General features: G+C 58.3%; 109 protein-coding genes, 1 tRNA gene and 3 pseudogenes (2 of these 113 running past the window's edge). 48 read left to right on the top strand and 65 right to left on the bottom strand.

Features of this window, described 5'->3' with window-relative positions; genetic code table 11:
- Positions 1–483, bottom strand: partial view of a YjbH domain-containing protein gene (locus tag D1820_RS18125; protein WP_118070526.1) — the 5' portion only. The gene continues 1,647 nt to the left of window position 1, outside the view; the window shows 483 of its 2,130 coding nt (coding positions 1–483); the start codon lies at positions 481–483; its stop codon lies beyond the left edge, outside the window.
- Positions 484–610: 127 nt separating this feature from the next.
- Here D1820_RS18125 and D1820_RS18120 point away from each other — a divergent pair, with 127 nt between their 5' ends.
- Entirely contained in the window at positions 611–1,339 is a 729-nt protein-coding gene (locus D1820_RS18120) for a metallophosphoesterase (protein ID WP_096790396.1), read from the top strand.
- Between the two features lie 139 nt (positions 1,340–1,478).
- Entirely contained in the window at positions 1,479–2,132 is a 654-nt protein-coding gene (locus D1820_RS18115) for a Rho termination factor N-terminal domain-containing protein (RefSeq protein WP_118070524.1), read from the top strand.
- Positions 2,133–2,248: 116 nt separating this feature from the next.
- Here D1820_RS18115 and D1820_RS18110 read toward each other — a convergent pair whose 3' ends face one another.
- Positions 2,249–3,298 (bottom strand): DUF418 domain-containing protein, encoded by a 1,050-nt coding sequence (locus tag D1820_RS18110; RefSeq protein ID WP_118070522.1) that lies wholly within the window; start codon positions 3,296–3,298, stop codon positions 2,249–2,251.
- Positions 3,299–3,622: 324 nt separating this feature from the next.
- Here D1820_RS18110 and D1820_RS18105 point away from each other — a divergent pair, with 324 nt between their 5' ends.
- Positions 3,623–4,702: a calcium-binding protein gene (locus D1820_RS18105; RefSeq protein WP_014881695.1), complete on the top strand. Its 1,080-nt coding sequence runs from the start codon at positions 3,623–3,625 to the stop codon at positions 4,700–4,702.
- Positions 4,703–4,798: 96 nt separating this feature from the next.
- Here the strand turns inward: D1820_RS18105 and D1820_RS18100 are convergent, their stop codons facing one another.
- The 4 genes from D1820_RS18100 to D1820_RS18085 form a co-directional block, all read right to left on the bottom strand.
- The gene (locus D1820_RS18100) at positions 4,799–5,947 is read right to left on the bottom strand and encodes a lytic murein transglycosylase (RefSeq protein ID WP_118070583.1); all 1,149 of its coding nucleotides are present in this window, start codon (positions 5,945–5,947) and stop codon (positions 4,799–4,801) included.
- A 111-nt stretch (positions 5,948–6,058) separates the two neighbouring features.
- On the bottom strand, positions 6,059–6,592 hold the full coding sequence (locus D1820_RS19235) for an ATP-dependent Clp protease proteolytic subunit (RefSeq protein ID WP_244905851.1): 534 nt from the start codon (positions 6,590–6,592) through the stop codon (positions 6,059–6,061).
- A 277-nt stretch (positions 6,593–6,869) separates the two neighbouring features.
- Positions 6,870–8,210, bottom strand: a complete 1,341-nt coding sequence (locus D1820_RS18090; RefSeq protein ID WP_118070518.1) for a hypothetical protein — start codon at positions 8,208–8,210, stop codon at positions 6,870–6,872.
- Positions 8,211–8,336: 126 nt separating this feature from the next.
- Complete coding sequence (locus D1820_RS18085) at positions 8,337–8,834, bottom strand: MgtC/SapB family protein (protein ID WP_254683202.1); 498 nt, start codon at positions 8,832–8,834, stop codon at positions 8,337–8,339.
- A 219-nt stretch (positions 8,835–9,053) separates the two neighbouring features.
- Here D1820_RS18085 and D1820_RS18080 point away from each other — a divergent pair, with 219 nt between their 5' ends.
- From D1820_RS18080 to D1820_RS18060, 5 genes are read left to right on the top strand one after another with little or no spacing between them, the layout of a single operon-like run.
- The gene (locus tag D1820_RS18080; RefSeq protein WP_118070514.1) at positions 9,054–9,929 is read left to right on the top strand and encodes an STAS domain-containing protein; all 876 of its coding nucleotides are present in this window, start codon (positions 9,054–9,056) and stop codon (positions 9,927–9,929) included.
- 1 nt (position 9,930) lies between these two features.
- The gene (locus D1820_RS18075) at positions 9,931–10,293 is read left to right on the top strand and encodes an STAS domain-containing protein (protein WP_096873305.1); all 363 of its coding nucleotides are present in this window, start codon (positions 9,931–9,933) and stop codon (positions 10,291–10,293) included.
- Positions 10,290–10,697, top strand: coding sequence for an ATP-binding protein (locus D1820_RS18070; protein WP_118070512.1), 408 nt, complete (start codon positions 10,290–10,292; stop codon positions 10,695–10,697). Before D1820_RS18075 ends, D1820_RS18070 begins: the two co-directional genes overlap by 4 nt.
- Positions 10,694–11,707, top strand: a complete 1,014-nt coding sequence (locus D1820_RS18065; RefSeq protein WP_118070510.1) for an ATP-binding protein — start codon at positions 10,694–10,696, stop codon at positions 11,705–11,707. Before D1820_RS18070 ends, D1820_RS18065 begins: the two co-directional genes overlap by 4 nt.
- Before the next feature lie 4 nt (positions 11,708–11,711).
- A complete protein-coding gene (locus D1820_RS18060) occupies positions 11,712–12,872 on the top strand; it encodes a sensor histidine kinase (protein ID WP_254683405.1) in 1,161 nt (386 codons plus the stop codon).
- Here D1820_RS18060 and D1820_RS18055 read toward each other — a convergent pair.
- Positions 12,864–13,991, bottom strand: a complete 1,128-nt coding sequence (locus D1820_RS18055; protein ID WP_118070505.1) for an amidohydrolase — start codon at positions 13,989–13,991, stop codon at positions 12,864–12,866. The two genes, D1820_RS18060 and D1820_RS18055, sit on opposite strands and share 9 nt — an antisense overlap.
- Positions 13,984–15,009, bottom strand: a complete 1,026-nt coding sequence (locus tag D1820_RS18050; protein WP_118070503.1) for a pyridoxal-phosphate dependent enzyme — start codon at positions 15,007–15,009, stop codon at positions 13,984–13,986. The genes D1820_RS18055 and D1820_RS18050 overlap by 8 nt, the downstream gene beginning before the upstream one ends.
- Before the next feature lie 84 nt (positions 15,010–15,093).
- On the opposite strand from D1820_RS18050, the gene D1820_RS18045 reads away from it, so the two are divergent.
- Together D1820_RS18045 and D1820_RS18040 are read left to right on the top strand one after the other, a co-directional pair.
- Positions 15,094–15,567 (top strand): Lrp/AsnC family transcriptional regulator, encoded by a 474-nt coding sequence (locus tag D1820_RS18045; protein WP_096790404.1) that lies wholly within the window; start codon positions 15,094–15,096, stop codon positions 15,565–15,567.
- 87 nt (positions 15,568–15,654) lie between these two features.
- On the top strand, positions 15,655–16,899 hold the full coding sequence (locus D1820_RS18040) for a lytic murein transglycosylase (RefSeq protein WP_118070501.1): 1,245 nt from the start codon (positions 15,655–15,657) through the stop codon (positions 16,897–16,899).
- Positions 16,900–16,904: 5 nt separating this feature from the next.
- Here the strand turns inward: D1820_RS18040 and D1820_RS18035 are convergent, their stop codons facing one another.
- Positions 16,905–18,014, bottom strand: a complete 1,110-nt coding sequence (locus tag D1820_RS18035; protein WP_118070499.1) for an NAD-dependent epimerase/dehydratase family protein — start codon at positions 18,012–18,014, stop codon at positions 16,905–16,907.
- Between the two features lie 414 nt (positions 18,015–18,428).
- Between D1820_RS18035 and paaZ the strand changes: the two genes are divergently transcribed.
- Complete coding sequence (gene paaZ / locus D1820_RS18030) at positions 18,429–20,480, top strand: phenylacetic acid degradation bifunctional protein PaaZ (protein WP_254683404.1); 2,052 nt, start codon at positions 18,429–18,431, stop codon at positions 20,478–20,480.
- 34 nt (positions 20,481–20,514) lie between these two features.
- Positions 20,515–21,096: a flavoprotein gene (locus tag D1820_RS18025; RefSeq protein ID WP_118070497.1), complete on the top strand. Its 582-nt coding sequence runs from the start codon at positions 20,515–20,517 to the stop codon at positions 21,094–21,096.
- 63 nt (positions 21,097–21,159) lie between these two features.
- Here D1820_RS18025 and D1820_RS18020 read toward each other — a convergent pair whose 3' ends face one another.
- The 4 genes from D1820_RS18020 to D1820_RS18005 form a co-directional block, all read right to left on the bottom strand.
- Positions 21,160–21,600: a hypothetical protein gene (locus D1820_RS18020; RefSeq protein WP_118070495.1), complete on the bottom strand. Its 441-nt coding sequence runs from the start codon at positions 21,598–21,600 to the stop codon at positions 21,160–21,162.
- A gap of 4 nt (positions 21,601–21,604) precedes the next feature.
- Positions 21,605–22,666, bottom strand: a complete 1,062-nt coding sequence (locus D1820_RS18015) for a hypothetical protein (protein ID WP_118070493.1) — start codon at positions 22,664–22,666, stop codon at positions 21,605–21,607.
- An 89-nt stretch (positions 22,667–22,755) separates the two neighbouring features.
- On the bottom strand, positions 22,756–24,081 hold the full coding sequence (locus D1820_RS18010) for a vanadium-dependent haloperoxidase (protein ID WP_118070490.1): 1,326 nt from the start codon (positions 24,079–24,081) through the stop codon (positions 22,756–22,758).
- A gap of 129 nt (positions 24,082–24,210) precedes the next feature.
- Positions 24,211–25,668, bottom strand: a complete 1,458-nt coding sequence (locus D1820_RS18005) for an SLC13 family permease (protein WP_118070488.1) — start codon at positions 25,666–25,668, stop codon at positions 24,211–24,213.
- A gap of 298 nt (positions 25,669–25,966) precedes the next feature.
- Here D1820_RS18005 and tsaA point away from each other — a divergent pair, with 298 nt between their 5' ends.
- The 5 genes from tsaA to D1820_RS17980 are packed head-to-tail and all read left to right on the top strand — an operon-like array spanning position 25,967 to position 31,420.
- Positions 25,967–26,425: a tRNA (N6-threonylcarbamoyladenosine(37)-N6)-methyltransferase TrmO gene (gene tsaA, locus D1820_RS18000; RefSeq protein WP_096873319.1), complete on the top strand. Its 459-nt coding sequence runs from the start codon at positions 25,967–25,969 to the stop codon at positions 26,423–26,425.
- 42 nt (positions 26,426–26,467) lie between these two features.
- Entirely contained in the window at positions 26,468–28,069 is a 1,602-nt protein-coding gene (locus D1820_RS17995; protein WP_118070486.1) for an ABC transporter substrate-binding protein, read from the top strand.
- A 4-nt stretch (positions 28,070–28,073) separates the two neighbouring features.
- The gene (locus tag D1820_RS17990; RefSeq protein ID WP_118070483.1) at positions 28,074–29,117 is read left to right on the top strand and encodes an ABC transporter permease; all 1,044 of its coding nucleotides are present in this window, start codon (positions 28,074–28,076) and stop codon (positions 29,115–29,117) included.
- Complete coding sequence (locus tag D1820_RS17985; protein ID WP_118070481.1) at positions 29,118–29,927, top strand: ABC transporter permease; 810 nt, start codon at positions 29,118–29,120, stop codon at positions 29,925–29,927. It begins immediately after the preceding gene.
- Positions 29,924–31,420, top strand: coding sequence for an ABC transporter ATP-binding protein (locus D1820_RS17980; RefSeq protein ID WP_118070479.1), 1,497 nt, complete (start codon positions 29,924–29,926; stop codon positions 31,418–31,420). Before D1820_RS17985 ends, D1820_RS17980 begins: the two co-directional genes overlap by 4 nt.
- Here the strand turns inward: D1820_RS17980 and D1820_RS17975 are convergent.
- The 14 genes from D1820_RS17975 to D1820_RS17910 all read right to left on the bottom strand — a co-directional run bounded on the left by D1820_RS17975 (position 31,417) and on the right by D1820_RS17910 (position 44,853).
- Positions 31,417–31,974, bottom strand: a complete 558-nt coding sequence (locus D1820_RS17975; RefSeq protein WP_118070477.1) for a gamma-glutamylcyclotransferase — start codon at positions 31,972–31,974, stop codon at positions 31,417–31,419. The two genes, D1820_RS17980 and D1820_RS17975, sit on opposite strands and share 4 nt — an antisense overlap.
- Before the next feature lie 85 nt (positions 31,975–32,059).
- A complete protein-coding gene (locus tag D1820_RS17970; protein ID WP_205521418.1) occupies positions 32,060–32,746 on the bottom strand; it encodes a M23 family metallopeptidase in 687 nt (228 codons plus the stop codon).
- Positions 32,743–33,318, bottom strand: a complete 576-nt coding sequence (locus D1820_RS17965; RefSeq protein WP_118070475.1) for a hypothetical protein — start codon at positions 33,316–33,318, stop codon at positions 32,743–32,745. The genes D1820_RS17970 and D1820_RS17965 overlap by 4 nt, the downstream gene beginning before the upstream one ends.
- A 39-nt stretch (positions 33,319–33,357) precedes the next feature.
- Complete coding sequence (locus D1820_RS17960) at positions 33,358–34,551, bottom strand: acyl-CoA dehydrogenase family protein (protein ID WP_118070473.1); 1,194 nt, start codon at positions 34,549–34,551, stop codon at positions 33,358–33,360.
- A 23-nt stretch (positions 34,552–34,574) separates the two neighbouring features.
- The gene (locus D1820_RS17955; protein WP_096790418.1) at positions 34,575–34,991 is read right to left on the bottom strand and encodes a thioesterase family protein; all 417 of its coding nucleotides are present in this window, start codon (positions 34,989–34,991) and stop codon (positions 34,575–34,577) included.
- A gap of 37 nt (positions 34,992–35,028) precedes the next feature.
- Entirely contained in the window at positions 35,029–35,631 is a 603-nt protein-coding gene (locus D1820_RS17950; RefSeq protein WP_118070471.1) for a prephenate dehydratase, read from the bottom strand.
- Between the two features lie 518 nt (positions 35,632–36,149).
- Positions 36,150–36,842: a glutathione S-transferase family protein gene (locus D1820_RS17945; RefSeq protein ID WP_118070469.1), complete on the bottom strand. Its 693-nt coding sequence runs from the start codon at positions 36,840–36,842 to the stop codon at positions 36,150–36,152.
- A gap of 215 nt (positions 36,843–37,057) precedes the next feature.
- Positions 37,058–37,948 (bottom strand): LysR family transcriptional regulator, encoded by an 891-nt coding sequence (locus tag D1820_RS17940; protein WP_096873328.1) that lies wholly within the window; start codon positions 37,946–37,948, stop codon positions 37,058–37,060.
- Positions 37,949–38,217: 269 nt separating this feature from the next.
- Positions 38,218–39,141 carry a LysR family transcriptional regulator gene (locus D1820_RS17935; RefSeq protein ID WP_118070467.1) on the bottom strand — a complete coding sequence of 308 codons (924 nt, stop codon included), beginning with the start codon at positions 39,139–39,141 and terminating at the stop codon, positions 38,218–38,220.
- Between the two features lie 50 nt (positions 39,142–39,191).
- Complete coding sequence (locus tag D1820_RS17930; RefSeq protein WP_102898377.1) at positions 39,192–40,226, bottom strand: ABC transporter ATP-binding protein; 1,035 nt, start codon at positions 40,224–40,226, stop codon at positions 39,192–39,194.
- Positions 40,223–41,215 carry an ABC transporter ATP-binding protein gene (locus tag D1820_RS17925; protein ID WP_102898378.1) on the bottom strand — a complete coding sequence of 331 codons (993 nt, stop codon included), beginning with the start codon at positions 41,213–41,215 and terminating at the stop codon, positions 40,223–40,225. Before D1820_RS17925 ends, D1820_RS17930 begins: the two co-directional genes overlap by 4 nt.
- A gap of 5 nt (positions 41,216–41,220) precedes the next feature.
- Complete coding sequence (locus tag D1820_RS17920) at positions 41,221–42,168, bottom strand: ABC transporter permease (RefSeq protein ID WP_040169841.1); 948 nt, start codon at positions 42,166–42,168, stop codon at positions 41,221–41,223.
- The gene (locus D1820_RS17915) at positions 42,165–43,145 is read right to left on the bottom strand and encodes an ABC transporter permease (protein WP_014881734.1); all 981 of its coding nucleotides are present in this window, start codon (positions 43,143–43,145) and stop codon (positions 42,165–42,167) included. Before D1820_RS17915 ends, D1820_RS17920 begins: the two co-directional genes overlap by 4 nt.
- A 151-nt stretch (positions 43,146–43,296) precedes the next feature.
- A complete protein-coding gene (locus tag D1820_RS17910; RefSeq protein WP_118070465.1) occupies positions 43,297–44,853 on the bottom strand; it encodes an ABC transporter substrate-binding protein in 1,557 nt (518 codons plus the stop codon).
- Positions 44,854–45,437: 584 nt separating this feature from the next.
- Here D1820_RS17910 and D1820_RS17905 point away from each other — a divergent pair.
- The 4 genes and pseudogenes from D1820_RS17905 to D1820_RS19230 form a co-directional block, all read left to right on the top strand.
- Positions 45,438–46,307 (top strand): calcium-binding protein, encoded by an 870-nt coding sequence (locus tag D1820_RS17905; protein WP_254683403.1) that lies wholly within the window; start codon positions 45,438–45,440, stop codon positions 46,305–46,307.
- A gap of 121 nt (positions 46,308–46,428) precedes the next feature.
- Positions 46,429–46,914: a DUF995 domain-containing protein gene (locus D1820_RS17900; protein WP_096873333.1), complete on the top strand. Its 486-nt coding sequence runs from the start codon at positions 46,429–46,431 to the stop codon at positions 46,912–46,914.
- A gap of 104 nt (positions 46,915–47,018) precedes the next feature.
- Positions 47,019–47,095: transfer RNA gene (locus D1820_RS17895), tRNA-Arg, on the top strand.
- Positions 47,096–47,204: 109 nt separating this feature from the next.
- A pseudogene (locus D1820_RS19230) lies at positions 47,205–47,704 on the top strand (transposase); the annotation flags it as partial.
- 3 nt (positions 47,705–47,707) lie between these two features.
- On the opposite strand, the pseudogene D1820_RS19300 reads toward D1820_RS19230, so the two are convergent.
- The 10 genes and pseudogenes from D1820_RS19300 to D1820_RS17850 all read right to left on the bottom strand — a co-directional run.
- Positions 47,708–47,881 (bottom strand): annotated as a pseudogene (locus tag D1820_RS19300) (IS481 family transposase); the annotation flags it as partial.
- A 325-nt stretch (positions 47,882–48,206) separates the two neighbouring features.
- Positions 48,207–49,595, bottom strand: coding sequence for a PepSY domain-containing protein (locus D1820_RS17890; RefSeq protein ID WP_118070461.1), 1,389 nt, complete (start codon positions 49,593–49,595; stop codon positions 48,207–48,209).
- Positions 49,596–49,654: 59 nt separating this feature from the next.
- Complete coding sequence (locus tag D1820_RS17885; RefSeq protein WP_118070459.1) at positions 49,655–50,035, bottom strand: hypothetical protein; 381 nt, start codon at positions 50,033–50,035, stop codon at positions 49,655–49,657.
- A gap of 118 nt (positions 50,036–50,153) precedes the next feature.
- Entirely contained in the window at positions 50,154–51,377 is a 1,224-nt protein-coding gene (locus tag D1820_RS17880) for an NnrS family protein (protein ID WP_118070457.1), read from the bottom strand.
- A 31-nt stretch (positions 51,378–51,408) separates the two neighbouring features.
- On the bottom strand, positions 51,409–51,633 hold the full coding sequence (locus D1820_RS17875) for an NnrT protein (protein ID WP_118070455.1): 225 nt from the start codon (positions 51,631–51,633) through the stop codon (positions 51,409–51,411).
- Positions 51,630–51,812, bottom strand: a complete 183-nt coding sequence (locus D1820_RS17870) for a protein NnrT (RefSeq protein WP_118070453.1) — start codon at positions 51,810–51,812, stop codon at positions 51,630–51,632. The genes D1820_RS17875 and D1820_RS17870 overlap by 4 nt, the downstream gene beginning before the upstream one ends.
- Before the next feature lies 1 nt (position 51,813).
- A complete protein-coding gene (locus D1820_RS17865; RefSeq protein WP_118070451.1) occupies positions 51,814–53,745 on the bottom strand; it encodes a nitric oxide reductase activation protein NorD in 1,932 nt (643 codons plus the stop codon).
- A gap of 4 nt (positions 53,746–53,749) precedes the next feature.
- A complete protein-coding gene (locus tag D1820_RS17860) occupies positions 53,750–54,544 on the bottom strand; it encodes a CbbQ/NirQ/NorQ/GpvN family protein (RefSeq protein ID WP_118070449.1) in 795 nt (264 codons plus the stop codon).
- A gap of 3 nt (positions 54,545–54,547) precedes the next feature.
- Positions 54,548–55,906, bottom strand: a complete 1,359-nt coding sequence (locus D1820_RS17855; RefSeq protein WP_118070447.1) for a cbb3-type cytochrome c oxidase subunit I — start codon at positions 55,904–55,906, stop codon at positions 54,548–54,550.
- A gap of 12 nt (positions 55,907–55,918) precedes the next feature.
- Positions 55,919–56,371: a cytochrome c gene (locus D1820_RS17850; RefSeq protein WP_040175733.1), complete on the bottom strand. Its 453-nt coding sequence runs from the start codon at positions 56,369–56,371 to the stop codon at positions 55,919–55,921.
- A 130-nt stretch (positions 56,372–56,501) separates the two neighbouring features.
- Here D1820_RS17850 and D1820_RS17845 point away from each other — a divergent pair, with 130 nt between their 5' ends.
- Positions 56,502–56,729 (top strand): DUF1858 domain-containing protein, encoded by a 228-nt coding sequence (locus tag D1820_RS17845; protein ID WP_118070445.1) that lies wholly within the window; start codon positions 56,502–56,504, stop codon positions 56,727–56,729.
- Between the two features lie 75 nt (positions 56,730–56,804).
- On the opposite strand, the gene D1820_RS17840 is transcribed toward D1820_RS17845, so the two are convergent.
- Positions 56,805–57,494 (bottom strand): Crp/Fnr family transcriptional regulator, encoded by a 690-nt coding sequence (locus tag D1820_RS17840; RefSeq protein WP_162894130.1) that lies wholly within the window; start codon positions 57,492–57,494, stop codon positions 56,805–56,807.
- Between the two features lie 212 nt (positions 57,495–57,706).
- Between D1820_RS17840 and nirK the strand changes: the two genes are divergently transcribed.
- Both nirK and D1820_RS17830 read left to right on the top strand, forming a co-directional pair.
- A complete protein-coding gene (gene nirK / locus D1820_RS17835) occupies positions 57,707–58,930 on the top strand; it encodes a copper-containing nitrite reductase (protein ID WP_118070441.1) in 1,224 nt (407 codons plus the stop codon).
- Between the two features lie 37 nt (positions 58,931–58,967).
- Positions 58,968–59,726: an SUMF1/EgtB/PvdO family nonheme iron enzyme gene (locus D1820_RS17830; RefSeq protein ID WP_254683402.1), complete on the top strand. Its 759-nt coding sequence runs from the start codon at positions 58,968–58,970 to the stop codon at positions 59,724–59,726.
- Positions 59,727–59,728: 2 nt separating this feature from the next.
- Here the strand turns inward: D1820_RS17830 and D1820_RS17825 are convergent, their stop codons facing one another.
- Positions 59,729–60,337 carry a TetR/AcrR family transcriptional regulator gene (locus D1820_RS17825; RefSeq protein ID WP_118070439.1) on the bottom strand — a complete coding sequence of 203 codons (609 nt, stop codon included), beginning with the start codon at positions 60,335–60,337 and terminating at the stop codon, positions 59,729–59,731.
- Between the two features lie 97 nt (positions 60,338–60,434).
- Complete coding sequence (locus D1820_RS17820) at positions 60,435–61,442, bottom strand: AraC family transcriptional regulator (RefSeq protein WP_118070437.1); 1,008 nt, start codon at positions 61,440–61,442, stop codon at positions 60,435–60,437.
- Positions 61,443–61,598: 156 nt separating this feature from the next.
- Here D1820_RS17820 and D1820_RS17815 point away from each other — a divergent pair, with 156 nt between their 5' ends.
- Together D1820_RS17815 and D1820_RS17810 are read left to right on the top strand one after the other, a co-directional pair.
- Positions 61,599–62,039: a cupin domain-containing protein gene (locus D1820_RS17815; RefSeq protein ID WP_118070435.1), complete on the top strand. Its 441-nt coding sequence runs from the start codon at positions 61,599–61,601 to the stop codon at positions 62,037–62,039.
- 126 nt (positions 62,040–62,165) lie between these two features.
- Positions 62,166–63,653: an NAD(P)/FAD-dependent oxidoreductase gene (locus tag D1820_RS17810; protein WP_118070433.1), complete on the top strand. Its 1,488-nt coding sequence runs from the start codon at positions 62,166–62,168 to the stop codon at positions 63,651–63,653.
- Positions 63,654–63,700: 47 nt separating this feature from the next.
- On the opposite strand, the gene D1820_RS17805 is transcribed toward D1820_RS17810, so the two are convergent.
- Positions 63,701–64,402 carry an MOSC domain-containing protein gene (locus D1820_RS17805; RefSeq protein ID WP_118070432.1) on the bottom strand — a complete coding sequence of 234 codons (702 nt, stop codon included), beginning with the start codon at positions 64,400–64,402 and terminating at the stop codon, positions 63,701–63,703.
- Positions 64,389–64,946, bottom strand: coding sequence for a MarR family transcriptional regulator (locus D1820_RS17800; protein WP_118070430.1), 558 nt, complete (start codon positions 64,944–64,946; stop codon positions 64,389–64,391). The genes D1820_RS17805 and D1820_RS17800 overlap by 14 nt, the downstream gene beginning before the upstream one ends.
- A gap of 81 nt (positions 64,947–65,027) precedes the next feature.
- On the opposite strand from D1820_RS17800, the gene D1820_RS17795 reads away from it, so the two are divergent.
- A complete protein-coding gene (locus D1820_RS17795; protein ID WP_118070428.1) occupies positions 65,028–65,777 on the top strand; it encodes a hypothetical protein in 750 nt (249 codons plus the stop codon).
- Between the two features lie 80 nt (positions 65,778–65,857).
- On the opposite strand, the gene D1820_RS17790 is transcribed toward D1820_RS17795, so the two are convergent.
- Positions 65,858–66,814, bottom strand: a complete 957-nt coding sequence (locus D1820_RS17790) for a PDR/VanB family oxidoreductase (RefSeq protein ID WP_118070426.1) — start codon at positions 66,812–66,814, stop codon at positions 65,858–65,860.
- 132 nt (positions 66,815–66,946) lie between these two features.
- Here D1820_RS17790 and D1820_RS17785 point away from each other — a divergent pair, with 132 nt between their 5' ends.
- The 5 genes from D1820_RS17785 to D1820_RS17765 all read left to right on the top strand — a co-directional run bounded on the left by D1820_RS17785 (position 66,947) and on the right by D1820_RS17765 (position 73,353).
- A complete protein-coding gene (locus D1820_RS17785) occupies positions 66,947–67,852 on the top strand; it encodes a LysR substrate-binding domain-containing protein (protein ID WP_118070424.1) in 906 nt (301 codons plus the stop codon).
- Positions 67,853–67,942: 90 nt separating this feature from the next.
- Entirely contained in the window at positions 67,943–69,097 is a 1,155-nt protein-coding gene (locus D1820_RS17780) for an aromatic ring-hydroxylating dioxygenase subunit alpha (protein ID WP_040179802.1), read from the top strand.
- A complete protein-coding gene (locus tag D1820_RS17775; protein WP_118070422.1) occupies positions 69,094–70,545 on the top strand; it encodes an aldehyde dehydrogenase family protein in 1,452 nt (483 codons plus the stop codon). The genes D1820_RS17780 and D1820_RS17775 overlap by 4 nt, the downstream gene beginning before the upstream one ends.
- Before the next feature lie 3 nt (positions 70,546–70,548).
- Complete coding sequence (locus D1820_RS17770) at positions 70,549–70,788, top strand: hypothetical protein (protein ID WP_118070420.1); 240 nt, start codon at positions 70,549–70,551, stop codon at positions 70,786–70,788.
- A 144-nt stretch (positions 70,789–70,932) separates the two neighbouring features.
- Positions 70,933–73,353 (top strand): FAD-dependent oxidoreductase, encoded by a 2,421-nt coding sequence (locus tag D1820_RS17765; RefSeq protein WP_118070418.1) that lies wholly within the window; start codon positions 70,933–70,935, stop codon positions 73,351–73,353.
- Between the two features lie 81 nt (positions 73,354–73,434).
- On the opposite strand, the gene D1820_RS17760 is transcribed toward D1820_RS17765, so the two are convergent.
- The 6 genes from D1820_RS17760 to D1820_RS17735 form a co-directional block, all read right to left on the bottom strand.
- Positions 73,435–74,442 carry an Ldh family oxidoreductase gene (locus tag D1820_RS17760; protein ID WP_118070576.1) on the bottom strand — a complete coding sequence of 336 codons (1,008 nt, stop codon included), beginning with the start codon at positions 74,440–74,442 and terminating at the stop codon, positions 73,435–73,437.
- A 62-nt stretch (positions 74,443–74,504) separates the two neighbouring features.
- Complete coding sequence (locus tag D1820_RS17755; protein WP_118070416.1) at positions 74,505–75,155, bottom strand: DUF3726 domain-containing protein; 651 nt, start codon at positions 75,153–75,155, stop codon at positions 74,505–74,507.
- Positions 75,152–76,843, bottom strand: a complete 1,692-nt coding sequence (locus tag D1820_RS17750; RefSeq protein WP_118070414.1) for a hypothetical protein — start codon at positions 76,841–76,843, stop codon at positions 75,152–75,154. The genes D1820_RS17755 and D1820_RS17750 overlap by 4 nt, the downstream gene beginning before the upstream one ends.
- Before the next feature lie 103 nt (positions 76,844–76,946).
- Positions 76,947–78,491, bottom strand: a complete 1,545-nt coding sequence (locus tag D1820_RS17745) for a BCCT family transporter (RefSeq protein WP_118070412.1) — start codon at positions 78,489–78,491, stop codon at positions 76,947–76,949.
- Positions 78,492–78,557: 66 nt separating this feature from the next.
- Positions 78,558–79,550, bottom strand: coding sequence for a membrane dipeptidase (locus D1820_RS17740; protein WP_118070410.1), 993 nt, complete (start codon positions 79,548–79,550; stop codon positions 78,558–78,560).
- Positions 79,550–80,998 (bottom strand): aldehyde dehydrogenase family protein, encoded by a 1,449-nt coding sequence (locus tag D1820_RS17735; RefSeq protein ID WP_118070408.1) that lies wholly within the window; start codon positions 80,996–80,998, stop codon positions 79,550–79,552. Before D1820_RS17735 ends, D1820_RS17740 begins: the two co-directional genes overlap by 1 nt.
- Before the next feature lie 110 nt (positions 80,999–81,108).
- On the opposite strand from D1820_RS17735, the gene D1820_RS17730 reads away from it, so the two are divergent.
- Complete coding sequence (locus D1820_RS17730) at positions 81,109–82,005, top strand: LysR family transcriptional regulator (protein WP_118070406.1); 897 nt, start codon at positions 81,109–81,111, stop codon at positions 82,003–82,005.
- Positions 82,002–83,009, top strand: a complete 1,008-nt coding sequence (locus tag D1820_RS17725) for a GlxA family transcriptional regulator (RefSeq protein WP_102898407.1) — start codon at positions 82,002–82,004, stop codon at positions 83,007–83,009. Before D1820_RS17730 ends, D1820_RS17725 begins: the two co-directional genes overlap by 4 nt.
- Positions 83,010–83,042: 33 nt before the next feature.
- Here D1820_RS17725 and D1820_RS17720 read toward each other — a convergent pair whose 3' ends face one another.
- From D1820_RS17720 to D1820_RS17690, 8 genes and pseudogenes are all read right to left on the bottom strand, one after another.
- A complete protein-coding gene (locus tag D1820_RS17720; RefSeq protein ID WP_118070404.1) occupies positions 83,043–83,606 on the bottom strand; it encodes a sarcosine oxidase subunit gamma in 564 nt (187 codons plus the stop codon).
- The gene (locus D1820_RS17715) at positions 83,599–86,565 is read right to left on the bottom strand and encodes a sarcosine oxidase subunit alpha family protein (protein ID WP_118070402.1); all 2,967 of its coding nucleotides are present in this window, start codon (positions 86,563–86,565) and stop codon (positions 83,599–83,601) included. Before D1820_RS17715 ends, D1820_RS17720 begins: the two co-directional genes overlap by 8 nt.
- Complete coding sequence (locus D1820_RS17710; protein WP_118070400.1) at positions 86,562–86,870, bottom strand: sarcosine oxidase subunit delta; 309 nt, start codon at positions 86,868–86,870, stop codon at positions 86,562–86,564. The genes D1820_RS17715 and D1820_RS17710 overlap by 4 nt, the downstream gene beginning before the upstream one ends.
- A 12-nt stretch (positions 86,871–86,882) precedes the next feature.
- A complete protein-coding gene (locus D1820_RS17705) occupies positions 86,883–88,133 on the bottom strand; it encodes a sarcosine oxidase subunit beta family protein (RefSeq protein WP_040179790.1) in 1,251 nt (416 codons plus the stop codon).
- A 679-nt stretch (positions 88,134–88,812) separates the two neighbouring features.
- Positions 88,813–89,970: a PLP-dependent aminotransferase family protein gene (locus D1820_RS17700; protein WP_254683414.1), complete on the bottom strand. Its 1,158-nt coding sequence runs from the start codon at positions 89,968–89,970 to the stop codon at positions 88,813–88,815.
- A gap of 114 nt (positions 89,971–90,084) precedes the next feature.
- Positions 90,085–90,168 (bottom strand): annotated as a pseudogene (locus D1820_RS19225) (GntR family transcriptional regulator); the annotation flags it as partial.
- Positions 90,169–90,398: 230 nt separating this feature from the next.
- Positions 90,399–91,205: a methylthioacryloyl-CoA hydratase gene (gene dmdD / locus D1820_RS17695; protein ID WP_040179788.1), complete on the bottom strand. Its 807-nt coding sequence runs from the start codon at positions 91,203–91,205 to the stop codon at positions 90,399–90,401.
- Positions 91,206–91,260: 55 nt separating this feature from the next.
- Positions 91,261–93,033: an acyl-CoA dehydrogenase gene (locus D1820_RS17690; protein ID WP_118070397.1), complete on the bottom strand. Its 1,773-nt coding sequence runs from the start codon at positions 93,031–93,033 to the stop codon at positions 91,261–91,263.
- Between the two features lie 121 nt (positions 93,034–93,154).
- Here D1820_RS17690 and D1820_RS17685 point away from each other — a divergent pair, with 121 nt between their 5' ends.
- The 7 genes from D1820_RS17685 to D1820_RS17655 all read left to right on the top strand — a co-directional run bounded on the left by D1820_RS17685 (position 93,155) and on the right by D1820_RS17655 (position 100,297).
- Positions 93,155–94,180, top strand: a complete 1,026-nt coding sequence (locus D1820_RS17685; RefSeq protein WP_118070395.1) for an AraC family transcriptional regulator — start codon at positions 93,155–93,157, stop codon at positions 94,178–94,180.
- A 140-nt stretch (positions 94,181–94,320) separates the two neighbouring features.
- Entirely contained in the window at positions 94,321–96,594 is a 2,274-nt protein-coding gene (locus tag D1820_RS17680) for a glycosyltransferase family 2 protein (RefSeq protein ID WP_254683412.1), read from the top strand.
- Between the two features lie 158 nt (positions 96,595–96,752).
- Positions 96,753–97,139: a Fur family transcriptional regulator gene (locus D1820_RS17675; protein WP_082035102.1), complete on the top strand. Its 387-nt coding sequence runs from the start codon at positions 96,753–96,755 to the stop codon at positions 97,137–97,139.
- A 28-nt stretch (positions 97,140–97,167) separates the two neighbouring features.
- Positions 97,168–97,824 carry a DUF2796 domain-containing protein gene (locus tag D1820_RS17670; protein WP_118070393.1) on the top strand — a complete coding sequence of 219 codons (657 nt, stop codon included), beginning with the start codon at positions 97,168–97,170 and terminating at the stop codon, positions 97,822–97,824.
- 6 nt (positions 97,825–97,830) lie between these two features.
- Entirely contained in the window at positions 97,831–98,526 is a 696-nt protein-coding gene (locus D1820_RS17665; RefSeq protein ID WP_118070391.1) for an ATP-binding cassette domain-containing protein, read from the top strand.
- Positions 98,523–99,773, top strand: coding sequence for an ABC transporter permease (locus tag D1820_RS17660; protein WP_118070389.1), 1,251 nt, complete (start codon positions 98,523–98,525; stop codon positions 99,771–99,773). Before D1820_RS17665 ends, D1820_RS17660 begins: the two co-directional genes overlap by 4 nt.
- 23 nt (positions 99,774–99,796) lie before the next feature.
- A complete protein-coding gene (locus tag D1820_RS17655) occupies positions 99,797–100,297 on the top strand; it encodes a DUF3299 domain-containing protein (protein WP_118070387.1) in 501 nt (166 codons plus the stop codon).
- 191 nt (positions 100,298–100,488) lie between these two features.
- On the opposite strand, the gene D1820_RS17650 is transcribed toward D1820_RS17655, so the two are convergent.
- The 7 genes from D1820_RS17650 to D1820_RS17620 are packed head-to-tail and all read right to left on the bottom strand — an operon-like array spanning position 100,489 to position 105,381.
- Positions 100,489–100,833, bottom strand: a complete 345-nt coding sequence (locus tag D1820_RS17650) for a hypothetical protein (protein WP_102898417.1) — start codon at positions 100,831–100,833, stop codon at positions 100,489–100,491.
- Complete coding sequence (locus D1820_RS17645) at positions 100,830–101,216, bottom strand: response regulator (protein ID WP_014881835.1); 387 nt, start codon at positions 101,214–101,216, stop codon at positions 100,830–100,832. Before D1820_RS17645 ends, D1820_RS17650 begins: the two co-directional genes overlap by 4 nt.
- A 37-nt stretch (positions 101,217–101,253) precedes the next feature.
- On the bottom strand, positions 101,254–102,117 hold the full coding sequence (locus D1820_RS17640; RefSeq protein WP_102898418.1) for a protein-glutamate O-methyltransferase CheR: 864 nt from the start codon (positions 102,115–102,117) through the stop codon (positions 101,254–101,256).
- Complete coding sequence (locus tag D1820_RS17635; protein WP_014881837.1) at positions 102,114–102,602, bottom strand: chemotaxis protein CheW; 489 nt, start codon at positions 102,600–102,602, stop codon at positions 102,114–102,116. Before D1820_RS17635 ends, D1820_RS17640 begins: the two co-directional genes overlap by 4 nt.
- Positions 102,586–104,721 (bottom strand): chemotaxis protein CheA, encoded by a 2,136-nt coding sequence (locus tag D1820_RS17630; RefSeq protein WP_118070385.1) that lies wholly within the window; start codon positions 104,719–104,721, stop codon positions 102,586–102,588. Before D1820_RS17630 ends, D1820_RS17635 begins: the two co-directional genes overlap by 17 nt.
- Before the next feature lies 1 nt (position 104,722).
- The gene (locus D1820_RS17625) at positions 104,723–105,097 is read right to left on the bottom strand and encodes a response regulator (RefSeq protein ID WP_014881839.1); all 375 of its coding nucleotides are present in this window, start codon (positions 105,095–105,097) and stop codon (positions 104,723–104,725) included.
- A complete protein-coding gene (locus D1820_RS17620; RefSeq protein WP_024099218.1) occupies positions 105,094–105,381 on the bottom strand; it encodes an STAS domain-containing protein in 288 nt (95 codons plus the stop codon). Before D1820_RS17620 ends, D1820_RS17625 begins: the two co-directional genes overlap by 4 nt.
- A 389-nt stretch (positions 105,382–105,770) precedes the next feature.
- Between D1820_RS17620 and D1820_RS17615 the strand changes: the two genes are divergently transcribed.
- From D1820_RS17615 to D1820_RS17585, 7 genes are all read left to right on the top strand, one after another.
- On the top strand, positions 105,771–108,170 hold the full coding sequence (locus tag D1820_RS17615) for a methyl-accepting chemotaxis protein (protein ID WP_118070572.1): 2,400 nt from the start codon (positions 105,771–105,773) through the stop codon (positions 108,168–108,170).
- A 157-nt stretch (positions 108,171–108,327) separates the two neighbouring features.
- On the top strand, positions 108,328–109,269 hold the full coding sequence (locus D1820_RS17610) for a CheB methylesterase domain-containing protein (RefSeq protein WP_162894132.1): 942 nt from the start codon (positions 108,328–108,330) through the stop codon (positions 109,267–109,269).
- Positions 109,270–109,293: 24 nt separating this feature from the next.
- Positions 109,294–109,848, top strand: a complete 555-nt coding sequence (locus tag D1820_RS17605) for a chemotaxis protein CheD (RefSeq protein WP_102898420.1) — start codon at positions 109,294–109,296, stop codon at positions 109,846–109,848.
- Between the two features lie 189 nt (positions 109,849–110,037).
- On the top strand, positions 110,038–110,853 hold the full coding sequence (gene modA / locus D1820_RS17600; RefSeq protein ID WP_118070383.1) for a molybdate ABC transporter substrate-binding protein: 816 nt from the start codon (positions 110,038–110,040) through the stop codon (positions 110,851–110,853).
- Between the two features lie 9 nt (positions 110,854–110,862).
- Positions 110,863–111,561, top strand: coding sequence for a molybdate ABC transporter permease subunit (gene modB / locus D1820_RS17595; protein ID WP_118070381.1), 699 nt, complete (start codon positions 110,863–110,865; stop codon positions 111,559–111,561).
- Positions 111,555–112,646, top strand: coding sequence for a molybdenum ABC transporter ATP-binding protein (gene modC / locus D1820_RS17590; RefSeq protein WP_118070379.1), 1,092 nt, complete (start codon positions 111,555–111,557; stop codon positions 112,644–112,646). The genes modB and modC overlap by 7 nt, the downstream gene beginning before the upstream one ends.
- Positions 112,647–112,852: 206 nt before the next feature.
- Positions 112,853–114,154 (top strand): FAD-binding oxidoreductase, encoded by a 1,302-nt coding sequence (locus D1820_RS17585; protein ID WP_118070377.1) that lies wholly within the window; start codon positions 112,853–112,855, stop codon positions 114,152–114,154.
- Here D1820_RS17585 and D1820_RS17580 read toward each other — a convergent pair.
- On the bottom strand, positions 114,148–114,657 hold the end of the coding sequence (locus tag D1820_RS17580; protein ID WP_118070375.1) for a zinc ABC transporter substrate-binding protein. The gene runs 549 nt beyond the window's last position; 510 of the gene's 1,059 nt are visible here — the last part of the coding sequence; its start codon lies off the right edge, out of view — the gene reads right to left on this strand; it ends in the stop codon at positions 114,148–114,150. The two genes, D1820_RS17585 and D1820_RS17580, sit on opposite strands and share 7 nt — an antisense overlap.

The raw sequence follows: 114,657 nt of genomic DNA, 5'->3' as shown, positions 1-114,657 counted from the left end.
GCGCTGCCGACCGCGTCCGGCCAGCCGCCCCCATCCAATTCCGCCAGTAACGGTGACATCAGGTGTCACGTGTTTTGTTGCGACAAGGTATTCGCTGGCATAAACGCCGGTGCCTCCGAAATCGCGCAGACCAAGGGCAATGGCAGGCCCGGCAGCGGTTTCCCGGCGCAGCTGAAAGTGAACATCAAAGCTGCGGTCATAGCGGCTGAGACCCACCCCGGAATCAAAGTCCCGCAGAAAACTGTAGCGGAAGCTGCCGTAGACATTCGGCAACATTTGAAACGTCAGGGTATTGCGGCTGGTGTTCTCAAAGTTCGAGGTGGTCAGCGCCAGTGTTCCATCCGGCAGAACCTCAGCAGTTGGCATATCAACCAAGCCCGGGGTTCCATAGGTCGACAGAGTTTGGGCTGGTGCACGGATTGCACCCAGCGGGCCGCTGAGCGTGCTCAGACAGCCAATCAGAAGAATTGCGTGTACCCGCATTCCCACCCAGCCTCGTCGTGCCCACCTTTTTTGGTGGTGCTTCTTCACACTGCGCCCAACCCCGCCTAACACTAAACCTGCAGATTTGCCGGTTGAAACAGCGTCAGGCCCCCAGGGAGCAGCGATTATGTTCAAAAAGTTAATTACCGGAGTTCAGGGAAAATCGCAAGATTTCGTAGCTCTCAACCCAGAGCTGCGCTTTTACGTGATCGGAGATATCCATGGCTGTGATGACCTGCTGGCCAAACTTCTGGGGCAACTTGATCCTGATCTGCCGGTGGTTTGTCTTGGCGACTATATCGACAGGGGAGAGCAGAGCGCGAAGGTTTTGCGGCGGCTGATGGCACGGCCTGATATTGTTGCGCTGACCGGCAATCATGAGGCGATGCTGCTTGATTTTCTGGCGGATCCAATTCCAAACGCGGAGATCTGGCTGCGCAATGGCGGATTGCAGACGCTGGCGAGCTTTGGTGTGGGTGGGGTTTCGGAACAATCCTCTGCAGCTGACCTTGAGAGCGCGGCGCAGACGCTGCGCGCGGTGATGGGTGCCGAGATGATTGCGTGGCTGGAGACCCTGCCGGCCTGCTGCCAATCTGGCAATGTCTTCATGGCCCATGCCGGTGCCGATCCCGAGGCGCCATTGACGGCTCAGTTTCGGCAGGCGCTGGTGTGGGGCCGCCCTGATACGCGCCGCCTACGTCGTGAGGATGGTATTTGGGTCGTGCATGGCCACTGGATCGTGAACGAGCCGACCGTCGCCGAGGGGCGGATCGCATTGGATACTGGCGCATTCGCCACCGGCCGTCTGACAGCGGCAGAGATTGATCGCGGCGAGGTTACGTTTATCTCGACGTGAAATGGATCTTCTCATGTCCGGGAACGGAAAGCCGCTTGGCGCGTTTCTCATCAAACCTGCATGCCGGCGGGCGAGGGTGGCAGACGCTTTTCCTGGTCGGGCGGATTGCTGATTACGACAGCATCAGGAGGAGCGATTGATGACAACAGCCAAGAAGAATGACCCTGAGCTTTGGCAGGAGGTCAAGAAAGAGATCACGCAAAGCGATAAGGGCGGTGAGCCGGGCGAATGGTCCGCCCGAAAGGCCCAGCTGGCTGTGCAGATGTACAAGCGACGCGGCGGGACCTATGCAGATGACGGTCCCGATCAGGACGAGACTGACCTCAACCAATGGAGTGAAGAGGATTGGGGCACAAAATCCGGCGCCAAAAGCAGCGATACCGGCGAGCGCTACCTGCCCAAGGACGTCCGGATGGTTCTGACCGAAGATGAATACCAACGCTCAACTGCGAAGAAACAGAGCGATACGCAGGATGGCAGTGAGCAGTTTTCCGATCAGCCTGACGACGTCCAAGACAAGGTTGCGCAGATTAAGGAGAGCGGCCCGACCTATGATATGCTGTACGAGCGGGCGCAGGATTTGGAGATCGACGGGCGATCTGAGATGTCCAAGGAAGATCTGCTGAAGGCGATCCGTTACTCAACCGATGACAATGGTCGTGCCAAAGGCAGTAAGGCCGCTCTGAATGCAAAAACCAAATCCGAATTGTACCAACACGCACAGGATTGCAATATTCCCGGCCGCTCTGACATGACCAAATCTGAGCTGGTTGATGCCTTGGCCAAGACTTGACTGGGTCTAATCAAGGTCGTTTCTAGTGATGAGGGTTGTACTAAGGTCCTCATCCTTCTTGCAGCCAGAGGTGCGCGGGGTGTGTGTCTATCTGGTACCGCGCAGAATACCAACCGTCACCCCGCCAGCTTGCGCATGACCATTTCGATCGGGCCGGTTTTGGCAAATCGTGACCAGAGCCACGCATACCCGGTCGCACAGATGCAGAACAGCAGGGCTGCCGCGACGGCGGTCTCAGGCGTCTGACCTTCCAACATGTTCATTTCTTCCAGAATACCCATGCCAATGAGAATATGCGCAATATAAAGCGTCAAGGTCTGGCGGCCCGCGGGGGCCAATGCCTGCACGACGCCGAGCCGTTGCAGCGTCGGCGTCAACAACAGGCATCCACCGATCACGATGCCGGCGGAGGAGAGCCCGGCGATCATGTAGAACGGCATTGGCGGGATTGGCAGTGTTGTCGCCAGGTCTGCCAGTTCAGGATCAATCTGCTGTAGACTTTGAACCGCGATTGCGCTGGTTGCTTCGGTCACCGTGTAAATCACCGCGCCGACGAGGATAAGGCCGATCTGAAATCTCCGGCTCTGCAATGGCATTCGAGACAAGACGATACCGGCAAGCAGAAATGCAAGCCAGGGTACAACAGGGTGCCAGCCATTGAACAGAAGATGGCGCAAAAACCCCGTTATCGTCCAGAGGTCTGCATAGGTATAAAGCTCCCAATCCCAGCCGCTGTCGTAGTTGAAGATCAATAGCAGCACCGGAAACATCAGGATCAGTATGGCTGTGAGGGATGCAAGCACCCGTGTCGACGCTCTCAGCAGGACAGCCGCGAACATGAAATAGAAGGCATAGTAATGCAGGATATCAGCGTCAAATATCAGCATGTTGATCATTCCGAGGCCCATCAGGAATGCGGCGCGCCGTACCGTCGTTGCAGCGATGCTACCGGTTGACCGGTTTGATGCAAGGCCCAGCCCAATCCCGGCCAGAACGACAAAACATGCGGCCGCGCGTCCTTCAAGAGCGGTGCTGAGAAACGCCACAACACCCGTACCGCCCTCGGCGCCCATGGCGATCTTGAAATTGACGATGACCATTCCGACAAAAGCGAAATAGCGTGCAAGGTCCAGACCTTGCAGACGGGGTGAGGGCGTGGGGGTCATATCTATTCCAAGCGAATGAACGTACGTTCACTATATGAGCTGTGTCGCTTTGTGTTCAACCCAAATAGGTAGAGTAATCCCAAGTTGTTCAGACGAGGTATTCGCCCGCTTACGACTGAGGGGCGTGCTCAATGCCTTCGAAACGACTTTAAAAAGGGAATGCGCAAGTGTAAGGAACTGTGAGTGATCCCACAGCCAATCGAACCTTGACTAAAATTTTATCAACATCTTATCGTGTGAAGTATCGTCTACTCATGGTGGGTTTACGGTGAAGTTTCTGGTTTGGGTCGCGCTTTGTTGGCGATAGTGGAGTGATTGGTAAAAATGCCAAATGCAGTATTGAACGATATTTTGGAACTGGAAGAGTGGCTCGAATACATCGGGGGCGTGGTATCCTATAGTGGTAACACCGATTTGCTCGCGGCCTTCAATGCAAGCAATGTAACACAGCTGACCGTTGGAGAATTCCTCTCCATCATCGACGCTGCCGAGCAGGCAATTTTGTCGATCAACTGGCAAGACCTTGTTGATCAGGTTGCAGAATTGCTGAACACGCCATTCATTTCAGAGCAGCTTACAGCGGCTGAAAAACAAACTATCCTCGATTCGCTTTCGATGATCGAACCGTCTGACATAACTGAAGGGTTTGATTTGCTCCGGGCTGAATTTGCCGGGATTTCAACCGGAACGCTGGTCGTTGATGCCATGAATATCGCAGGCCAAGAAACGCCGGTTGGTACTGACGGAAATGACGTACTGGCGGGCACCGTAGGCAGTGATGACGTTCGCTTGATGAACGGAGATGACGCTTTTGCCGCGGGGCAGGGGGACATCGGCGACGATACTATTCGCGGAGGTTCCGGAAATGACACCATCAATGGCGGATCGGGTCAGGATGTTCTCTTCGGCGGCAGTGGTGAAGACTTGCTACGTGGGGGGTGGGGTTCCGACCTCATGAAGGGTGGCCGACAGGCAGACGTCCTTATCGGTGCCCAAGGCCATGACACGGTCTATGGAGAAGGCGGGGCCGATCGTTTGGATGGTGGTTCAGGCAACGATCGTCTGGTCGGCGGTTCGGGCCATGACACAATCCTGGGCGGAGCAGGGATCGACAGGTTGTTTGGCGGAAATGGTAACGACAGTTTGGTTGGTGGCGCGCAGGCGGATTATTTCATTTTCCGGGGTAATTTTGGCGACGACACCATTCGCGGGTTTGCGGCGCTCAGTGATGCGGAGAAAATTGACCTGCGGGGCGTCTCAGAAATTTCTGACCTCAGTGACTTGCGCGATAATCATCTGACACAGGACGGCAGCAACGCAATTATTGCGGATGGTCTAGGTAATACGATCACGCTGCTTGGTGTTGATATCAATGATCTCGATGCAGGTGACTTCATCTTCTAATCGCAGCCAGATTTAGCGGTGCAATAGATATGCACCGCTAATATGGTCGTTTAAGGGGCGCATAGTTAACGTGTCAGCCGTTTCGCTCCCATGTACCTAGCCCAATTCGCGGAGCAGGGCCGGTGACGGAGTTCCGGTGGCAGGCAGGCCACGGCTTTGCTGATAGGCGCGGATGGCGGTTTCGCTGTTTGGTCCGATAACGCCATCTGCACCGCCAGTGTCAAAGCCCTTCGCTGTCAGGCGTTTCTGCAACAGGATACGATCATCCTTAGTCAGACCATTTGCGTCTGGCGGAAAGCTGCTGCGCAGGGGGCCACCCCCACCGATACGATCCGCGAGATGGCCAACCCCGATCGCATAGGCGTCAGAGTTGTTATAGCGCTTGATGGCGCGGAAATTGCTCGTGACGGCAAACTTCGGACCGCCTGCCTGGGGTTGAATGAGTGTTCCGCTGGGGGCGGCTGTTCCGCTCACCTCTTGACCCCAGCGCAGCCCGCGGGTCCAGCCGTTGCGGGCTAAATAGGCGGCGGTTGAGGCGAGCGCGTCGCTGGGATCTTCGGACCAGATATCGCGACGACCATCGCCGGTAAAATCAACGGCAAAGGCCTGATAGGACGTGGGGATGAACTGGGTGTGCCCCATCGCACCAGCCCAGCTGCCTGTCATGCGTGCGGCGGAAATATCGCCATTCTGCAGGATTCTAAGGGCAGCTATCAGCTGTTTCTCAAAAAAGGCGCCCCGCCGGCCGTCAAAAGCGAGGGTTGATGTGGCGGAGATGACCGGCACGTCGCCCCGACGCTCTCCGAAAAAGCTCTCAAGACCCCAGATCGCAGTGATGATTTCGGCATCAACACCATAGGTCTGCTCAAGCGCGTTGAGAGTGCCGCGATAGCGGGCATAGGCCGCGCGCCCTTTGCTGACGCGTTCGTCGGAAGCGGCAATAGAGAGGTAATCCTCAAGGCTGCGTTTGAACTCTGTCTGGTTGCGATCGCGTTTGATCACACCCGGCAGGTAGCCTGCGCCACGAAACGCGTCATTGAGAGTGCTGTTGCTGATCCAGGCGGCGCTTGCGCGTTGGCGAAACCCGGCAACCCAAGCATCATAGGCCGCGTTTGGCACCGGGCGCAGATCGGCCGGTAACCCGCCGGCAGAGCTCGGTGCCGATGTCCTGGTTACCCCTTCGCTGCAGGCCCCGAGGCCAAGCGCCATCAGTCCGAATCCGAAGCTGCGTCGTGAAATGCTCATCTGCCTGCCTGCCATTTGTTTTTGTCACGACAATCCTATCGGATCACTGCGGTGCTGCAAGGCTTTGGCTGGCGATTATTCGCCTGTCATGATGGAGAGGCGTCAGCGCGCCTACTCTGGATCACCGTCCGTGGTGGTGAGGCGATAGGTGCTCCGCTCGGCGGGCGTCAGGAGGTAGATTTCATCGGATGGGGTCATCAGCGCGGGTTGCATCATCAGCGGATCCACGCCCATTTCCTGAAGATAGCTCATGACCTCACCCTGACCGCGCTGGATCTGCTCTACGGCGACAAAGGCGGGCAGCACCGTATTTTGGCCGAAATAATGCTGATGTACGCCGATCATGGCGTCTGCATCTGCAATTCTGCTGACCCCGGCGGCCAAAATATAGGGGCACGCGGACAGGCAGATGTCACTGGCACTCATCACAGTGTTCATATCTCGTGCGCGCAGGGCGCGACCAATGGTCAAAGCGTCAGAGACGGAGCCGCCCGGGCTGTTGAGGTAGGCTCGTGACGGCAGGGTTTCCAGCGTCTCCAGATAGTCGCTAAAGCGGGTCGCGTCGCCCTCGGCGATCCGGCCAGTCAAGGTCAACACGGTTTCGCCCTGCCACTGAGGTGTGGCGAAGGTCAGCCTGTCGGGCATATTCTCAGTGCTGGGCAATGGTCGGCTGCCAGGGGCAGGCGGGCGATCTGGCAGCTGTGTGGGAGTGTATCGCCGGGTCTGATCGCCAGGACCAATCGGTGCTGTCAGCTCCGGTGCGGTAGAGGGCCAAGCCAGTTGCGGGATAAGCTTTGCAAGATCCGTTCCGAGCAAGACAGCCGCAAACCCGAGCTGCGCTGCAAATACCCATCGCAATACGCGCCAGGTATCTGGCCTTTTTCGACGGCGCGCGACGGCTATCGGCTGGGGGTCGTCGCGATCAGTCGGCACGGCGTTTATCGTCCAGACTGGCGATATCCGGGGGCTGACTGCCGGGCGCGGCGAAGGGGCCCGCGCGTTCCAGAGACGTGTCAATATCCCGGATGGCGGCCACGGCGGCGCGCAGCTCTGCCAGCGTCATTGTGTCCTCGGTGGCGGCCCCTTCACGGCCGGCACGGATTGCCGCTTGTGTAATGGCTACAATCAACACCAGCACCGCCGGCAGGAGGTCAATCGCAATGGCGCCTGCCCAAGAGGGTACGAAATTGCCAGCATAGAGAATAACAGCATCCGCAGCAGAAACAGGAGTGTAGGTGGTATCACGTGGCGGGGTCATGCTCAGTACCGCGCTGGCCGCTGCGCCAAGCCCATCTGCGCGTTGCGCCAGAACACGGCGAACGCTGTCGATGGTGGCCTGCTGTCCCTGTCGGGTGGCCGCGTCCGAACCGTCCAGTTCTGGTGTGACGACACTGTCGGAAAGGTCGCGCGCGGCCCTTTGGACCAGTGGGGCGACCGACAGTTGGCGCAGCTGGGTGATGACATTGGCAAGGCGCACAGCCTCTTCTGAAAAGAGGACTGACCGCTGGGCGACCGGACCTTGTTCGACTGTGAGCGCCCGCATGCGTGACAGGGTGGCGTTGCCCTCATCGAAGGCTGCCTCCACCAAGGGTTGCTGGCTGGTGATCTGCGTTTCCAGCGCCGCCAGCTCATCCGATTTTTGACGCAGCAATCGGAAAACCGCGCCCTGACCAGCGAAACCGGATAGTTGACCGGTTGCCTCCTGTTCGGAGAGATCAACAAAGGTCTGCCGCACCCGTGCAACATCCCGCGCCAGGCTCTGACCGCTTTGGGTGATTTCATCCGCGCGTTCCAATGCCGTTTGGTAGTCCTGCACCGTCACGGCCAGATGCTGTTCAACAGCGGCAGCACCGGCTAGGGCCGCGGCATTCAGCCAGGATGACATTGCAATGATCGCAACCGATCCTAGCGCCATCGACAGCACAAGGCCGATGCGCGCGGCGGCTGTCCGTACGGTTGGCACCAGGCGCATCATATAAGACCAGAATACAAAAATTCCGACGGATACGGCCACCGAATAGGCCAAGGCAGCAATCACCGAGAATGCACCGGTGTCATCCAACAAAGACGAGACGCCAAGATAGGTGTAGATCCCCGAAGCGACGGCCAGGACGCCAAGCGCAGTACCTGTGATGCTATCAAGCCAGCTGAGGTGGTCCTCCAGATCGCGGGCGTTCTGCGCGGCGCGAGCTTCGCTCCGGCTTAACCCGGAGGCGGATCCGGTTGCACGATCTGAGTGCTGGCCGCTGGGTTCCGTGGTCATGTGCGATGCTCCTTGTTGCTGGGTCCAAGATATGACGCAGAGGGGCAGATGCAATCGCTGCTGTCGCAGCGCTGTTGAATTGCCGCGCTATTTGCGTCGGTTTTGGTCGGGCCTTGGGGCCGGGGACTAATCGTCGCCGTCGGAGGTGTCCCGGCCGTTGTCGAGATCTGGTCTATGTTGCTGTGCCCAATCAACGATGGTGAGGATCAGAAACGCCAGCAGGGCGACCGAGGCGGCCTCGGCAAGGAAGCCAAATCCAACGGCGATGCCAACCACGCCGACAACCCAGATGGCTGCACCGCTGCCGACCCCACGCAATTTGCCGGTCTCAGTGGTCGACATGATCGCCCCGGCCCCGAGAAACCCGATGCCGCCCACGATGCCTTGTATCGTTCGGGATGGATCAACGGCAGCGGTTCCCTCCTGCCCGGCAGCGGCAAGATTAAGGGTTAGCATTGTCAGGGCACAACAGCCAAGACAGATCAGCATATAGGCGCGCGCGCCCAGTGGTTTCTTTTTGATTTCGCGATCAAGACCGATCAACAGGCCCAGAGCAACGGCGAGACAGCAGCGCAGAATAAAACTGTCGTAGGCGATCATGGCGGCGGTCTGGGATGCGGACATGGTGGACCTTTCCAAGTGAGGAGCCGGAATGCATGTTGCGTGTCGCGATACGGCCATCACGTCCTATCCTTGCAAGAAAAAAGGAAAATTTCCACCACTCTGTGTGTGATTTCAAAACTCTCTGTTTACAGCTGGGGCTGTGGAGCGTTATCAAATCGAGCATTCCACAGAGCACTCCGGCGCCTTTGATGCCGGATCTCCAGCCCAAATGAGGTAGAGATGTCCGAAACCGCCACTGAAACTGTGCTCACGATTTTGCAGAATGATTTCGAGGAGATCGTCGACGCCTGGATTTCAACCCAGAGCGACGAGGGCGTGCAGCGGACGGATCTTTTCAGCCACAAGGAAGGCCGCGAACAGACCAGCGTGCTGGTGCGCGCATTGATAGCCGGTATCGAAAAAGGAGCAACCGGCGACCGGTTCGACCTGTCGAGCGACGCCTGGGCGGAGTTGCGTAGCGTGTTGGTCGATGTCACCAAAGAGCGCAGTTCACGTGGTGTGAGCCCCAGCGATATGGCGTCCTTCGTGTTGGCGCTGAAGGCGCCGGTGTTCTATCGCCTCAAAGACAAACTGGCAAAATATCCGACCAACCTGGTTGAGGAGATCTGGTTCTTCAGTCGGGTGATCGATGCCTTTGCGGTCTATTGTGCGGAGGTCTTTATCGCCGAACGGGACCGCATCATCGAACAGCAGCGTGACCAGATGCAGGAGCTGTCCACACCGGTGGTTGAACTGTGGGACAAGGTACTGACCCTGCCCCTCATCGGTACGATGGATTCAGCACGCGCGCAGGAGGTGATGGAAAACCTGTTGGAAACCATTCTGCGCCGTCAGGCAGAGGTGGTGATCGTCGACCTTACCGGCGTGCAGACCGTCGACACCCAGGTGGCCCAGCATATGCTACGGATGGCTGCAGCTGTGCGCCTGATGGGCGCGCAATGTATCATCAGCGGTATCAGCCCGACCATCGCGCAGACAATGGTGCAATTGGGTGTGGATGTTGGTGAGGTAACAACCCGGTCTACCATCCGCAGTGGTCTGGCAGATGCGTTGAACCGTGTAGGGTATGAAATCACCAAGAAGAAGGATCACTGACATGTCCAGCGCATCGGCCATTTACTTTGTCGAAGGCGTTTTGTTGGTGGCGATCCAGGAAGATATTTCCGACACCGATATTCTGGATTTGCAGGAGGCCCTCTCCGAGCGTGTGGTGGACGAAGCGGCCCGCGCGGTGGTTATGGACATCAGCGCATTGGAGATTGTCGATACATTCGTGGGCCGGATTCTGGCGCAACTGGCGAGCGTGTCAAAACTGTTGGATGCCCAGACTTATGTGGTTGGCATGCGTCCGGCGGTGGCAATGACACTGGTGGAATTGGGCATGGACCTACCTGAGAGCAAAACGGCGCTCAGCTTGACACATGCGCTGCGCGATCTGCGCGGTGAAGCTCGGGGATGATACCCACGGATGGTGTTCTGATCGGTGTTTACGCGCTGATCAGGGATCGCGACGTTATTCAGGTGCGTCGGATCGCCGGTCGCGAAATGGACCAGCGCGGAGCGCGCACTGTTCGAAAAACCCGGTTTGTCACTGCGGTCAGTGAAATCGCAAGAAATGTGGTGATGCATGGTGGCGGAGGCGAAGCGCGTATCTATATGCACAGTGAACCGCTCGCGATCAGTGTGGTCTGTGTCGACAACGGGCCCGGGATTGCGGATCTGGACGCTGCGTTCAGTGATGGCTTCAGCACTGCGGGCAGCATGGGGCGTGGTCTTGGTGGTGCGAAGCGACTGAGCGATGCGCTGGAGGTCGAGACCAACGAAGGCAAAGGAACACGCGTGACAATGATGGCCCGGATATGACCCATTGGTTGCCTCTTTCAGATCCCAGCGACGTTTCAGTCTGTCGCCGCAACGCGCGCCAGTTGGCGCGGGTGGCCGGGTTTTCACAGGCCCGGACCGAAGAGATCGCCATCGTTGTCAGCGAGGCGGCGACCAATGTTCTGCGATATGCCAAACGGGGCCGTTGTCTGTTGCAACAAATGCCGGGCATCGGTGGTCCGCGTTTGGCGATGGTCGTCGTGGATCAGGGGCCGGGGATTGATACGCTCGACAAAATGATGCGGGACGGGAGCAGCAGCGAAGGTTCGGCGGGGCTGGGTCTGGGTGCGATGCAACGGTTGTCGGATCAGTTCGACATCTATTCAAACCGTGATGAAGGCACAGTTGTTGCGTGTGAATTCCAGCAGCGCCCATACCGGCCAGCCGCAATGGATGTTGCCGGTCTATTGGTGACCCACCCTGGCGAAACCCGCTGTGGCGATGCGTGGGATATGACGTGTGTGACACCCAACATCGCCCCGGATGGCAGGCTGGATCTGATCCTCTGCGACGGGCTTGGCCACGGTCATCGGGCCGCGGAGGCTGCTGAGCGGGTTCTGCAGGCCTTCGGGCACAAGCCGGGTCGCACCCCTGCCGCGGCCTTGGCGGATATATCGGATGACATCGCTGATACCCGTGGTGCTGTTGCGGCCTGTGTCGCGGTGGCTGCGGACGGGCGACGCCTGTCCTATGCCTCCGTTGGCAATATTGCGACGATCCGCGCCCGGCTGGGTGAGACAAAGAGATTTGCGACCCGCGATGGCCATCTTGGAGGAGCCGCACTTTCTCCGTTTTCGGACGAGGTCAATTTGCAGCCCGGTGATACTGTAATTCTGCATAGCGATGGTTTGCGGACATTACGTGACCTGCACGAGAAACCCGCTCTGCTGATGCGCTCGGCGCTGTTGATTGCTGGAAAACTGATGGCCGAGAACTTCAGGGGTCGTGACGACGCCAGCCTTGCTGTCATTAAAATCGCGAAAGAGATCTAAACTCGTGTCGACCGCCCTGATTACTTTGAAAATTGATACAGAACAGGATGTTCTGAGGCTACGATTTATCGCGATGGCGATCACCAAGGCCTTGCAGTTTGGGACATTTGCGCAGACGCGGGCGGTGACGGCACTGCTTGAGGCGGCTCGAAATGCCCAACAACATGCCAGTGTTGGACGGGTACGGTTGAGCCTGCAGGAACTCGGCGACAAGGTTGCTATGCGGGCCATCATCACGGATCAGGGACCGGGTATTGATGGGCTCGACGACATTCTGCGGGGCCGTCGGGGCGGGGTGGCGCCAGGTCCTGGGTTGGGGCTGGGGCTGCGTGGGTTGTCACGTCTTTCGGATCATCACGCGATACGCAGCGGGCCAGAGGGCACTGAGATTGAACTTCTGTTCCTGAGCCCGGTAAAAAGCGACGAAATGATCGCCTCTGCTCAGGCTGCGACGGACGCCATCGGCAAGATCCGCGACGCTGATCCTGTTGCTGAACTTGCAGAACAGAACCGGGTGTTGCTTGAGGCGTTGACGGAACGGGATCTCCTGATGAAAGAGGTGCATCATCGGACGGGCAATAACCTGGCGCTGATCGGCGCGCTGATCCGGATGAGCCGGAGAGGGGCCGAGGCACCGGAAACTGTCTCGGTGCTGTCGGATCTGGAGGCGCGGGTGCAATCGGTGATCCGCGTGCATGAGCAATTGCAGCGTTCTGCGCGGGTCGATCATCTACAGGCAGTGCCCTTCCTGCAGGAGGTCGCGACCAATGCCGAGGGGGCGTTCAACTCCGACAGCCTCAACGTGGCGGTGTCGGTACGTGGTGACGACATTGAGATCCCCAGCTCGATGGCCATTGATCTGGGCCTACTGACGGGTGAGCTGCTTACAAACGCCTACAAGCACGCCTTTGTCGGGCGTGAGCAGGGAAATATACTGGTTGAGCTGACCGAACAGGATGACGCATTGCGACTGGTGATCGCGGATGACGGGCGCGGCCTGGCCGAGGGCGATACCCGGCCTGAGCGGTCGGGTTCTCTCGGCTGGCGTATGATCCGCAGCATGGTCGGAAAATATGCAGGCACAACCGAGGTGGATGGCTCCGATGGTATGCGGGTGCAGTTCACTCTGCCGTTTGCCCGCGATCAGGCCGACAGATCAGCCTGATCGGGCCAAGGCGCACCAGTAGGCAATGCCATGTTCGATGGCGCCGTCGTTGAAATCATACCCTGGATTGTGCAGCGGCATAGCATGGGCGCCGTTAGTGCCATTGCCCATCAAGATAAATGTACCCGGCCGGTGCTGCAGGAAGGCCGCAAAATCCTCTGAAAACCCCACACGCCCATACTGCGCATCAATGCTGCCAGCGGATCCTGCTGCAGCAACGGCTAATGTGGTTGCACCCGCGTCATTCACCAATGGCTGGAATGATGTTGAATAGGACACCTCGCAGCGGGCACCTTGTGCGGCACAGATGCCACTGGCGATGTCGCGCATACGCTGTTCGATCGTGTTGGAGACACGGGCCTCAAATCCCCGACAGTCTCCGGAAATCAATACGTTGGTAGCCAGTATGTTGCGCGCACCATCGGTTTCGAAATCCGTTATTGAAACGACGCAATGATCCCGTGCTGACACCGAGCGCGATGTGATTGTCTGTAGTTGGGTGACGATCGCAGCGCCTGTCACGATTGGGTCAATGGCTTTCTCCGGCATGGAGGCATGGCCGCCCCGCCCTGTGATGCGGATCTCGAAATTATCCTCAAAGGCGCAGAACGCACCGGTCTCAGTCGCGAAGTGACCAAGCGGCATCCCCGGCATGTTGTGAAGGCCATAAATCCGGGTGATATCAAAGCGATCAAACAGTCCATCGGCAATCATCGCCGCAGCGCCCGTGCCGTTTTCCTCATCCGGTTGAAAGAGAAAATGAACGGTTTGATTGAAATCTGGATCCTGCGCCAGACGCAGGGCCGCACCCAGAAGCATGGTGCTGTGCCCGTCGTGACCGCAGCCATGAAACCGGCCGAGATGGCGCGAACGATAGGGGAGGTTGGTGGCTTCCTCAATCGGCAGCGCGTCCATATCGGCGCGCAACGCGACCCCGGCGGAAGACTGGCCCCGTGTCAGGGTGGCCACGAGACCCGTGCCACCAATTTCGCGGGTCACCGTCAGCCCGGCCTTTTCCAGCTCTTTAGCAATGGCATCTGAGGTGCGCGCGAGGTCAAAACCTGTTTCCGGATGCGCGTGTAAATCACGCCGAAAGGCGACGAGATCCAGCTCAGGCATCGTCAACGCCCCCTTCTGAGAGGATCACCAGTGGCCGCATGTCAGGAGATGTGCCCGCTTCCAGATCCTGAACCAGAGCCGTCAACCCGGCAGCGCCGGAGGGCGTGCTGGCAATCCCAAGCGTGGCCGAGACCTCGACCCCTCTGAGCGCCGCTGTATCAGAGATGGTCACGTATTGATCGGCTGCCTTAGACAATATTTCATAGGCAAGCATCGAGGGTGTCTTGCAATCCAGACGCCCCATATTGGAGACCGGGCCGTCGACTGTCACCATTTCACCCGCGCGTGCACTATGCTGAAGGCAAGGCGCGGCGTCGGGTTCAACCACGATGATGTCGGGCTGAACCGCCCAATTGGTGCGGATCATATAGGCCATCGCACCAGCCAGCCCACCGACACCAGCCTGCAGGTAGACATGGGTCGGCCATTGGCCCGAGCTTGCGAAACTGTCGCGCATTTCCTGCGCGATCACCGTGTAGCCTTCCATCACCAGTCGGGGGGGCTCCGTATAGCCGGGCCAGGACCCATCGGCGAGGTGAACAGCGCCGCTTTCCTCAGCGTCCTTGATGGCGGCGGCGATGCTCTCCTCGTAGGTGGCACCGGAGCGGACGACCTCGGAGCCCTTGGCGCGCAGCCGCTGGACAAAATCCTCAGGGACAGTATCGGCGAGATGGATCCTGCAAGCCGCCCCAAAAAGCCGCGCTCCGGCGGCAACGGCCATGCCATGGTTCCCGGCACTCGCACAGACGAAGGTCACATGTGATGCCGCCGCCCGCCCGGCGTCACTGGTGAGATCATTTTCCGTCAGCCCGGTTTCACGCATCAGCAACTCGGCGACGGCGTAGACACCCCCCATCGCTTTGAAGGCCCCAAGGCCCATCCGATCGGTTTCATCCTTGATCCAGACCTGCTTTCCGGCCACCTCATGCACGGCCAACGGTGAAGGGCGATACGCGGGGCAGGCCTGCAGCATCTGCTGTGGCTTGGCGGGGTCGAGCGTGACATTGATCTTGTTCATACCGGCAGTCTAGGCAAGAGTGTTGCTGTGTTCTGGTCAATATTGGGCCACATACGAAAAAATATTGCATACTGGTGAGGTTCTGTGGGCGAAAGACTCGATAAGGCGGATGTGACGCTCCTGACCCTCCTGCAGCGCAACACGCGGCTCGGGCTTGAGGCGATGGCAGCTCAGGCAGGGCTGTCGGCGGCCTCCGTCCAGCGGCGCCTGAAATCGCTACGCCAGCGCAAGGTGATCACGGATGAAATCGCATTGGTCGATCCGGCTAAGGTCGGGATGCCAATGACATTCGTGGTGATGGTGGAGCTGGAGCGGGAGCGGTTGGACCAGATTGACGCTTTCACACGGCGGGCTGGTTCCGAACCGATGGTCCAGCAGTGCTACTATCTAACAGGTGAGGCGGATTTCTGTCTGATCTGCACCGCGTCGGATATGGAGGCATTTGAAGAGTTGACCAAACGGCTGTTTTTCGAGGACTCAAATGTGCGTCGCTTCCGGACCTCTGTGGTGATGGGGCGCAAAAAGGTTAGCCTTGAAATTCCGGTCTCTGCCGGATGAAATCAGTCTGGCAGGGCGGTGCCTTGTTGTGGGGTCGCCGACATATGCGGACCGCCTCCCAATTATCAACCGAACGGAGTGTCTGAGATGCTGTTTCGTTTACTATCCCTGCTGCTGATCCTCTTGGCGCTGCCATATGAGCCAGCGCGGGCTGTGGATCGCGCAAAGGTCGAAAGGCAGTTTCAGCAGTGGTTGGCACAGGACATTTGGCCCGAGGCCCGGGCGGCCGGGGTGCAGCGCCCGACATTTGATGCGGCCTTCTCCAGAGTGAGCTTGAACTGGGACTTGCCGGATCTGGTGCCGCCCGGTAGCAAAGCGACCTCGCCCCGCCGTCAGCGTCAGGCAGAATTTGGCGCGCCAGGACGATATTTCAACCGCAATTCTGTTGACGGGGCAACCTCCATGGGGAGGCGGATGGCTAAGCGGCACGCGTCCGCCCTGCAGCAAACCGAACGCAGGACCGGCGTGCCGGGACGGATCATTCTGGCGATCTGGGGCCGTGAGAGCGGTTATGGTCAGGTAAAGATCCCTCACAATGTCTTTGAAGTTCTGGGCACCAAGGGATTTATGAGCCGTCGCGCAGACTATTTTCGCCAGGAATTGATTGCCGCGTTGCAAATCGCTGAGGCCGGACATGCGCCTGAACAGGTTATGCGGAGCAGTTGGGCGGGCGCACTGGGGCAGCCACAGTTCATGCCGTCCAGTTTTCTCAAGTTTGCCGAAGACGGGGATGGGGACGGACGCGCCGATATCTGGCGATCAGAAGCGGATACGATCGCCTCAATCGGGGGGTATCTGGCGCAACACGGCTGGGACAAGACCCGCGACTGGGGGTTTGAGGTTTCTGTGCCCGCGTCGGTATCCTGTTCTTTGGAAGGACCAGATCAAGGGCTGAGCATTCGCGAGTGGGAAGCCCGCGGCATCCGCCGCAGTTCGGGCCGAGCCTTTCCGGCGCATGAACGTGATGGCGTTGCCTATCTGATGATGCCGGCAGGGCGCAACGGGCCTGCGTTTTTGGTGACACCGAATTTCTATGTGCTGAAGGACTACAACAAGAGCGATCTTTATGCGTTGTTTGTCGGGCATGTTGGGGATCGCATCCAGTTTGGCGTGCAGGACTTCCGGGGCGTTTGGGGCCGGGTGGACGGCATGCTGCGGTCTGATGTGGCAACCATGCAGCGCGGGTTGGAACGGCGCGGCCATGATGTTGGCGGCGCAGATGGGCTTGCGGGGTTCAAAACGCGGCGTTCGATCGGACGCTGGCAGGAGGCAACCGGACGGCGGACGACCTGCTTCCCAAGTGCTGCACTGCTGGCTGACCTGTCCAGATAAGCCTTTTACCTGACCACTGCGCCGACCGGTTCAGCGTTGATTTGCAGACCGTTCAGCTTTGGTTCGGTGCGATCATCCAGCCACTGATAAAAGTCGGCAACCATCTCCGGCAACCCGTTGCGCGGCAGTGCAAGGCTGTCCCGTCTGGTGAAATCAAACGCCGTGGTTGCTGCGGGGATTGTCCCCTTGGGGACAGCGGTGGGCAAGGCGTCTTTGGGTGCGAAATTAGATATTTCATTATATATATCAGACCACTGCCAGCTTTTCGCAAGAGCAAAATAGCGGCCTTCCGCTTCAGGTTTTTGCAGAGCCGCCAGACATAGACTTGCAAGATCTGCGGGATGGATCAGCGACATTGACCCATTGGGCATATTGCGATGCCAGGGGCGCCCCTTGACGGCCATGTCGTGAAGATGGCCCAGCACATGACCCTGATTATGGCAGGGCAGTAGCCCAGGGCCAAGGATCATACCCGAGAGCAAAATAACCAGACGCAAGTCTCGGTCTTGTGCCAGACGTGTCGCGGCAATCTCCATCGCGGTTTTCTGAGCCGCGATGAATTTCCCATGTTCAATCTGATGCTCAAGGTCAGAATGGTGCTGCAGTTCATTCTTGATCGCGGGGGGCGGGTTTGGGTCTGCTGAGGCGGTGCTCGACAGGAGCACGATATCACCAATCCCGTTGCGATCCGCCGCTGTAATCAGGTTTCGGCAGGCTGTTTTTGCGGGGGCTACGCAATGCGCCATCCCGGCGCGCGGATCCAGATCGTTTGCAGGGGTCCCGTCCGGGGCGGTCCTAATCGATGGCAAGCAGGCAATGACCAAAGCATCGCGACCCTTCAGTGCGTTGGTAAAACTATCGGGATGGGCGGTGTCTGCGGACACCAGGTGGAGCCTGTCGCGAGCGCCGGGTAAAGCCATGAGCGGAACTGTTTTTGAGGTATCTGTCGCGTCCCGCAATGTGCCGGTGACAGACCACCCCGACGCGAGGGCGGCGCGGGCGATATGTGCGCCTGCCAGTCCGGAAACACCCGCCACACAGATATGCCGAGCCTTGCGTTGGGTACTGCCGAAGGAAGCTTGTCTCAGATTTTGCGGCAAGGTGGCACGGGTCATGGCATTGTCCCCTTATTCAGAGCGATACGTTCAAACTGGGCGAGCCGACACGCGGCGCGCCCTCCATCCGCAGGCAAGCTCGCAGCGGCAGATCAAAATTGCACATCGAAAATCGTGAGGTAGGGCATCAGCGATGTCTGATGGTCTATGCGACCGGCAGCCTCAGAAATCCTGAGGCGCCGATTTCAAAGTTTCGATTGGATGTGCCGCACGCTTTGCATGAACCCTAGCAGCGAAATGACCGGAACCTTCTGGCGCGTTAGGTCGCCGTACAAAGTCCCGGTTATCAGGACACCGCATCATCCGGCGATTGAGCAACAAGAGGGCTTTGAAGTGACCGATCATGTAAAACGACCCCGTTTTCTTCAAAGTCTGATTGCAGAGCGATGGGATCACTGCGGCGCGCAGACGCAGATGTTTGCTGATGCGGCAACCGATCAACCGAATGCTGTGCTTGCCTACGGTCGCGATGACGGGACCCAGGCTGTTCATTTCGCTCGAGCGGTTGGAGGGCCTGCACTGCGGGCATTGGGGTTTCAGGATCGTGCGCAGCAGCTGCGGGCTGTCGCACGCGTTCTGAAGGACAATCGCGCCGCAGTTTATCGTGAAAGCCTGACCATTGGTGCGACACGACATGACTGCGCACTGGACGTGGACGGCGGTATTGCGCGTCTGTCGGCGTTGGCGGGGCAGGCGTTGAAATCACTGCCCAATGCACCAGTCCTGCACGTTGAGAATGGTATCGGACCGGGCAGCACCACCGGCCGCCAGCAAATCCTCGCTCCGCTGTCCGGTGTTGCGGTGCATATGACTGCGCTGGATAATCCGGTTTTGGGGATGCTGGAGCAAATCGCGCCCGCACTCATCGCTGGCGTGCCATGTATTGTGTGTCCCGACCCGGTCACCGCCTGTGTGAGCGAGCGCCTGGTGAAGCTGATCCACGACAGCCAGATCCTGCCTACCGGAGCCTTGCAATTGGTATACAGCCCGCCGCTGGAGATTCTGGACAGCCTGTCCGCCGGAGATGCAATCAGCTTTGCCGGGTCCCGCAGCGCGGCCCAGAAACTACGGCAGCACCCCGCGGTGGCTGCTGGTCTGGTGCGGTTGCAATCCTGCGAAACGGGTCTGTCTGCAGCCATCCTCGGCAGTGATGTGGTGCCCGGCAGCCAAGAATACCAGTTTTTCCTGCGGGAGATCCGCAGTGAATTGATCCTGAGGGCCGGCCAGCGGCGCCATGCAGTGCGCCGTATTCTTCTGCCCCGCCACCGCGAGGCCGAAGTCCTCGCTGATCTGGTCACGACATTGGGGGAGACCATCGTTGGAATGCCGGATGATGTGGCCACCCAAATGGGGGCATTGGTCTCACGCGGGCATCTTGAGACGGTGCAGAACGCACTGGCTGGATTGCGTCATGGTGCAGAACTCCTATCCGAACCGATTTCTACCCCTGTTGAGACGGGCGGGGCTTTTCTGTCGCCGGTGCTGTTGCATTGCGCCCAGCCTGCCAACACGCCTGATGTTCACCATACCTTTGTTCAGGGACCCGCCGCGACGGTAATGGCCTACGACAGCCTATGTGACGCCATCGCGCTTGCCAATCTGGCGCCCTGCTCGCGCTATTCAAACGTCTTCACCAACGATAGTCCGCTGGCACAGGAGGCAGCGGCCTGCCTGACATCGGCGGAAGGTCAGATCCGTATTTGCGGAAGTGATATGGCGCGTCAGGCCTTGGAGTTGTCGCCGGATCCATCAGTGCCGCGGCTGTTCGCAGCGACGCATCACGCACAGGTCTGCGGTGCAGAGGACATTCGCCATGCTGTCGCCGCATATATGATGCGCACGGAGATACACGCACCGCCGCAGTTGCTGACCGCACTCACAGGCCGATGGGTCGAGGGGGCGGAGACCAGGCACAACGGGCATCCGTTCCGTAAATCTCTGGAAACATTGCGGATTGGGGATCAACTCATCACGGAAACGCGACAGATTACCGAACAGGATGTGGAGCAGTTCGCCCATTTTACGGGGGATGTTTTCTACGCCCATATGGACCGGGAAGCCGCGCGCACGCACCCGTTTTTTGACGACCGTGTCGCGCATGGGCAATTGGTGGTTTCCTTTGCGAACGGGCTGTTGGTTGACCCTGCGCCGGGTCCGGTTCTGGCCAATATAGGCTCCGATAATCTGCGCTTTCACGCGCCGGTGTATTTCGGCGATTGCCTGCATGTGCGTGTGACCTGCAAGGAAATCACACCGCGTGCTTCTGCCCCCTTTGGTGATGTGCGCTGGGACTGTTGCGTTCTGAATACCTGCGGTGCGGTGGTTGCGCGGTTCGATCTGCTGACACTGGTGATGAAAAGTTGGCCGCCGGTTCCTCAGGACAACGTGAGTGAACATAAAGCTGCGCCGCCTACGGAATCCGCACCTCACAGGGCACAGGATCCGGTTCAGCAACCGGCTGAATAGACTATATTAACCAACTGATAACAGGATATTTTCAATGACTGTCACTGCGACTGGCCCTGCTGCGCGGCCGCGTATTCTGATTGGGGTTACGGGGTCCCTGGATGCCACCATGCTGCCGCTATACCTGCGGGCGATCAAGAACGAGATCGACTGTGAACTCACCGCGCTGTTTACGCCGACTGCTACGAAATTCGTGAATATGGACGCGATTGCGTTGTTCCTGGATCGGGTGATCAGCGGTGATAACCCCAAGGATTGGCCCACTGATAAACCGGGCCGCATTGTTGCGGATCACGATATTCTGGCCATTCTGCCCACGACGGCGAACACGCTGTCTGCGATAGCGCATGGATCCTCGCAAAACCGCCTGACCACAGTAATTCTGGCGGCGACCTTTCCAGTGTTGCTGTTCCCTGTCATGGGCGGTCCGATGTGGGAGAAGCCGGCGGTGCGTCGCAACGTTTCCCAGCTGCGCGAAGACGGCTATGAGGTGTTTGAACCGGTTTGGCGTGAGAACTATGACCCGCTGCTGAAGATTCAGCACGGACATCACTCGCTGCCCGATCCGGAGCAGGTTGTGCAGATCCTGCAAAACCGGTTGCCCACAGCCCGCTGATACCGGCCAATAGGGATCTGATACAATCCGGCGCAGCTGCATCTGCGCCGGTTTTGCTGCGCGTCAGAGGGCGTCAATCGTGACCGTAGCGGCAAATATCCCGCCCCCATGCCGCCCGAAAACCCGATGATCCTGTGCGCGAAGGGACACCGTAACCTGATGCCGCCCGGTTGGTAGATGTCCGAGCACGATATCTGGCTGATAAGCAGTAGCGAGTTTTTTGTCACCAAGATGAACATGGGCATGCCCCCGCGCCAGATCTGTGGCATCGCTGACGCAAAGGTCTGTGAACACGAAATTCTCGACCTCGATCCGCAGGCGCCAACCGTCTGCAGCGTTGTAGATGCTGCTGACCCGAAGGTCCGGCTGCGGATGGTGAGAGGGGATAGTGACAAACAGTTGAGCGGGCAGGGCCTCCACCTGTTTGATCTGCGGCAGGCAGGCACAGATGACGATGAGCGGGGTCGCGGCAAGCATGCTGATACAGAACACTCTTCGCAGCATTCCGCTAGATCCCTTGGGCCTCGACGAGGGTTGCTTGCGGCCGCTGAAACAGGTCAAGCGGGGCGCCGCCGTGCAGCAGGAAGAATAGAAACACCCCGTATAGATTGCCGTGCAGTAAAGGCGTTTCCTGCAGGCTGATTGCGAAGAAGCTGAACGCGCAGAGCAGGAGCAGCGAGATCGGCCGGATCAATTGTCCAAGAGCCAGAAGAACCCCGGCCATCAGCTCAATCGCCATCATGATCAGTGCAACAACCGGCAGCGGCAGGCCGAAGAACCACATATCGCCATGCTCCAGAATTGCGATCAGCAGGGTGGGCTGCAGGAATTTTACCAATACGGCAATGGCCGCAAAGGTCGCGCCCATAGTCACTTGAACAAGGCTCCAGACCAAAGTGGGCGCATTGGGTAAAAGCGGTGGGAGGCTTGGCGGCAACAGGCGATCAAGGCTGAGCGCGCCACTACCAACATGCAACAGCAGGAACGCCGGCGCGGCAAAATGGAAGCCGTAGTAGGCGATGAAATCGATGGAGAAGAGGCAGCTGCCAAACCCAAAAAGGCCGAGGATGCCAAGCGCTGCCAGCCGTGTGCCAAGGCCCAATACCAGCAACACAGATGTGATCAGCGCCGGCAACGCCAGCCAGTCCCAGCCTGGGATAAGTGTCAGCTGCATATCGGGGACAAACAGTGTCGGCGTGCTCCATGTTTCAGTGCCATGCCGGGGCAGTCCGCCCAGAGCATTCATGCCCACGGTCGTCCCCAGACCAAGACGCAGGCACAACGGGCCCCAATCGCGACTGCGATCACTCAAATGCCTGAAAATTTGGTCCTCCGTTGGGCGCAAGAGTTGCCCCGCGAGCACGGCAGCGAAAACGGTGAGCGTTGCGAAGAGGGCGAAGACAAGCAATAGGCCCGGGCTGCGAAACAACTCGGGCACGCTTTGCAGTGACAGGGTTTGAACCTCTTGGGGCGTTAGCAGCCATGGTTCGTGTGCTGCCACAGATCCGCTGGTCAGGATCAGGCCGATGCTCAGACCGAGAACTATGCGGGCAGAGACAGGCTGCGCCATGGTCTGGCTCCTTGGCTGGTGGTGGGCATATTCGCAGCACGCCCCGCAACAGGTGAACCTGCTGCGGGGCCCACTTTGCCCTGGCGGTGTTATTGCGACAGTTTGGAAGTCAGAACGCCTGCGCACTCCGTCGCTGCCGCGCTGTCTTGGCCCGAACCGGCGTTTGTCGGGGCCAGAAATTCAGCGCTGATGTGGCTGCCGATCTGATAGCCAAGCATGTCGCCGACCGTGTTTGACCGGCGGTAGTGTACGCCGCCGATGACGCGCGATTCTGCCTCCTCTTCAGCGAATTGCGCGAAGGTCTGATAGCTGCGGCTATAGCCGTCTTTCCCCTCAAAGCTGAAGGAAAACTCATCCGCACCAAAGACAGTCTCCATGACCTGCTGAGCGGCGCTGCCGCTGGTGCAGTGCTGGCAGGGATATTCCGGATGCATGGGGGCAGCCACCAAGGGGGTCCAGCCGTCCATCGCGTCCAGTGTCGGGTGGTCGTACCCGTCGCCGAGGGCGGCGATCGCAGTTTCTGGCCGCCAGAACTGATAGGTATATTTGGCGTTGAACCCGGCCACCAATGCGTCGGTCAGAGCGATATTCAACAGTGCCAGTGTCCGGGCTTCCTCAACCAGAGGGAGCGCGCAGGCACGGCTGCTGTCGCGTGCGATCTGGTTCCAGGCCCCCGATCCGGACCCGGCATGAAGTTTTGCGATGGCGACCAGTTCAGGATTGCTCTGCGATGCTGCGCCGCCGAGTTTGGCAACCTCCGCCAGATCACGCTGAAACTGAAAACTGTTGAGCTCCGGTGGCGGCGGGACGTCGAACTGCTTGGCAGAGGTCAGAGCGAAGGGCTGCATCTTGCGGATTTTAGGGGCAACCATCGGCCGCTCAGAGGTGGGCTGGTAGACGCCGTTATCCGCCTGGCCGGGGGTGAAATCGCTTGCAAAATCAGCGCCATCCGCCGCCCGTTTTTCGAGCACCGCCTCTGCGGCAAGGGCGCCAAGCTGGACACCTGCCTCCCGGGCCTCATCATCTGTGATTTCGCTCAGGATTGTCTCGGCAGCGGCAGCTAGGTCTGCCTTGCGCTCTGGCATAAGGGTCTGCATGACAACCAATGCCGCCTGCGTTACCGCAGCGCGCCGATCGGCATCCGGTTGCTGAGGGCCATCATATGCATAGGCACTATAGCTTCCGTCAATCGCATTTGCAGCGTCAAACATCGCGGCATGCAGCAATGCCAGCGTGCGCTGACGTTGTGCGCCGGGCCATTTTTCCTCAACAACAAATCGCATTGCGGTTTCCTGCCAATCAGCAGCCAGTTCGGCCTGAGCTGATCCGCTGGCGGTGAAAAAGAGCGCGGTGGCCAGACCGGTGAGACAGGTGTGCGAGAGCAGCTGGCGGCGCCATGGGGTCAGGGTGAACATCGGAGTACCTCGTCCGTGAAAAGTGCAGCTACAGGTAGAAACGCTTTGGCCGTTCGCACAAATCGAAAGTCCCGAAGACGCCCCTCAGTATTTCTTCTGGGGCGCCTTCACGTGACAGGATCAGCCCGATCAGAACATTCCAAGGACATGCCACCACAGCAGATCCAGCGGCGCCAACAGCAGAAGGCTGATCAGGAAGAGGCTGAGACATAGCCGGATTACCGCCCCCGCCGGCAGGTTTCCGGCCTGAATGGCTGCAATCAGTGGAGGCGCCTGGAACGGGAGGAAGACATTGGAAAAGGCCACGACCTGCGTCATCAGGACTGTTTCGAGCGGCAGACCAGTTGCGTCGGATAACTCGCCCGCGAGCGGGGTCATCACAGCTGGCACACCAGGCAGATTTGTGATCATCGCTACCAGCGTTGACAGGCCAATCAGGATTGATGTGTTCCACACCGGCCAATCCCCGGCGAAGGCGACGGTCCCGGTGATGGCTCCGACTACAGCTTCGCCAAGTCCGGCGGAGGATATGACAGCGCCGAGGCCCATGATGCCAGCGACAAACAACAAAGCTCCGTAGCTGAGATCAGTGTTGATGCAGCCTTTGCGCGTGAGATCTGCTCCCGGCAGCAGGCAAATCAGTGCGGCCGCCATACCCACCCATGCCGGGGACACCATATGGATCTGATCGGTTAGCCACAGCAACAGGCACAACGCCAACACGAGGCTTAGAACTCGTTCCTGACGGCTAAACGGTGCGGCAGTGGGCGCGACCTTGACACTATGCGGTGGGATGCGGTCTGGAAACATCACCATGGCCAACCCGACTAGGACTGCGGATTTCACAACGCCAAGCACGGGAAAATGCAGCAGAAGATAGTCAAAATAGGAGATATTGATCCCGTAGATGGTTTCCGACATCCCAACGAGGATCATATTCGGGGCATTCGCGGGCAGAATAGTGAAAGCCGGGGCAAAGGTGCCAAAGGTGGCAACCGCCAGCATCCCTGTCCGACCGTTTGAGGCAGCACCGAAACCGACACGCTCCGCCAGTGCAGAAATCACCGGAAGCAGGATCATGATCCGCCCGATGGACGATGGCATCACAAAGGCCAAAGCCACCGAAAAGACGACGATGCCGGTCAGCAGGCCACCGTAGCTGCGTAGTGGCAGCAACGCGAGAATACCGGCAGCCCGTTTATCGAGGGTGGTGTGCTTGATCGCAGCGCCGAGGACCAGGCCACTAAACAAAAGCCAAAACGTCGATGAGTGAAAGCCGGAGAAGATGGTTTCAGGCGCTGCGACGCCGAATATCACCGCGACCAGAAAAAAGGCCAAGGCAGTCCAATATTCGGGCACAAGACCGGTGGCCCAAAGACCAATTGCCCCAATCGAAAGCGCGGCAACAGTTACCAGATCGGGGGACAGGTACATTGAGGTCGCAAGAGCCGCCAGCCCGGCGCAGGTCAGGATCAGAACCACCGTCCAGAGAGTGCGCCCGTTTCGCAGCATTTGTGACAGGGACCGGCCTGCGCCGGTCAATTGCTGTGCGGATGTTGGCGGGGCTGAGTTGCTTTGATCGGTCATGCGTCTGAAGGTCCTCTGATCCTGGGTCAGGTCCCGATATGCCGCCCGTTAGGGGTTTGATGCCAATCGATTTATCAGAGATGGGGCCTCATGATATCCAAACCCTCGGCTGTCCTCAGGGTTTCAACGTCACGGCCCCCAAGACCTCAGAAATACTGAGGTGTAAGCTCCAGATTTCCGATTTTACGATGGCTGGCCTGCGCAATATCAGGGGGCAACCGTTCGACGGTGGCCCGCCCAAACCTGTTTTGACAGGTGAGCCAGCCTATTCCTTCCCACATACCGTTTGCGAGACACCATGACCGATGCGATGCACCTTCTGACAGTGCCCTCCGAAGTATTTGAAATCACGCCAATCGGTGTAATCCGCACCGGGTTTGAGGAGGTCAGAGACTGCCCGATGTCCGGACGTCGCAATCCAACCACCAGCCGGATTGAATTGGCCCCTGAATATCACAGTGCGCTACAGAATATCGAATTGGCCTCGCATCTGTGGGTGCTCTACTGGCTGCATAAATCCGACCGCAGCGCACGGATACGGCAGGCGCGGGGAAGCCAGGTTGCACGTGGGGTGTTCGCCAGCAGGGCGCCAAACCGTCCCAACCCCATTGGTCTGAGTGCGGTTCAGTTGCTGGACCATTCCGATGGGGTCCTGACAATCAGTGGGCTGGACTGCATTGATGGCACCCCGGTTGTGGACCTGAAACCCGTCGTCCCACAGGAAGATGCCCGCCCGGATGCCACCATCGGTTGGTAGCCCGGCCAATCACAGTGCTCCAGTCACGAAGAAAGTAGGCTCATGTCGTTCGTTCACCGGTTTATTCACCCTCGTTTTCTAACCCATGCTGCGGCTGTCGGACTGGCGCTTGGCGCTGCGCAGTACTTTGGTTTGGGTGCTGATACGCTTATGGCGGCAGAACCGGATCGTCAGCGGCAGTTGGTGATCACTGACAGCAAGGGCGACCGTGGCATGCTCGCGCCTTATGTCCATCGCAAAAACGGGATCGCCTACCTTTATACCAGTTACATCTTTGATACGCTTGTCAGCCAGGACGCCGATGGCAATCCGGCGCCGGGACTGGCCCGGACTTGGACGCGATCTGAGGATGGCTTGAGTTACGATCTGGAACTGCAACCGGATGCGAAATGGCATGACGGAACCCCGGTCACCGCAGACGATGTCGCCTTTACTCTGCGCTATATGGCTGAGCATCCTTATGTTTTCGGATCGGTCAAATCGCTTGCCGGGGTTGAGGTCGAAGGCACCCATGATCTGCGCATCCATATCAAACGCGCGCAATACGGCCTGGTCGAGGGTCTGTTTTACGCAATTCCTATCCTGCCCCGGCATATTTATGAGGGTGTAGAAGACCCTTATCGATTTGCCACATCTGACGCCGCAATTGGCAGCGGTCCCTATCGATTGGCCGCCTACGACAAGGCGCAGGGACGGTATCGGTTGGAGGCAACCGAAGATCACCCTCTTGGGCGGCCGCGGTTTGCGCAGATCTGGATCGTTAAGATGGGGCCCGATGCCGCCCTTCAGGCGATGAGCACCGGTGAGGTGGATGTGATTTCATACCTGCCACCAGATCGCCTTCCTGAGGCGTTGGGCGCTGGTTTCGCTGTCGAAACCTCACCAAGCGACCATGTATTGCGGTTGGGTTTCAATCATCGTGGACAGTTTCAGACGAAGGAAGTGCGCCAAGCCATTGCCTACGCTGTTGACCGTTCTGCGCTGCTGGCGACTGCGTTTCCCGGGATCGCTGAGCTTGCTGAGACAGGTTATTTTCAGCCCAGCTCCAAATGGCAAAGTGAGGAGGCAACAGAGGGTTACACCTATGATCCTGCCCGGGCGCGCGACCTGCTGTTGGCTGCAGAGTGGACCCAGAACAGCGCTGGCCGCTGGCAAGCGCAGGGAGGGGAGATCCGCCTGCGGCTCCTCACGGATGGGCGTGAGGTAAAGCCCGCAAAAGTGATCGCAGAACAGTTGGAAGCGTTTGGATTTGCTGTGGATCTGCGGGTTATGGAGATGGCCTCCCTGCGCAGTCTGGTGGCTGATGGCGATTATGATCTGACGTTGTTCTCCTCCAGCACGCTGGGCGATCCGGGCAATATCAGTCGCCGGGTCTTCGGCCGTGGCTGGAACAGCGACCGTTTCCCTGCGGACCCCAAAATGACAGGCCTGATCAAAGCGCTGGCCGTTGCTCAAAACCAGGCTGAACGCCAAGAGATACTGGCCCAGTTCCAGCAACTATATGCAGAAAACCTTCCGTCCTACATGCTGGTCAATCCGCTGATGGCAACCGTCTTCAATGACAAATTGTCAGCCCCATTCATGTCGGGCGGCGTGGCCATTGGGATCCCGTCAGCGCTTCACAAATCCATATTCCTGGAGTGATCCGGTGGACAACGCCTCCCCCTCGCTGCTGGACCACCCGGTGCCGACGGAGATCACAGGAGCAGGATCGCTAGCTGTTGAAAGGTTCACGCGCCTCCTCAGCGGGTTTGTTCTGCGGCTATTGATCTTCTGCTTTGTCATCGTGCTCTGCGCGGTGCTATCGCGGATGATGCCGGGCGACACGCTGGAGGTCATGCTGTCGACGGATTTCGCGCGGGGTCTTGGTGCCGGCGAGGTGCAGCAATTACAGGAGACGATGGGGCTGGGCGGAGGGATCGCCTCTCAGGTCTGGGACTACTGGGGCAAACTGCTCTCTGGTGATCTGGGCTATTCAATCCCCCACGCGGCCCCAGTTCTGCAGCTGTTACTGACTGCGTTGCCTTGGACCGGACTGTTGATCCTGGGTGCGATGCCGGTCTTCCTCATTGGTGGCGCTCTGGCGGGGATCGAGGCCGGGCAGCTGCCGGGCGGAACGGTGGATCGTTGGGTCACACCTGTTGTGACAATCCTGGCAAGCCTGCCCCCCTTTACCGGGGCGGTACTGCTGCTCCTTCTGTATGGCATTCTATGGCCCGTACTGCCGACCGGTGGGGCAGAGCCACTTTTCCCCTCGACGGAGCACCTGGGGCGGGCAATGGGCGTTCTGCGTTACGCGATCCTTCCGATGCTCGCGTTGGCGCTGCATGAGTTGGCGCGGTTCTACTTCCTAGCGCGGGCTGAAACGCTCAATTTAGCCCAACGTGATTTCATCGTGAATGCGCGGGCACGCGGGATCTCTCCCTGGCGCCTTCGATGGGCCTATATCGGACGCAGTCTGATACCCGCCTGCCTGTCGCGGTTAAGCGATACCTTGACCGGGTTGGTCAGCGCCGTGTTCTTTGTGGAAATCGTTTTTTCCTATCCGGGCACTGGGTATCTGATCTACAGCGCCATCCTGGATCGGGACTATGACCTGTTGCAGGGGGCAGTCGTATTTATGGCGGGGGTTGTCCTGCTCATGAACTGGCTGATTGATGGCCTGTCGGCGCATCTTGCGAGGCGTGGTTAGATGCAGCTGACATCGCGACGGAGGCTGCTTCTCGCGGCAGTCATCTTGCTGTGCCTTGGCATCTGGCTTGCAGGGGCGAGTGGGCTGCTCGAATATCACAGCAGCAAAGAGGTGCTGGCACCGCCGGGACAGGGGCATTGGCTGGGCACAAATGAGATCGGGCAGGACGTGCTGACGGGTCTGATCCTTGCCACGCCAACCACGCTGACGCTGGCCTTAGCAACGGCACTGGTAACGGTGAGCCTTGCCGTGGGCGCTGCAAGCCTTGTGGTGTTTGGCGGCCCGTTCTTATCCGCGCTTGTGTTGCGGTGCGTGGATATATTGCAGGTAGTGCCGACCATGCTGCTTCTCCTGCTTATTGCAGCCTTGGTAAGCCCCGGCTTCATGGCCTTGTTTTTTCTTTTGGTCCTAACAGGTTGGAGCGACGACGTGCGGGTGGCCGCGGCGGTTCTGCGGCGAGAGGCTCTGCGCGAAAACGTTCAATATGCCCGCGTGATGGGGGCAGGGTGGGTCTATTGCTGGCGCTGGCATCTTTTTGCCGCGCTGCGCCCACTTCTGGGTGCCCTAATGGTTCAAAACATCAGACAGGCCGCGCTGAAGTCCGCGGGTCTGGCGTTTCTGGGCCTGACTGACCTTCGGCTATTAACTTGGGGGAGCATGATGCAATCGGCGATGGATCAGCTTTATACCGATGCGTGGATCTGGCTTTTGCTGCCGCCGGCCGCGCTTTTGTCGCTGTTGTTACATACGACACTGACATTGGGTGACCGGCGCTTGCGCTCTGGCGCGGTTTTAGGACCTGCAGTTTGATCCGGGTCGATGATCTCTGTCTCTGGCATGGACCCCGCGCGATCTTCCGGGATGTCTCGTTTGAGGTGCCCAAAGGGCAGACATTGGCACTGCTCGGGGCGTCCGGCAGCGGTAAAACCTCGCTGGCGCGGCTGTTACTCGGTGTGCTGCCAGGCCATCACGTGGATATGGCTGATCAAAACGGGGATGGATTCAGCTGGTCAGGGCGGGCTGAGGTTCTGGGGGTTGATATGCTGCGCGCGCCGCGTGCAGATCAGCGCAAACTGCGGCGAACGGATCTAAGTCTGATCGTGCAGGCCCTGTCGGACGCGTTAAACCCGCATCAGACCGTTCTTCAACATGTGGTGGAGCTGCTGCCGCAGAGCCGCCGACGGACCTCCCTGGCTTTGTCAATCTGCAAGCGGTTCAACATTCCAGAGCGTATCCTGCACAGATATCCTGCCAACCTTAGCGGTGGCGAAATCCAGCGGGTTCTGACCGCGTTGGCTTTGGCACGTGATCCGCAGGTCCTGATCCTTGACGAACCGACCGCGGCGCTGGATCACGGCAATCGCACACTGGCAGTTGCAGCACTTAGCGAGGGGCGGGCGCAGCGCAGCCAATTGCTGATTACCCATGACCTTGATCTGGCAGGCCAGATGGCAGATCGCATGGTGATCCTGCATGATAAACAGCTGGTGGAGCGCGGCCCTGCAGTCGAGATGTTGATGCGACCAAGCGGGCATGCTGGGATCCGCCGTCCGCGCACGACGGCGCAACGGGGCATCGCCCCGTTGGTTCCGAGGCCCGAACCGCTGCCGACGAGCCCGCCGGGGCTGGTGATCCAGAATCTATCTCATCAACAGGCTGGAACGCAGGTGTTGCGTGACATCTCAGCCGTAGCCCGGCCGGGCCGGTGTCTGGCGGTCTTTGGCCCGAGCGGTGGCGGCAAGTCTACGCTGGCCCGCTTGCTCTGTGGATACGAGCGGTTGCAGACGGGCCGTGTATTGTGGCGGCCCCGAGATGAGGCCCATCCTCGGATATGCCACTCACATGAGCTGGCGTTGGTCGCGCAGCATCCGCATCGGGCAATGGCGCGACATATGAGTGTGGGCGAGGTTTTGCACGATGCCCAGCGACTGTTTCGTCGCCTAGGTCGCGCGGGTCGCGGTATCGACATTGCGGGGCTGATGGAGAGAGTTGGCCTGCCGCATTCCGGCGCCTTTTTATCACAACGCGCAGCGGATCTGTCTGGGGGCGAGGCGCAGCGCCTGATCATCGCGCGCGCGTTGCTATCGCGACCGCTCTGCATGATTGCGGATGAACCGACGGCATCGCTGGACAGCGATACCCGCGATACCATTCTCAACCTCTTCAGGCGCCTTATGGTAGAGGAGCAGCTGGCCCTGATCGTGTTTACGCATGACCCGAAGGTAGCAGCGGCCCTGGGTCACGAAATCCGCTTTCTATCGGAAGGGCAGCTGCGTCTTAGTCCTTCGGGCGTTGCAGCTTAGCGGTGATCGGCTTCACCCTGTGCTGCCTGCAGCGCGCGCACTTCTGCTGAAAGCCAATCAAGGTTGTCATCCGCAATCCCGAGATTGCGCAGATGATCGGCCGTATTCCACAGATAGTCGCAGTTGGGGCCGCGTTCACCGGCCGCATGGGCGATGATCTCTGCCTGTCGTGGCAGGCTGTGGTTGTCATATTGTTCATGATCCCGGTTGACGACATAGGTCAGTGCCTCAACCATGCGGCCATCGGCGAGGGCAAGCGGCGTCGTGATTTCACGGTACGCGGGATTGAACAGCTCGCGCGCGCGCAGGTCTTTCAGGACCTCTGGTTCCTGACCGGATGTCACCGCCAGTGCAACGCCGTTACAGACCGCGTCTTCTGCGGCGTCCAATGCAAGCACCAGACCAGGTTGCGCAAAGGTGCCGCGATAGCGCAGAGAGTTCAGACAGAACCGGCGCTGATAGCCGCTGAGTTGGGCGGGCAGCTGCTCCGCTGGTTCAAATCCGGGATCCCAGATCAATGATCCATAAGCAAAAACCCAAAGTGTGTCGGACATTATGCAGTTCCTTGATGCGGTCAGGATGCGCCCCCGTCGGAAAAAAGGCGGAAGAGGTCAGGGGTCCCCTCTCCCGCCAGGCAGATCAGTCTGTCAGTTGGCGATAGGAGGTCACCAGACTGCTGTAAGGGGGCACGAAGACTGAACGCATTTCGTCGCCGATCTGAACCGTTTCCTTGACGTCGAAATGCAAATGGATCGGCAGTTCCGAGATCCAGGAATTTGACACTTTGCCAAGGCGATCCCCTTTGGACACCTTGTCCAGCGGGGCAACGGCGAGATCGTCCATATTCATGTGAACATAGCGGTAGAGCGTGCCGGAGGGCGTTTGCAAGGTCAGGGCGAAGCGGCCTACATGCGCAATCACACCGTCCTCAACCGCAACTGCCCAATGGGTATCAGTCTGGCAGGTAGCGGGGCGAATATCCTGTCCCTGATGGCCGCCCGATGCACAGACCGGCAAATCTGAACGGCGCAGCTCGCAGAAATTGTCGCGCCACGGATAGCTGTAATTGACGCTGTCACATTGGCTTCCGCCATTTCCCTTGAACCCGCCGGGTGCATAAACGTGGGAGTTCGCATAGGCTGGCCCACTTTCCAGCGGGAAGCGCATATCGGGATAGAGAACCGCCCCGATTGAGAGACCAATACCGGTGTCTTGGATCAGGTCGCCGGGCGCTTTGAAGCGGTCATCTGCAATTGCGGGCGTGACGGAGATCAGTGCCGAGAGAGCGAGAGCACCGCAATAGAGGCTTGTTGCGCGTGGTGTCATTGATCCGCTCCCTTCACCACGGTGAGGGATCCGGCCAGTTCGGCAAGATAGTCTGGTTTGATACAGCGCGCATCCTCAGTCGGCGCATCGCAGGTGATCCGCAGAGTGTATGTCCCACCAAAGCGGCTGAGCATGTGATCAGCCCCGTCGCCCGTGGACTCGTAGGATCGCGCTTCGTGTTTGAAAGACAGGCCAGGCACGTCAACAAGGTGGGTTCGGCTCCCCATGACACTGACCTGCACTCCCTCCAGCTGGTAGTAGGCCGCGTAGGCATTACCCTGCCCACGAAACGCTGGAAGACCGGCGGCAGTATTGGCCCCGAGGATCATGACAGCCATTGCCATATCATCAAATCCATCAGGCTCGGTGGCAAGAAACGCAGCCGTGAGGGTTCGGTCGTCTGCACTTGCCGTGTCGATTGCAGACGTGGCGGCGGCCCAGTCAATGGTGTTCACAGCACGTGTCACGTCGGAGGGTTTATCTACCGCAAGGGCAGGGAGTGCCATCAACGTGAGCGCCGCAGCTGTGGCCGCGACCACTCCGGCAGCTTTGGCACAAGGGGATGAGGTCATCGTCTCTCTCCAGTCATTATTTATTCAGGTTGGCTCGCTCTAGGCGGGTTCCAGCGTTTTTGGCGTCGCGGGATTGGCGGCTTTCTTGGACTTGGCGTGCAACCTGGTCATCTGGCCAAAAATGTTGCGCCGGTGCATTTCCTCGGTGCCGCCCACGCTACAGAACGCCAGAGCATCCCGCAGAAAGGTGGTAATCTGCCCCTCGTGGTAGCCTTTGCTGCCGTAGAGCTTCATCAGCTCCATCGCGCCTTCAACGATGGTTTCCGCACCGACGAGTTTGGAAATCGAACAGGTCATTGCGGCTTCCGGAGCACCACTGAGCAGTTGGTGCAGCGCGCCGTAGGATACCCACTTTGCGCTTTCGGTGCCGATGCGAATGTCGGTCAGCTTTTTCTGAATATACTGATGCTCGATGATCGGGACATCAAACGTTGTCCGTTTATTGGAAAAATCAAAGGCCTCAGTAAGCATAGGTTCAATCAGCCAAGCCGCAGCCAATCCGTAGTACAACCGCCCCATCGAAACAATGTTGACCAGATTACGCAGGCCCGCGCCCGGTTCGCCCAGAAGATGGCCGTAGTGGAGCGGCACATCATCAAATCGCATTTGGCCGGTCGGCAGGTCCAGATTGCCCAGCTTGCGATCTTGCACGCCAATCGTCAGTCCGGGGCTATCGGCATCCAGCAACACCAGCGAAATGCCTTCACGGCCGTGGTCACTCAGCTTACAGACAACAAGAATGAAGCTGGCGACTGGGGCATGAGCAATGTTGTATTTTGCGCCGTTCAGACGGAAAGTCTCATTGGGGCCGGGGGTTAACAGTGACGACGTTGCCCGCACATCCGTGCCAGTGTCGGGATCCGCGATTGCAGTGGCGCTCAGCTCCCCATTGAGGATCCGGCCCAGATATTCGCGCTTCTGACTGTCGCTGCCATAGAGATCCAATGCGCGCACCATGCCAGCCTGCGCGATCACCGACAGCAGCATTCCGGGGGTGCGCAAGGTGGCCGCAAGGCCTTCCAACGCGGCAGTAAACCCCCACCAATCCCGGCCGTCACCGCCAAAGTCGCGCGGCACAATCATCCGCCACAAACCGCCTGCGGTCAGCCGATCCCAGGTGCGCTGATCAAAGGCACGACGCCCCAGGTGCAGCTCATCCGGGTCGGCCATTTTCCCGATCGCTGCAAAGGCAGTGCGGGTCTGCTGTTGCTCGGCTGTCCAGTTCAATTGCATGTCTTCGTCCTCGCAAACAGGGATCAGGCGGTTTCCTGAAAAGTCGCAACGCTTTCCTTGAAGGCATCCGGCACCGGGTAGGTCGCCTGTTTGTCGTAGTCGAACATCACATGGACAGATTTGGCATTGGCCACGACGCGCCGATCCGCGTCGTCGATATGCATCACATGCTCCATCTCGAAGCTCTTGCCGCCAAAGCTGATCACCCGGCTGCAAACGACGAGGTTGTCGCCATAGAGCGCCTGAGAGATGTAGTCGCAGGAGGTTTTGACCATGATATGCGGCAGCTTCTCGGACTTTGGCAGCTCCAGAAGGTCATGCATGTATTCCAGGTAGGCCGATTGCATGTAGTCGTAGTAAACTGGGCTGCTGACATGGCCCATGGAATCCGTATCGCGGTAGCGGATTTCGACGGGGGTTTCGAAGGCTTTGTTGGACATGATGTCCCTCCTGTTGGTGTAGATTATCGGGGCAGGATCAGGCGTGCTGGGTGCAGTCCTGGCAGGCGCGTTTTTCCAGCGGACCATGGATGGTAAATCCCATGGGAACGGGACCGAATTTGCGCAGGATCGGCAGCCCGAATTTCTCGGCTGCGCAGAGCGTTGTGATACAGCCGTCAGCGTGGCCCTCGGCGCAGTCACGCGCGGCGATGACATTGCTGGAGACAAAGCGTCGCTCAACCGTGATCGGGAGCAGCTTTTCAGGTGCAGGGTGGGTGGCGCAGATCTTGGGCGCCGCCCCGGTGCGGGAGGCGAGAACCATATTGTCGGTGTTCATGATGAACACATCCAGCAGCTTCATCTTCTGGATATGTTCGTAGATGATTGAGTGCAGATGCGGGTAAGCCACCACGCCAACCAAAACTGCCCCATCCTGGCAGGCGACACTGTCTGCGGCCTGTTCCATCGTCCGATGCAGTTTTACCGAAGCGCCCTGACACCGGCGCAATGCCCAGGATAGGGCTGCACGCTCGCAATTGGTACCAGCCGGACCTAGCGTATGAACCTGTTTCACCCAGCCGAATGTTTCGGGGTGCGGAATATACTCGGCGTCGGCGTTATTTTCGATTTGAAGATCCATCACTCGTCTCTTCCGCTAAATGAATTCATATAGGGTCACTGGAAATACCTTATCGGTTTATCCAAATTCGATTTGGATATTGAGGTAAGGGTAAGTTTTCATGATTATTGCGGTGGGTTATTGTCTAGGTTTGCACCAGCCCTACATCACAGTTTCCAACGAATCTAATTTCTTGATCTCATCGAAACGGTAAAGGCTTCTCGGAACAATTCGAAAAACCTGATGCTGTTCCTCAGGTATGATGAGGAGTGGGTTATGAACTCACAAATGTCATGGAAAAGCGGAAATTGTCGGTACAGCGGATCACTTTATCCGGCGTGTCGCCCGATAAGCAGGCGAAATGCCGCTCACGCACTGAGGTCGTCAGTTTGCACTAAAAGATGGCCTGTTTCACCCTCCTTGGAGGGCGAAACAGGCGCTGGACTGCTGTGTGTGTCATACCGGCGGCGTCACATATTTTTGAGGCCCGTGGCCATGACACGCAGGGTAGTCAGAGGGGGATACCAAGATGGCCAGTGTCAGCTTGACTGGGCTGGGTTCCGACCAACGCCATCATAAAGGTCAAGACAGCGCTCAAACCAGTTTGAAACGATATCATCGTTTTCAAACAGAGTGTTGGGCGCACATACGTTACACCATTGAAGGGTCCCAAAAAGGGTAAAATCGGCATAGGCAGGCATCGCCCCTGACAGCCAGTCCTGGGTCGACAGAAGATCACGTACCGGCGCTAGTTTTTCCGGCAGCCGCGCGCGTTCGTCCTCGCCCCCTTCGGCCATAGTCTCAAGTGGCATGCCGAACCGACGTTCACGGGCAGATCGGAAATAGACTTGGTCATCCGGGGACATCAGATTGTGCATATCCATGACAGCAATGGTTGCGAGACTGGGGTGTAGGACGGTCTTACAGTAGCTTTCCACGAAACGGGTCAACGCTACCGCCCCTTTGCCATCAAACAGGGCCGGGGCATCGGCATAGGTTTCGTCAAGATATCGGGCAATATCGAAACTCTCCCCCAATACCGTATTACCATCACGCAGCACTGGAACGCTGCTAAAGCTTCCGTCTTCAACATTTGGGATATCTGCGAAAGAGACCGGGATAAGGTCGTAATCTAGCCCCTTATGATTCAGGGCCATAATAATTTTCCATACGTGTGGTGAATAGTGACGTATTCCGTCTTCGCCACATAGGCTGTACAGCTTGCGGTTCATCTGTGCGCTCCATATTGAGATTATAGGGATAACTTTGGCTGGAAAACCAGGAATCAATTCCTTCAATAGTTATCGGAACTTTACCCGCGCAAATGAAATCATCAATATGTTTATTGCAAAATAAAAAACCGGCAAACAAAAGCGGTATTGAGGCGCTGGCAGGGGTGGATAGCACCGCTGGGCTGGCAGTCTCTGGGTGTGGTTGCGGCGTGATGCTAAGCAGGAATCGCCATCTGTTCGGTGTTCAGCAGATCGCGCACGGCGCTGATGATTGGATCTTTTGCACGCGATGCGAGATGCGCGAACAGGACACGTGTGGATTTGCGCACCTCAAGAAGCAGCGCGATGTCGCCGCTCACCGGTTCGGCCCCCGCAGAACTGACATGCACCAGCCCTATCCCAGCACCGCTTGCGATCAGGGTCCGAGTGATCGTTTCGTCGTCAACATTGATGATGCGGGCTGGTTGGATGCCGTTTTCCTTAAACAAACGCTCCGCAATGCGACCGCAGCATGAACTATACGTCGGATAGATCCAAGGCAGAGCTTCGAGACGAGCCCAGTCAAGTTCTGTGCGTTCCGGGACCAGATCCGGGGCCGCGGCAAGATAGACGCTAAAATGCGAAATTTCGAGCGTTTCCAGATCGGTATGTGCTTCGTCCGGATCAATGAAAAAGCCGGCATCCAGCCGTCCATTGCGAATATCGTCCAGCACGCTGGAGGAGGTGCCATGTTGCAAAGCGACCTCCAGGTCAGGGAAGTTCTTCGACAGATCTGCCAGCAGGCGGCTTACCTCAGTTGATCCCAGATTGCGCCCGGCACCGACCCGTAGCTGACCGGCCAAACGACCACGCAGGCGAGAGGCTTCCTCCAAAAATTTCTGGTGATTGTCCAGCAGTTGCCGCGCTTCCACCAAGAGCCGCTGGCCGTCGGTGGTGACGCTCATGCCACGTGGTGTACGCTGGAACAATGTCAGGCCAAGCGTGTCTTCCATCGTCTTGATGTGGGCGCTGACGGCAGGCTGACTGCGAAACAGCAATTCTGACGCGCGCGTGATACTTCCTTCCCTTGCCACAGTGACAAAGGTCTTGAGTTGACTGATATCCATGGTTACCCCTTCAGATGCTATAGGGCGCCAAGGACCATGGCGCCGCTATACAATGGCACGCCACCACCCCTGGTCAGCGCACTCAGACCATCTTTTATGCGCCTTTTGCGTGAAGTCAAAATATAAACACTCGCAAAACGGTAGTTCGGCTACATTCCGCCTGCGCTCAATACCAGCTAGAATGCGCTCATTCACGCTCATCAACGAATTGATGAGACATAGGCGACGTTATAGCGAACTGAGGTAACGGCGGCGTAACGGAGTGGACGTCAGCTGATCGACGTAGCGCCATCGCCCATCCGTCGCCACAGGCTGTTCAACGTGGGTTTGCTATTCTCGGTCTCGCGATAAAGACGGACCGATATGGGGGTCACAAACGCCTCCCCACCGGCAAGCGCAAGGCGGCCCTCAGTAAGTTCGGCCTGGCAGAGTTTGCGAGGGAGCCACCCCAGCCCGAAACCTTCAAGGATCATTGCCTTAACCGAGTTGGCCAGAGAATTCTGGTTCACCACCAGCAGGTTTGGCGGCGAAATCTGCTGGCGCAGCGTGTGGTCCAATACCGATCTCAGCGCCGATGCGCTCCCATACGACAGCAGGGGTATCTGCCGCTTGGCATCCCGGCGCAGATCAAACAGCGGGTTGCCGTCAGCATCGGTTTTTGAAACCGGGATGAATTCGTCCTCTGACAGCGTGAGGTAGTCGCATTTGCTGACCTCCAGCGGGGACAGGAAATCCATCGCCGGGTGCCAATAGGTCAAGATAACGTCGCAGTACCTCTGCTGCAGCGCGGTCACAAATTGATCGGCCGCCCAGCTGGTTGAGTTGAGATCAACGTCCAGCCCGCCAGCCTCCATCAGAGGTTCGATGTGGTCTCGGAAATGCGTCATGTAAAGCGACTGTGACGACGCAAAACGAATGACGTTTTCACCTGCAGCATCAATAGTCTGGCAGCGTTCGAGTGTCTCAGAGTATGTGCGCAGGATGATTTTGGCCTGCGACAGGAATACATCCCCGGCTGGTGTCAAAGACAACGGGAAAGTTTGCCTGTTGATCAACTTCACGCCCACCTCATCCTCCAGGGCACGAATGCGCCTGGAGAATGCAGGTTGGCTGACATTGCGGTCTTCCGCCGCGCGCGAAAAATTCTTGTGCGTTGTCAGCGCTTCAAAATCTCTGAGCCAGATAATATCCAACTTGCCTAGGTCCGTTCTGGGGTCATCCAGTGGGCCGGGGGTTCCGGTGTTTAGCTGTCTAGCCTATTTTCTTCGACTGCGTGGCAGGCGACGGTGCTGCCGTCTGCCTGGCGCAGAGGCCGTGGCCGCGACTCGCGACATCTAGCATTCGCAAATGCACAGCGCGTTTGGAAGGGGCAACCTTGAGGCAAGTTGATCGGCGTCGGGATCTCACCTTGCAGCCGAATATGGTTTTGTCCTTGGTCTTTCAACTGTGGGACTGCCGACAACAGGGCCTTGGTGTATGGGTGTTTCGGGTTTTCAAACAGGGTCCGGGTATCGGCCAGTTCGCACAATGTCCCGAGATACAGCACCGCAACGCGAGTGCCAAAATGCTCCACAACACTCAGATCATGGGTGATGAAGAAATAGGTCAAACCGCGCTGGTCTTTCGCCTCCAGCATCAGGTTCAGAACCTGCGCCTGAATCGAGACGTCCAATGCCGAGATGGGTTCATCTGCGATAATGAACTCAGGGTCCACCGTCAGCGCGCGCGCAATGGCGATCCGCTGGCGTTGGCCGCCGGAGAACTCATGCGGATAGCGGCTGGACCAGCTGGGATCCACACCAACCGACCGCATCACTTCTGAGACCTTGTCGCGAACTTCGCCGCGCGACAGCGAGGGATTGTGATGGCGAACCGGCTCTTCCAACGCTTGCTGAATTGTCATGCGCGGATTGAGGGAGGCATAAGGGTTCTGAAAGATCATCTGCATCTTCTTGCGCAGAGGCATCATCTCCCCGCGCGAGCGATCATCGATCCGTTCACCATCATAGTGGATTTCGCCGCCACTCGGCGTCAGCAGTCCCGCGACCAAACGGGCGACTGTAGATTTGCCGCAGCCTGATTCACCGACAATACACAGCGCCTCGCCCCGATCAGCACTAAGCGAGACATTGTTCACCGCATGAACAGCGCGTTTTTCCCGGGTGATGCGACCGCCGCGCAGCTTGATGGTTTCCAGAAACCCTTTGTCCAGCTCAAAGCGTTTTTCAAGGTTCTTCAGTTCAAGCAATGGTTTGCTGTCTTGTGTCTGGATGGTCATACGCTTGCCTCCTCAAGGCTGGCATTTTGCAGGCGGGAGACTTCGTGACAGGCGACCTCGACCTGACGGTAGCTGACTGTTTCCGGCAAGACCTTGCGGCAATGGTCGACCGCATATTCGCAACGCGGGCTGAACGGGCAACCCGGCGGGATGGATGCCAGACCAGGCATATTTCCTGGGATCTGCTTCAGCCGTTGACCCGGCAGAGTCTGTTGCGGTAGCGCATTGATCAGCCCCTGCGTATAGGGGTGCTGGGGGTCGTTGATGATCTCACGGGTCGGACCAGCCTCAATCAGCCGGCCGGCATACATCACCAAAGTGCGCTCCGTCATCTGGCTAACGACGCCCAGGTCATGGGTGATCAGGATCAGACCGACCTTGTTGGACTGGCACAGTTCCAGCAGCAATTCCATGATATCCGCCTGAATGGTCACATCCAGCGCGGTAGTTGGCTCATCCGCGATGATCAGTTCGGGATCAAGCAGCAGCGCCATCGCAATGATAATCCGCTGGCGCATGCCACCGGACAGTTCATGCGGGTATTGGTTCAGTCGCTCCTCGGGCGAGGGGATATAAACCTCTCGCAGCTTCAGCACCGCGATCTGTTCCGCTTCGGCTTTGCTCAGCGAGCGGTGGGCCTTCAGCGTCTCCACCATCTGCTGGCCGATGGTCAGCACCGGATTGAGGGTCACCATCGGATCCTGGAAAATCATCGCCATGCGATTGCCGCGGATCTTGCGCATTTCGGCGTCTGACAGTTTGACGATATCCTTGTCGCCAAACAGGATCTGACCGCTGTCGATGAAGCCGGGTCGGCTGAGCAAGTTCATCAGCGAAAACCCGGTGATGGATTTGCCAGCGCCGGATTCCCCGACGATGCCGAGGCGCTCGCCTTTGCCAAGATCGAAGGAAATCTGGTTCAATGCGGTGACGGTGTGATCACGCATCGCAAATTTGACCGTCAGGTCGCGAACGGAAAGCAACGACATCGCTCTTATCCTTTGTAAAGTTTCGGGTTCAGCACGTCTCGCATCCAGTCACCCAAGAGATTGATGACAAGAACGAGGACCACCAGAACCACGCCGGGGATGGCGGTGATCCACCAGCTGCCCGAGAAAATGTAATCAAAACCCGAGGAGATCAGTGAGCCGAGTGACGGCTGGCTCGGCGGCATGCCCAGACCAAGAAAGCTAAGCGAAGCCTCGGAGATGATGGCGTTGGCGACCTGCACGGTGGAGATCACAAAGATCGGGGACAGTGAGTTGGGCAGGATATGGCGGACCATGATCCGCAGCGGACCAAAGCCCAGCACACGCGCGCTGTCGATGTATTCTTTCTTCTTCTCGGCCAGAACGGTGGCGCGCACGGTGCGGGCGTATTGCGGCCATTCGGCGACGCCAATCACCGCGATGAGGAAATAGATTGCATATTGATTGAAGGTCTCGCTGCCGAACATCGCCTGCGTCACCGCAAGAAAGATGATGGCCACCATCAATGTTGAGAACGACAGCTGGATATCGGCAAAGCGCATCAGCAGGCTATCGATCCGTCCCCCGACATAGCCGGCCACCAAGCCGATGGAAATCCCGAGGAAAGCCTGCAATGCCACAGCGCAGAGACCGATCAACAGCGACAACCGTGTCCCATAAAGGATGGTGGACCACAGATCGCGTCCCTGATCATCGGTGCCGAACACAAACTGTGAATCCGACCCGTCAATCCAGACCGGTGGATATTCGCTGTTCATGATATCGATTTGCGCCGGATCATAGGGGTCAAACGGAGCCAATACCGGTGCCAGAACCGAGGCAATGGTAATGACCAAGAAGACCGCGAAGGAGACCATCGCCACCGGGTTGCGCCGAAAGCTGTAGCCCATATTTGAGTTCCAAAGTCGGCTGAACCGCGATGGTGTACTTTGGTTTGTGCTAAGGCTGCTCATGCGCCCATCCTCGCGATATTAACAGTTGGATTGACGAGCCCGTAAATCAGGTCGACGATGGTGTTGGTGACCACAAAGATGAACCCCACGATGATGAGATATGCCACGATCAGCGGGGTATCGACGCGGTTCACCGCCTCCAGGAACATGAACCCCATGCCGGGCCACTGGAAAACGGTCTCCGTCAGGATGGTGTAGGCCACCATGGTTCCGATCTGCACACCGCCAACAGTGATCACCGGCAGCAACGTGTTCTTGAGCGCGTGGATGAAGTAAATGCGATAAGGGCGAATGCCCTTGGCGCGGGCGTATTTCACATATTCGCTTTGCAGTACTTCCATCATCTCAGCCCGGATCAGGCGCACGAACAGCGGCAGCATGATCGAGGCCAGCGCGACGGAGGGCAGCAGGATATGCACCCAACCATCTGCGGTGGCAAAATTTGTGTCCCAGTAGCCAAACACATGCACAACGTCGCCGCGCCCATAAGAAGGGAACCAGCCAAGTTCGACGGAGAACACAAAAATCATCAGGATCGCAGTCAGGAACACCGGAACGGAAATCCCAACAATCGAGATGCCCATAATCAGGCGGCTGAGGATGGTATTGGGTTTGATCGCAGTGTAGACGCCGAGGGGCACGGACAGGCCAACGATGATCAGGGTTGCGCCCATAACCAGCTCAAGCGTTGCCGGAAGTTTTTTCAGGATCACATCCAGCGCCGGTTCCTTAAAGAAGTAGCTGGTGCCGAGATCGCCCTGAAGGGCGTTGCCGAGAAAGCGGACATATTGGGTTACGAAGCTGTCGTTCAGGCCCAGTTCGTCGCGCAGCTGCTGACGGACCTCTTCGGAGACGGACTGACCGACCAGTTCCCGCAGGGGATCACCGAGGTTGTCCTGAATGGCAAAGCCGATCAGCGAGATGGCAAACATCACCGCGATGGCCTGGAACACGCGTTTCACGAGGTAGGCGAGCATGTTTGAGTTACCTTGTATCAGTCACTTGTTGATGGGCACAACGCCGTTGACGCCCGGCGGGCGGCAGGGACATGCCCATAAAGAAGTGGTGAAAATCTGGGGAATATTTCGAAAGAGCCGGGGCAGCGCTGCCGCCCCGGCCAGAAACCTATCAGTCGACTTTCAGATCGCCGAAGTAGGGGAAGTTCAGAGCGTTCACGATTTTTTCAGCGTGGACACCATCGCGCGCACCCCAGGCCAGATTCTGCCAGTGCAGCGGAATGAAGGCGGCTTCTTCATAAAGGATGCCTTCCAGCTTGCGCAGCAATTCACCGCGTTTGGTCTGGTCGGTTGTCGCATTGGCTTCCGCCATCAGCGCATCCGCTTCCGGGTTGCAGTAGTTACCGGAGTTGTACTGGCCGTTGCCGGTGGTTTCATCCGGGCAATGGGTCAGGAACTGGTGGAAGTTCGCTGAGTCTTCGGTATCCGCGTGCCAGCCGATCATCATCATGTCTGCCGCACGCTCGTCGAATGTCGGCCAATACTGCGCCTTGGGCATCGTCTGCAGATCAACTTTAATGTTGATTTTTGCCAGCATCGAAGCCACGGCCTGCGCGATTTTGTCATCGTTCACATAGCGGTTGTTCGGCGCCATCATGGTGACCGAGAAGCCATCAGCATAGCCAGCTTCCGCCATCAGAGCTTTGGCCTTCTCCACGTCAAAGCGCGGCGTCAGGCTTTCATCATAACCAAGGTAGCCGGCCGGGCTGGCCTGTGCACCAACGGTACCGAAACCACGCATGATGCGGTCCACGATGCCTGCGTTGTTCACGGCATAGTCGATCGCCTTGCGAACGCGTGCATCTTTGAAAGCTTCAACGCGGTTCTGGTTCAGTTGGAACGTGATAATACGTGTGCCAGGCTCGGTGATCAGCGTGGTACCGTCATGCTCCTCAACCCGCTTCAGGTCGGTCGGCGGAACGGGGGCGATAAAATCAACATCGCCTGCCAGCAACGCGGCCACGCGTGTCGGATCTTCCTTAATCGGCGTGAGGATGATCTTGTCGGCATTGCCCTCAGAAGCGGTGTCCCAATAACCATCAAAGCGGTCAAAGATAACCTTCACGCCCTGCTCACGCTCGGTGACAGTGAAGGGGCCAGTACCGGAAAGATTCCGCGAGGCGAAGCTGTCGCCATGCTTAACCAGTTCGGCCTTGTCTTTACCGTCCTCGGTGGTGCCGGAGTAAAACTGGCTGTCCATCGGGAAAATATACGTCGCAGTGTGCAGGATCAGCGGGTAGGGCTCGGATGTTTTCAGATCGAACGTCAGCTCATCCACCACTTCAACGTCGGTGAAAGGTGCAAAGATACCTTTGAAATCGGGGCTGGCCTTCAGGCGGTCAAAGGTCCAGTCGACATCAGCCGACGTCAGCGCGTTGCCGCTATGGAAGGTTACACCATCGCGCAGTTTGAAGCGCATTGTGGTGTCGTCGATCTGCTCCCAGCTTTCGGCCAGCCGCGGTGCGAACTGCAGGTCTTTGGTCCAGCGCACCAGCGGGTCAAAAACCATATGCGAAAGCTGCAGAGTGCCACCCGACAACTGCTCATGCGGGTCCAGCGAAACCGGATCGGCATCATAGGCCACCTTGATGGTCACTTCTGCCATTGCTGCCGTGCTCAGGGTTGCCGTCAGCGTGGCAACAGCGAGCGTGCTCGCAAAATGTTTCATTATTCGTCCTCCCGTTACGATATTGTTATTTCATCGGTATCGCAGGGCTGGCGAACAATCCAATGCCGATTGCAATGCGGCTATGCAAAATGCGTATAGCTATATTTATTAATATATTTCAATAGTTTGAATATCCTGTCTCTTCATCAGAGGCAAACCCGCATTCCATATATCACAAGGGCCGACTCCGATTCAGAGCGGCAGAATCAGCTTCGACGGCGAAACCGAACGTGGCGACTTGTGCTGAAACTTGCGCACAACGAGCAAGCATCTGCGCCACTTTCTGCCTAGAGCCGCGCGGTCCCCGAATAGTCGCACCCCCGAGAATCAGAGCGCAGCAAAGGCAAACCGCGCCGAACCCTCGTCGTTGATCAAGAAACAGTCGATGGCATTGAGGCTCTTTGTGCGTGATGCGCGCCCATTAATGCCCCGTTAACCATGATTGTCGGCCAAAAGTTTGCGCGCAGTTCGGAAAAACCCTATCGCTTTTAATCAAATCGTTCCATCCAATGCGAAAGAGAGAGCCCCCAATGGCAAATGTATTCGTTGCGTCGTTTCCAGGCGTGTCCTCGCTGAGCAACTACTTGGCCTTTGATGGGTTTGAGACCTCTCGTACATCGTTTGGAACCATCGTCTCGCCTACTGAGCTTGAGCAGACCGGCGAAGATGGTTCAATTCTGCGTCTCGGCGGCGATTTCTCTAGCGCAGATCAGGCCGATTGGCAGATTTTCTCTATGGATCATTCGCTTAATGGCGCCCCGATTGTGTCAATTTCTGACATTTCGATGAGCTTTGATCGTTTCGTATCGTTGCGCGCCGAAGACGTCGCACGGGAGCTGCTGTCCGGCGATGACCAAATCACCGCACTCTTGAATGACAATGTAACAGCAATTCGAACCTATGCTGGCGGCGATCGGGTTTCGTTGGGCGCCGGCGACGATACCGTAGCGGCTGGTGCTGGTAATGATTTCCTGACCGGGGGTTTGGGTGCTGATGTTCTTCGCGGCGGTTCGGGAGCCGACACGTTGCACGGAAACGGCGGCGATGATGTACTTCGCGGCGGAGTAGGCCGTGATGTCGTCTTCGGCGGCGTGGGAGCCGACCTTCTTGGGGGTGGTCGAGGCAATGATCGCCTGATCGGTGGGTCAGGCAGTGACACAATTCGCGGCGGCGCCGGTGTAGATCGCTTGTACGGCGGAACCGGAGATGACCTCATGACCGGAGGTGACGGGGCCGATATCTTTGTGTTTAACGAGGGCGACCACACAGATCGCATAACTGATTTTGAGGTTGGCGTTGATCGCATCAAACTGGGTCGTGGGGCGGAGAGCATGGACGATGTGGATTTCGCCCAAGTTGGCGACGATGCCGCAATCTATTTTGCCAATGTGACCATTCTGGTCGAGGATACGACCTTTTCTGAACTGCAAAGCGCAGACCACTTTCTGTTCTGATATAGTGGTGATCGGGCCAGATATCCTGCCAACCACCCGGCGGCAGCACTCAGAGAGCTACTCTCTGGGCATCCTGGCGGCAACAAACGAGCCGAATTCGGCTCATCGAAGGAGGTAAAAGATGATGAATGTTAAGTGTAAACTCGTTGCCGCAGCCCTTTCTTGCGTCCTGCCAATGGCGGCAGCTGCCGACCCACTGCCACGCAGCGCGAAAATCGCAAGCCCGCAGAAAATCGCCAAGATCTATTCTGGCAAGACTGAGCTTTGGACCAACAATTGTGGTGGGGGGATCTACTTTGGTCCCGGCGGTCAGGCAAGGGCATGGTGCGCTGACCAAAGTGACAACCTTGGTGCCGGGACTTGGAGCGTGGATGCCAACGGCCAGATGTGTCAGGATCTTGTCTGGTATTACCCCAGTGGGCGCCGCGCGGGCGCCAGCGCAAGCGACAAATCCTGCATTAGCCATGTTGTTGATGCTTGGGGAGTCATGTGGCGCAGCTGGCCAAATGATCCAGAATGGTGGCCGATGGGAAAAGACACAGGCATGGTGCGCGGTTATAAATTCCAGACTCAGGTTCGGCAGACCCGCTCGAAATTGGGTTTCTGACAACTACGCTGGAACTGGTCATTTGAAGGGTCGGAGAAAAATCTCTCCGGCCCTTCGCTTTTAGCTTGCACCGACGCATAACTGCGCATAAACCCCGCCGCAGTGGACCGATAGCTCAGCTGGATAGAGTACTTGACTACGAATCAAGGGGTCGGGGGTTCGAATCCTCCTCGGTCCGCCACTACCTCTTTCGTAAGATTACACATGGTTCTGCCTTTTGCGGCAGACAGCTTACTTGGTCGATTTTAAGAAATGTTCCGCCCGTGCAATTGAGAAACGGAGGACCATAGCTGGCGACAAGGTGGCCCAAACCCGAAGATATTGTCGTGAGGTTACGGCAAGTCCAAGTTTTGACGGGACAAGGCATGCCCGGATTGATGCGAACCGTCAGATGGGTGCGGCAGAGCAAACATATTACCGCTGGAAGAAAAATATGGCGGAATGGGCACAAGACGTTTCAACGAACTGAAGCGGCCGCAGAAGCAGAATGAGCGTCTTCGCCGAGCAGTTTCGGACCTGACACTGGACAGATTAATCCTATCCAAGGCCGCAAAGAGAAACTTCGGAGCCCCTCGCACCGCCGGGCCTGCATCGACCACATTCGCAGCAAGATGAAGGTTTCTGAGCGTTGCGGTTACCGCGTTCTGGGCAAACATCGGTTCACAAAGCAGCGATTTGCTTCAAGGGTGTGCAGACGAGGAACGCCTGATCGCCGATATGGTTTGGCCAGGTTGCGGCCCTACCGAGAGACGCTGGCTGGCAGGTGAATGACAAACGTGTCGAACCTCTATCACCGCCGGAATGCGATTACCGACGCCTCCTCTCTTTTGCTGAGAACGGTTGAGCAGGGGTCTTTCGGCCCGGTCCTCTGACCCTCGATAGTCTGTCGTTTGCGCCACTTCACCACCGTCTTGGGATTGATCCCCAGTTCCCGGCTCAACTCCGCGATCAAAGCTTGCGCTTCTTGGGATCATGCTACGCATAACCCTGCCAGCCAATGGAGTGCGGTATTGCTGCTCTGTGGGCATGCGTGCCCTGTCGGCAGATCGGCTGTGCAAATCGCCTGCTGGCTAACAGTACGTGGCGCTGCCACGATAAACTTATCCTACAAGGCCTCCTTCCATTCCAACAATAGGATCACACCATCAAACCATGGGATCAAACACCTGGGAGTACTTTGTTCAGAGCCAGAGAGCACGACAGTTCAATATGTCTCGCCCCTTACTCTCTGGAAAACTATTCCCGTGGAGATAATGCGCGCCGAAACATGTCAGCGCGCATCGGAGGAAATGTTACGTCAGCCTGTGGCGCAGGGCCGGGAGGCGGGACAGGAACATCCAGTCAACAACAAGCAGCGCCAGAAGTGCCAGCCCTGCCATCGGAAACGCCATGGACACGGCCAGGCCAACCAGGACTGCGCCCTGCCAGATGGGCATTTCCTTTGGCATCGGCGGCGCCGAAAGACGGCCAGCCCTGGTCGGACGACGTTTCCACCAGAGCACAATTGCGCTGACACATAGGAACAGGACGGACAGACAAACCAGCGTGTTTGCGAGAACGCTCCATAGCCCCAGGGTCCCCATATGAAGGGCGATGCCAACCGCCATCGCCTTCCCCGCCCAAGAGTAATCGGCAAACCGGACATCGGCCAGGATCTTACCCGTATGGCGGTCGATATGAACGGTCCGGTCGGAGGTGGGGTTGGTGCTGTCTGTGCTCATTGAATCCCGGCTGACGGTCCAGACACCGGTGTCGCCGCGCGGAATGCTCAGCTGATATCGCCCCTCAAACCCGATGCGGCGGGCGAGGGCATCGATGCTGTCGAGGTCGACAACAGCAGTAGTCACACCAACCAGTCCCACATCGCTGCCCGAGGCGGGCATCGGCGTTTGTTCCAGCGCCCATGGAACCTCGCGACGGGCGTGATCCATACTGGCATGAATATCGTCGGACAGCGGGACATTGTCCCATTTTTCGGCTGGGAACTGGCTCCAGGCCTGCACCATTTTGCCCCCCCAAACGCCAGCCCAGGCGAGGCCGGAAATGAGAAACAGCATAAGAAACAGTGAGATCCAGATGCCGACAACACCATGCAGGGATTTCCACAGGCTGCGGCCACGTCCCGGGCTGGGTAGCAAGGCACGACGCCATCCAATCGTCCGGGGCCACCACATGTAAAGGCCTGTTGCAATCAGCACCAACGCCAATGAGGCTGCGGTTTCCAGAATGCGGTCACCACTGACGCCAAGCATCAGATCGCTGTGCAGATTATCCGCAAAATCGTACCAACCGCTGCGGCGCGGGAAGGTCTCGATGACCTCCGCAGAATAGGGATCAACCGCGATCATGATGGCATCGCCCTCGTGATCGACGCGGAAAAGCGCTGCGCGGTCGGCGGCGCGGGGGGCCACATATTGTCTTAGTTCGCCGTCTGGCAGGCGTGCCTGCGCGGCCTCCGCCTGTACCGACAGTGGCTGAACCTGTTCTTGCGCAACCACCGGCGTACGCTCACCATCGCGGCCATCGATCCAAGCGATCCACAGCATGGCGAGGCCGGTAACCGCAAGCACAGCGAGAAAGGGAATGACAAACAGACCAGTGTAGAAGTGCCACCGCCAGGCGGCAAAATAGAGTTTTTGCGCGCTGCCCTGCGGCTGCGCGGTAGAATTGGGCATATTCATGGGTTGGCTCCAGGCCTTTGGGTGCTGTTGTTGCCACAGCACCTGAGTTGCAATTGACGTCAGAGAAGCGTTGTCAAAAGCGCGGGAGGAGCGCGGCTGCCATGAGCCGGATCACGCCAAAGCGTGCAGTGCGGTCGCGTCACCAATGGAGCGGAGGCCGTTGGTCGTTGCACCCATGCGACGCCGGATATTGCCGGATGGCCGGGTATCAGCGCGGCTGCAACCAGTCGGCAGGCTTCACATTGTGCGAGAGTGCCGTGCCCCGGATCCTGACTGTCGCCACATAGATCACTGAGTGCACCGCCTGCCGCGACAAAGGCTGCGTAGTCGGGGGAGTCTTCGGCGCGCTCAATCGTATGCGCAAAACCAGTGCTGGCCAGGGCCAACACGAGCGCCAGAATCATGGCCAGTCGTGGAAAGATATGAACCGCGAATCGCATAGAGAGTGTCGTAGTGTGACTGCGGTTAAATTGCGAGTGGTTCTGAGGTGGAATCAGGGCTTTGAAAGCCGAAAGGGTCATGTGCTGTGCGATAGTGGGTCTGATCCGTGACAAGGCGCTATGCCTGCCCGGCGGCCCGTCTGGCTGAGAAGAGCGCAGCTCCATAGACCAGCACATATCCAAAAAATGCGGCGCACCAGGCCGTAGCCGAGAGGTGATAGAGCCAATCGGCGCTGCCTAGGCCGATCCCGGCGACAACTCGGGCGACGCTTGCCAATAAGAGCGCCAGTAAGATCAGTTTTGTGCCAGGGCCAGCCACCAGCGGTCGCCCTGTATGGCCCAGCGTGGCACGTATCATTACCGCAAGGGTCATCATGCCAATGGCGCCAGCCATCCAGAGGTGCTGTGCAGCGGCAGCGTCCAGTGGCACCTGCGGTATTTGCGCCATAGCCATGAGAACAGCGCCGATAGGGATCATCGCATAGGCCAGATGCAGCACAGCGAGCAATGGTTCTGCCGCCGTGCTGTGTCCCTGCCAGCGCCCCATGCGCAGCAGATGCCCTATTGCAAAGATCGTCAATGCGACGGCCGTCGCGAGATGATCAGGCATCGCCACCCAGATACCAAGGGCGGGCAGGCTGATAGCCAAGACAGCTTTGTCTAACCGCTGCATCGGGCTGGCGGGACGAGCATCAACACCCGTCTTAGTGAGCCAATTGCCCGTGAAACTGGGGATGATGCGACCACCGATGAGGCAGATCATGCCAATCACCGTTGCCAATCCCAAACGCATCCCGAGGCCTTGCGCCGGGTATCCGCCTCCTGCTGTTTCAAGATGCACCAATAGCAGCGCCAATGTGTGCAGCCCCAGCAACAGTAGAACAACAAGGTTGCGCCAGTTGCGCCCCGCGATGATCTCGCGCAGGATCACCGATCCTAGGATCAGTGGAAAACTCAGATCGACAAAGGCCACAACGACAGCAGACAGATCTGCGGCAAATAGGGTGGTGACGCGCCCTGCGAGCCAGAGCAGCACCAAACCCAGCAACGGCCAGCCTTTGAGCGGCGCCCGCCCGGTCCAATTTGGAACCGCCGTGAGTAGGAAGCCAGCCAGAACCGCACTGAGGTATCCAAACAGGAATGCCTTGGCATGCCAGGAGACCGGATCAAGCATGATCGGGAGCGTCAGCGCGCCGCTCAGCAGTCCGATCCAGGCGATCATAGCCAGCCCGGCCCAAAGCGCGGCGAGGAAGAAAAACGGCCGGAAGCCATAGGAGAGAATGGCGGGGGGCCAAGTTGGCGCGATTACATCCTTGCGACCTGCGTCTGTTGTCACTGTCATAGGTCAGATCCGTTTCTTAAAATACTTAGGGCTACGCTGCGTCCATCAGGCGTCGGATATGTCCGGCGAAGGCGTAAGTGGCAGGCACCGCGATCAGGGCGCCGATCGCGATGGAGACGGCGGTTCCCAACACCGGCAGCCCAAGCCAGCTGGTGATCAGGGAGGCAAAGAAGACGTTGACGGCCATCGCGCCTACACCAAAAGGATAAAGTGCGATTGCGATACGCCTGCGCGACCAGCCCGCCTGCGATGTCATCGCCTTGCCACCAAGACATGCACCGCTGCAAGGGCCAGCACCAGCGCAATACAGGCCAGCGCAAACCAGAACTCAGCGGTTGCAGACTGCGCCTGCGGGGCCGGGCGGTCGAAACCCGTGGCCAGCGCGGGCAGGGCGGTGACCGCGGCGCAGACTATTCCGGATAAGATATAACGCATGTCAGCTCTCCTGTGTCAGACTACGGTAGATGTCGGGCAGGGCCCGTGACAGTCGGGTAGGGTTCGGCAGGAGCGAAAACCCGCCGCGGCCGAAAATCCGGGCGAACCAGTCCTGACCGTCTTCGTCGATGATGATGCCATGCAGGCTTTGGCCCGCGCGGCGGGCGCTACGTACGGCCATGCGGCTGTCTTCAATACCGTGCTGGCCTTCGTAGTGGTCGAGATCATTGGGCTTGCCATCTGTTAGGACAATCAGCAGCTTACGGCTGGATGGCTCTGCCGCCAGCTGGGCGCTGACGTGGCGGATCGAAGCCCCAAGGCGGGTGTAGTGGCCCGGTTGCAGCGCGCCGATATTGGCGGTGACAGCATCGGACATCGGCATGTCAAACCCCTTGCAGCGGGTTAAGAACACCCGGTCGCGGCGCAGGGATGAGAAGCCCCAGATCGCCAATCTGTCGCCTGCAACATCAATCCCGAGAGCCAGCGCCGCCATAGCGTTGCGGGCAATGTCGATCACACTGCTGTCAGCAATCGCGGCTTCAGTGGACCGCGAGGTGTCGATCAGAAAGGCAACCGAGAGATCGCGCTGCTGTTGGCGTGCGCTCTGCCAAAGCCGATCACTGCCACGCCCGGTCGCCGCCAGATCGGCTTGGTTGGAGATAACTGCATCCAGATCCAGCTCGGCGCCGTCGACTTGCCGTGGCTGCAGGATGCGGCGCGGACGCAACGCTTCGAACTGGCGACGCACCATCCGGATCTGGCGGGGGTCGGGTCGAAAGGGATGCTGCGCGTCAGGCTGTGCATCCGCCTCAAGCACGCGGCAGTGATCCGTCATCTCACATTGGCTGAGATGGTTCCACTCGGGGTAGGTGTATTCCGCACTCAGCCGTTCGTGTTCGGCATCTGCGGGCGATAGATCCAGATGCAGCCGCAACCGGGACGCCAGCCGACGGTCATGTTTGGTAAGCGGGATAAGATCCTGATCCTCTGCGGCCTTTTGGGCGTTGTCAGGGTCATCATCATCAACACTGCGGTTGATATTCATCGACTCCACCCAGGACAGGATGGATTCAAACCGATGCAGGATGAAACTGTCCTTACGACGCGCCTGATCCTGATCGATGCGCGCGCCCAGCTTGCGACTGCTACTTGCCGCAGTCGGCAGCGCGGTCGCCTGCTCGGCGGATTCTTCTGCGGCCATTGCGGCGTGGCCGGGAGCCTCAAAACGGAGCCAGAACGGTACCGGTGCAAACGGGAGATAGCGCCCCGCCTCCGTTGGCAAATCTGTGCTCAGCGGTTGGTCGGTCGTGACCTCCCACGGATCCTGAGACAAAGCCGCGAGAACCTGTTCTGCGACCATCCGATCAGCGGCATGGGCTGGCTGCGCCTTGCGCTGTTCCAGGCACAGGCTTGCCATTTGTCGGTAGGTTTGCCGCAGGCCGGGACAATACCCGGCGGCACGGTGGCTGGCGGCAAGGGTGGCCCGGATCCGGGCCAGATCGGCAGCGCGGGCTGATTTGGTCGGCTGCGGTTGCAGCTCTGCGGGATCAGCGACCGCAGCCTGTGCGACCAGCCAGAAATAGGCAGCCCGGTTCAGCTCATAGCGGGGAAAGCAGGCCATCACGGGGGGCAGGGCCAATCGCCTACCGTCGTAACGTGGGATGAACTCGCGCATCCGATCCGCCGCAACCCGGTGCGTCAGGGATCGCCGGTGCTGTGCCACCGTGGCAGGTGCCTCCACCAGATCGACCGATGCGGCCCCGCCCAAGGCGCGAAACAGCACTGCAAGGCTGGGCCTCAGGTCCTGCAACCGGCAGGCCGCAGCAGATAGCGTCGCGCCATCCTCTGCGACCTCACCGGCGAGATTGCTGGCCATATCGTGCCAGAGGTTGCCAACAGTTTCCTCCGGCTCCATCAGGTCGAGCAATTTCATAGCGCTACCCGTAGATCGTCGCGATCAGATCGCGCAGCGCTTGTTTGATGTCCTCTTCATCGGTGAGAGGTTCGATGATCGCTGCCTCCAGCGCTGGCTCAATTGGCATGCCGCGATGGATCAGACTGGCGGTATAGATCAGCAGCCGAGTCGACACGCCCTCTTCCAGATCCATGCCCGACAGGGCGCGGATATGACCGGCCAACCGCACCAGCGGTTGCACCTTCGACACATCCAGCCCGCTTTCCTGAGCGACGATAGCGCATTCCGAGTGCGGGTTGGGAAAATCGAAACTGGCTGAGAGAAACCTTTGCCGTGTCGAAGGTTTGAGCCGCTTCAGCACGTTCTGATAGCCGGGATTGTAAGAGGCAACCAACATGAAGCCGGGCGGCGCCACCAGTTCCTCGCCGGTACGGTCAATCATCAGCGTGCGGCGGTTGTCGGTCAGTGGATGAAGCACCACGGTGACATCCTTGCGCGCCTCGACAACCTCATCCAGATAGCAGATGCCCCCCTCGCGCACGGCGCGGGTCAGTGGACCATCGACCCAATGGGTATCGCCCCCTTTCAACAAATACCGGCCAATCAGGTCAGCGGCGGAGAGATCATCATGGCAGGCCACGGTATAAAGCGGCCGATCCAGCCTGGCTGCCATATGTTCGACAAACCGTGTCTTGCCGCAGCCGGTCGGCCCCTTCAACAGAAGGGGCAGGCCTTGGGCATGGGCGGTTTCGAACAATGCGCATTCCTGAGCAATTTCATGGTAATGCGGGATCGGGCGGGGGGCATGCATGTTCATGACTTACTCCCCCGCAACCGTGCCGGTCTTATGCGCTGGTCCGGGTGCAATCACCTCATCCCGGCGCACCACCAAAAGCGCATAGATGAACAGCAAGGCCCCGATCACAACCGCAGCGCCGGCCCCGAACCGCATCAGATAGAAAATCGACAGGCTGTCCTGCACATCCATGTAATAGTCCCCGATAACGCGCTGCATATGGGTCTGAATGGTGCCGGCAAAGGTCAGCACGAAGGTCATGAACGCCATGCCGCCGGTCATCAGCCAGAAGCTGGCCATATTCAGAACCTGGTTATACGGCGCCCGTCCGCGCAGCATTGGCATCGCGTAGGTAAAGATCGCGAGGTTCAGCGCCACATAAGCGCCGTAGAAGGACAGATGCCCATGTGCAGCGGTGATCTGGGTGCCGTGGCTGTAGAAATTGACCCCATGCAGCGTGTGCAGGAACCCCCAGACACCCGCACCGAAGAAGGCAACAGTGCTGGACCCGAGCGACCACAGAAGAGCAGCCTTGTTGGGGTGGTTCTTGCGTCCCTTCCAGACCATCACAAAGGCAAAGGACATCATCAGGAAGAAGGGGATCACCTCAAACGTTGAGAAGATCGAGCCAACCCACTGCCAGTAGCCGGGCAAACCAATCCAGTAGAAATGGTGACCGGTGCCCAAAATGCCCGAGAAAAGAGCGGTGGCGACGATAACATAGAGCCATTTTTCAACCACTTCACGGTCGACCCCGGTCAGCTTCAGCAGCAGGAAGGCAAGGATCGCCGCCATCACCAGTTCCCAGGTTGCTTCCACCCAGAGGTGGACAACAAACCACCAGTACATCTTGTCCAGAGAGAGGTTTTCCGGGTTGATAAAGGCGAAAACCCACAGCAGCGACAGCAGCCATAGCCCCATCAACAAGACATTGGTGATCGCGGTTTTCTTCCCCGCCAGCACTGTCATCGACACATTGAAGAGGAAGATCAGCGCGGCGACGAGGATGCCGAACTTCACCCAGAGCGGTTGCTCCAGAAATTCGCGCCCACCGTGGATGCCGACCAGATAGGACCCAACCGCCCCAAGTGTGCCGACCATCAGGATCGCAAGCTGCAGATAGGCCAATTTGACCGAGTAGATCTCGCGCTCGGATTCCTCCGGGATCAGGAAATAGGCCGCACCGAAGAAGCCAAGCAGCAACCAAACGATCAACGCGTTGGTGTGCAGCATACGAATGATATTGAAGGGCAGCAGTTCAGACAGGAAATTGGGTGAGACATAAACCCAACCTGCCAATAACCCGCCGAGGACCTGAATTGCGAAGAGCGCCATCGCGCAGATGAAATAGGCCTGAGCGACCTTTTGAGATTGATATTTCATGATGTCTCTCCCTTAGCCCGCGTCATTCGGCGGCCAGCCCTGAGTGTCGGTCTGATCGGCCCATCGCAGGAATTCGGCCAGGCCGCGGGTTTCCTCTTCGGTCAACTCGAAATAAGGCATCTGACGGCGCCCCTCGACACCGCTGGGCTGGCTCTCCATCCAGCTGTTCAAGATTTCAAAGGCTTCTTCAGGGTCATCCTGAACACCCCATCTGGTCATCACATTGCCGACTTCCGGCGCGAAATATGCCCCCTCGCCGTGTAGCGTGTGGCAGTTGATGCAGGAGTGTCGTTCCCAGACCCGTTTGCCCAGTGTGACGGCTTCGGTCAGGGGCATTCCTGCGGTGGAGGTTGTCACCACATAGCGGTGGCTGTGCACGGTCATGCCAATGAACACCACGACGAAGAAAATCGATCCTCCGTAGAACACATTGCGCGCCCGCGACTTGGTCAGAAATTCAGCCATGGCGTGGCCCTTTCCGGCAGTTGCTGATCGCTTGGTGATAGCCCGGGCAGCAGAGGCAAAGGTTGTGCAAGCGCAAGGTTTGGCGCGATTGCCACTGCTAGCCTAACCTCAGAGAGAGGATTGACCCGTCATGCCGCCGCCAAAACTGGACGACCCCGACCTGCCGCTGGATATCCTTATGACGACCTGGCCGGAGACGGTCCGGGTCTTCATGGACCACGATATGCTCTGTGTTGGCTGTATGGTCAGCCCGTTTCATTCCGTCAGCGAAGCCTGCGCGGAATATCATCTGGATGAAGAGGTGTTTCGCGCCGCGCTGGCAGACGCCATTGAACTCGCGCGCCAGAACCGGGGCTGATCCCGGTTTTCCATCCGATCAGAAGATGTCGGTGCAGCGGAGGCACACCACGCCTGCTCCGCGCCGGTGGCACCGTTATGGATCGCTGAGGAGCATCAGCCGATGAGGGTCACAGATGATGATTTTCTTGCGCTTGCTGCTGACCATCCCGTCCTTCTCCCAGGCGCTGAGCAGGCGGCTGACCGTGTGCAACGTGGTGCCTGTGAGTTCTGAAACATCCTGACGGGTGATCGGAAATCCGATCTCGATCCCCTGCGCGACCTTGGTGCCGGATTGATTGATCAATCGCAGCAAAGCCCGGGCAACCCGTTGTTCGACATGTTGTGTCGACATCTCCATGATGCGGGTGTTCATCTCGCCAATACGGGCGCCGACCGTTTTATAGGTCTCTGTGGCAAAGCCTGGGTAGTCGGCGATGAAACTGTCCCACAGCGCAGTTGGCCAGGAGAGGATCAGCGCCTCGCTCGCGGCAACGGCGGTGGCTGGATAACTGTCGCGCCCCAGTGCCCGTGCAATTCCGAACAACTGGCCGGGCGGAATATGCAGGGAGGTCACCTGTTCACCGTCGCTGGAGATCCGTACGACCCGAATGGTGCCATCCAGCAGCAAGTAAAATGTCTCCGCAGGATCACCTTCGGCAAAAACCGTTTGCCCAGGCTCAACGCCACGACTGCTGGCGTGATCAAGGATCGTGCGGATCTGCGCGTCGGCCAGCTGCGAGAACGGTGGCAGCGGGCGAAGCAGGCTTTCATGTAGGTTGCGCACGGCATCTCCGAACAAGCGTTGTCATGATCCTAAAACAAAACCGGGGGGGCGTCACCCGCGCGGTGCTTTGACCGCGGGTTGGTCAGCCAAAAAACCGCCGCTGTCTTTGCGCTGCCGCAACGTCTCGAATTTGGTGATCAGCTAAATTTATCGCGACATCAGCAAACGCGGCTCGCCCACGGCGGACCACGCCTAAGACAAGGAGAGCGACAATGACCAAACGTTTCAACCCCGGGCTTGCGCAAACAAGCCGTCGCAATGTGCTGCGCGGAACCGTTCTGGCCGGTGCTGCGGCGATGACCGGTGGGCTGGCTTCCTCGGCAAACGGGGCCGGTCGTCGGGCAGCGGTGCCGCCATTGCGCGGCGCGGCGCCCCAGTTCATTCAAGCCGAAGCGCAGGCACAGGCGGAGGCTGCCCCGGTGGATCTGTCGGGATACACCCGCGTTAAACAGGAACTGGTTGCGCCGCCGTTCGCCCCCAAACATGAGCAGGTAGCATCCGGCGGGCCGAAAATCGTCGAGATTGAATTGATCACCGAAGAGCGGCTGATGGTGGTGGATGAAGACACCGGTGCCGAGATCTGGGCGCTGACCTACAACGGGTCTGTTCCCGGCCCGCTGATCATCGTGCATGAGGGCGATTATGTCGAACTCACCCTGCGCAATCCGACAGACAGCCAGATGGAACACAACATCGACTTTCACGCCTCCACCGGGGCGCTGGGGGGCGGCGGTCTCACCCATGTTTTCCCGGGCGAAGAAACTGTTCTGCGCTGGAAAGCAACCAAACCCGGCTGCTTCACCTATCACTGCGCACCTGGCGGCGCGATGATCCCCTACCATGTTACCCATGGGATGAATGGTGCCATCATGGTGCTGCCGCGCGATGGCCTCGAAGACGGTGAGGGCAATCCGCTGCGCTATGACAGCATCGCCTATATCGGCGAACAGGATTACTATCTGCCGATGGACGAAAACGGCGACTATCGCACCTATGAACTGGCAGGCGACGATTACGCTGACAGTATGGACGCGATGCGGACGCTGGTGCCGACCCATTCGGTTTTCAACGGCGCTGTCGGTGCCCTGACCGGCGACAACGCACTGCGCGCGAAGGTCGGCGAGACGGTTCTGATGATCCACAATCAGGCCAACCGCGACTCCCGTCCGCACCTGATCGGCGGCCACGGCAATTATGTCTGGGAGACCGGGTCATTCACCGATGCGCCGCTCACAGGTATCGAGAGCTGGTTCGTGCGTGGCGGCAGCGCCATGGCAGCGATGTACACCTTCGAACAGCCTGGCGTTTATGCCTATGTGAACCACAATCTGATTGAGGCGGTTCTGCTGGGGGCCACTGCCCACTTCGTCGTGGATGGCGCCTGGGATAATGCGCTGATGGAACAGGTGGTTGCGCCGCGCAGCTTTGAAACCTGAACCGGCGCACTGCGTATAACGACCATAGGAGAGCACCATGACCGCTGCCACATTGCACCGCCCCGCTGACCGGATTGTCCTGTTGGGTCTGGGCGCCCTTGTGGCGGCGCTGGTCCTGTTGGTCGCCATATTCCTTCCCCGTGTGTCTGTCGGACCTGCGGGGGAGGACATCCTTCAGCCAGAGCTGGTGCCTGCGACTGCAACGGCGGGCGGTCAGCATATCATTTATGTCATGAAACATGAGGTCACGGTAGCAGAGTGGAACCGCTGCCATGCCGACGGCGTGTGCGCGCTGAACCTGCGCACACGCCCCAATCAGGATGCCGCGACCACGCCCGCAACCGGGCTGAGCTATCTTGACGTGGGCGAATATCTGGCTTGGATCAACGCCCGCAGCGATGGCGGATATCGCCTGCCGCGTGTGGCGGAATGGGAGCATCTCGCAGCACCCGTGCTCCCGGAAGAGCCTGATCCGATCTTCACAGATCCAGATCTAACCTGGGCGTCGACCTATCTTTTGGGCGAACAAAAGAGCCGGGCGCTGCGCCCGCAAGGCAGCTATACGACATCACCGGATGGGATTGTCGATCTCGACGGCAACGTCTGGGAGTGGACACAGGATTGCTACGCCGGTGCCTCCGGCGCCAGTTCAAGCCGCTGTCCAGCGTATTTTGTGGCAGGCGAACATTTGGCAGCCGTTCCATTCCTTGTCCGCGACCCGGCACGGGGCGGCTGTGCCGTAGGATCGCCGCCAGCACATCTGGGCCTGAGGCTGGTCCGGGATACTCCGCTTTAGCCTCAGACCGGGCGCACCGCCGCGAGGATGAAATCCAGAAGACTGCCCCGCAGCTGTCGCATTGGCACGTTGTCCAGCACGCTGCGGTAGGCGCTGCCTTCAATAAGTTCGACAATCATCTGCGCCGTTTCATTGGGGGCCAGCTGGCTCCTCATGTCACCCGCATGTGTCCCGCGTTCCAGAACCTTGGTAAGCGCGGTGACCAATGCGTTGCGATTGTCGAGAAAGAGGCGGGCGATATCCGGTTTTCGGATGGCTTCGCTGGTGATTTCCAGTCCTAGAATGACATTCTCCGGCACTGCGAGGTATTTCGCATAGGCTTTCACGAAGTTTTCGAGCAGCGTCATCGGGGCGCGTGGTTGTCCGAGCCCGTCGATAAAGGGGACAAGTTCCGCACGTTCCAGAGCGGCAATCTCCACCAGCACATCATGTTTGCCCGGGAAATGATTATAAAGATTGCCGAGGCTGACGCCTGCCCGATTTGCGATGTCGCGCACACCGGTCTGGTGGTAGCCGGTTTCGAGGAAACACATGATCGCCGCTTCGAGGATCTGCTGCCGTCGTTTGGCGGTCGTCTCAATCCGGGTGGGTTTGCGCGGGCCGTCTGACATCTGTGTCCTTGGCTGGTGTCTCCGTCGCATCGGCGCTCACCCATGCGATCTGCAGCATGATGTAGCTCCACCGTCAAAGGCAAGCAAGGCCGGGACGTTAGCCGCAGTCCTGCTGGCGGGCGGTGTGACTGGGCGAGTGGCCAAAGCGGGCCTTGTAATCGCGGGCGAAGCGGCCAAGGTGTGAAAACCCGTTGGAAAAGGCAGCGGTGGTCACATCCGGCGTGTCGGTCTGTGCCATCAGGTGATAATGCGCCGCATCCAGCCGAGCGTTGCGAAGCACGCGCATCGGGCTTTCGCCAAATGCACGGCGAAACCCGTTTTGCAGGGTGCGAATGTTCAGATCCACATGGGCTGCGATATCGCTCAGCTGGATTGGATTGCTCAGGTTGGCATGAATGTACTCCACTGCCGCTCGAATGCCGGGTGGCAGTGAGCCGTGGTCAGCGCGTTCGATGATATGAGAAATATTGCTGGGAAGCCGTGTCAGCAGCGCGCGTGCCAAATCCTCCTCCACCCGGAGATCGGAGCCACTTAGCGCGCCTTGGAACAGAACCCCAGCCTCAGCCGCTTGCACACAGGCGCAGACCATCTGCCTCAGGCGCTGCCCACCTTCGGAGTGGAGATCGACGCGGCTGGCGAAGCGGATTGGTCCTGGCAGTTCTGCCCGAATGATCTGACGCGCCACGGTTTCCAAATAGCCCCGGTCGATCTGTAGCAGCAGTTTGCGGCAGTCCGCGCCCCACTGCATTGTCGTGTCCCGGTCCGGATTGAGCAGCGTCGCAGTGCCTGCATTTGCAACGATATCCGAGCCGCGATGCCGGATATTGGCCTGACCGGACAGCGGGATCTGCAACAAATAGAAGGAATCCAACATGCCCGGATCAATGGTCACATCGGCACCATAATGCAGGTAGTTGATCGAACTGTGTCGCCCGGCCACGTGGTTGTGGCGGACTGCAAGATCTTGATGCCGCTGCGCAATATCCAATCGGTGATCGCAAAATTTCTGCCCGACCCGATGGCGTGCCTCATCCAGATCCCCGGTGCGCAGCAACGGGTGATTTTTCAGATATTCAACAGCCTCTGTCTGGGCAGCGATGGTCATCTCGCCTCCACGTCTGGTGGCTCCAGCTTAGATCGCTGCAACGATATTTCAAGCCTCAACCATTCTGGGATCAGAAGGGTTCGTTTTCTGGATAATCGGATTTTCGCTCTCGGTGCAGGCTGATCGTCGCAAAACAGTTTCAGGGAGGAAACCGCGATGGAAAAAGGGATCACCAAGGCAAGCGAGGGCATCCAGGGGATGTCCTGGACAGTGGTGGGGCAGACCTATGTCCCCAAATTGCTCAGCAATGATGCGTTCATCTGGGATGCGGTTTTGCCTGCCGATACGTTTGTACCGCCGCATATCCACCCCACGCAGGATGAATGGATCAGCGTTCTGGCGGGGGAGCTGGAGGTGGAATTTCTAGGCGATGTCCACAAGGCCGGACCCGGCGATACGGTGCGTATGCCAAAGGGTGAAGCCCACGCGATTTTCAACCGGTCCGGCGCAGAGGCGCATTGCGTTTTCGGCGTGGCGCCCGCGCGCAAGCTGTTTGATCTGTTCATTGAATTGGACGGCGTCACTGATCCGGCGGAACTGGTGCGCTTGTCTGCCCTGCATGAGGTCGATTTCCTGCCACCCCCTGCTGATGCCTGAGGTGGAAACGGGCCGGATCGCCATCTGACCCGTGGAATACATGCCAGCGACCGGTCCGCAGGGGGAGGCGGGCCGACAAATAAGGACCGCCTGCCGGGAGAGCGGGCCGGGAGGGGAGACCGCAATATGATAAGACGAAAGACAGTTGCCGTAATCGGAGGAGGTGTCAGCGGTTTGGCCGCAGCCAAAGCCTTTGACGAGCGCGGGCATCGGGTGATCGGGTTCGAACGCAGCCATGATTTTGGGGGTGTCTGGGAATTGTCACGCTCCTACCCGGACGTGCAGACACAATCGCCAAAAGATCTCTATTGCTACACCGACCATCCGATGCCCGCGGAGTACCCGGAATGGCCCAAGGGACCGCAGGTCCATGCTTATCTGCACTCCTATGCTGAGAAACACCGGCTGGCGCGGCTGTTCCGGCTTAATACCTCGATCACAGCGATGGATCGACGGCAGGACGACCAGCCCGGATGGACCCTCACACTTGAGGCCGCAGGGCGAACCTGGCAGCAGGATTTTGATTTTGTGGCAATCTGCACCGGTCAGTTTTCGGAGAAAAACATCATCCGCCATCGAGGTCAGGAGGAGTTTGTCGCGCGGGGTGGGCAGGTGATGCACTCATCGGATTACACGGATCCCAGCCTGATGGCGGGAAAGAACGTTGTCGTCCTTGGCGGGTCCAAGTCTGCGACCGATATTGCTGTAAATGCAGCCAAGAACGGGGCAAAATCTGTACGACTGGTCTACAGAGAGAACGTCTGGCGCGTGCCCTATTTCGTTGGCGGCATCAACTTCAAGAAACTGCTTTATATGCGAGCGCAAGAACAGCAATTCAATCAATGGGGCAAGACCGCCCTACAGCGCGTTATCGCCGCCGCGCTGAAGCCTCTGGTCTGGGCCAATTTTCGCGGGTTGGAAACCCTGCTGAAACTGCAACTGGGACTTAAGAAGCACAATATGGTGCCCACCACTCCCATTGAGAAGGAGGTGTCTTGCTCCGTGCCGATTGTGACGCCGGGTCTCTTTGAGGGGCTGAATGATGGCAGTATCAGATCCGTCATCGGCACCTTTGAGAGCTATCAGGAGGACGGTCTGCGGCTGAGCACTGGCGACGTGGTTCCCTGCGATATCGCCATTCTGGCGGTTGGCTGGAAGCTTGGCGTGCCCTATCTGGCGCAAGAGTACCGAGACAAGCTGATAGAGGACGACGGGCAGTATCGCGTCTACCGACTGTCGGTGAACCCGGAGCTGCCAGACATGGGGTTTGTGGGGTTCAATTCCAGTTTCTGCACAGTTCTGTCGGCCGAACTGATAGCCAATTGGCTGGTGCGCTATGCCGACGAGCAATTGGCCCATCAGCCGAACCGCGCTGAGATGGGCGACAGTATTGAAATGATGTTGAACTGGCGCCGCCGCGAGCGGCCAGCGGCGCAGGTCTACGGCGGGCTGTGCTCAGCCCCCTTTCATTTCAAGCACTTCGACGAACTTCTGTCGGATATGGGTGCGCGGGTGCACAAGCGCAAAAACCCGCTGGTGGAGCAATTTTCGCCGCCGGATGCCACAGCTTACGGGCAGTTTCTCGCCTCAACCCCGCAATACCAGGCTAGCTGACCACCGGCGCCATCAGGCAGGTCCAGAAATGGGGCGCAGCCCAAACCCTAGTCCCGCGCGCCGATCAAGCGCGCGCGGGTATCTTCGCCGGTGTCTCCCTCTGCCATGCGGGTGAAGGCGGCGCGCCAGCCTGCAGCGAGGTCCTCCATTTGTGCCAGCACAGCGGCATCTTCCGGTGAAACCTTACGGGTGAGCCGGGCGCGAGTGACACGCTGTACCGTCCAGTCTGGCTGTCGCCGTTCCATCAGAGTGATCTCATCCCCTGTCTGCGCGGTTCCGGGTTCAAGCACCCGGTAGTACCATCCGGTGCGTCCGGTTTTCTGAAACAGGTAGGGCATCCGTGTGTTGCCGGTATAGTGGCCCAGTTTCCAACAGGGTTGCCGCCCTTGGCTGATCTGAACGACGGCGGTGCCCAATCGCAGGATATCACCAATGCAGAGGGTGTCCTCGGTCAGACCCAAGCTTGCGATATTCTCACCAAAAGCGGCAGGCACCGAGGTGAGCGGCATCTCTGCTTCGTCCTGCCATAGGCGATAATGGTCGCTTGCGTAGTGATGGATCGCCTTATCCGCGCCGCCATGGACGGTTAGATCTGCCTGCGCATCCCTGGTGAAGCCGTCGAAGTCTATCTGCTGCGGCCCATGAACGGGGGTTTTGTGGATGGCAGTCGGAGCCTTGTCAGCCCAAGGGTTGGCAATGGGTCCGTGGAAAATCCCCGCTATCCGGGTTGAAAGGTCAGGTTGCATCATCTGAAAGCGCCTTATGTTCCACGCAAATTAACTCTCTGTCCCCGGGCTGAAGTGGAAGATTCAACAGGGTACAATAGCCATGGGCAGGGCCGGCATCGTGAAACTGGCAGGTTTTGCATAAGCCAAAAGCCCGCCCGCCACGGGCGTCCAATGCGGCCCGCAAGGTTGCCGCCAATGCGCTTTCCAACGCCTCTGCCACCTGATCCTCCAGCTCTGACAAGGCCACGCCGATGACAGAAGGCGCTTCTGCAAGTGCCACCCCTTCTGCGGTCAATCCATAGGAAATAGAGCGCTGATCACCGGTTTTGGGTTCCTCCTGAACAAATCCTTTGCGCGCGAGGGCCTTTAACGTCTGGGACATAGTGCCGCGTGTTGTCCCAAGGAACTCAGCCACGTGAGAGGGCGCTCTTGAGTATCGGTTGGCCCGCCCGAGGTAATCCAATGCAGCGTATTGAGCGGGGTTGAGGCTGCCCGACCATCCGCCAGCGGCGTCGATGCGGGCCAGACGATTGATCAGCGAACGAATGCGGGATTGTGATGTCATGAATTATTGGTATCGACTCGAAATCAATAATTCAATACGGTTTATTTGTAGCGACTCGCTACTATTAGACTGGAGACAACTATGACACGATTAGTAACACCGGCGGCCATCCTTGTACTTGGAGCGGGCAGCGCTGTTGCCGATGGCAATCATGCCGTGCACCAAAAGGGGGCTATACTGTCTGAAACAGACACCCAGAAAGTGGCCTCCTTTGACATTCTGGCGGCGCATGCGCACCGGGCTGGTAACACCGTCACCTTTCACATGACGACAAATGGCAATGCCGGGGCCGACACGCCAGAGCCCGTCGGTACGGTTGGCGGAGCAGGGGTGTTCTCATACGTCTGGCCGACTTCGCTGGACCCCGAGGCGGTCGGGTTTGAAGCGGGCACCGGAATCCTTGCGCTGGCAGCCACCAGCCATCCTGATTTTGACGACACGCCCCTGGTGGATGAGAACAATGATGGGGATACGGGCAATGATGGCCTGCTGTGGCACAGCCATTGGGTGGTCCTGACCCCGACCGAGGCCTGCGGCCCCGGCGCATTGGCGGTGCGTGACATTCCCGCAGGTGCCACGCCGCAGCTGCCAGCAACTTGGCCGGGCCTGCCTATCTATCTGGACAGCCCAGGCTTCACGCCATTGTTCGACGGGCCGGAAATTGCCGTAACGGTTGGCTTTCGCAGCGATGTAGACCTTGTCGGCGTGGCTTATGATGGCGTGACATCAGCCCTGCGGGTCAATGCCAACGTGCATGCTCCATTGCTCTGCGTGGTGGATGTCTTTGACATTGCATCCGGTGACCTGAGCCTGCCGGCACAGATCGATTAGCGGATCGGTGGCGCGGCAGGGGTGCCGCGCTGCCCCGCGGCAGGCTCACGCTGCATCCGCAGCGGTGACCGCTATAGGTTTCAGAGATTTAGCACCAGTTTATCTCCTTTGGCGCGGGAAACGCAGGTGCAGAGATAGCTGTTTGTCGCCTGTTCCTCAGGTGTGAGGATGCCATCGCGATGATCCACGTCCCCGTCGAGCACATCAACGAGACAAGCACCGCACAGACCCTCGGAACAGCCGAAATCCACCGCGATACCGTTGGCCTTTAGGACATCCAGAATGCTTTCGTCAGCAGACACCCGCAGCATTGTGCCGGTTGACTGGATTTCGATGTCAAAGCTGTCATTGCGACCGGTGTCCGTATCGGCGAGGGCCGCAAAACGTTCGAAATGGATGGTGCCACCGCGCATGACGCTGCCTGCCTCCAGCACCGCGTTCAGCATCGGCTCCGGCCCACAGGTGTAGACATCGCTGCCCATCGGCATTGACCGCAGAACCTCGGCCAGATCCAGCTGGCCGTCGGTATCGTCACAATGCAGGTGATAACGGTCCCCCAGATCCAGCGCGTGAAACTGCTGATCCATCGCGGCCAGATCCTGTGAGCGGACCAGATAGTAAACCTGAAAATCCCGTCGCGCATTCGCCAACTCACGCGCCATGGCCACCAAAGGTGTTGCACCAATTCCACCCGCAATCAGAGTGACATACTGCGCATCGGCATGCGAATTGGGCTGTAGTCTGAAGTTGTTACGAGGGGTGCCGAGCGCGATTTCATCCCCACATTGCAGCGCGTGCATGACACGCGATCCGCCACGGCCGTTGGCTTCCTGTTTGACGGCAATATTCAGCTGACGGCCATCCTGGCTCCAGTTCCAGATCGAATACTGCCGCACAAGGCCCTGACCCAGATGCACATCAACATGCGCACCGGGTTCCAGACCGGAAAACCGCCCCTCAAGTAGTTCAAAGGAAAAATCGGCGGTATCCGGGCTTAGTGCAGTTTTGCCAACAAGACGAGCGATCCGGGTGTCCATCTGCTGTCCATCCTCCAAGGGGGTGAATTGCTGTCTCTCAGAACCGCATTTGAGTTTGCCATTCAATTCGAAAAATACTCATACTCAGGTGAACTGATATAATGCCTAGCCACGCCCAACAGCAGAGCCACCATGTCCAGACGCCACTATGACCTGCCGCCCCTTACGACATTGGCGGCCTTCGAAACCGCCGCGCGCCATCTCAGTTTCAAGAATGCCGCGCAGGAGCTATCTGTCACACCAGGCGCGGTCAGCCATCAGATCAAGGCGCTGGAAGGAGAGCTTGGTGTTACCCTGTTTCAGCGAAAACACCGTGGTGTCGAACTCACCCGTGAGGGGCAGGGGCTGTATGAGAGTTTGGCCACATCGTTCCGGCAAATCTCGCGCCAGCTGTCAAAAACCCGACAAATGGGTGAGGAAGACGCGGTAACAGTCGGATCGACCACAGCAGTGGCAGCGCTTTGGCTATCTCCAGTGATTATCCAGTTCTGGCGGGAGTACCCGGATCTGAACATTCATCAGATCACGCAGGACCGCCCATTTCATGACACACGGGAGTTTGATTTTTTTATCCGCTATGGACGGGACAGTGATGCCACACTGGCGCATACCGCAATCTACCGTGATCAACTGGTGCCCGTGGCGCGGCCTGATCTTGCGGCGGGGCTTAGCGGGGCTGCCCTGCAGGAGCTATCACAGCAACGGCTGATCCACCTGCAAAGCGCCAGCCAGAGTTGGACAACCTGGGCCGACTGGTTCCACGAATTGGGCCACAAGGGCGACATTGCTGCTGGCACCCGGGTGACCAGCTATTCGGTTGCGCTGCAAATCGCACGAAAAGGTGCAGGCGTTGCGCTTGGGTGGCGGCGACTGATCCAGCCGATGCTGGACAGCGGCAAGCTTACGATTGTTGGCCATCATAGTGTTCCGGCACCACGGGAATTTTATCTGGTCGGGTTGCCTGAGGATGAACTCTCTCCCAATGCGCTCAAACTGAAACAATGGATCCTGTCGCAAGCGCGCGATGCATCAGTTTAGTAATTCTCATCCATGAATGAAGTTTTCTCCTATTGAGCGCAGTCGGTCTGCGCCTCCAATAGGGCAGCCACCTTCGCCATGGAGAGTTCGATGAACACACATAGCCCGCTGTCGTCCGTGCTGGCCCCGGTTAACACTGCCAACGGCCTGCCAAATGAGCATTACGTCGATCCACGCGTTTTTGACGAAGAAAAGAAATCCGTACTGTTCGCGAATTGGTCGGGCATCGGCTTTGGCAAGGACATACCGGAGGCAGGGGACGCCAAGCCGGTTGATTTCCTCGGCATGCCGCTGCTGCTGGTGCGGGATCGTACGGGCGAGATCGGCGTATTTCAGAACACCTGCCGTCATCGCGGCATGATCCTTGTCGACAAACCGCAGAAGATCCGTGGTGCCATCCGTTGCCCATATCACAGCTGGTGCTACGGGCTGAACGGCGCATTGCGAACAACGCCGCATGTTGGCGGACCGGGGCAAAACACCCATGAGGATGTCGATATGGATAAGCTGGGTCTGATCCGTATCCGCTCACATATCTGGCGGGATGTGATTTTTGTAAATGTCGATGGGCAGGCGCCTGACTTCACTGAGGTTCATGCCGGGTTGTTGAAGCGCTGGCAGGAATTTGAGACGCCGATCCATCATGGCGGCGAAGGATCCTCGCTGAAACTGGAGGTCGCAACCAACTGGAAACTGGCGGTCGAAAACTACTGCGAGAGTTATCACCTGCCTTGGGTGCATCCGGGTCTCAACAGCTACTCCCGACTGGAAGATCACTACAATATTGAGGAACGCGGGCAATATTCGGGTCAGGGCACCTTGGTTTATCGCCAGCTGACCGACGAGGGGGGCGCCAAACTGCCCGATTTTGCGGGATTGAGTGACCAATGGGATGAAGGTGCTGAATATATCGCAGTCTATCCCAATGTCCTGCTGGGTGTGCAGCGTGATCATAGTTTCGCGATCGTTCTGGAACCAAAGGATTGCGGCCATACGGTTGAACATATTGAGCTTTACTATGCCCAAAGCGAGCGGGACACGCCGGAGCTAGACGGGTTGCGCGCCTCCAATGCGCAACTGTGGAAGACTGTTTTTGAGGAAGATGTCTTTGTCGTCGAAGGCATGCAAAAAGGCCGCCACGGGATATTGTTCGATGGTGGGCGTTTCTCTCCGGCGATGGACGGGCCGACGCATAACTTTCACCATTGGGTCGCAACGCAGGTTCAAAAAGGGCGCGCGGCATGAGCGATTTTCTGCGCGATGGTCTGGCGCGGAACTACCTCGCCGGGTCCTGGATCGAAGGGGACGGCGGCGCGCGTTTGGCGGTTGAGGATCCCGGCACGGCACAGGATTTTGCCGATGCGGCGATGGCCGGGGAGGCCACATTGGCCCGTGCGCTGGAGGCCGCGCGGGCCTCTTTTGAACGAGGGGATCTGGCGGATTTGCAGCCCTCGGCCCGAGGGCGGTTGCTGCTGCGCGTGGCGCGTGAAATTCGCGCCATCAAGGCGGAAGGCGCAGAGATCCTCTGCCGCGAAAGCGGTAAGACATTGGATGCCGCAAGGGACGAATTCGAAGAAGCCGCCTTGTATTTTGAATACTATGGTGGCGTTGCCGACAAGATTGAAGGGAAGTCGATCCCCCTGGGGCCGGACTACGTCGACTATACGATATATGAGCCACATGGCGTGTCCGCACAGGTGGTGCCTTGGAATTTTCCGGTGTCTATCGCCGCTCGGTCGTTGGCGCCGTCAATGGCGGCGGGGAACGCCACAATTATCAAGTCGCCTGAGCTGGATCCAATCGCGCTCGCGCTGCTGGGCACGGCACTGGAACGCGCCGAGGTGCCTGCGGGCGCAGTTTCAATCCTGAATGGCATCGGCGGCGATCTTGGCGCGCGTCTGGTCGCCAGCAGTGAGGTCGATCAGATCGTTTTTACCGGATCGGTACCTACCGGGCAGGCGATCCTGCGGGCTGCCGCTGACACGGTGACCCCGTCCCTGATGGAGCTGGGCGGCAAATCTGCCGCGGTGGTGTTTGCCGATGCGGATCTGGATGGGCTGATGGGAAGCCTGCAATCGGGGATTTTCTTCAATGCCGGTCAGGTCTGTTCGGCCATGGCACGGGTTCTGGTGCATCGCTCGATCTATGACGAGGTCGTGGCCCGTGCGGTGTCGTTGGCTGATGGGCTCAAGGTCGGGTACGGCATGGACAATCCAGAGCACACGCCAGTGATCTCCGCAACGCAGCTATCGCGGATCGAAGCGCTGATCGCCACCGCAGGGCAGGACGGCGCCCGTATAGCCGCTGGTGGAGCACGGCTGGAGCGTGAGGGCCATTTCATGGCGCCGACGATTTTGTCTAACGTCAACCCAAACGCCCGCGTTGCCCAGGAAGAGATCTTTGGACCGGTGACCTGCATCACCCCATTCGAGACTGAGGCCGAGGCAATCGCCATAGCCAATGGCACGGAGTTCGGTCTCGTCGCCGGGGTATTTACCCGTGATCTGGCACGGTCGCACCGCGTTGCGCGCAAACTTCGCGCCGGTCAGGTGTTTGTCAATGAATGGTTCGCTGGTGGAATTTCCACCCCGTTTGGCGGCATCGGCAAATCTGGCTTTGGCCGCGAGAAAGGCTTGGAAGCGCTGTATAACTATGTGCGGACCAAGAATATCGCAATTTCGCTGAAGGGCTGAGGCATGGAGCGTGATGATCTTGATGATGCCCTGCTACAGGCCCACGCGGAGGGTGACAGCGCCGCTTTGATACGGCTCTACTCTTTGGCAGCGGACGCGGCGGAGGGCGCAGACGAGATGGATCGGGCCTGCTTCTATCTCACTCATGCCTTTGTTTTTGCGCTGGAAAGCGGCGCATCGGAGGCTGACCCGCTGAACGCCCGGCTGGCGGCACTGGGGCGGGCGCATCGGCTTGTCTTCTGAGATGTCGCAAACGGGCATTTTTCATACAATCCCGGCTGGCACCCTAAGGTGTGAGGCCATTCAACCGGACCCAACGGTCCAACCCGTCGCGGTGACGGTGCAGATCACTATTCCCGCGACATAAGGCTCTTGAAGGGGGCAGAAATGCGCAGTGAAGCACAGGCAGTTGTCATCGGCGGAGGTGTCATCGGCTGTTCGATCCTCTATCACCTGACAAAACTGGGATGGTCCGATGTGGTCCTGCTGGAGCGGGATGAGTTGACCTCCGGCTCAACCTGGCATGCAGCGGCCAATATTCATGGATTGCACGACAGTACGAATATCAGCCGCATCCAGCATTATACGATGACACTCTACAAAGAGCTGGAAGCGGAAACCGGGCAAAGCTGCGGGGTGTTTCAGCCGGGATCCCTCTATCTGGCGCAGACTGAGGAGCGTGAACATCAGCTGAAGCTTCAAGCCGCCAAGGCCAAGCTCTATGGGATGAATTTCTACGAGATCAGCCTTGAGGAAGCCAAGCGCCTGAACCCGCTGGTCAATTATGACGGCATCCGTTGTGTGATGTACGAACCCGATGGCGGGAATGTGGATCCGTCCGGCGTGACCAATGCCTATGCGGTTGGCGCACGTCAGCGGGGCGCGGAGATCCATCGCTTTACCCCCGTGACAGCCACTGAGCAGCAGGCGGACCGCAGTTGGCTTGTCAAAACCCCCAAGGGGGATATCCGCACGCCATGGGTGGTGAATGCTGCAGGTCTCTGGGGGCGCGAGGTTGCAGCGCTCGCGGGGGTTGAGCTGCCGTTGCAGCCAACGGAGCACCAGTATTTCGTGACCGAAACCATGACCGATGTCGCAGGTCACGGCACCCGGCTGCCGTCGGTCAGCGACCGGGATGGCGAATATTACCTGCGCCAGGAAGGACAGGGCCTGCTGGTCGGCGCTTATGAGAAGGACATGAAGTTCTGGGCCGAAGACGGCACGCCGCTGGATTTCGCCCATGATCTGTTCCCGGACGATCTGGAGCGGATTGAGGACAACATGATGAACGCCATTGAGCGGCTGCCAGCGGTCGGAGAGGCGGGGATCAAACGTGTCATTAACGGGCCGATGATCTGGTCGCCGGATGCCAATGTCCTAATGGGGCCGGTCCCGGAACTGGATGGGTATTTCTGCTGCAACGGGATCATTCCGGGTTTCTCTCAGTCCGGCGGTATGGGGTTGATGGCAGCACAATGGATCATCGAGGGCGAGACCCAATATGACATGTTTGCCTGGGACATGGCGCGGTTTGACGGCTGGGCCACCAAAGAGTTCACCAAGGCGCGGGTGCAAGATCAATATGCGCATCGGTTTGCCATCCACTTCCCCAATGAGGAGCGCAGCGCAGGCCGCCCGGCGCGGACCCGTCCGATCTATGCACTTCAGGCCGAAATGGGTGCAGTCTTCGGTCTTAATGCCGGGTGGGAGCATCCCTTGTGGTTTGCCGATACACCGGGTGCCAAGGACACCAACGGGTTCACCCGCCAGAATTGGTGGGGGCCAGTGGGTGAAGAATGTCGGATGCTACGCAGCCGCGCGGGCATTATCGATATCTCCAACTTCGCCAAATACCGCTGTGCCGGGCCAGATGCGGAGGCCTGGCTGAACGCGGTCTTTGCCAACACAATGCCTAAGGCTGTGGGTCGTTCCTGCCTGACGCCCTTGATCTCAAAGCGTGGCGGGATTGCCGGAGATTTCACCGTGACGCGCGTCGCGGAAGACGAATTCCGGATTATCGGCTCCGGCATGGCCGAGCGCTATCACAAACGGTTTTTCAAAGAGGTACCGCTGCCAGCGGGCACGGTCTTTGAGTCAAAAACGGATGATACCTGTGGGTTTAACGTGGCTGGCCCGAAGTCGCGAGAGATGTTGCAACGGCTGACCAACACATCGCTTGCGACGGAGGATTTTCCTTTCATGCGGTCAGCGACGATCGACCTTGCAGGTATAGAGGTATTGGCCCTGCGGGTGTCCTTTACCGGTGATCTGGGCTGGGAGCTGCATTGCAAAAGTTACGATCAGCAGAGGCTTTATGCGACGCTATTGGCGGCGGGTGAGGAATACGGCGCAGGTCCCGTTGGCAGCCGGGCCCTGATGTCTCTGCGCGTTGAAAAGGGATATGGCTCCTGGAGCCGGGAATACAGCCCGGAATACTGGCCACATGAGGTCGGCTTGGATCGGCTTTGCAAACTGCAAAAAGACTTCCTGAACAAAGGTAGCGTGCAAAGCGTTCTGGAAAATCCGGCGCGTGAACAGCTGGTGCTGTTGCATCTGGATGAGATGGAGACAGAGGCGTCAAATGCTGATGCAACCGGCGGGGAGCCGATTTTTAAGGATGGTAAGGGCATTGGCCGGGTCACCTCCGGTGCCTACGGCTACAGCGTGGGGATGTCGCTTGCACTGGGATTTGTACGGGATGCAGCCCCGGGTGACGAGGTTCAGGTCATGGTGTTGGGTCGTCCGCATCGTGCCGTCATTCTGGAGCAGCCACCGTTTGACCCAGCTGGGACAATCCTGCGGGGATAGCAGGCCATAAAATGAAGGAAGGAGGCCGTGGTGGCCTCCTTCTTCTGCTGCTGTCTGAAAATGGACTTCGTCCACAATAGGTCAGAGGAGCGCGCGAACCTTCTCCAGCAGCGCGGCATTGACGGCGACGCCTTCAGTTGCGGCACGGGTCCGGCAGGCGCGACGACCATCACCGGGGAGGCGGGCACCATCCTGATCATGGATCGAGGCGATGAGGTCGGCCAAACGCTCCTGAAACGCACCGCCCGCCGTTGCCTTCGGATCAACTGCAATGAAGAACTGGCCGGTCTTCGGAGGGCCGCCCGCAGTGCCGGAGAAGGGGCTGGCGACTGAGCCGAGTGTCGCACCGGTCATGGCGGCGGCCATCAGTTCAACGGTCAGCGCAATGCCGACCCCTTTGTAGCCACCGGAGGGCACCATGGAGCCTTTGAGACCTGCGTCGGGATCAGTGGTCGGCTGGCCGTCCGCGTCCAGTACCCAACCCTCCGGCACGGGCTTGCCTTCGCGGGCGTGTTTCATCACTTCGCTCTTGGCGATGGTGCTGGCAGATTGATCGATCAGCAGCGCTGCATTGCCGTCTGCATCGGGGGCGGCGATGGAGAACGGGTTGGTGCCGACGACCGGTTTGGCCCCGCCCGAAGGCGCGATTGAGGCTGGCGCATTGGTGAAACCGATACCCAGCAGACCCGCCTGCGCCAGACGTTGGGTGTGAACCCCCAGAACACCGCAGTTGTAGGAATTGTTCACCGCCAGAACCGCAACCCCCATCTCGCGGGCCAGTGGGATCAGTTTTTCGAAGCCCTGATCAATGGCGCTATGGGCAAAGCCGGTGGCCGCATCCACAGTCACCACAGCGGGGCGGGGCTGCTCGACAACCGGGGTGGCCTGCCCATCAACCTTGCCGCATTCCACATGCTGGGCGTAGATCGGAATATAGGCCAGCCCGTGCGAGGCAACGCCATCGGCTTCGGTCATGGCTGTGGCGACAGCCAGGGGACGGGCGTTGGCCTCAGAGGTGCCCGCCTGAACCAAGGCGCTGAAGGCCAGATCTTCGATTTCGGCAAGGGTTAGGGTTTCTGTCGCAGTCATGTCGATCTTTCTCGTCTGAATATAGGGATAGGGTGCCAGACAGGCTGACACCAAAAGGGTGATCAATCGTTGTCACTGAGGCCTGCACCGGCGCCCCGCAGGCGGCTTTCTTCGGTGGCAGGCGCAAAGGTGCGATGGGCAAATTGGCTCAGCTGGTCCCAGCTTTCTTCCGAGACATTGGCACGCATGACGGGTTCTTTTTGACCTGTCATATCGGCCGGTGCGGAAAACACCATCTGATGCGCCAGTTGGGTCAGAAAGGCGTCGCTCTCTCCCTGCACGCAAAGCCGCTTGCCATCGGTGGCAAGCCGCGCGCCCTGCCATTCTGCAGCAACCGGGCGCCCCAGTCGCAATGCGGCCCCGCCCATGAAGGGAACGGCCAGCAATGGAAAATTCACATTCTCCATCGTGATCCGGCCGCGGTCCAGCAGGCGCACAGCGCAATCGCTCAGCGCCGCGCCGGCAATCAGCGGGCTCATCCTGCGGGCGGGCGCATGCCAGATCTCTGCCCGCAGCGAAACAGGTGAGACATCAATCGACGGGATGCGGTCATTCATGGTCAAAAGACCCGCCAGCATTTCGGTGCCGGGAAAGCCAAAAGACGACAGCCATCGGGTGCCCTTAGCAGCCTCTTCCGCCAACCCCCATGAAAGACCAGCACCGCGGGCGGCGCGCTTGCTCATGGCCTCGATTTCATTCAGCGAATGGCTCATGCCGCACCCTCTTCCAGTTCGGGGAACACCCAGAATTCTGCGTTCTCAGCTGTTAACTCAGTGGGAAGCGGGGCGTTGCCATACATGCAGATCCGCACCCAGCGGTCCGACCGAGGGTCGAATTTGGTTGCCCCGAAAAAGGCCAGCTTGCAGCGCAGCATATCAATGGGGAGCACCTGATCGGAAATCGTGTTGTCGCGAATTTCCGCATAGGGCGCGCGCCCCACGATCTGGGCACGCCGCAGGACGTGGCGATGCTCCGAATGGCGCAGCAGGAAATCGGCGACCTGAGCCTCGTCCGGCCAGTGGGCGAGGGCCTGATACAACATGGCAGCATCACGACCCGGTGCCAGCGGCTGCTCATATTCCTCAATCGGTTCCTCGAAACGCTCCCCCAACCGCGGTTCAAGCTTTTCTTCTGAAACATACCAGGCGCGGGCCTTGTTCGCCGGCGTCTGCCAGTTGGTATCGATGGCCCAAGCGTAGACATCACACAGGATCTTGCGCAAATCTCCGATTGTCATCGCACCGGCAATGCGGAAGGTGGCAGTGTTGTCCGCCGACATGTCTTCGGCAAAGCCATCGACCAATCCGCCGTAAGGTTCCAGCATCAGCGACGCGATCCACTCCTGCCCTTCCAGCGAGAGCGTCTCCTCAGCCCAGCGATAGAGAACGTTCCAGGGCTTCGGTCCGGCCAACGTCTGGATTTCAAGATAGCTCGTCACCTGATCGGCATCCGACCGCAGCGCGCTCAGTTTCTGGATCTGGATCGGGTGTTCTGATTGCCAGTCTGCAATTGTCATTTTGCTGCGTTCAACCAGAGAGCGAAACAGCGCGATGTCATCTGGATGGGCTTCTTCAATGTTGCGCACGGCCTGAATGGCCTTTTCCCGCGCGGCCACCCAATTGTTGAACAGCACAGGGTGATTTAGCAAAAACGGCGCCATTCCAAGGCCGGTAGAATTGCCAATTCCCATCGACCGCGCCAACTCCGGAGCCAGTTTGGCGGCAGTGGTCCCATTGGCTCTCGCGCGGCAATCCGCCATGTGCTGGACCAAATCGGTCACAAACCAACGGGTCAGATAGACCGACAGCATCTCGACCTGAAAAGGCGCGCGGAATTCGGGGCGCTCCGCGATCATTTCGCGATCCGCCGCCCCCAGTTTGCCAGACCCATAAACGGCGGTGGTCCGCATCAGATAGCCCACCGCATCGATCTGTTCAGCAGAGGGTTGCTGGCCTGACGCCAAGGCGCTGACCACATGTTCCCACAACCGCACAGAGCGGTTCGCACGGGAGACAGACAGTTCCGAACCGGAGACACGCCCGGCTTCCTGAACAGGAATATTCTGCGACAGCCGTGTGATATCCGCGTCGGTGGGCACCCCGTCGTACAAGGTGAATGTGGCGTCCCACGCCTCCGCGATGACGCGGTCAGAGCGTTTTTCGGGCGGCAGATCATGGGCAAAGGCCACCAGAGAATAGGCGCGATCTGGCCCATGCGCGGTGTAAACCGCATGACCCTGACCCGTCTCATCAATGTCAAAAGCAGTTTGTTCAAAACGCCAGCCCTCGCGCGACAGACGTCGCGTCAGCACCCGCATGAAGGAGAGGCGTGATTGGTGCATCGAGCCGAGGCGCGCCAGACGCATGACAGTGTTCGGTTCACGGCAGAGAATGTCGGTCATTCGGATTGGCCTTTGCAATCAGGTCGTTAGTCATATCCCGTATGATCTGAACAGGTCGGGCGGTTGGAATGGATGCCGGGCGCCAGCGACGCCCGGCAGATGTTTAGCTCTCTTTGCCCTTCGCCAAGGTGATGCGTAGTGCATCCCAGAGCGATGGAAGCAGGATCAAGGACACCGGCACAGCCGTGACCACGATGAAGCTTTGCAGTTTTGATACGCCGCCGGAGCCGACAGAGATCAAAATCACGGCCATCACACCCATCGCAATGCCCCAGAAAACACGTACAGCTGTGCTGGGTGTGTCGCCCTTGGTCATTGTAGCGGAAATCACGTAGCTCATCGAATCCCCGGTTGTGGCCACAAAGATCGTGGTCAGGATCAGGAACAGGATGGAGACCAGGAACCCCATGGGCAGGTTGTTGGTGATCGCCAGCAGCGCGGCAGGCAGGTTGAAACCTTCAAACGCCGCAGAGATGGTGCCCGGCTCGGCCAGTTCCATCGCGATGCCGGTGCCGCCGATGATGGTGAACCAGAAGTTGGTCACGATGGGGGCGATGATCGACAGCATGATGATGATCGAGCGGATGGATCGGCCACGCGATACCCGCGCGATAAACATTGCCATCAGCGGGCCGTACCCCATGAACCAGCCCCAGAAGAACACAGTCCACCACCCCAACCAACCGGGGGCGCCGAAGACGGCCGCATCACCGCGATACAGAGCCATATGGAAGAAATTGCCCAGATAGGTCGCAAATCCGGAGAAGAACGAACCGAAGATGAATCCGGTAGGTCCTGCCAGAAGGACGTAAATCAACAGGACCGCTGCAAGGATCACGTTGATCTTTGACAACAGCTGAATGCCACGGGACAGCCCGGTCATTGCGGAAATTGTGTATAGCCCGACCAGTGCACCGATCACCACGAACTGCGTGGCAAAAACATCCGGGATGCCAAAGAGGTCAGACAGACCATAGCTGACCTGAAGCCCGAGGAACCCGATCGGACCCACGGTGCCCGCCACCACAGCAATGATGGACGACGCATCGGCAATGACGCCAATCGGACCGTTGATGGCCTTGTCGCCAAACACAGGATACAGCAGCGTCCGTGGTGCCAGCGGCAGGCCTTTTTCATAGTGGTAATGCATCAGCATAACGGTCGAAAGCGAGCCAAGGATCGCCCAGGCCAGAAACCCCCAGTGCATAAAGCTTTGCGCGATGGCTGGCGTCACAGCGGCTTCGCTACCGCCTTCCGCGCCATAGAGTGGCGGCGAATAAAGGAAATGCGCAATCGGCTCACCCGCGGCCCAGAACACACCGCCGCCGGCCAGTAGCGTACACATGATCATGGAGCCCCACTGGAAAGTGGTGAACTCAGGTGTGGCCAGCCCGCCGAGAATGGCACGCCCTCCAGGCAGTACACAGAGCAGCAGGCCGATCAAAAACGTCGCCAGAAGCAGGATCTGCCAGTACAGGCCAAAATAGGTCGCAGCGATATTGAAACCCCAATCGACCAGTGCCGACAGGCCGTCCAGATTGATCAGCGCTGCCGCACAAAACAGCGCGATAAAGCCACCCGAAAGCAGGAAAAGCGGTTTGTTGATCCGGCTTTCCTGAGGTGTTGTCTCCATAGATGTCTCGGACATCTTTCCCTCCCGTTGATCGGCCCGCCAGAATGTGCCGGGCCGTATTTTCTGTCAGTCTTTCGACCGTCAATCCGCTGATTTCGGACCGAAATTCTCTTCAAAGAAGCGGTGCCAATTGTCCCCCATGACAGCGGCGACCTCTTGTTCGTTCATTCCAACACTGCGCAGCCCGTCTTCGATGTTTCCAAAGTCGCGGTTGTCCTCAAACCAGTTGGGCATCGGCGGGAAACCGGGTGCGGATTTTGAGCCCTCGCCGTAGTCGATTTCCTTGGTCCAGCGACCAACACGCATCCACTCGACGATGCTGTCAGGCTGATCCTGGCAAAGGTCTGTGCCAATGCCGAGATGTTGCACCCCGTATCGATCCGCGGTCCGCGCGATCATCTCGCAGAAGCTTTGCAGCGTGCAGGCGGATTTGTCTTTCAGGTGATGCGGGTAGACGGAGAAGCCGAACATTCCGCCATTGGACGTGACCGCGCGGATCACGTCATCTTTCTTGTTCCGCAGGGCAGGGGACCAGTCATGCGGATTGGCATGGGTGATGGCAACCGGGCGTTCTGACAGGTCCGCTGCCTCAATCGTTGAACGATCCGCAGAATGGCTCATATCCACCACAAGACCGACGCGGTTCATCTCCTTGATGACCTGCTTGCCCATGCGGGTGATGCCGGTGTCCTCAGCCTCATAACAGCCGGTCGCCAGCAGCGACTGGTTGTTATAGGTCAGCTGCATGAACCGCGCGCCCAGAGTGTGCACGATTTCGACCAGGCCGATATCATCTTCGATCGGTGAGGGGTTCTGGAACCCGAAGAACACCGCCGTGCGTCCGGTCTCCCGCGCCTTATCGATGTCGGAAGCCCAAAGTCCCTTCATGATCAGATCAGGATACTGCTCAAACCAACGGTTCCACTTCTCAAAGTTCAGAACCGTTTCGCGAAAATTCTCGTGATACGCGATGGTGACGTGGATTGCATCCACGCCCCCGTCGCGCAGCTGGCGAAAGATCTTCTCCGACCAGTTGGCGTATTGCAGCCCGTCAATCCGGAACCCGGACCGCATCAAACCGGGCCTGCGCTGATATAGGCGGTTTTGACGGTGGTATAGAACTCCGCTGCCGCCTTACCCTGTTCGCGCGGACCATAGGAGCTGTCACCGCGACCACCGAAGGGCACGTGGTAGTCAGTGCCAGCGGTCGGCAGATTGACCGTCACAACACCGGTGCGCGCATTGCGGCGGAAATGGGTGGCGCGGGCCAGTGATTTGGTGACGATCCCCGAGGTCAGGCCAAAGTTGGTGTCATTGACCACCGAAAGCGCTTCATCATAGCTGCCAACCTTGATCACGGAGGTCAGCGGCGCAAACATTTCCTCGCGGTTGATACGCATGTCGTTGTTGGTGTTCAGGAACACGCCCGGCGACATGTAGAAACCCTGATGCGGCATCTCCAGGCGTTGACCACCGCAGGCCAGTTCGGCGCCTTCCGTCTTGCCAAGGTCAACATAGGCGAGGTTTTCGTTCAGCTGCTGTTCGCTGACCACCGGACCCATCTGTACGCCTGCTTCCAGCGCGTGGCCCACTTTCATCGCTTGTGCCCCTGCGATCAGTTTCTCCACGAAGGCGTCATGAACACCGGCATGGACCACCAGTCGCGAGGAGGCTGTGCATTTCTGACCGGTGCCGCCAAAGGCCCCGCCAAGTGCCAGCGTCACGGCGAGATCCAGATCGGCATCGTCCATGACTGCGAGCGCGTTCTTGGAGCCCATTTCCATCTGTACCTTGGTCAGGTTCTGGATGGCGGCAGCCGCGATGCCCTTGCCCACCGGCACCGAACCGGTAAAGGAAATCGCGTTCACCTTGGAGCTTTCGACCAGACGCTGACCGATGGACCGGCCAGATCCCATCACGAGGGAGAACAGACCTTTGGGGATGTCCTGCCGCTCAATGATCTCCGCCAGCGCAACAGCCGATGCTGGGGTGATGTTTGCGGGTTTCCAGACCACCGCGTTGCCGTAGCACAGCGCGGGGGCAATTTTCCAAGACGCAGTCGCAGTGGGGAAGTTCCAAGGGCTGATAATCGCGACGGTACCCACCGCTTCGCGGCGGACGTCGACCTCAATATCAGGGCGTACGGAATCCGCGTTCTCACCGATCTGGCGCAGACACTCGGCAGCATAATAAGTGAAGAACTGACCGGCGCGGTAGACTTCGCCTTTGCCCTCGGCCAGCGGCTTTCCCTCTTCACGGCTGAGAAGGGTACCCAGTTCCTCTGCGCGGGCCATCATTTCATTGCCGATGGCATTCAGCACCGCTTGTTTGCGCTCCAAACCGTAAGCGGCCCATTCGCGCTGCGCCACCTGCGCCTGATCCAGCGTCGCCTCCAGCTGATCGGCACTGGCCTGGGCAAAGACACCGACCAGATCACTCAAATCAGACGGGTTGCGGTTCTCAACTTCGCTCTCACCAGCAAGCCATTCACCGGCGATCAGGTTCTTTTGGATATCAGTCATGGTTAGAGGCCTCACACAGAATTCAGTTTCCATGGGTATGGACATGAGAGGCCACTTCAATCAAACTCAAATAGCTGAACATCATTTCAGAAACATTGAAGTGCTAACCCATGACGCTGAAAATCGAGTTGCTTCGCGGATTTGCCGCAGTTGCCCGAAGCGGAAACCTAAGTGACGCGGCAGGCATTCTGGGGCGCACACCGTCAGCGGTGTCGATGATGCTGAAACAGTTGGAGACGCATCTGGGCGAGCCGCTGTTCGAGACCGACCGAAAGAACCGCCTGACGGCGCTGGGGGCCTTTGTGCTGGAGCAGGCCGAGCGCGAGTTGCAGCAATACGACACAATGGTCAAAGCGATTGAGGGCTATGCCAAGGCGACACATGGGCATGTGCGGATTGCCACTGTCCCATCGGTCGCAGGCACCGTGATGCCTTTGGTTTTTTCAAGGCATATCAGCGATTTCGAGCATGTTGATATCGAACTTCGCGATATGGATTCCATATCGGTGCTGCATGAATTGTCCCGAGATCGCATTGACATCGGGATTGCAACACTGGGCCAAAACAGCTCCGGACTGCACAGCCAGCCCCTGCTGTCTGACGCCTTCGGGGTGATCTGCACCCGCGATCATCCATTGGCGCAGGAACGGGGAAAAATCGACTGGGACATGCTGCGCGATGAGCGTCTGATCGCCAACAGCCTGTCCGCCGGCATCAATGCCGAACCGTCCCGGATCCTGCATGATAAGGCGCTGTTGAAGGCGCAGAACCTGACCTCCATCATGGCGATGGTGCGGGCGGAAATTGGCGTCACTATTTTGCCGGAAATGGCTGCACGGGCTGCAAATGCGCCGGAGCTGGTGTTCTGTCAGCTGGCCGATTCGCGGGCCACACGCCAGATCCATCTGCTGCGCAAAACCGATACCGCCCTGTCGCCCGCCGCGCGATTGCTGGAAAAACACATCCTCAGCTGTGCTGCTGAACTCACCGAAGGAGGCCTGTCATGACCCGAACCGACACGCCGCTTACACTGGGCATTTTGATCTTCCCCGGCTTTCCCATGGCCTGTCTGACCTCCTGTATCGAACCATTGCGCGCCGCCAATGAAATCGCGGGGAAGGAGGCATTTCGTTGGACCGTGGTTGCTGAAACGACAGATCCGGTTGCCTCCTCCGCTGGGGTCAGTTTCGGTCCGGATACCGTGCTGGCGGATCTGGCCGAGCATGATTTTCTGTTTTTTACGGCGGGACCAAATGCGCGGTTCGACCAACCCGCACGGGCCAATGCAGCCTTGCAGCGGATCACCCGGAGCAAGACCCGGCTCGGTGCCTTCAGCGGTGGGGTTTTTCCGCTGGCACGGACCGGTCTGGTGGCGGGTCAGCCGCTCTCGGTTCACTGGTGTTACGAGGCCGCGTTTGAGGCGGAGTTCCCGGACATCGAACGACAAAGCACGGTGATCTGCGATCAAGGTTCCTTTGTGACAATCTCCGGAGCGACAGCGGTGTTTGACTACATGCTCACCCTGATCGAGGAGCATCTCGGCGGGGATATCATGGCCGAGGTCGCCTGCTGGTTTCAGCACCCCTATGTACGCAGCGCAGCGACCTCTCAGAAAACGCCTGCATTTTCAACGGCCAAGAGCAAGGATTTGCTGCCAAAGAAGGTCACGCAGGCGATCGAGCATTTCGCTGAGCACATCGAAGACCCGATCCAGATCAGTGATGTTGCGGATGCCATTGGGGTATCCGCCCGGTCGCTGGAACGCAGCTTCAAGGAGGCCACAGGCCAGAGTCCGTTGAAATACTATCGGATGATGCGCATGAACCAGGCGCGGCAGCTGGTGCTGTATTCCAGTACGTCGGTAACAGAGATTGCCTATATGGTGGGCTACAGCACCCCCGGCGCATTCCTGAGGATCTACCGCGAGAGTTTTGGCGTCACGCCGATCAATGACCGGCGCGCCAAGAACTCCTTGCGCGTCAAAAGCGGGGATGCCCTGCCGGCGGGATAAGCCCGGCGCGGCAAGCACATCCAGATCCCCGCCTCAGGCCATGGAGCGGGCGGCAGTGATCAGCGCGTGATGCAAGGATGCAGCAGAGGAGCGCGGCCCCAGAACAGCCATGCGATCCTCGTCAAGGCGCCACAGGAACACGCCGAGGTGCTCCAAAGTGCCGCGAATGACGCATCCGGGTTTCATGTCGCGGACCGGCGCGTTGCTGAGCCGTTCAAACAGATCACCCAGGGCAGCACCCGCAACATCGAACCGACACCAGCCATCCGTCTGTTCCACCACCGATGCTGTGGCGCCAGCCACCTGTTTCAAATCGCGGGCCAGCAGCTCGTGTTGATCATATGGCCCTGAGGCCATCCATTGATCCGGTCCAGTCCAAAAGACCGAGAGTGTACCAGCCTGTGACGAACCGCCAACTTCTGGCAGCTCCATCTTATAGGCCTCTGCAAGAGCTGCCCGCAGCGCCGGTTCTTGATCTTTGCGAGCCGCCACTGAGGCAAGCGCCTGGTCTGTCACTTCGGATACGGTCAGGTTGCCAATCATGTCCACCCGGGGGGTGTCACTGCCAAGTGGGGTGAGGGGGGCCAATTTATGCACGGAGCTTCTCCCCTTCGGGATCTACAAAATGAGGGCTGACAATCTCAACCAGAACGGTTTGGTTTTCCAGTGGGTTGACCATACGCAGCTGCTCGCCCATCCGGTTTGACCCGCCTTTGACAAAGGCCAGCCCTATCGCGCTTTGCAAGATGGGTGAATAGGCGGCCGAGGTCACATATCCCTGATCATGCGCCGCATCGACCGGCCCATCGCTTGCCATCAAATGTCCCCCGGCAGGAACACCGTCGCTTGAATTCACGGGGCGCACCCCGACAAGGCTCAGGGCATCCTCTGTGTTCATACCGTCGCGGCGGCTTAGCACATTGCCGATGCAGTCCTTCTTGGTTGAGACCATGCGGCCGAGACCCAAGTTCAGCGCAGATGTGGTTCCGTTTAGTTCATTGCCCGCGGCATGCCCCTTTTCGATCCGCATCACGCCGAGCGCTTCGGTGCCATAGGGTGTCACATCGAATTTCTCCCCTGCGGCCATCATCTCGCGCATCAGGGCATCGCCATATCGGGTTGGGACGGCAATTTCATAGGCCAGCTCACCCGAGAAAGAGATGCGGAACAGCCGCGCACGGCACCCGCCACAGACCGTGATCTCACCGCATCCCATGAAGGGAAACGCCTCATTGGAGATGTCGAACGCAGGGTCGACGATTTTCTGCAGCAGCTTGCGCGCATTGGGACCGGCGACGGCGTATTGCGCCCAGGCCTCAGTTGTTGAAATCAGCTGCACGTCCAATTCAGGGCAGAGACACTGACGCACAAATTCCATATTGCGATAGACCAGAACAGCGTTGGCCGTGGTGGTTGTGACGACAAAATGGTCCTCGGCCAGCCGCGCGGCGGTGCCATCATCATAAGCAACGCCATCCTCCCGCAACATCAACCCGTACCGCACCTTGCCCACAGGTAGTTTGGCAAATCCATTGGCGTAGATCATGTTGAGGAGGGTCGCCGCATCCGCGCCCTGCACATCAATCTTTCCCAATGTGGTTACATCACAGATGCCGACAGAACTGCGGGTCTGCAGCACTTCGCGGTCCACAGACTGGCGCCAGTGGGTCTCACCGTCACGGGGGAACCACTGCGCCCGCAGCCAATTGCCAACCTCGACAAAAAAAGCGCCTTGTTCCTCGGCCCATTTGTGGCTGGGGGTGAGGCGGGTCGGATGAAAATCCTTGCCAACGGCACGGCCCGCCAGCGCGCCCATAGCAACGGGCGTGTAGGGAGGGCGAAAGATGGTGGTGCCGGTGTCCGGGATGGATTTGCCGGTCAGCTCCGCCATCACCGCCAAGGCGCCGAGGTTCGAGGTTTTTCCTTGATCTGTCGCCATACCAAGGGTCGTGTAGCGCTTCAGATGCTCCACCGAGGTGAAGTTTTCCTGATGGGCGAGTTTGACGTCCTTCACGGTCACATCGTTCTGGAAATCAAGCCAGGCGCGTTTGGCGCCTTTGACATGCCAGAATGGCGTCTGCGAGACAGGCGCGTCTTCAGCTTGCGGCAAGTCCGCAGCCCGGGCTGAGATGCCAAGATCGCCAAGCGCCTCAGCGGCGCGCTCTGCACCGCCCTTCAAAGCTTGTGCGGTGGTCATCTCCCCCGCAGCCGCCCCGGCGACCAGTTGACCTGTCGGCAGCCCATCCCCCGGTACAAAGGACTGGATCGCGTCATTCCAGACCGGGCGGCCCCGTTGATGACACGTCAGGCCCAAATTGGGGTTCCAGCCACCCGACATAGCAAGCGCGTCGCAAGCGATGGTGCGGGTTTGGCCATTTGCAAGACGCACGGTGACCGACGACAGGCCGAGACGCCCCTTGGTGTCAGTGATTTCGGCCCCGGCGAGAACCTCGGTACCCGACAGGGTTGGCGCGTCATTGCGCACATCGACGATTGCGGGCACCTCCACCCCCTTCGCCATCAGATCGCGAGCAGTGTGATAGGCATCGTCATTATTGGCAAAGACCACCACAGACTGGCCCGGTGTCGCCGCCCAACGGTTGGCATAGGCCCGTGCAGCCCCCGCCAGCATCACGCCCGGTCGATCATTGTTCTCAAAGGCGATCGGACGTTCAATCGCCCCGGTCGCAATCAGCGCCCGTTTGGAATAGATCCGCCAGAGCGTCTGGCGCGGTTTCCCTGCTGCTGGCGTTGGCAGATGGTCTGCGTTGCGTTCAACCGCGCCGTAGATGCCGTGGTCATAGGCGCCAAACACGGTTGTCCGTGGCATGACGCGGACGTTTGGCAGCGTAGCCAACTCCGCCTGTGTCTGCGCCACCCAATCGGTGCCAGACATTTCCGACAGCGCTTTGGGTTCGCTTAGCAGACGACCGCCAAGTCGATAGTCCTCATCCGCCAAGATGACCTGCGCGCCAGCCCGGCCAGCCGTCAGCGCCGCCGCCAGCCCCGTCGGTCCCGCGCCGATGACCAGCAGATCACAATGCAGGTATCCCTTGTCATAGGCATCAGGGTCTGCCTCCCCGGTCAGACTGCCAAGCCCGGCCGCCTTGCGGATGATCGGTTCATAGAGCTTTTCCCAGAACGCCTTCGGCCACATGAAGGTTTTGTAATAGAACCCTGCGGTCAGGAAATTCGAAAACCGGTCATTGATCGCCATCATGTCATGTTCAAGCGACGGCCAGCGGTTCTGCGATTGGGCCTCCAGCCTTGCATATAGCTCCACAACGGTGGCGCGGGTATTGGGTTCCTGACGCCCGCCAGAGCGCAGCTCAACCAGCGCGTTCGGCTCCTCGCTGCCGGCGGTCAGCACACCGCGTGGGCGGTGATATTTGAAGGACCGCCCGATCAGCCGAACACCATTGGCCAGCAGCGCAGATGCCAGCGTATCCCCCTGATGGCCTCCGTAAGTCTTGCCGTCAAACTGGAACGACAGCGGTACACCGTGGTCAATAAGGCCGCCCACGAGTCGATTTTTCAATACGGATCTCTGGCTCATTGCTGCGGCTCCTGCGTGGTATTTGCCGCCTTGTTGGCAAGCGCCACATCCCGGGCAAGTTCCACCCTCAGGATCTCATGGGTCGTGGTATTACGGGTGACCACCAGCCAGGACCGGTCACCCTGTTCATGGAACCACAGTTCGCGATGTTCGCCCGCCGGATTTTTGCGCAGATACAGATAGTCGTGGAACTGCTGCAGAGCCGTTTCTGACAGCCAGTAAGGGCGGTTCATCAGGCTTGCGTCGCCCAAATAGGTGAACTCCTGCGCGTCGCGGGGCCCAAGCAGCGGATGGTTGATAATCATCTGGACAATTCCTCAGTGCAGGTTCGGTTGGGCGCCCTGGCCCTTTTCGTCGATCATGTGACCGGACATAAAACGATCCAGCCGGTAGGCGGTCGCGGTCTCATGCGGACGATCGGTTTTCAGAAGATGCGCAAAGCAGTAGCCGGCTGCCGGCGTGGCCTTGAACCCGCCGTAGCACCATCCGCCGTTGAAATAGAGGCCCTCGATATGGGTCTTGTCGATGAAGGGGGAGCCATCCATCGACATATCCATGATACCGCCCCAGCTGCGCAGCAGGCGCGCGCGCCCAAGAGCCGGGATCAGTGAGATGCCACTTTCGACGACATCTTCGACGACCGGCAGATTTCCACGCTGTGCGTAGGAGTTGTACATGTCGATATCGCCACCGAAGACCAGCCCACCCTTGTCTGACTGGCTGCAGTAAAAATGCCCTGCACCGTAGGTGATCACACCGGGAATAAAGGGTTTCAGCCCTTCTGAAACAAAGGCTTGCAAGACGTGGCTCTCGATCGGCAGGCGCATGTCAGCCAAGGCCATCAGGCGGCTTGAATTGCCGGCTACCGAGACGCCGACCTTGCCTGCCCCGATATACCCACGGGAGGTTTCAACGCCCAGCACCTTGCCGCTTTCGATACGCAGGCCGGTGACTTCGCAATTCTGGATGATATCCACACCACGCAGATCTGCACCACGGGCATAGCCCCAGGCCACCGCATCATGGCGTACCGTGCCACCGCGCCGATGCAGAAGGCCACCTTTAATCGGAAAACGTGCATCATCAAAGTTCAGGAACGGATACATTGCGCGCACGCCATCCGCGTCCAAAAGCTCGGCGTCGGACCCGTTGAGTATCATGGCATTCCCACGGCGCCGAGCCGCGTCGCGCTGCGCGTCGCTATGGATCAGGTTCAAAATACCACGCTGGCTGACCATGGCGTTGTAGTTGAGATCTTGTTCCAGATTTTCCCAGAGCTTCAGCGAAAACTCATAAAACGGCTCATTCCCATCCAGTAGATAGTTGGAGCGGATGATCGTGGTATTCCGCCCGACATTGCCGCCACCGATCCAGCCTTTCTCCAGCACCGCGATCCGGGCGCCGCCGAACTCCTTGGCCAGATAATAGGCCGTCGCCAGACCATGTCCGCCACCGCCAATGATCACATAATCATAGGCCGCCTGCGGCGCTGCATCACGCCATTGCGGGCGCCAGCCCTTGTGCCCGCTGAGGGCTTCCTTGATCAGTCCAAACGCAGAATATCGCATAGCGGCTCCTGTTTCTTGCGAGAACAGTTGCCGTGAAATGCGCTGAGGCTGCCGATGCGCTTTCGGACAAGATTCATGTCAGAATCGACAATTCGGACTTTCAGGCTGCCCTGACGGGAAAGCCTATGCCTGCTATTAGCCTTCTTGCACTGCCGAGCCCCTTATGTTCAACGCTCAGGTGTTCGCCGCCCATGACATTTCGTGTGGGTTTAGCTAACATATTTCGCTGGTTGTCCGAATATTCTTGCCGCAAACCAGGCCCTTCAAGAGACATGTTTAGAACCGTTGATAGGTGTGATCGATACCTGAACTGCAGCTCTATCTAAACTTGCCTGATCGCATCAATGCGCGGCATGCCTTGGCAGCAGAGCACCTCAACCTGCATTAGCTTCGTGGCTATCGCTTCCGTCTTGTGTCGCTTGGTTCTCATATCTGATCCCGCGTTTCCTCGGTCTAGGAGCGGACCACTTCAGTGGGGGAGGATCAGGACCACCCCCCAATTCTACGGCGTTCTTTCAAGCTCAGTTGCGTCTAAACGACTCCCATGCCACGATCTCCTACTAGATAACTCATTGTTTTCTAGTAAGAGTCGCACTGAAATGTTGTGCTATACTAGGCTCGCACTATAATACTGTAATGCGGATTATGTTAATTTTAATACAATCAACTGCATTAGGCGTCAGGCTCTCAACGCCGCAGCTAGATCTCGAACACCTTTCTCCAGCTGCTCCTCCGAAAAGCCGGCGAAACCCATGACAAGCCCTTGGCGCTTAGGTGGTCCGGCAAAAAATGACGACAAAGGCTGCACAGTCACTCCGGCGGATTTGGCTCGTTTTGCGGCTTCAGTATCGCTCATGCGGCTCTGTAGGTCTGGCGTCAAATTGGCGACCATATGCATGCCGGCAGGCACGGGATCGACAGTCAGAAGATCGGCGGCGTGTAGCTTGATTGCCTGCAAGGCTGCCACCTGCCGTTTGGCATATAGGCGCCGCATACGCCGGATATGTATGGCAAAATCACCGCTGTGCATGAACCGTGCCAGGACCGGCTGCAGCATCAGCGATGCCTGCTGATCTATCTGGGGTGATGCTGACCTCACCTTAGGCAACATTGACTTCGGGAAAACCACAAACCCGAGCCTCAATGCGGAAAAAATCACTTTAGAGAAGCTTCCGACGTAGATCACCCGATCCTGATTGCTGAGGCTCATCATGGCGGGAAGCGGTTGACCTTGGAACCGATATTCACTGTCAAAGTCGTCTTCAATAACATAGGCGTTGCGGGCGACGGCCCATTCGATCAGCTCAAGTCGGCGGGACAGTGGCATCGTGACGCCGAGCGGATAATGGCGCGATGGGGTCACGATCGCCGCCTTCGCCCGAGGGGTCGTTTGAAGCGCCGTCTTGATATCGAACCCCTGTTGGTCAACCGGCGACGGAACAGAGACAAGCCGGTTGTGGTGCACAGCCCGGTTCAGCACGGCGTATCCCGGCTCCTCGGTCAGCACCTCGTCTCCTTCGCTTAGCGTTGTAGCAGCGATCAGGCCGATGGCTTCGACAACACCTGATGTGATGAAAATCTGGTCTACCGTGCAGGGCAATCCACGCCATTCACGCAAATGATCCGCGATAGCCTCCCGCAGAGACGGCCAGCCAAATGGATCGACACGCGACAGCAGTGCCGCATCTGGCCTGCGCCAGGTCTGATCATGATGACGCGCCCATTGCCGGTAAGGAAATAGCGTCAGTTCGGGTGCGGAGGTATCAAATGGCTGCAAGGGCGCGGGCGCGACAGGGGGTGCCTTTTCCGGAAGGATGTCGACCCCGCCCTGATCCACAGAGGCCGCAGTTCCGGATTGCGCCTCTGGCAACTGGTCCGGCAATTCTGCTTCGACATAGACGCCGGATCGGGCGCGCCCCTCCAGATACCCTTCGCTGATCAACTGATCGATGACCGCAGAGACCGTCACCCGAGAGACCGACAACTCTTCGGCCAGCGTTCGACTGGACGGGAGTTTTGATCCCGGAGCGATCATTCTGTCCAGAATCAACCGCCTCAGCTGCGCAAGAAGCTGTGCCTGAAGCGTGTTTGCACTGTCGCGATCAAGGGAGAGGGACAGCAGTGCTGCCCCTGTTCTGGCCTTATTCATACCTCAAGCCTTGCTGTATTCGGTCAGGCCAGTCAAGGCGGCATCACCCGCCCGCAATGCTCCCCTGAGACGCGGCCCCGCCCTCCCCTCGTCGGCTTGACGGGACCAATATCGCGCTAGTCGTTCGGGCGCACCCGAGCCGCGGTTTTATTGGCGAAAGCCTCAAGCCGTGCGCGGGCGGCCGGTTGCGTGTTCACCACGCCTGCGACAACGGCTTCGGCGTAAGCTGCGTCCATGCCGGACATATTGTTGAGGTGGCTGATCGCAGAACAGATGGCATAATTGGTGAGCGGCAGGTTTTCGGCTGCCCGATCAGCAAGCTCAAGCGCCTTATCAAAGCTGGAACCATCAGTGATGTATTGCGCCAGCCCTAGATCAACAGCCTCCTGCCCCTGATAGACACGCCCCATCAGGATCATGTCGATCATGCGGGATTTGCCGATCAGATCGGACACGCGAATGGTGGCACCACCACCCGTGAAGATCCCGCGCTGACCCTCTGGCAGGGCAAAATATGTGGTTTGATCCATCACGCGAATATGGGCGGCGCTAGCAAGCTCCAAACCACCACCAACCACCGCACCCTGCAGTGCTGCGATCACCGGTACACCGCCATATTCCATCTTGTTGAACGCCTCATGCCAACGCAGGCAGACATGCATGAACTCATCGGGGCTTCGGTCTTCTTTCCAATGCTCCACCAGATCCAGACCGGCGCAGAAATGGTCGCCCTTCCCAGCCAGGACCACCGCCTTTACCCCCTTGCGATGCGCACTGCTGAAGAACTGAACCAGTTCCTCAATCGTGGCGGTATCCAGCGCGTTGCGCTTGCTAGGGCGATCAAGGCTCACGACGCAGACACCGTTGTCGCGCACGTCGATTGCGAGGTTTTGATATGAGCTGAAACTGTCTTTTGCCAACATGGCTGGATCCTTTCGGACTAGGAGGTGTGCCCGAAGGCATATATTTTATCAGAGGTCAGAGCTGGCTGGCTTCATCAAGAAGGCTGGTTGCGCCCGTCATGATGCGCGCACGATCACTCTCGCAGTCGACCAGAACATGATGCGCAAATATCTGCGCGGTGGTTATTTTTCGCGTCATGAATTCGGTCTCATTCCCCCTGTGCTGTTCTGCCTCAGCAGCGCGCGCGGCGCGCGCCAACTGCCAGCCGGCAGCAAGCGTCCCGGTGAGGTTGAGGAAGGGTACGCTGCCACCAAATGCGGCTCGGGGATCATTGGGGGCGGTTTCCAGCAACCAGGAGAGGCTGGCATCAAACGCCGCCCTCGCCTCACCCAGGCATACCGCGATGTCCTGCAGTTTGGCGCTTCCTGTCTGTAACGCAGCCTCGGTGTCTGCAATCATCGCGGAGAACCGGCGCGCCGTCTGACCTGCGTCTCGCAATACCTTGCGCCCAAGCAGGTCGTTGGCCTGAATGGCGGTGGTGCCTTCGTAGATCGGCAGAATGCGCGCATCCCGGTAAAACTGCGCCACACCGGTTTCTTCGATGAACCCCATGCCGCCGTGGATCTGCACCCCCAGCGATGCCACCTCAACCGCCCGCTCCGAGCAAAACGCCTTGACCAAGGGAACCAGAAATTCAGCCACCGGCGCGGTCTCGGCGCGGATGTCATCATCGCCGTTTTGGGACAAATCCAGCCAACCGGCCGCAGCCATACTCAGAGAGCGCCCCCCTTCAACCAGTGCTCGCATACGTAGAACCATCCGGCGCACATCGGGATGACCAATGATCGCCGTTGTCTTGTCGGCGTCCAGCCCGATCGCCTGGCCCTGCACCCGTTCCTTGGCGTAGGACAGCGCGTGTTGATAGGCGCGTTCGGAAACAGCAACGCCCTGCACCCCCACCGCAAACCGCGCGGCGTTCATCATGGTGAACATGTATTCAAGACCGCGGTTTTCCTCCCCGATCAGGTAGCCGGTGGCATCGGCATACTCCAAGACCGCAGTGGGACTCGCCCGCACTCCCAGCTTGTGTTCAATACTGACGCAATTGACGGTGTTGCGGTCGCCGGGTGTGCCATCCTGATCAACAAGGAACTTGGGCACCAGAAACAAGCTTAGCCCCCGGTGGCCCTCCGGCGCGCCCGGCGTCCGGGCCAGAACCAGATGAATAATATTCTCCGACAGCTCATGCGCGCCATAGGTGATGAAAATTTTGGTACCGCTGACCCCATAGCTGCCATCTGCACGCGGCTCGGCCTTGCAACGCACCCGCCCCAGATCGCTGCCGGCTTGTGGCTCCGTCAGGTTCATAGTTCCGGTCCATCGGCCGGAGACCAGCGGACGAAGATAGAGCTCTTTCTGCGCCTCGGTTCCCGACAATTGCAGCGCGTCGATGGCCCCATCTGTCAGAAGCGGGCAGAGGCCAAAGCTCATATCCGCCGCGTTCAGAATTTCGGTGGCTGCCGCACCAACCACGCGGGGCAGCCCCATTCCACCGTGATCGACCGGGTGGGCCAGGCTCTGCCATCCCATGTCGACGAACTGTGCATAGGCAGCCGCAAAGGCCTCTGGCAGAACGACCTTATCTCCATCCAGCTGTGCCCCTGTGGTGTCGCCGACAGCCGATAGCGGCGCGATCAGATCAGTGCAAAACCGACCCAATTCCTCCAGCGCGGCCCGGGCATCAGTGCGATCAATCTCACCGTATTTCTCAAGCGCGCTGACCTGCGGCCATTGCGAGAGATGGTCCAGATTGAACATCATGTCACGGATCGGAGCTTCATAGGTCATTGGCGCCTCGTTGCTGTGCTAGCTGTTGCCGACTGTCTAAGCTATGGCCAATAGCCTGCCCATCCCAGAATTTGACAAACGACTTTCCGAAAGTGACAAATCGACGTATTCTATCGCCTCTATGATACGCCCTAATCCAGACACGCTGGCAACCGTTTCATTGCCTTTCATTGAAGACTGGCTGTCAGCTCTTCAGACCTGTTGTGATGTGGATCAGATACACAGGATCCTGGCCCACTGCGGGCTTCCCCAGCCTACCAACTCGAAGCCCGAGGCGAACAGGGCCACTCAGCGCGTTACACTGGATCAGATCGTTAAGCTCTATCAAATTGCTGCCGCAGAAACCGGCGATGAGATGCCTGGCCTATGGAGCCGCCCGGTTCGCCCTCGGGCGCTTCAACACCTGCTCACAACTGTGCGCGAAGCCGGAACTCTGCCGGCGGCACTTTATCGGTTCTCGACGTTTTGGAATCTGATACTGGACGATTATCACATTGACCTAAAATCAGAAAAATCAAAAATCACGCTAAGCCTCATGCCACGTGGTTCGCCCGAGGTACACCGTTTCGGGCATATGCTCCTGCTCAAATTGGCGCATGGGTTGCTGTCTTGGCTCGCAGGCTACGAGGTGCCAGTACAAGCTGTGCAGTTTGCATTTGACCAGCCAGATTTTGCGCAGGACTACGGGGTTATTTTTCCGGCCCCCGTGCGCTTCTCTCAGTGGTGTTCTGCGATTTCATTTGATCCGCAACAGCTGGGCGCCCCGCAACCTCGTAGCCCGGCGGAGCTTGCGGCATTCCTGGATCGGGCGCCGCGGGACTGGATCTTTACTGGCTTTCGTGAGCATCGGCTGTCCCTTCAAATTCGGGATTTTCTTTATCGGTCAAACTGGGAAGAATGCCGTCTTGGTGACGCGGCCGCGATGCTGAATGTGACACCCCGCACGCTGATGCGACGACTGGAGGATGAGGCGACGTCCTTTCAGTCCATCAAGGACGCTTTGCGCCGTGATATCGCCATTCGTGATCTGCGGGCGGGTCACAAATCCATCGAGGACATCTCCGATGACCTTGGCTTTTCGTCTGCCGCCAACTTTCACCGCGCCTTCCGTCGCTGGACCGGGGGAACAACCAGTTCGTATCGGTAGCTTCTTGGCAAAATGATATGGAATATCCGTTTGCATTCGGAGAGAGGACGCCTTGCTTTGCACCTGAGCATTGATCGTCATTTTTGACAGGTCAGATTTACAAAGCCATGGTACTTAAAAGAAATTGCTACGGATATTCAATGACGCATGCAGGTTTCGCGATGACATCGGATAAGGTTCTGGAACGTCAGTTGGGCGCGCAATCTCTCGCAGGAACCACCCTACTGGACTGCGTTGCCCTACCCCAAAGCACCGGCTATCTGGCCAGATTGTTCTTCAACTCTGACACCCTGGTCGAAGATATCTCAACACCGGATGCGACTGTTTCACCAAGTCGGAGGGGAAACGGGGCTCTGATCCTGGATATTCCAACGACGAGCCCTGCTGAGCCGGTGAAGCTCAATATACGGGGTCAATCATTCAGTCTCACTGCGGAACCCCCGGAAACCAGTTTGTTTGCCGGTCTTAATGTGCTGCTTGCGATCCGCAACGGCGAAAGCCCGGAAACCGCCGCAACTTGGATGCAATATCATGCAAGGCAGCACGGAATGCAGGCCGCTGTTATTCTCGACCAATCACCACCCAACGAAAGTCGCCTTTTCATCAAAGAATTGCGCAACTTGGCGCACACGATCAAAGGGCTAAGCCAAGTAGTCGTGATACACTCAGAAATCCCACTGGGTCAGAAAGGGTTGCCTGCAGAAGCGCACCCTTCGAACGCTCGGGACGCCCCTAAAAGAGATTGGCCAGAGCCGCCGCCCATAGATCCATGGAGAGCACCTCTGGGCGAATTTCTGATCTATGAAATTATCCGGAGACGGTTCCTAAGCGACGCGCGCGCCGTTGCAAACATGGATCTATGTGACCTATTAGCCCGGCCACCCGAGGCGAATATCTTTGATCGCGCGGTGCAGGCTGGCGACAAATACATCCGCTTACTTGGAGCGCAAACCTATCCGTGGCGCGTCCGCCGGAACCAAGATGCCTCATTCGCTGATCACATCTGCACAGCGTTTGATAGCAATATCCGCCATCCACGTTGGTGCGTCGCGCCTCGCGGCAACAAGGACGGCCATATCTGGCACAAAAGCCAGATCATCGGAGCCACAGCCGAACCGACCCAGCCCTCAAATTTCTTTCGAAACATGGTCCTGCGCCATCCAACACGGAACATCTCGCATCTTGTGGCAAAAGGAAGCTTGCTGGAATCGCCAGAACTGCTGACGCTGTCGCGGGAGCATCTTGGCGGCAATCCGGTGCGTATGCCCGAAAAGAAACGCCTGCTCCACCCAAGCGCGGGAACCCGGACATCGGTGGTCACGACCATGAAAAACGAGGGGCCGTTCATTCTGGAATGGCTGGCCTATCACCGGGTCATCGGTGTCGATGATTTTCTCGTCTACACCAACGATTGCACGGACGGCACCGATACTCTCCTGAAGGTTCTGCAGGACAAGGGAATTGTCCAGCATCGTGACAACCCCTGCCGCGACACCGACATAACCCCACAGCACGCGGCCTTTCAGGCGGCTCAACAGGAACCCCTTATCCGCGACGCTGATTGGATCGTCTGTATGGATGTTGATGAATTCATCAACATCAAATGCGGTAACGGACATCTCAGCGATCTTTATGCAGCGATGCAAGGCGCCAATATGATTTCCATGACGTGGCGCCTGTTCGGCAACAATAATGTGTCGAAATTCTCAGGTGAGCTGGTCACACGAGAGTTCACACGATGCGCCCGCGAAATCACGCGCCGACCTCACCAGGCATGGGGCTTCAAAACGCTGTTCCGAAATGAGGGCATCTTCAAAAAGCTCGGCGTACACCGGCCCAAGGGGCTGCGACCGCACCACTGGAGGGATATCCATTGGGTGAACGGATCGGGGCAGGCTATGCCACAACAGATGTTCCGTAGCGGCTGGCGCTCGACCATTGAAACCTACGGATATGATCTGGTGCAGCTCAATCACTATGCGGTGCGCAGTGCTGAGAGTTTTTTGGTCAAACGGGATCGTGGCCGTGTGAACCACACAGAACGAGATCAAGGCTTACCCTACTGGTTCCGAATGAATAATAATTCTGAGGAAGAGCGATCCATTCAACGCCTGATCCCCGAACTGGAGGCAGAAATGGCAAGGCTGCTGCGTGACCCGGATATAGCCGCTGCGCACGACTATGTCTGTCGGCGGCATCGGGAACAGATTGATGAGTTAAAAAAACGCGACGACATGCGAGTGCTGTACCAGGAAATCACAGGCGACAGGCTGCGCAAGCTGTCCCGAATGCATGCGCATTTTTGCACCAATGTATTTCTAAGTGGCCCGGATGTAATTCCGAATGAGCTCACCGAACAGGCTCTCCCAGACGACTTTTTATTTACGGTTCCTCGCACCGAAACCAACGACTGAGAGAGCACCCGCGACAGGTGACAGATCCTGCTGAGCGGCAAGGATGCGCTATATCGCGACAACGGCTCTCGGCAGACGATCTAGGAGGTGGTAGGAAGATTCACATCTTGAAATTTGTTACATTATAAAATAACAAATTGTAGAGAAGGAGCCTTGATATGAGAAAGCGTGCTGCTGCTCGGCAACTGGATGTACTGAGCGTGCTGAAAGCATGCGACAAGCCGATGACCGCGTATCAAATTCTTGAGCAACTTCAGATAGCTGAACCTAATATCGCGCCGCCGACCGTTTATCGTACACTTTCGGCACTGACCGACCAGGGGCGCGCTCATCGTCTTGAATCGATCAACGCCTTTGTGCCCTGCCGTTGCAGCCACGCCGAGAGCGTGCCTGTCTTGGCGATATGTGACGATTGCGGCACCGTCGACGAACATGACGGCAGCGAGCTGCTACCAAAACTCACGGCCCTGACCGGACAGAATGCCTTTCATGCCGTGCGTCATATCGTCGAAATCCACGGATTGTGCGGTGCATGTGCTGCCTGAACGACTGTTTACATATTGGATCATAATCATGAAACGAACCCTCTCATTGCTTGCTGTCGTCGCCGCTCTGCCTGCATTGGCAGAAGGCACACGCGAACTTGATGCCCATGAACATGGCGTTGGGACGCTCAACATTGCGATCGAAGACACAACGGTCTCAATGGAATTCGAAGCCCCAGGGGCAGATATTGTCGGGTTTGAATACGCCGCCAAAAGTGAGGCTGATATCTCTGCAGTTAACACAGCGCTTGCCACACTCAGCTCACCTTTGCAGTTGTTCGCTGTCCCGGACTCAGCGCTCTGCAGCATAGTGGATGCGCATGCAGCGCTCGCAGGCGGGGAGGAACATGAGGATCACGCTGACGAACACGCGCATGAGGAGCACACACATGATCACGGGCATGAGGATCATGAAAAACATGATGACGCCAAACATGAGGAACATGAACACGAAGAGCATGATAGTGACCATAATGATAGTCACGCAGAGCATGCTGCCCACTCCGAGTTTCATGCAAACTACATACTAGATTGCGCGAAACCTGAGGCGTTGAGTAACATGACATTTACCTATTTCACTGCCTTTCCGCATGCGCAGAGCGTTGATGTGCAAGTGATCAAATCAACTGGTGCACGCGCCTATCAGGTCGACCGCAACGCGCCAGTCCTAAATTTGGAGCCTTGACCTCAAGTGGTTGATACAACCCTTGAAATCAACGATCTGGCCTATCGCTGGCCGGGTCGTGATGGGTTCTCGCTGACGGTCCCGCACCTTTCGGTAGCAGCAGGTGAAACCGTGCTGTTGCTCGGCGAAAGCGGTTCCGGAAAATCCACGCTTTTGTCGTTGATCTGCGGCACAGTCCTGCCGGATCGTGGAAAGATCTCGATCGCTGGCAGGACTATCTCTGCGTTAAATGGTGGCGCGCGTGACACGTTCAGAGCAGATCATATTGGGGTTATCTTTCAACAGTTTAACCTGTTGCCATTCGGAACGGTGATCGACAATATTCTGCTCCCGCTCCGCTTTGCACCGTCACGGCGACAGCGTGTAAGTGATGCAACCGCGGAGGCATCGCGATTGTGTTCTGCGCTCAATTTGCCAGCGGATATTATCAGCGCCAAGGCCCGGACCCTGAGCGTGGGCCAACAACAACGCGTTGCAGTGGCCCGAGCATTGATCGGCACCCCTCCGTTGATCATCGCTGACGAGCCCACCTCCGCACTTGATACCGGTGTGCAGAGCGCCTTTTTAGACTTACTTTTTACTCAGACAGCCTCGCATGGCTCCTCGCTGCTGATGGTCAGCCATGACGCACGGCTCAGCGCATTTTTTGACCGTGTGATCCATATGGAAGAAATCGCTCACATGAAAAGGGCGATGACATGATATTGCGCCTTGCAGTTGCTTCCCTCTTCGCACGGGCGTTGACCGTCGGCATGACGATCCTTGCCATCGCGTTGTCTGTCGCCCTGTTCCTTGGTGTCGAGAAAATACGGACCGGCGCCAAAGCCAGCTTTGCCGATACGATTTCCGGCACAGATCTAATCGTCGGCGCCCGGTCTGGATCTGTGCAGCTGCTGCTCTACTCTGTTTTCCGCATTGGCAATGCCACCAACAATGTGACCTGGGAGAGCTATCAAGACATTGCAAGGCGACCCGATGTTGACTGGATCGTTCCGATTTCACTAGGCGACAGCCATCGTCAGTTTCGCGTCATGGGCACAACCAAAGCATTCTTCGATCACTATAAATACCGCCAAGGCCGGTCCCTAGAGATGGCGGATGGTACTCGGATGGATGATCTCTTTGATACCGTGATTGGTGCCGATGTTGCTGCCACGTTGGGCTATCATGTTGGGGATCCCATTGTCGTGGCGCACGGGCTTGCGTCCTTCGCCAAGCATAAAGACCAACCTTTCCGCGTGTCCGGCATACTGGAGAAAACGGGCACACCCGTCGATCGCACAGTCATCGTGAGTATGGAATCAATCGAAGCAATACATGTTGATTGGAAAAGCGGCGCCCAAATCCCCGGCCGATCAACGCCTATCGACGTCATCCGTGAGATGGAGCTGACGCCCAAGGCGATAACCGCAGCCCTCATAGGCGTTGAAAGCCCGCTCCAGACCTTCGCGTTGCAACGCGCCATCAATGACTATCGCGAAGAACCCCTGCTGGCGATTTTGCCAGGCGTTGCGCTGCAGGAATTGTGGAGCATTGTCGGCATCGCAGAAACTGCTTTGCTTGCGGTGTCTGCGATGGTGGTGGTCACCGCTTTAATCGGAATGATGGCGACAATTTTTTCCAGCCTCAACGAACGGCGCCGCGAAATGGCGATTTTCCGCGCAATGGGCGCCCGACCCCTGACTATTCTCAGCTTACTGGTGCTGGAAGCAATGGTGATGGCCACCGTTGGCGCAGTTCTTGGACTGGTGTTGCAATATGTCGGATTGCTGGTAGCCCAACCTTTCTTGGACAGCATTTTCGGCCTCTGGATACCGATTGATGCTCCGACGCTGCGCGAAGTCTGGCTCATACTGGGTGTAATCTGCGCTGGCGTGATTGTGAGCCTCATACCTGCGATGCGAGCCTACAGAATGTCTGTCGCTGATGGTATGGTTGTGAAAACCTGATGCTCTGAGTGAGGTGAATACAAATGTTAAACCGCAGAACGGTTATGATGGGTTTGGCGGGATCAGTCACCGCGCCGCATATGGCATTTGGAGCGACCCCCCGCGAAATCATGTGGGAGGATTTGATTCCACCCGGTGTTCCCTATTCGGAAATTATTGGTGAAGGCGATTTGGACATGGAGAATGATACATGGTCGCCGATCTACGACACCAATGCCACAATACTGAATGAAACGCTGAACGGTGCTTTCATCAAAATGCCTGGCTTCATTATTCCCTTTGAAATCAGCTCCGACGGCGTGACCGACTTCATGTTGGTTCCTTACGTCGGCGCCTGCATCCACACCCCGCCGCCGCCTGCAAACCAGCTGGTCATGGTGAGCACCAGAACGCCTTGGCCGGGCGATATGCTCTGGGATCCTGTTTGGGTAACGGGGACCATGCGAACGCAATTGCAGTCCACAAAACTTGGTCAAACCGGCTATTCCATCTCCGCCGACGAAATGGAAGTTTATGTTTGGTAAACTTCATTTTCTCGGCCCAGTCATAGATGGTCAAGACTGACGGCAATGCGCTGTCATACCTGCGATGACGTAACCGTTTCCGATCACCGCAAGGCAAGAGGCACGCTCGCGACACCGCAGAGTGGCAAGAATACTCAAAAAACCAATATCCGGAACAAGCTTGCACCGCCGAAATGGCGGTGCAAGTGTTCTTACTCCTGAGCTGCGCTTGCAGGATCCCGCAACCGGTCACGCAGTTTGTGTAGTGTTACCACCGCGCTGCTGTCTTCGAGGTTGATACCGCCTGTGTCCGCCGCAAGTTTTCTGAGTTCTTCGTAGAACTTCACCATTGCGGCCAGGGTCTGCACAACCAGATCAAAATCCTGCAAAGACTGCCGTTCTTCACGTGTGGGAGGCGTCCCGCGTTCGAAGATCGTCAACACAGTATCTTCAAGCACCTGCACCTGTTCCTGCAGCCGCTTCATCTCAGCGCGCGACACATCGCAAAGGTCACTGATCGTGTGGCCTTTCGGCGGTGGTGTCGATTGCATGTTCATAGGCGGCCAACCACTTGTTCAATAGCCTGCTTCATCGTGGCAACGGTGAAGGGTTTGCGAATGATGTTGTTCATCGCAAGACGGCGGCCGACCTCGACAATTTCGGGGGTTGGCTTGCCTGTCACCAGAATAAAGCCCACCCGTTGTGTCACACGATGTTCGCGCAGGGCCTTCAAGAGGCCTAGCCCATCCATGCCCGGCATATTATAGTCGGACAGGACCAGGTGCACCGGATTGGCGACGAGCTTCTGAAATGCCGATTGCCCGTTATTTTCAACCATATAGTTGCTGACGCCAAGCTCATCCAGACATTGGGTCAGGATTCCTCGGCTGGTGGACATATCGTCAACGACCATCACGCGCAGAGAGTCTTTCAAGCTCATTTTTAGTTCCTCATTTTCTCTTATTGTGCCGGACTGCTCAGGTGTTCCCACCGGCAGGAGAGTTTAAGTAAGTGGTGATGCCAACGGTCTGCAGCGCCGATGCCGCAGGCCCCGACATGCGTTCCGAATGGCCGATAAACAGGTAGCCGCCAGGGTTCAGGCTGCGTTGGAACGCATGCCAGACTTTCTGCTGTGTCGGAGTGTCAAAATAGATCGCCACGTTCCGGCAAAAAATCGCATCGAACTTGCCCTTAAACGGGAAGGGTTCAATCAGATTGAGCACCCCGAATGTCAGCAATGCGCGCAGATCATCACGGACTGCCCCATCCTGACCTTCGATCTTGTAGTACCCGCTATATTTCTGCGGGATTTGCGACAGTTCATCAGCGGAGTACCGGCCCGCGGACGCCTTGCGGACAACCACCGGATCGATATCGGTGCCAAGGATTTTCACATCCAGCTTTTCAACATCCGGACAGAGCTCTTTCAACACCATCGCGATGGTGTAAGGCTCCTGGCCGTTCGAACATCCAGCAGACCAGATGCGCACACGATCTCCACGACGTGCTTTCTCCAGCAACGGCGGCAGGACATCATCGCGCAACGTATCGAAATGATGCGGTTCGCGAAAGAACTGCGTCACGTTTGTGGTCAGCAGCGACAGCAGTTCACTGCGCTCAGCATCCGCATTGGGACCGTTCAATTCCTTAAGATAGGATTTGAAATCGGTATAATTCAGCTTGCGCAACCGCCGCGCCAAGCGTGAAGAAACCAACGGTTTCTTGCTGCTCGACATAGCCAGCCCAAAGTGCTTGTGCGCAAAGTCGGCGATGGATTCAAAATCCTGATCAGACAGGGTGAAACCATCCGCACGAGTATCAATGGGATTGGCAATGGTCACGAGATCACCTGTTCCGGTACAGTGATGACAGCATCTAGATTGATGATCCGCACCATCGTTTCATCGTGCGAAATGATCCCCTGGATATAGTCCATCGTGTTGCGGCTATCGACTGGCGGCGTGTCCTGAATATCATCCGGATTGATCGAAATGATCTCGGAGACAGACTCCGCCAGCAGGCCAACCGGCTTGCCGTGCACGGAGACGACGATCACGACGTTTCGCTCACTCGCTTCGGTCTGCTGCAGTCCGAACCGTGCTGACAGGTCATAGATCGGGATCACAGCGCCGCGCAGGTTCATGACCCCCAGCACGTCCGCAGGTGCATGAGGCAGGATCGTTACCGGCGACCAGCGCCGGATTTCCCGGATCTGGGTGATTTTCAAACAGAACGCCTGGCCAGCAACGGTGAAACTGACAAATTCGCTGTGCTGGGCGTGCTTGATTTCCGAGTCGTCATATTTGGCTTCAGCTTGCGATTGCATTGCTTATTCTCCGCTCTGTGTCGAAAGCGGCTGCAGAAGGCGAAGCCGCAAGAATACTTTCGGGGTCTAGGATCATGGCAATCTTGCCATCACCGAGAATGGTTGCTGCCGCGACGCCAGGAATGTTGCCACACACGCCATCAAGGCTCTTGATGACGACCTGACGCTGGTCATGGATATCGTCCACAGCCAAGGCGCTGCGCTGACCGGTCTCTGTCTCAACCAGAAGATAGACTCCAGGGGGCTGATCGTGATCAGCCTTGGCCAGTCCCAGCGCGCCGCCGACGTCGCAGACAGGAACAAAATTGCCCCTGATCGACAACAGCGTGCCATCCGCGCCCAGGTTGTTGACCATATCGTCGCTGCCACGCATCGTCTCAACAATCGAGGTGATCGGGACAACCATGGTCTGATCCGCAACGGACACAACCATCCCGTCCATCACGGCAAGCGTCAGTGGCAGGATAATGGTGAACACTGAGCCCTTACCCGGAGTGGAGGAGATATTGATCCGCCCCCCCAAGGCCGTGACTGCGTTCTTGACCACATCCATTCCGACACCGCGCCCGGACAGATTTGAGATCTCCTTTGCCGTGGAAAAACCCGGTAGGAACAACAAGTTGTCGATCTCACTATCGGTAAGGTCCGCATTCTCGGGAATGAGCCCCTTGTCGATGGCAATCTGTTTCACGCGCGGCCGGTTAACACCCGCACCGTCGTCCTTGATCTCGATACAGACACTGCCAGACCGATGAGACGCCGACAGCCGGATTTCACCACTCTTGGTCTTGCCCGCCGCATCGCGGTCCTCAGGCTTTTCGATACCGTGATCGACCGCGTTGCGCAGGATATGGGTCAGCGGATCAGACAGTCGCTCGATGACGGTCTTATCAACTTCGGTGCCCTCACCCTCGGTGATCAGCTTGGCAGTCTTGCCAGTTGCGGCGGAGGCTTCGCGCACGATCCGCGCCATCCGCTGAAACAGCGGTTTAACGGGTTGTGCGCGGATGGACATGACACCTTCCTGGATGTCACGGGCCAGATTTTTGAAGCCCTCCAGCTCGGTTTCCACATCGCGCAGGTCTGCAACATCAAGGTTGGCAATCTGCTGTGCCAGCATCGAATGGTTGATGATCAATTCGCCAACGGCGTTGATCAACCGGTCGACCCGTTCCAGATCAACCCGCAGCGTCGGGTTTGGCCCACGCTGCTCAGATTTCGCGGCCTCAGCTTTTGGCGCCGCCGCTTTGGCGGCCACCGGGGCTTCCACGGCCTCCGGTTCTGGGGCTGAGACCGGCGGTTCAAAAGGGGCAGTCACCTGATCACCACCTTCCTCTGGAGCGGCCCCGAAGGCAGCCTCCAGCGCAGCCAGCGCATTGGCATCGTCCTCTTCATCCATATCGGAGTCGATGGACAGCTCACACAGCCCTTCCACGAATTCAAAAACCGACTCGATTGCCGACTTCGACTCTGTCGTTGTGAGCGTCAGCGCCCAGGTCAGATAGCTCTCGTCGGTATCCAGCGCGTCAAAGCCGGGCAGCTCACTTTCGTCCAGGGCCACCTCAAGCGTGCCGAGATCGGCCAGGGTCTGGAACAGGAAGTAAGGTTCGTTGCCGGTGCCGTACATGTCCTTCAATGGGTGGAAGCGAATGGTATAGACCCGCTCCTTTTCCACCTCGATTGGCGCCATTTCAAAGGCACCGCCCAAACCCATCGGCTGGAAGACGACCTCTTCTTCTTCCTCGTCGATATACTCCTCAAGAGCCGAGACGAGCACATCATTATGTGCCTCATCAACGCTGCCACCATCGCGGGAGGTCGCCACAAGATCAGACAGATGATCGCTACAGCGCAGCAGCAACTGAATAAGCTTGGTATCAAGTTGAAGCCGGTTGGCACGCACCTCGTCAAAGACGGTTTCAAATTTATGGGCAAATGCGACCAGCTCGTCCAAGCCGAATGCACCTGCGCCCCCTTTGATCGAGTGAACCGCCCGGAAGACAGCATTGACAACCTCAGGGTCGTGATCGCCTCCTTCGATAGCGGTCAAACCCTCATCCATTGCTTCAAGGAGCTCTTCGCACTCCTCGAAGAATGTGTCCTGTATCGACCCCGCCATCTTAGGCCGCGGCTCCGGTGACGCGCTTCAGCGCGAAAATCAGAGACGCGTCATCAAATGGCTTGGTGATCCATCCTGTCGCGCCAGCACCACGGGCGCGGGCCTTCAGCTCAGGCGCACTCTCGGTGGTCAGAACCAAAATCGGCACTTTCGAGTTGATGCCGTCACCGCGCAACTCTTCGATAACGCCGAAGCCGTCCAGATTGGGCATATTAATGTCGGTGATCACCACATCCGGCGCCACATCCGCATACATGTCCACACCCTCGCGGCCGTCGACGGCGCAATGGTATTCAAAACCGGCCTCTTCAAGAGCGGCCGCCAGGAGATTCCGGATGGTGCGGGAATCGTCGATTGCCAGAACTTTCGTCTTCATGCTGTTTCCTCGTCTTCAAATCGGTTGGGCTCGAGCCCCAAAAGAGTGAGCGATTTCCGGCACCCTTCAGTGATCTTGGCGACTGAGAAACCCAGCCCCTCTGACCGCCATTGCTGTTCTGCACTCAGCAGAAGCTGCAGGCAGCGTGACGGCATGACCGCCACATTGCTGCAATCAATCTCCACTGCCTGAGTGCGCGCCCCGCGCAAGAATGCAATCAGCGGATCCAGATCCGAGAAGGCATTGGGCAGGTCCAAAATGTGTTTTTGCGTTTCCGTCGTCATGGTCAGCGATTCGCACCCCCGTATTCGGCGACAGGTTTCAAGTCGATACGCTAGGAGTAGACGGCGGGCCTTAATATTTGATTGCCGGCCCCACCGCAGGCAGCCCTGAATCGGGGGGGAATTGACTGTAAAAACCAGCTGGAATTTCGCTAAATTTTACCTGCAGGCAGAGGGTCACTTTTTAAGTCGTCCCGCTTTGCCGAAATAACAGCATCCACGCGCGGTGATATATTTATACGGACTCGTGCCGACGCCTAGCTGCTGCATTTTACCGAGAAATTGCCGTGAAAAACCAACCTCACGTAAGGTCGAAATTAACTCCTAGCGGGCATCAAAGGGAAAAGGAGAGGGCTATCACCCGCTTCTTGTGCCTGTGAATGGAGTATCCGATGAAAATTATTCCCAACCTGCGTCTTGCGTATAAGCTGCCCCTCTTCATCGTAGGGTTCAGCGTGCTGGTAACCGCGATCTTTGTGACGATCAGCTCGCTCGCATTTCAGCGAAATGCAATTGCACATGCTGAGGAACAATTTCATGCCATGACCGAGGACCGCAGTATGGCGCTGAAAGCGCTTGTTGAGGGAATTCGTGCAGACGCATCAACCCTGGCGGCGATCCCGTCAACGGCGACCGCACTTGAATGGTTCACCATGACCTGGGAAGGGATCGAGGGTGATCCGCAGAAAACACTGCGAAACGCCTATATCGACGCAAACCCCAACGCGGTCGGTGAAAAACACCTGTTGAACCGGGGCATTGGGGATTCGCCCTATCACATGCACCACGCCCGTTTTCACCCCTCACTGACGGCGGTGCTTCAGAACAAGGGGTACTACGACGTTTTCTTGATCAACATCGCGGGTGATGTCGTCTACTCGGTCACAAAGGAGGCCGATTACGCCTCGAACCTGGTCAATGGCGCATATGCCGATTCTGGACTTGGCAAGGCCTTCAGGGCAGCCATCGACATGTCCGCAGGCAAAGTCGTCTTTGCGGATCTCGAAGCCTACGCGCCAAGCAACGGCGCCGCCGCGGCATTTGTCGCAAGCCCGGTGTTTGATGCGGCTGGCGAATTGCAGGGAGTTATCGCCCTGCAGGTGCCTGTCGATATGCTAACCAAAATCGTCAATCCAGTGAGCGACATGAACGAGACGCTGGATGTATTCATCGTCGGTCAGGATCTGAAAGTGCGCACCAACTCGCGTCATGACGACGTGCACCAAGTGCTGGAACAACTGCCGGAAACAGAACAGATTTCGGCTGCTCTCGCCGGTGAAAGCGGCTTTTACGCCGATACGGTCGACTCGCACGGCACCCCGGTTGTCGCCTATTCCGAACCTGTGGGCATGCCCCAGGCCAATTGGGCAATTGTCGCAGAACAGGACCGCGCGGAACTGTTTGCGCCTGTCGCACGAGAGCGCAACATCATGCTGCTGATTTCACTGGTCGTGGCGTCGGTCATGTCGCTTGTTGGTTGGCTCTTTGCACGTTCGATCACCCGGCCAATCAACCGTATTTGCAACCGTATCGAGGAGGTGGCGTCCGGCAATCTCGATTCGGATGTGCCCGAAGCGGGCCGGAATGACGAAATCGGTGACATCGGCAAACAGCTGATCAGCCTACAAGATGATCTTAAACAAGCGCGTTCCGCCGAACTTGATCGCGCAGAGCTGCAACAACAACAAGAGGTTGTCGTCGAACAGCTGAGCTCGGGTCTGGTGCGGCTTGCAACCGGGGATTTCTCTCAGCCCATTTCCGATCCGTTCCCCTCGCACCATGAAAAACTGCGCGAGAATTTCAACCGCACCTCTGAAACACTCAGCTCCACGGTCACCCAGGTGATTGACACAGCCGAGAGCATTCGCAGTGGCGCAAATGAAATCAGCCAGGCCTCTGACGATCTGTCCAACCGCACCGAAAGCCAGGCCGCCACGCTGGAGGAAACCGCCGCCGCTCTGGATGAGATGACGGCCAGCGTGAAATCCGCCGCCGAAGGCGCGCGCAGCGTCGAAAGCATCATGCAGGAGGCCAAACAGGAGGCCGAAACCAGCGGCGAAGTGGTCCAGAGCGCGGTTTCTGCCATGACCGAGATCGAACAATCCTCGAGCCATATCTCGCAGATCATCAGTGTGATTGATGACATCGCCTTTCAGACCAACCTCCTGGCGCTCAATGCCGGGGTGGAAGCCGCACGTGCCGGTGAGGCGGGCAAGGGCTTTGCCGTGGTCGCCAGCGAAGTGCGGGCCCTGGCGCAGCGCTCCTCGGATGCCGCGATGGAAATCAAGACCCTGATTGGCGACAGCACCAAACAGGTGGAGCGTGGCGTGGATCTGGTTGGCAAAACCGGCGATGCGCTTCAGGGCATTGTCGAGCGGGTCAGCCATATCTCGCAACTGGTGTCCGGCATTGCGACCGGGGCCAGCGAACAGTCCACTGGCCTGCATGAGATCAACACCGGCGTGACCCAGCTGGATCAGGTCACCCAGCAGAATGCCGCCATGGTTGAAGAGGCCACCGCCGCCGGTCACATGTTGAACGCTGATGCCAGCAAGCTGGCGGAACTGGTCGCCCATTTCCGTGTCGCAGCAGGCGGCGGGCAGGCCCCGGCCCGTAAACCCGCAGCGGCCACAGCGCCAACCCGGAGAGCGGTTGCCACGCAGGAGGCCACACCGGCCGCCCCCAGCGCCCATGGCGATGATTGGGACCTTGAGGCTGTCACACCACAGCCGGCCCCCGCAGCCGCCAGCACCAGCGGCAATGCCGCCAAGGACATCTGGCAGGATTTCTGATCCCGCCAAAAGCCGCCAACCCCAAGCCAGGGTTGGCGGCCGCTATATCTGAAACACTTCGGCCTTTGTCCGAACGCAACAAGCGGAATGAGCATTGTCACAGAGCCTATTGATCATCACCACGGACCGGCGTTTTGCGCAGACCCTACAACAACATATGGAGGCCACCTACCCGGGCCTTCAGGTGCTTTTGGCCAACAATCTGATGATGGCCTACAATCAGGCAGAGGCAGGTCAGCCCACTTTTGCCTTCGTCGAAGATGGGTTCACCAAACTGCCCGAGTTCGAAATGATGCTGGCTCTTTTCTCGGCGCTTGATATCCGGTGGGTGTCTGTGATGGACAACCAGGGGTCAACGCCAGCGCGCAATTCTTCGCCACTGCTGGACGTCGGTGCTGGTATCTTCGAGCTGACGAAATCTGATAATCCCCGCGATTTTGCACGCTATTTCGACATGATGGTCAAGGCGCCGCGCCGGGACCAGGCCTCGCCCTTGCAGAAACAAACCGCAGGCGCCGCGGCAGGCCCCGGCAGTGACAAGATTATCCTGATCGGCTCCTCTACCGGCGGCGTGGAAGCCCTGCGCAGTGTGCTGGTCGGATTTCCGCTGAACTGTCCGCCGACCCTGATCGTTCAGCACACCGGCAAGAATTTTGGCCGCGGGCTGGTCTCTCTTCTGGACCGCATTTGCCCGGCTAAGGTGTTGGCAGCAGACGACAATATGACGCTCTCGCCCGGTCATGTCTATGTCGCGGCCGGCCAGCCGCGCCACATGGGAATGACCCCCAGGAAGCCGTATCGCACCCGGTTCAAGGAAGGTCCTCCGATCTCGGGTCACATGCCGTCGGTCGATGCACTTTTTATGTCTGCAGTGCCCATCGCAAAAAGCGTTGTTGCCACAATCTTAACCGGTATGGGGCAAGATGGGGCGCAAGGGCTGCTGGAACTGCGCAAGGCCGGGGCAAAGACCTTTGCGCAGGACGAGAAAAGCAGCGTCGTCTACGGGATGCCACGCGTTGCCTGGGAAATGGGCGCCGCGCAGCAACAGGTCTCGCTTGCGCGAATGGCCGGAACATTGATTCAGGCTTGCAAGACCTGACAAATAACTGGGAAGGAAATCACCTTGAGCGTCTTTGCTAACTCTACCACGGTGACCGTTCTACAAGGCGAATATCGCGTATCGACATCCCCAACCGTGGTGTTTTCCACCGTGCTTGGATCCTGCATTGCCGCGTGCATCTACGATGACAAAGTTGGTGTCGGCGGCATGAATCACTTTCTGCTGGCGTCCTCAACCGCCAGCGACAGTGTGAATGCGCGCTACGGTATTCATGCCATGGAACTGCTGATCAACGGGATCATGAAAAAAGGGGCGCAGCGCGAAAACCTGAAAGCCAAGGTTTTCGGCGGCGCCAAAATGTCGGCAAATCTTTCCGATATCGGCGCCTCGAATGCCGACTTCGTCCAGCGGTTCCTGCGGGACGAAGGCATCGCAGTGGTGTCATCCAGCGTTGGTGGCACGTCGGCGCGGCGGGTGCGTTTCCACGCGGTTTCGGGGGCTGCACAGCAAACGCAGGTCAAAGATGACAGGCGTCTGGGTGAGCAGGAACGTGTTGCCGCGCGGCCGACTCCTGCGGCCAAACCGGCAGCAGATGTCGGTGCGGTCACTTTGTTCTAGACGCGCTGACGCCGAGGTCGCGGCCTGAAACACAGGTACAAGTACGACATCAGATTTCTTTGAGACGGGTCCGGCGCAGTCGGACCCGTCTTACGCTGCAGACATCTCGGCATAGCCGCAGAATTGTACCTTGCAGCCCGTTCGCATGACCCGTTAACATCCTGATTTCATGTGACGACAGGATGTAGCGTGCAAAGCCAACACAAACCGGATTGCCCCATAGGACTGGGACCGCGGATAAGCCGACATCTCGCATGTCTCGCTGTGGTTCTGGCCCTGTTCCTGCCGGGATCCGTGTTCGCCGACCGCCTTACCGTTTTTGGTGCAGCAAGCCTCAAAACCGCGTTGGAGCAAATCGCTGAAACCTATGAGGCCCAGAGCGGCACCACCGTTGATCTGTCTCTGGCCGGGTCCTCCCTGCTGGCTCGGCAGCTGCAATATGGCGCGCCAGCGGATGTTTTCATCTCTGCCAACGCCGCCTGGATGGATTGGGCTCAATCGCGAAACCTAATTGCAGCGCAGACACGGATTGACCTCCTCGGCAATTCCCTCGTTCTAATCGCACCAACCGCAGCCCAAGCAACCGTGCCCTCCCTCTCCTTGCTAAATACATCCGCGTTGCTGGCCCAAATACAGGATCGCCCATTGGCAATGGCCCTGGTGGAGGCCGTCCCAGCCGGAGTTTATGGCAAGTCTGCGTTGCAACATCTGGGCCTTTGGGATCAGCTGCAGCCATATGTTGCGCAGACCGACAATGTACGCGCTGCTCTTGCACTGGTTGCCCGCGGGGCCGCTGGTCTGGGTGTGGTCTACGGATCCGATGTGATCGGCACCCCCGCTGTCACCGTTGTGGACCGGTTCCCACCGGACAGCCACGCACCAATCACCTACCCCGCCGCCGCAACCCATGACGGGCCGGAGGCCATTGATTTCCTGAACTTCCTCGGCAGTCCGATTGCGAAAGAGATCTTTGTCGGGCAAGGTTTCACCGTGCTAGTGGAGTGACCCAACAGAATGCAGTGGCTTGGCCCCGAAGAATGGCAGGCGGTGGCCTTGTCCCTGAAGGTATCGTTCTGGGCAACCCTTCTGTCGCTGCCGCTGGCGTTGTTGGTGGCGTTGGCGCTGGCGCGCGGGCAGTTTCGGGGCAAGGCATTGCTAAACGGGGTGGTTCATCTGCCATTGATCCTGCCGCCGGTGGTTACTGGCTACATCCTGCTGATCGTCTTCAGCGGCCCCAGCCCGGTTGGGACTGCACTGAACACGGTTGGTGTCGTCTTTGCCTTTCGCTGGACCGGCGCGGCCCTCGCCGCTGCAATCATGGGATTTCCGTTGATGGTCCGGGCCATACGTCTTTCGCTGGAGGCGGTGGACCCCAGGCTGGAACAGGCGGCCGCAACGCTGGGTGCCTCGCGGATATGGGTGTTCGTGACCATCACCCTGCCCCTGATCCTGCCCGGCGTTCTGGCCGGAGCCGTCCTTGGCTTCGCCAAGGCGATGGGTGAGTTTGGCGCAACCATCACCTTTGTTTCCAATATTCCGGGCCAGACGCGGACGCTCCCTTCAGCAATCTATGCTTTTCTGCAGGTGCCCGGTGGTGAAACAGCGGCATTTCGGTTGGTGATCATCTCCGTTGCCCTCGCCATGGCGGCGCTGCTGGCGTCAGAATGGCTGGCACGCCGGGTCGCAGACCGGGTCCGGGGCGCCACATGTTAGACGTCAGGCTGACGCATCAGCTGGGGCAGTTGGCTCTGGATGTGGATTTTTCGGCCCCTGTCGGGGTGACCGTTTTGTTCGGCCGCTCCGGCGCCGGTAAAACCACTGTCGTCAATGCTGTGGCAGGTCTGCTGAAACCCGGAACCGGCAAAATCTGCCTCAGAAACCGCGTTGTTCTGGACACAGAAGCCGGGGTAGATACCCCCCCGTACCGTCGTCGCATTGGCTACATCTTTCAGGATGCCCGGCTTTTCCCTCATATGAGCGTTTCGAAAAATCTTCTGTATGGCCAAAGATTTATGCCCCGAAACAGAGAGGTGGCGACAGTTGACACCGTGGTCGATATGCTCGGATTGGGTGCCTTGCTGAACCGCCATCCAGCCACTCTTTCGGGTGGTGAAAAACAGCGTGTCGCAATTGGCCGCGCCTTGCTGTCGGCACCGGATATGATCCTGGCGGACGAACCGCTGGCCGCCCTGGACGAGGCACGGAAGGCCGAAATTCTGCCCTATCTGGAACGGCTGCGCGACGAAATCACGCTTCCCATTCTCTATGTCACCCATTCAGTTGCTGAGGTCGCCCGGCTGGCAACCACCGTGGTTGTTCTGCAGGACGGGCGCTGTATACGCAGCGGCCCCGCTGATCTGGTGCTGGCCGATCCGACCATCATGCCAACCGGCGTGCGTGGTGCCGGTGCTATTTTGCAGGCAACAGTACAGCAGCATCACGCAGATGGGCTGAGCGAATTGAACGCCGGTGGCCTCGCCCTGTTCCTTCCCCGGGTGCCCCATCCGCCGGGCCATGCCGTGCGTGTCCGCATCTCCGCTCATGAGGTGATCCTGTCACGCCAGCGCCCCGTTGGCCTCTCTGCATTGAACATTCTGCCGGGCCGCGTCACCGCACTGCGCAGCGGCGAGGGGCCGGGCATTATGATCTCTTTGCAGACCCCTGCAGGAGCTTTGCTGGCGCGTGTCACCCGGCGATCTGCCGCCGCATTGGATCTGGCCATTGGCAGGGACTGCCATGCGATTGTGAAATCCGTATCGATCGCGCCAGAAGATGTGGGCGGAACCCGCACAGGCTGAGCCGCTGCACCCCGTATCGTACTAGAAACCACCACCAAACGGCTGATTTCTCTCGGCAACTGCGGCCCTCTGCGGTATGCCAAAATCAATCATCAGGTGGATCACGGTACAACAGGTCCGGATGAAAACCGGCGAACTGCGGAGGGGCATATGCGGCAACACCAGATTTTGAAGCGATATGCTCCCTTTACAGAGGACACCCGGATATGACGCCTGACCGGAACCGCAGCCTCTGGCAGGCAACCTGCCGTGAGGGCCTCTCCGCTACGGCCCTGCAAGATGATGTTTCAGCGGATTTGGTTGTTGTCGGCGGTGGGTATACCGGTTGTTCGGCGGCTTTGCGCGCGGCGGAGCTGGGGGCTGATGTGTGCTTGCTAGAGGCGGAGACCTTTGGCGCGGGCGGATCCGGGCGGAATGTCGGATTGGTCAATGCAGGGCTGTGGTTGCCGCCTGAGGAGATCAACGCCACCCTCGGAGAGGTCAACGGTGCCCAGCTGTCCACTCTCCTTGCAGCCGCGCCCGCAGCGGTCTTTGAAATGATCAAGACCCATCAGATCGACTGCGAACCGGTCCAGACCGGAACCCTGCATTGCGCCCATGCGCATTCGGGACTGAAAGATCTGCAAAAGCGGTACCGCCAACTGACAGCCATAGGTGCCCCGGTTACGCTCCTGTCTCGTGGCGCTGCCATCGCGCGTGTTGGCAGCGATGCCGTTCATGGCGCCCTGTTCGACCCCCGCGCCGGAACCATCCAGCCGCTGGCCTATGCCATCGGACTGGCGCGCGCCGCGGCTGCGCAAGGCGCCAAACTGCATGCAAACTCATCCGTTGTCGGGATCACACGCGAAACAGATGGCTGGCGGGTCAGCACACCCGGTGGCACAGTCCGCGCCCGTCACTTGATCATGGCCACAAACGCCTACACGCTGCCCATCACGGGATATGCCACCCCCGCCACCATCCCCGTCAGCTATTTTCAGGCCGCCACCGCGCCGCTTCCAGCCGATCTTGCGGGGCAGATCCTGCCTGAGGCAGAAGGCTGCTGGGATACAGGCCTGATCATGTCGTCCTGGCGACGCGACCGCGCCGGACGGTTGATCATCGGCGGTATGGGCGCCTTGTCCCACCCGGCGCGCAGCATTCATAGAAACTGGCTGCGGCGGAAGCTGGCAGTCATGTTCCCTGCCCTCGCAGATCATCCGTTTGAAGCTGAGTGGGCCGGTAAGATCGCGATGACAACCGAACACATCCCAAAAATTATTGATTTGGGTCAGGGGTTTGCCTGTTTTGGATACTCAGGTCGCGGTATCGGCCCCGGCACGGTTTTCGGCCGACGCATGGCCGAGGCCCTGATCCATGGAGACAGATCGCTACTTCCCATTCCGGTGAGCGACGACCACAGGTTGCCCTTTGCCGGGGTGCGCGGCGCCTATTATGAGACCGGCGCCACACTGGTTCATCTCCTATCGGAACGGGTCGGCCAGACGCCGACCACCACCGATCAGTAACAGCCCGCGATCGCCTCACCGACTGAGGTCAGAAGCTGCGGATAGAACTGTGGTCCCGGTTCCAGCGTGACGCCAAGCGGATCGACAACCGCCGTGCCTGCATCGGTTCCATCCAGTACCGTTGCGACCAGACCGGAGTTGAACTGTGGCTCGGACAGGACACAACGCACCTTCATTTCCTGAACGATTGTCCGGACCTCAGCGATGCGGGCCGGGCTGGGATCCGATGCATCACTCAATGAAATTGCCGCTGCAGCCTCAATCCCGAACCCGGTTTCAAAATACTGATACGCATCGTGAAAAACGACAAAGGGCTTGCCTGCCACAACGTCCAGTTTGGTTGCAATCTCGGCAGCGGCTGTCGCAATCTCGGCCTGCCCCTCTGCGGCGTTGCGCATGTAGAGCGCGGCATTCTCCGGATCAGCAGCCGCCAGAGCCTCGGCGATGACCTGCAGCCAGGCGCTGCCATTTTCCGCCATCAACCACGCGTGGGGATCAAGACT

Source organism: Phaeobacter sp. LSS9, from assembly GCF_003443595.1.
GTDB lineage: Bacteria > Pseudomonadota > Alphaproteobacteria > Rhodobacterales > Rhodobacteraceae > Phaeobacter > Phaeobacter piscinae.
The sequence above is the reverse complement of the archived record's forward strand: the minus strand, read 5'-3'. Positions and strand labels throughout refer to the sequence as shown.

Excerpts from the sequence above, each read along its gene's own strand:
- D1820_RS18120 (WP_096790396.1), top strand. The coding sequence starts at position 611 with ATGTTCAAAAAGTTAATTACCGGAGTTCAGGGAAAATCGCAAGATTTC.
- D1820_RS18115 (WP_118070524.1), top strand. The coding sequence starts at position 1,479 with ATGACAACAGCCAAGAAGAATGACCCTGAGCTTTGGCAGGAGGTCAAG.
- D1820_RS18110 (WP_118070522.1), bottom strand. The coding sequence starts at position 3,298 with ATGACCCCCACGCCCTCACCCCGTCTGCAAGGTCTGGACCTTGCACGC.
- D1820_RS18105 (WP_014881695.1), top strand. The coding sequence starts at position 3,623 with ATGCCAAATGCAGTATTGAACGATATTTTGGAACTGGAAGAGTGGCTC.
- D1820_RS18100 (WP_118070583.1), bottom strand. The coding sequence starts at position 5,947 with ATGAGCATTTCACGACGCAGCTTCGGATTCGGACTGATGGCGCTTGGC.
- D1820_RS19235 (WP_244905851.1), bottom strand. The coding sequence starts at position 6,592 with ATGCCCGACAGGCTGACCTTCGCCACACCTCAGTGGCAGGGCGAAACC.
- D1820_RS18090 (WP_118070518.1), bottom strand. The coding sequence starts at position 8,210 with ATGACCACGGAACCCAGCGGCCAGCACTCAGATCGTGCAACCGGATCC.
- D1820_RS18085 (WP_254683202.1), bottom strand. The coding sequence starts at position 8,834 with ATGTCCGCATCCCAGACCGCCGCCATGATCGCCTACGACAGTTTTATT.
- D1820_RS18080 (WP_118070514.1), top strand. The coding sequence starts at position 9,054 with ATGTCCGAAACCGCCACTGAAACTGTGCTCACGATTTTGCAGAATGAT.
- D1820_RS18075 (WP_096873305.1), top strand. The coding sequence starts at position 9,931 with ATGTCCAGCGCATCGGCCATTTACTTTGTCGAAGGCGTTTTGTTGGTG.
- D1820_RS18070 (WP_118070512.1), top strand. The coding sequence starts at position 10,290 with ATGATACCCACGGATGGTGTTCTGATCGGTGTTTACGCGCTGATCAGG.
- D1820_RS18065 (WP_118070510.1), top strand. The coding sequence starts at position 10,694 with ATGACCCATTGGTTGCCTCTTTCAGATCCCAGCGACGTTTCAGTCTGT.
- D1820_RS18055 (WP_118070505.1), bottom strand. The coding sequence starts at position 13,991 with ATGCCTGAGCTGGATCTCGTCGCCTTTCGGCGTGATTTACACGCGCAT.
- D1820_RS18050 (WP_118070503.1), bottom strand. The coding sequence starts at position 15,009 with ATGAACAAGATCAATGTCACGCTCGACCCCGCCAAGCCACAGCAGATG.
- D1820_RS18040 (WP_118070501.1), top strand. The coding sequence starts at position 15,655 with ATGCTGTTTCGTTTACTATCCCTGCTGCTGATCCTCTTGGCGCTGCCA.
- D1820_RS18035 (WP_118070499.1), bottom strand. The coding sequence starts at position 18,014 with ATGACCCGTGCCACCTTGCCGCAAAATCTGAGACAAGCTTCCTTCGGC.
- paaZ (WP_254683404.1), top strand. The coding sequence starts at position 18,429 with ATGTTTGCTGATGCGGCAACCGATCAACCGAATGCTGTGCTTGCCTAC.
- D1820_RS18025 (WP_118070497.1), top strand. The coding sequence starts at position 20,515 with ATGACTGTCACTGCGACTGGCCCTGCTGCGCGGCCGCGTATTCTGATT.
- D1820_RS18020 (WP_118070495.1), bottom strand. The coding sequence starts at position 21,600 with ATGCTGCGAAGAGTGTTCTGTATCAGCATGCTTGCCGCGACCCCGCTC.
- D1820_RS18015 (WP_118070493.1), bottom strand. The coding sequence starts at position 22,666 with ATGGCGCAGCCTGTCTCTGCCCGCATAGTTCTCGGTCTGAGCATCGGC.
- D1820_RS18010 (WP_118070490.1), bottom strand. The coding sequence starts at position 24,081 with ATGTTCACCCTGACCCCATGGCGCCGCCAGCTGCTCTCGCACACCTGT.
- D1820_RS18005 (WP_118070488.1), bottom strand. The coding sequence starts at position 25,668 with ATGACCGATCAAAGCAACTCAGCCCCGCCAACATCCGCACAGCAATTG.
- tsaA (WP_096873319.1), top strand. The coding sequence starts at position 25,967 with ATGACCGATGCGATGCACCTTCTGACAGTGCCCTCCGAAGTATTTGAA.
- D1820_RS17995 (WP_118070486.1), top strand. The coding sequence starts at position 26,468 with ATGTCGTTCGTTCACCGGTTTATTCACCCTCGTTTTCTAACCCATGCT.
- D1820_RS17985 (WP_118070481.1), top strand. The coding sequence starts at position 29,118 with ATGCAGCTGACATCGCGACGGAGGCTGCTTCTCGCGGCAGTCATCTTG.
- D1820_RS17975 (WP_118070477.1), bottom strand. The coding sequence starts at position 31,974 with ATGTCCGACACACTTTGGGTTTTTGCTTATGGATCATTGATCTGGGAT.
- D1820_RS17970 (WP_205521418.1), bottom strand. The coding sequence starts at position 32,746 with ATGACACCACGCGCAACAAGCCTCTATTGCGGTGCTCTCGCTCTCTCG.
- D1820_RS17965 (WP_118070475.1), bottom strand. The coding sequence starts at position 33,318 with ATGACCTCATCCCCTTGTGCCAAAGCTGCCGGAGTGGTCGCGGCCACA.
- D1820_RS17960 (WP_118070473.1), bottom strand. The coding sequence starts at position 34,551 with ATGCAATTGAACTGGACAGCCGAGCAACAGCAGACCCGCACTGCCTTT.
- D1820_RS17955 (WP_096790418.1), bottom strand. The coding sequence starts at position 34,991 with ATGTCCAACAAAGCCTTCGAAACCCCCGTCGAAATCCGCTACCGCGAT.
- D1820_RS17950 (WP_118070471.1), bottom strand. The coding sequence starts at position 35,631 with ATGGATCTTCAAATCGAAAATAACGCCGACGCCGAGTATATTCCGCAC.
- D1820_RS17945 (WP_118070469.1), bottom strand. The coding sequence starts at position 36,842 with ATGAACCGCAAGCTGTACAGCCTATGTGGCGAAGACGGAATACGTCAC.
- D1820_RS17940 (WP_096873328.1), bottom strand. The coding sequence starts at position 37,948 with ATGGATATCAGTCAACTCAAGACCTTTGTCACTGTGGCAAGGGAAGGA.
- D1820_RS17930 (WP_102898377.1), bottom strand. The coding sequence starts at position 40,226 with ATGACCATCCAGACACAAGACAGCAAACCATTGCTTGAACTGAAGAAC.
- D1820_RS17925 (WP_102898378.1), bottom strand. The coding sequence starts at position 41,215 with ATGTCGTTGCTTTCCGTTCGCGACCTGACGGTCAAATTTGCGATGCGT.
- D1820_RS17920 (WP_040169841.1), bottom strand. The coding sequence starts at position 42,168 with ATGAGCAGCCTTAGCACAAACCAAAGTACACCATCGCGGTTCAGCCGA.
- D1820_RS17915 (WP_014881734.1), bottom strand. The coding sequence starts at position 43,145 with ATGCTCGCCTACCTCGTGAAACGCGTGTTCCAGGCCATCGCGGTGATG.
- D1820_RS17910 (WP_118070465.1), bottom strand. The coding sequence starts at position 44,853 with ATGAAACATTTTGCGAGCACGCTCGCTGTTGCCACGCTGACGGCAACC.
- D1820_RS17900 (WP_096873333.1), top strand. The coding sequence starts at position 46,429 with ATGATGAATGTTAAGTGTAAACTCGTTGCCGCAGCCCTTTCTTGCGTC.
- D1820_RS17890 (WP_118070461.1), bottom strand. The coding sequence starts at position 49,595 with ATGAATATGCCCAATTCTACCGCGCAGCCGCAGGGCAGCGCGCAAAAA.
- D1820_RS17885 (WP_118070459.1), bottom strand. The coding sequence starts at position 50,035 with ATGCGATTCGCGGTTCATATCTTTCCACGACTGGCCATGATTCTGGCG.
- D1820_RS17880 (WP_118070457.1), bottom strand. The coding sequence starts at position 51,377 with ATGACAGTGACAACAGACGCAGGTCGCAAGGATGTAATCGCGCCAACT.
- D1820_RS17875 (WP_118070455.1), bottom strand. The coding sequence starts at position 51,633 with ATGACATCGCAGGCGGGCTGGTCGCGCAGGCGTATCGCAATCGCACTT.
- D1820_RS17870 (WP_118070453.1), bottom strand. The coding sequence starts at position 51,812 with ATGCGTTATATCTTATCCGGAATAGTCTGCGCCGCGGTCACCGCCCTG.
- D1820_RS17865 (WP_118070451.1), bottom strand. The coding sequence starts at position 53,745 with ATGAAATTGCTCGACCTGATGGAGCCGGAGGAAACTGTTGGCAACCTC.
- D1820_RS17860 (WP_118070449.1), bottom strand. The coding sequence starts at position 54,544 with ATGAACATGCATGCCCCCCGCCCGATCCCGCATTACCATGAAATTGCT.
- D1820_RS17855 (WP_118070447.1), bottom strand. The coding sequence starts at position 55,906 with ATGAAATATCAATCTCAAAAGGTCGCTCAGGCCTATTTCATCTGCGCG.
- D1820_RS17850 (WP_040175733.1), bottom strand. The coding sequence starts at position 56,371 with ATGGCTGAATTTCTGACCAAGTCGCGGGCGCGCAATGTGTTCTACGGA.
- D1820_RS17845 (WP_118070445.1), top strand. The coding sequence starts at position 56,502 with ATGCCGCCGCCAAAACTGGACGACCCCGACCTGCCGCTGGATATCCTT.
- nirK (WP_118070441.1), top strand. The coding sequence starts at position 57,707 with ATGACCAAACGTTTCAACCCCGGGCTTGCGCAAACAAGCCGTCGCAAT.
- D1820_RS17830 (WP_254683402.1), top strand. The coding sequence starts at position 58,968 with ATGACCGCTGCCACATTGCACCGCCCCGCTGACCGGATTGTCCTGTTG.
- D1820_RS17825 (WP_118070439.1), bottom strand. The coding sequence starts at position 60,337 with ATGTCAGACGGCCCGCGCAAACCCACCCGGATTGAGACGACCGCCAAA.
- D1820_RS17820 (WP_118070437.1), bottom strand. The coding sequence starts at position 61,442 with ATGACCATCGCTGCCCAGACAGAGGCTGTTGAATATCTGAAAAATCAC.
- D1820_RS17815 (WP_118070435.1), top strand. The coding sequence starts at position 61,599 with ATGGAAAAAGGGATCACCAAGGCAAGCGAGGGCATCCAGGGGATGTCC.
- D1820_RS17810 (WP_118070433.1), top strand. The coding sequence starts at position 62,166 with ATGATAAGACGAAAGACAGTTGCCGTAATCGGAGGAGGTGTCAGCGGT.
- D1820_RS17805 (WP_118070432.1), bottom strand. The coding sequence starts at position 64,402 with ATGATGCAACCTGACCTTTCAACCCGGATAGCGGGGATTTTCCACGGA.
- D1820_RS17800 (WP_118070430.1), bottom strand. The coding sequence starts at position 64,946 with ATGACATCACAATCCCGCATTCGTTCGCTGATCAATCGTCTGGCCCGC.
- D1820_RS17795 (WP_118070428.1), top strand. The coding sequence starts at position 65,028 with ATGACACGATTAGTAACACCGGCGGCCATCCTTGTACTTGGAGCGGGC.
- D1820_RS17790 (WP_118070426.1), bottom strand. The coding sequence starts at position 66,814 with ATGGACACCCGGATCGCTCGTCTTGTTGGCAAAACTGCACTAAGCCCG.
- D1820_RS17785 (WP_118070424.1), top strand. The coding sequence starts at position 66,947 with ATGTCCAGACGCCACTATGACCTGCCGCCCCTTACGACATTGGCGGCC.
- D1820_RS17780 (WP_040179802.1), top strand. The coding sequence starts at position 67,943 with ATGAACACACATAGCCCGCTGTCGTCCGTGCTGGCCCCGGTTAACACT.
- D1820_RS17775 (WP_118070422.1), top strand. The coding sequence starts at position 69,094 with ATGAGCGATTTTCTGCGCGATGGTCTGGCGCGGAACTACCTCGCCGGG.
- D1820_RS17770 (WP_118070420.1), top strand. The coding sequence starts at position 70,549 with ATGGAGCGTGATGATCTTGATGATGCCCTGCTACAGGCCCACGCGGAG.
- D1820_RS17765 (WP_118070418.1), top strand. The coding sequence starts at position 70,933 with ATGCGCAGTGAAGCACAGGCAGTTGTCATCGGCGGAGGTGTCATCGGC.
- D1820_RS17760 (WP_118070576.1), bottom strand. The coding sequence starts at position 74,442 with ATGACTGCGACAGAAACCCTAACCCTTGCCGAAATCGAAGATCTGGCC.
- D1820_RS17755 (WP_118070416.1), bottom strand. The coding sequence starts at position 75,155 with ATGAGCCATTCGCTGAATGAAATCGAGGCCATGAGCAAGCGCGCCGCC.
- D1820_RS17750 (WP_118070414.1), bottom strand. The coding sequence starts at position 76,843 with ATGACCGACATTCTCTGCCGTGAACCGAACACTGTCATGCGTCTGGCG.
- D1820_RS17745 (WP_118070412.1), bottom strand. The coding sequence starts at position 78,491 with ATGTCCGAGACATCTATGGAGACAACACCTCAGGAAAGCCGGATCAAC.
- D1820_RS17740 (WP_118070410.1), bottom strand. The coding sequence starts at position 79,550 with ATGCGGTCCGGGTTCCGGATTGACGGGCTGCAATACGCCAACTGGTCG.
- D1820_RS17735 (WP_118070408.1), bottom strand. The coding sequence starts at position 80,998 with ATGACTGATATCCAAAAGAACCTGATCGCCGGTGAATGGCTTGCTGGT.
- D1820_RS17730 (WP_118070406.1), top strand. The coding sequence starts at position 81,109 with ATGACGCTGAAAATCGAGTTGCTTCGCGGATTTGCCGCAGTTGCCCGA.
- D1820_RS17725 (WP_102898407.1), top strand. The coding sequence starts at position 82,002 with ATGACCCGAACCGACACGCCGCTTACACTGGGCATTTTGATCTTCCCC.
- D1820_RS17715 (WP_118070402.1), bottom strand. The coding sequence starts at position 86,565 with ATGAGCCAGAGATCCGTATTGAAAAATCGACTCGTGGGCGGCCTTATT.
- D1820_RS17710 (WP_118070400.1), bottom strand. The coding sequence starts at position 86,870 with ATGATTATCAACCATCCGCTGCTTGGGCCCCGCGACGCGCAGGAGTTC.
- D1820_RS17705 (WP_040179790.1), bottom strand. The coding sequence starts at position 88,133 with ATGCGATATTCTGCGTTTGGACTGATCAAGGAAGCCCTCAGCGGGCAC.
- dmdD (WP_040179788.1), bottom strand. The coding sequence starts at position 91,205 with ATGTTGGCAAAAGACAGTTTCAGCTCATATCAAAACCTCGCAATCGAC.
- D1820_RS17690 (WP_118070397.1), bottom strand. The coding sequence starts at position 93,033 with ATGACCTATGAAGCTCCGATCCGTGACATGATGTTCAATCTGGACCAT.
- D1820_RS17685 (WP_118070395.1), top strand. The coding sequence starts at position 93,155 with ATGATACGCCCTAATCCAGACACGCTGGCAACCGTTTCATTGCCTTTC.
- D1820_RS17680 (WP_254683412.1), top strand. The coding sequence starts at position 94,321 with ATGACGCATGCAGGTTTCGCGATGACATCGGATAAGGTTCTGGAACGT.
- D1820_RS17675 (WP_082035102.1), top strand. The coding sequence starts at position 96,753 with ATGAGAAAGCGTGCTGCTGCTCGGCAACTGGATGTACTGAGCGTGCTG.
- D1820_RS17670 (WP_118070393.1), top strand. The coding sequence starts at position 97,168 with ATGAAACGAACCCTCTCATTGCTTGCTGTCGTCGCCGCTCTGCCTGCA.
- D1820_RS17660 (WP_118070389.1), top strand. The coding sequence starts at position 98,523 with ATGATATTGCGCCTTGCAGTTGCTTCCCTCTTCGCACGGGCGTTGACC.
- D1820_RS17655 (WP_118070387.1), top strand. The coding sequence starts at position 99,797 with ATGTTAAACCGCAGAACGGTTATGATGGGTTTGGCGGGATCAGTCACC.
- D1820_RS17650 (WP_102898417.1), bottom strand. The coding sequence starts at position 100,833 with ATGAACATGCAATCGACACCACCGCCGAAAGGCCACACGATCAGTGAC.
- D1820_RS17645 (WP_014881835.1), bottom strand. The coding sequence starts at position 101,216 with ATGAGCTTGAAAGACTCTCTGCGCGTGATGGTCGTTGACGATATGTCC.
- D1820_RS17635 (WP_014881837.1), bottom strand. The coding sequence starts at position 102,602 with ATGCAATCGCAAGCTGAAGCCAAATATGACGACTCGGAAATCAAGCAC.
- D1820_RS17630 (WP_118070385.1), bottom strand. The coding sequence starts at position 104,721 with ATGGCGGGGTCGATACAGGACACATTCTTCGAGGAGTGCGAAGAGCTC.
- D1820_RS17625 (WP_014881839.1), bottom strand. The coding sequence starts at position 105,097 with ATGAAGACGAAAGTTCTGGCAATCGACGATTCCCGCACCATCCGGAAT.
- D1820_RS17620 (WP_024099218.1), bottom strand. The coding sequence starts at position 105,381 with ATGACGACGGAAACGCAAAAACACATTTTGGACCTGCCCAATGCCTTC.
- D1820_RS17615 (WP_118070572.1), top strand. The coding sequence starts at position 105,771 with ATGAAAATTATTCCCAACCTGCGTCTTGCGTATAAGCTGCCCCTCTTC.
- D1820_RS17610 (WP_162894132.1), top strand. The coding sequence starts at position 108,328 with ATGGAGGCCACCTACCCGGGCCTTCAGGTGCTTTTGGCCAACAATCTG.
- modB (WP_118070381.1), top strand. The coding sequence starts at position 110,863 with ATGCAGTGGCTTGGCCCCGAAGAATGGCAGGCGGTGGCCTTGTCCCTG.
- modC (WP_118070379.1), top strand. The coding sequence starts at position 111,555 with ATGTTAGACGTCAGGCTGACGCATCAGCTGGGGCAGTTGGCTCTGGAT.
- D1820_RS17585 (WP_118070377.1), top strand. The coding sequence starts at position 112,853 with ATGACGCCTGACCGGAACCGCAGCCTCTGGCAGGCAACCTGCCGTGAG.